The organism is Pseudalkalibacillus sp. SCS-8 (assembly GCF_040126055.1).
GTDB classification, from domain to species: domain Bacteria; phylum Bacillota; class Bacilli; order Bacillales; family Fictibacillaceae; genus Pseudalkalibacillus; species Pseudalkalibacillus nanhaiensis.
Window position 1 is genome coordinate 1,095,760 of record NZ_CP143541.1, and the last position, 113,391, is coordinate 1,209,150.

General features: G+C 42.5%; 130 protein-coding genes, 1 tRNA gene, 1 pseudogene and 3 riboswitches (2 of these 135 cut by a window edge). Of the genes and pseudogenes, 93 read left to right on the plus strand and 39 right to left on the minus strand.

Translation table 11 applies throughout. From position 1 onward, the window contains the following. From V1497_RS05645 to V1497_RS05685, 9 genes are all read left to right on the plus strand, one after another. Positions 1–1,252: the 3' portion of an aldehyde dehydrogenase family protein gene (locus V1497_RS05645; RefSeq protein WP_349410000.1), read on the plus strand. 275 nt of this gene lie to the left of the window's left edge; the window shows 1,252 of its 1,527 coding nt (coding positions 276–1,527); its start codon lies beyond the left edge, outside the window; it ends in the stop codon at positions 1,250–1,252. Positions 1,253–1,277: 25 nt separating this feature from the next. Beyond that, positions 1,278–1,571, plus strand: a complete 294-nt coding sequence (locus V1497_RS05650) for a BMC domain-containing protein (RefSeq protein ID WP_349410001.1) — start codon at positions 1,278–1,280, stop codon at positions 1,569–1,571. 56 nt (positions 1,572–1,627) lie between these two features. Next, on the plus strand, positions 1,628–2,284 hold the full coding sequence (gene pduL / locus V1497_RS05655) for a phosphate propanoyltransferase (protein ID WP_349410002.1): 657 nt from the start codon (positions 1,628–1,630) through the stop codon (positions 2,282–2,284). Further along, positions 2,277–2,921, plus strand: a complete 645-nt coding sequence (locus V1497_RS05660) for a hypothetical protein (protein ID WP_349410003.1) — start codon at positions 2,277–2,279, stop codon at positions 2,919–2,921. Before pduL ends, V1497_RS05660 begins: the two co-directional genes overlap by 8 nt. 12 nt (positions 2,922–2,933) lie before the next feature. Beyond that, entirely contained in the window at positions 2,934–3,206 is a 273-nt protein-coding gene (locus tag V1497_RS05665; RefSeq protein WP_349410004.1) for a EutN/CcmL family microcompartment protein, read from the plus strand. Then, positions 3,199–3,633 (plus strand): BMC domain-containing protein, encoded by a 435-nt coding sequence (locus V1497_RS05670; protein ID WP_349410005.1) that lies wholly within the window; start codon positions 3,199–3,201, stop codon positions 3,631–3,633. The genes V1497_RS05665 and V1497_RS05670 overlap by 8 nt, the downstream gene beginning before the upstream one ends. A gap of 42 nt (positions 3,634–3,675) precedes the next feature. After that, positions 3,676–4,611: a malate dehydrogenase gene (mdh, locus tag V1497_RS05675; protein WP_349410006.1), complete on the plus strand. Its 936-nt coding sequence runs from the start codon at positions 3,676–3,678 to the stop codon at positions 4,609–4,611. A gap of 106 nt (positions 4,612–4,717) precedes the next feature. Next, positions 4,718–5,209, plus strand: a complete 492-nt coding sequence (locus V1497_RS05680; protein ID WP_349410007.1) for a hypothetical protein — start codon at positions 4,718–4,720, stop codon at positions 5,207–5,209. Between the two features lie 35 nt (positions 5,210–5,244). Beyond that, complete coding sequence (locus V1497_RS05685; RefSeq protein WP_349410008.1) at positions 5,245–5,808, plus strand: hypothetical protein; 564 nt, start codon at positions 5,245–5,247, stop codon at positions 5,806–5,808. Here V1497_RS05685 and V1497_RS05690 read toward each other — a convergent pair. Further along, positions 5,788–5,952, minus strand: a complete 165-nt coding sequence (locus V1497_RS05690) for a hypothetical protein (RefSeq protein ID WP_349410009.1) — start codon at positions 5,950–5,952, stop codon at positions 5,788–5,790. The two genes, V1497_RS05685 and V1497_RS05690, sit on opposite strands and share 21 nt — an antisense overlap. 116 nt (positions 5,953–6,068) lie before the next feature. Between V1497_RS05690 and fabI the strand changes: the two genes are divergently transcribed. Together fabI and V1497_RS05700 are read left to right on the plus strand one after the other, a co-directional pair. Further along, positions 6,069–6,848 carry an enoyl-ACP reductase FabI gene (fabI, locus tag V1497_RS05695; RefSeq protein WP_349410010.1) on the plus strand — a complete coding sequence of 260 codons (780 nt, stop codon included), beginning with the start codon at positions 6,069–6,071 and terminating at the stop codon, positions 6,846–6,848. Between the two features lie 172 nt (positions 6,849–7,020). Continuing rightward, positions 7,021–7,272, plus strand: coding sequence for a DUF4190 domain-containing protein (locus tag V1497_RS05700; protein ID WP_349410011.1), 252 nt, complete (start codon positions 7,021–7,023; stop codon positions 7,270–7,272). Positions 7,273–7,307: 35 nt separating this feature from the next. Here V1497_RS05700 and V1497_RS05705 read toward each other — a convergent pair whose 3' ends face one another. Next, positions 7,308–8,372 (minus strand): P1 family peptidase, encoded by a 1,065-nt coding sequence (locus V1497_RS05705; RefSeq protein ID WP_349410012.1) that lies wholly within the window; start codon positions 8,370–8,372, stop codon positions 7,308–7,310. A gap of 109 nt (positions 8,373–8,481) precedes the next feature. Then, positions 8,482–8,784 (minus strand): hypothetical protein, encoded by a 303-nt coding sequence (locus tag V1497_RS05710; RefSeq protein WP_349410013.1) that lies wholly within the window; start codon positions 8,782–8,784, stop codon positions 8,482–8,484. A gap of 157 nt (positions 8,785–8,941) precedes the next feature. Here V1497_RS05710 and V1497_RS05715 point away from each other — a divergent pair, with 157 nt between their 5' ends. Both V1497_RS05715 and V1497_RS05720 read left to right on the plus strand, forming a co-directional pair. Beyond that, positions 8,942–9,463 carry a YhcN/YlaJ family sporulation lipoprotein gene (locus V1497_RS05715; RefSeq protein WP_349410014.1) on the plus strand — a complete coding sequence of 174 codons (522 nt, stop codon included), beginning with the start codon at positions 8,942–8,944 and terminating at the stop codon, positions 9,461–9,463. 177 nt (positions 9,464–9,640) lie between these two features. After that, entirely contained in the window at positions 9,641–10,465 is an 825-nt protein-coding gene (locus V1497_RS05720) for an MBL fold metallo-hydrolase (RefSeq protein WP_349410015.1), read from the plus strand. Positions 10,466–10,500: 35 nt separating this feature from the next. Here the strand turns inward: V1497_RS05720 and V1497_RS05725 are convergent, their stop codons facing one another. After that, positions 10,501–12,069: an alkaline phosphatase family protein gene (locus V1497_RS05725; RefSeq protein ID WP_349410016.1), complete on the minus strand. Its 1,569-nt coding sequence runs from the start codon at positions 12,067–12,069 to the stop codon at positions 10,501–10,503. A 155-nt stretch (positions 12,070–12,224) separates the two neighbouring features. On the opposite strand from V1497_RS05725, the gene V1497_RS05730 reads away from it, so the two are divergent. From V1497_RS05730 to V1497_RS05750, 5 genes are all read left to right on the plus strand, one after another. Next, positions 12,225–12,620 carry a hypothetical protein gene (locus V1497_RS05730; RefSeq protein ID WP_349410017.1) on the plus strand — a complete coding sequence of 132 codons (396 nt, stop codon included), beginning with the start codon at positions 12,225–12,227 and terminating at the stop codon, positions 12,618–12,620. Between the two features lie 149 nt (positions 12,621–12,769). Beyond that, positions 12,770–13,216: a FixH family protein gene (locus tag V1497_RS05735; RefSeq protein WP_349410018.1), complete on the plus strand. Its 447-nt coding sequence runs from the start codon at positions 12,770–12,772 to the stop codon at positions 13,214–13,216. A 108-nt stretch (positions 13,217–13,324) separates the two neighbouring features. Continuing rightward, positions 13,325–13,900 carry an SCO family protein gene (locus tag V1497_RS05740; protein WP_414703630.1) on the plus strand — a complete coding sequence of 192 codons (576 nt, stop codon included), beginning with the start codon at positions 13,325–13,327 and terminating at the stop codon, positions 13,898–13,900. Between the two features lie 31 nt (positions 13,901–13,931). Next, positions 13,932–14,849, plus strand: a complete 918-nt coding sequence (ctaG, locus tag V1497_RS05745) for a cytochrome c oxidase assembly factor CtaG (RefSeq protein WP_349410020.1) — start codon at positions 13,932–13,934, stop codon at positions 14,847–14,849. Between the two features lie 213 nt (positions 14,850–15,062). After that, on the plus strand, positions 15,063–15,581 hold the full coding sequence (locus tag V1497_RS05750) for an N-acetyltransferase (RefSeq protein ID WP_349410021.1): 519 nt from the start codon (positions 15,063–15,065) through the stop codon (positions 15,579–15,581). 40 nt (positions 15,582–15,621) lie between these two features. Here the strand turns inward: V1497_RS05750 and V1497_RS05755 are convergent, their stop codons facing one another. Further along, a complete protein-coding gene (locus V1497_RS05755) occupies positions 15,622–16,653 on the minus strand; it encodes a hypothetical protein (RefSeq protein WP_349410022.1) in 1,032 nt (343 codons plus the stop codon). Between the two features lie 154 nt (positions 16,654–16,807). Here V1497_RS05755 and V1497_RS05760 point away from each other — a divergent pair, with 154 nt between their 5' ends. From V1497_RS05760 to V1497_RS05775, 4 genes are all read left to right on the plus strand, one after another. Next, the gene (locus tag V1497_RS05760) at positions 16,808–17,656 is read left to right on the plus strand and encodes a DUF1206 domain-containing protein (RefSeq protein WP_349410023.1); all 849 of its coding nucleotides are present in this window, start codon (positions 16,808–16,810) and stop codon (positions 17,654–17,656) included. Positions 17,657–17,786: 130 nt separating this feature from the next. Next, positions 17,787–18,197: a hypothetical protein gene (locus V1497_RS05765; RefSeq protein WP_349410024.1), complete on the plus strand. Its 411-nt coding sequence runs from the start codon at positions 17,787–17,789 to the stop codon at positions 18,195–18,197. 12 nt (positions 18,198–18,209) lie between these two features. After that, a complete protein-coding gene (locus V1497_RS05770) occupies positions 18,210–18,707 on the plus strand; it encodes a hypothetical protein (protein ID WP_349410025.1) in 498 nt (165 codons plus the stop codon). A gap of 14 nt (positions 18,708–18,721) precedes the next feature. Continuing rightward, on the plus strand, positions 18,722–18,901 hold the full coding sequence (locus V1497_RS05775) for a hypothetical protein (protein WP_349410026.1): 180 nt from the start codon (positions 18,722–18,724) through the stop codon (positions 18,899–18,901). A 44-nt stretch (positions 18,902–18,945) separates the two neighbouring features. Here V1497_RS05775 and V1497_RS05780 read toward each other — a convergent pair whose 3' ends face one another. After that, entirely contained in the window at positions 18,946–20,631 is a 1,686-nt protein-coding gene (locus V1497_RS05780) for a M3 family oligoendopeptidase (protein ID WP_349410027.1), read from the minus strand. A 149-nt stretch (positions 20,632–20,780) separates the two neighbouring features. Between V1497_RS05780 and V1497_RS05785 the strand changes: the two genes are divergently transcribed. From V1497_RS05785 to V1497_RS05815, 7 genes are all read left to right on the plus strand, one after another. After that, on the plus strand, positions 20,781–20,984 hold the full coding sequence (locus tag V1497_RS05785; protein ID WP_349410028.1) for a hypothetical protein: 204 nt from the start codon (positions 20,781–20,783) through the stop codon (positions 20,982–20,984). A gap of 21 nt (positions 20,985–21,005) precedes the next feature. Next, positions 21,006–21,848, plus strand: coding sequence for a VanW family protein (locus V1497_RS05790; RefSeq protein ID WP_349410029.1), 843 nt, complete (start codon positions 21,006–21,008; stop codon positions 21,846–21,848). Between the two features lie 217 nt (positions 21,849–22,065). Then, positions 22,066–22,401 carry a hypothetical protein gene (locus V1497_RS05795; RefSeq protein ID WP_349410030.1) on the plus strand — a complete coding sequence of 112 codons (336 nt, stop codon included), beginning with the start codon at positions 22,066–22,068 and terminating at the stop codon, positions 22,399–22,401. A 22-nt stretch (positions 22,402–22,423) separates the two neighbouring features. Continuing rightward, positions 22,424–23,305, plus strand: a complete 882-nt coding sequence (locus tag V1497_RS05800; protein ID WP_349410031.1) for an aminoglycoside phosphotransferase family protein — start codon at positions 22,424–22,426, stop codon at positions 23,303–23,305. 11 nt (positions 23,306–23,316) lie between these two features. Continuing rightward, a complete protein-coding gene (locus tag V1497_RS05805; protein ID WP_349410032.1) occupies positions 23,317–23,859 on the plus strand; it encodes a hypothetical protein in 543 nt (180 codons plus the stop codon). Beyond that, a complete protein-coding gene (locus V1497_RS05810; protein ID WP_349410033.1) occupies positions 23,849–24,100 on the plus strand; it encodes a hypothetical protein in 252 nt (83 codons plus the stop codon). Before V1497_RS05805 ends, V1497_RS05810 begins: the two co-directional genes overlap by 11 nt. Before the next feature lie 267 nt (positions 24,101–24,367). Next, complete coding sequence (locus tag V1497_RS05815) at positions 24,368–24,814, plus strand: hypothetical protein (protein ID WP_349410034.1); 447 nt, start codon at positions 24,368–24,370, stop codon at positions 24,812–24,814. A 307-nt stretch (positions 24,815–25,121) separates the two neighbouring features. Here V1497_RS05815 and V1497_RS05820 read toward each other — a convergent pair whose 3' ends face one another. Further along, positions 25,122–25,250 (minus strand): hypothetical protein, encoded by a 129-nt coding sequence (locus V1497_RS05820; protein ID WP_349410035.1) that lies wholly within the window; start codon positions 25,248–25,250, stop codon positions 25,122–25,124. 237 nt (positions 25,251–25,487) lie between these two features. After that, positions 25,488–26,996 carry a M1 family metallopeptidase gene (locus V1497_RS05825; protein WP_349410036.1) on the minus strand — a complete coding sequence of 503 codons (1,509 nt, stop codon included), beginning with the start codon at positions 26,994–26,996 and terminating at the stop codon, positions 25,488–25,490. 154 nt (positions 26,997–27,150) lie between these two features. Here V1497_RS05825 and V1497_RS05830 point away from each other — a divergent pair, with 154 nt between their 5' ends. Then, positions 27,151–27,717 (plus strand): DedA family protein, encoded by a 567-nt coding sequence (locus V1497_RS05830; RefSeq protein WP_349410037.1) that lies wholly within the window; start codon positions 27,151–27,153, stop codon positions 27,715–27,717. A gap of 25 nt (positions 27,718–27,742) precedes the next feature. Here the strand turns inward: V1497_RS05830 and glsA are convergent, their stop codons facing one another. Then, positions 27,743–28,690, minus strand: a complete 948-nt coding sequence (gene glsA / locus V1497_RS05835; RefSeq protein WP_349410038.1) for a glutaminase A — start codon at positions 28,688–28,690, stop codon at positions 27,743–27,745. 162 nt (positions 28,691–28,852) lie between these two features. Between glsA and V1497_RS05840 the strand changes: the two genes are divergently transcribed. The 3 genes from V1497_RS05840 (at position 28,853) to V1497_RS05850 (ending at position 30,052) form a co-directional block, all read left to right on the plus strand. Further along, positions 28,853–29,350, plus strand: coding sequence for a GNAT family protein (locus tag V1497_RS05840; RefSeq protein ID WP_349410039.1), 498 nt, complete (start codon positions 28,853–28,855; stop codon positions 29,348–29,350). A 167-nt stretch (positions 29,351–29,517) separates the two neighbouring features. Further along, the gene (locus V1497_RS05845) at positions 29,518–29,721 is read left to right on the plus strand and encodes a hypothetical protein (protein ID WP_349410040.1); all 204 of its coding nucleotides are present in this window, start codon (positions 29,518–29,520) and stop codon (positions 29,719–29,721) included. A gap of 160 nt (positions 29,722–29,881) precedes the next feature. Then, positions 29,882–30,052, plus strand: coding sequence for a hypothetical protein (locus V1497_RS05850; RefSeq protein WP_349410041.1), 171 nt, complete (start codon positions 29,882–29,884; stop codon positions 30,050–30,052). An 88-nt stretch (positions 30,053–30,140) separates the two neighbouring features. Here V1497_RS05850 and V1497_RS05855 read toward each other — a convergent pair whose 3' ends face one another. Continuing rightward, positions 30,141–30,554 (minus strand): ion channel, encoded by a 414-nt coding sequence (locus V1497_RS05855; protein ID WP_349410042.1) that lies wholly within the window; start codon positions 30,552–30,554, stop codon positions 30,141–30,143. A 78-nt stretch (positions 30,555–30,632) separates the two neighbouring features. Between V1497_RS05855 and V1497_RS05860 the strand changes: the two genes are divergently transcribed. From V1497_RS05860 to V1497_RS05905, 10 genes are all read left to right on the plus strand, one after another. Next, complete coding sequence (locus V1497_RS05860) at positions 30,633–31,115, plus strand: hypothetical protein (protein ID WP_349410043.1); 483 nt, start codon at positions 30,633–30,635, stop codon at positions 31,113–31,115. A gap of 97 nt (positions 31,116–31,212) precedes the next feature. After that, positions 31,213–32,106, plus strand: coding sequence for a DMT family transporter (locus tag V1497_RS05865; RefSeq protein WP_349410044.1), 894 nt, complete (start codon positions 31,213–31,215; stop codon positions 32,104–32,106). Between the two features lie 92 nt (positions 32,107–32,198). Beyond that, on the plus strand, positions 32,199–32,642 hold the full coding sequence (locus tag V1497_RS05870) for a pyridoxamine 5'-phosphate oxidase family protein (RefSeq protein ID WP_349410045.1): 444 nt from the start codon (positions 32,199–32,201) through the stop codon (positions 32,640–32,642). A 56-nt stretch (positions 32,643–32,698) separates the two neighbouring features. Beyond that, positions 32,699–33,088: a hypothetical protein gene (locus V1497_RS05875; RefSeq protein ID WP_349410046.1), complete on the plus strand. Its 390-nt coding sequence runs from the start codon at positions 32,699–32,701 to the stop codon at positions 33,086–33,088. Positions 33,089–33,166: 78 nt separating this feature from the next. After that, complete coding sequence (locus tag V1497_RS05880) at positions 33,167–33,844, plus strand: hypothetical protein (protein ID WP_349410047.1); 678 nt, start codon at positions 33,167–33,169, stop codon at positions 33,842–33,844. A gap of 32 nt (positions 33,845–33,876) precedes the next feature. Next, on the plus strand, positions 33,877–34,176 hold the full coding sequence (locus V1497_RS05885) for a hypothetical protein (RefSeq protein ID WP_349410048.1): 300 nt from the start codon (positions 33,877–33,879) through the stop codon (positions 34,174–34,176). Positions 34,177–34,287: 111 nt separating this feature from the next. After that, complete coding sequence (locus V1497_RS05890) at positions 34,288–37,725, plus strand: hypothetical protein (protein WP_349410049.1); 3,438 nt, start codon at positions 34,288–34,290, stop codon at positions 37,723–37,725. A gap of 73 nt (positions 37,726–37,798) precedes the next feature. Further along, positions 37,799–38,347, plus strand: coding sequence for a GNAT family protein (locus tag V1497_RS05895; protein ID WP_349410050.1), 549 nt, complete (start codon positions 37,799–37,801; stop codon positions 38,345–38,347). Between the two features lie 203 nt (positions 38,348–38,550). After that, positions 38,551–38,877 carry a hypothetical protein gene (locus V1497_RS05900; protein WP_349410051.1) on the plus strand — a complete coding sequence of 109 codons (327 nt, stop codon included), beginning with the start codon at positions 38,551–38,553 and terminating at the stop codon, positions 38,875–38,877. A 26-nt stretch (positions 38,878–38,903) separates the two neighbouring features. After that, positions 38,904–39,365 (plus strand): GNAT family N-acetyltransferase, encoded by a 462-nt coding sequence (locus V1497_RS05905; protein ID WP_349410052.1) that lies wholly within the window; start codon positions 38,904–38,906, stop codon positions 39,363–39,365. Positions 39,366–39,373: 8 nt separating this feature from the next. On the opposite strand, the gene V1497_RS05910 is transcribed toward V1497_RS05905, so the two are convergent. Then, entirely contained in the window at positions 39,374–40,267 is an 894-nt protein-coding gene (locus V1497_RS05910) for a hypothetical protein (RefSeq protein WP_349410053.1), read from the minus strand. 235 nt (positions 40,268–40,502) lie between these two features. Between V1497_RS05910 and V1497_RS05915 the strand changes: the two genes are divergently transcribed. From V1497_RS05915 to V1497_RS05925, 3 genes are all read left to right on the plus strand, one after another. Beyond that, the gene (locus V1497_RS05915; protein WP_349410054.1) at positions 40,503–41,453 is read left to right on the plus strand and encodes an alpha/beta hydrolase; all 951 of its coding nucleotides are present in this window, start codon (positions 40,503–40,505) and stop codon (positions 41,451–41,453) included. Positions 41,454–41,559: 106 nt separating this feature from the next. Next, positions 41,560–41,958, plus strand: a complete 399-nt coding sequence (locus tag V1497_RS05920) for a hypothetical protein (protein WP_349410055.1) — start codon at positions 41,560–41,562, stop codon at positions 41,956–41,958. Between the two features lie 372 nt (positions 41,959–42,330). Continuing rightward, the gene (locus tag V1497_RS05925) at positions 42,331–42,705 is read left to right on the plus strand and encodes a cupin domain-containing protein (protein WP_349410056.1); all 375 of its coding nucleotides are present in this window, start codon (positions 42,331–42,333) and stop codon (positions 42,703–42,705) included. 36 nt (positions 42,706–42,741) lie between these two features. Here the strand turns inward: V1497_RS05925 and V1497_RS05930 are convergent, their stop codons facing one another. Further along, positions 42,742–42,993 carry a hypothetical protein gene (locus V1497_RS05930; protein WP_349410057.1) on the minus strand — a complete coding sequence of 84 codons (252 nt, stop codon included), beginning with the start codon at positions 42,991–42,993 and terminating at the stop codon, positions 42,742–42,744. A 220-nt stretch (positions 42,994–43,213) separates the two neighbouring features. Here V1497_RS05930 and V1497_RS05935 point away from each other — a divergent pair, with 220 nt between their 5' ends. Continuing rightward, on the plus strand, positions 43,214–43,918 hold the full coding sequence (locus V1497_RS05935) for a pirin family protein (RefSeq protein WP_349410058.1): 705 nt from the start codon (positions 43,214–43,216) through the stop codon (positions 43,916–43,918). Positions 43,919–43,941: 23 nt separating this feature from the next. Continuing rightward, positions 43,942–44,364 carry a DoxX family protein gene (locus V1497_RS05940; protein ID WP_349410753.1) on the plus strand — a complete coding sequence of 141 codons (423 nt, stop codon included), beginning with the start codon at positions 43,942–43,944 and terminating at the stop codon, positions 44,362–44,364. A gap of 54 nt (positions 44,365–44,418) precedes the next feature. Here V1497_RS05940 and V1497_RS05945 read toward each other — a convergent pair whose 3' ends face one another. After that, entirely contained in the window at positions 44,419–44,997 is a 579-nt protein-coding gene (locus V1497_RS05945; protein WP_349410059.1) for a hypothetical protein, read from the minus strand. A 139-nt stretch (positions 44,998–45,136) separates the two neighbouring features. Here V1497_RS05945 and V1497_RS05950 point away from each other — a divergent pair, with 139 nt between their 5' ends. After that, complete coding sequence (locus V1497_RS05950) at positions 45,137–45,376, plus strand: hypothetical protein (protein WP_349410060.1); 240 nt, start codon at positions 45,137–45,139, stop codon at positions 45,374–45,376. A gap of 174 nt (positions 45,377–45,550) precedes the next feature. Here the strand turns inward: V1497_RS05950 and V1497_RS05955 are convergent, their stop codons facing one another. The 7 genes from V1497_RS05955 to V1497_RS05985 form a co-directional block, all read right to left on the minus strand. Then, a complete protein-coding gene (locus V1497_RS05955; protein WP_349410061.1) occupies positions 45,551–46,672 on the minus strand; it encodes a sn-glycerol-3-phosphate ABC transporter ATP-binding protein UgpC in 1,122 nt (373 codons plus the stop codon). Positions 46,673–46,756: 84 nt separating this feature from the next. Further along, entirely contained in the window at positions 46,757–48,028 is a 1,272-nt protein-coding gene (locus tag V1497_RS05960; protein WP_349410062.1) for an ABC transporter substrate-binding protein, read from the minus strand. Between the two features lie 17 nt (positions 48,029–48,045). Next, entirely contained in the window at positions 48,046–48,876 is an 831-nt protein-coding gene (locus V1497_RS05965; RefSeq protein WP_349410063.1) for a carbohydrate ABC transporter permease, read from the minus strand. Between the two features lie 18 nt (positions 48,877–48,894). Continuing rightward, entirely contained in the window at positions 48,895–49,848 is a 954-nt protein-coding gene (locus V1497_RS05970; RefSeq protein ID WP_349410064.1) for a sugar ABC transporter permease, read from the minus strand. 1 nt (position 49,849) lies between these two features. Continuing rightward, entirely contained in the window at positions 49,850–51,130 is a 1,281-nt protein-coding gene (locus V1497_RS05975; RefSeq protein WP_349410754.1) for an ectonucleotide pyrophosphatase/phosphodiesterase, read from the minus strand. Next, positions 51,130–51,930, minus strand: a complete 801-nt coding sequence (locus V1497_RS05980; RefSeq protein ID WP_349410065.1) for an HAD-IIA family hydrolase — start codon at positions 51,928–51,930, stop codon at positions 51,130–51,132. Before V1497_RS05980 ends, V1497_RS05975 begins: the two co-directional genes overlap by 1 nt. 15 nt (positions 51,931–51,945) lie before the next feature. Further along, positions 51,946–52,506 carry a glycerol-3-phosphate responsive antiterminator gene (locus V1497_RS05985; RefSeq protein ID WP_349410066.1) on the minus strand — a complete coding sequence of 187 codons (561 nt, stop codon included), beginning with the start codon at positions 52,504–52,506 and terminating at the stop codon, positions 51,946–51,948. Between the two features lie 489 nt (positions 52,507–52,995). Here V1497_RS05985 and V1497_RS05990 point away from each other — a divergent pair, with 489 nt between their 5' ends. From V1497_RS05990 to V1497_RS06000, 3 genes are all read left to right on the plus strand, one after another. Then, positions 52,996–53,781 carry a hypothetical protein gene (locus V1497_RS05990; protein WP_349410067.1) on the plus strand — a complete coding sequence of 262 codons (786 nt, stop codon included), beginning with the start codon at positions 52,996–52,998 and terminating at the stop codon, positions 53,779–53,781. Between the two features lie 63 nt (positions 53,782–53,844). Beyond that, positions 53,845–54,054, plus strand: coding sequence for a hypothetical protein (locus tag V1497_RS05995; protein ID WP_349410068.1), 210 nt, complete (start codon positions 53,845–53,847; stop codon positions 54,052–54,054). A gap of 132 nt (positions 54,055–54,186) precedes the next feature. After that, on the plus strand, positions 54,187–54,864 hold the full coding sequence (locus V1497_RS06000) for a DUF2642 domain-containing protein (protein WP_349410069.1): 678 nt from the start codon (positions 54,187–54,189) through the stop codon (positions 54,862–54,864). Positions 54,865–54,958: 94 nt separating this feature from the next. On the opposite strand, the gene V1497_RS06005 is transcribed toward V1497_RS06000, so the two are convergent. After that, positions 54,959–56,047: a CotH kinase family protein gene (locus tag V1497_RS06005; RefSeq protein WP_349410070.1), complete on the minus strand. Its 1,089-nt coding sequence runs from the start codon at positions 56,045–56,047 to the stop codon at positions 54,959–54,961. Positions 56,048–56,298: 251 nt separating this feature from the next. On the opposite strand from V1497_RS06005, the gene V1497_RS06010 reads away from it, so the two are divergent. The 10 genes from V1497_RS06010 (at position 56,299) to V1497_RS06055 (ending at position 66,294) form a co-directional block, all read left to right on the plus strand. Next, positions 56,299–57,033 (plus strand): polysaccharide deacetylase family protein, encoded by a 735-nt coding sequence (locus V1497_RS06010; protein WP_349410071.1) that lies wholly within the window; start codon positions 56,299–56,301, stop codon positions 57,031–57,033. Next, positions 57,030–57,620, plus strand: coding sequence for a DedA family protein (locus tag V1497_RS06015; protein WP_349410072.1), 591 nt, complete (start codon positions 57,030–57,032; stop codon positions 57,618–57,620). The genes V1497_RS06010 and V1497_RS06015 overlap by 4 nt, the downstream gene beginning before the upstream one ends. Continuing rightward, positions 57,617–58,747: an MGDG synthase family glycosyltransferase gene (locus V1497_RS06020; protein ID WP_349410073.1), complete on the plus strand. Its 1,131-nt coding sequence runs from the start codon at positions 57,617–57,619 to the stop codon at positions 58,745–58,747. The genes V1497_RS06015 and V1497_RS06020 overlap by 4 nt, the downstream gene beginning before the upstream one ends. A 103-nt stretch (positions 58,748–58,850) precedes the next feature. Next, positions 58,851–59,105 carry a hypothetical protein gene (locus V1497_RS06025; protein ID WP_349410074.1) on the plus strand — a complete coding sequence of 85 codons (255 nt, stop codon included), beginning with the start codon at positions 58,851–58,853 and terminating at the stop codon, positions 59,103–59,105. A 186-nt stretch (positions 59,106–59,291) separates the two neighbouring features. Then, a complete protein-coding gene (locus V1497_RS06030; RefSeq protein ID WP_349410075.1) occupies positions 59,292–59,837 on the plus strand; it encodes a sigma-70 family RNA polymerase sigma factor in 546 nt (181 codons plus the stop codon). Continuing rightward, the gene (locus V1497_RS06035; RefSeq protein ID WP_349410076.1) at positions 59,827–60,894 is read left to right on the plus strand and encodes a hypothetical protein; all 1,068 of its coding nucleotides are present in this window, start codon (positions 59,827–59,829) and stop codon (positions 60,892–60,894) included. Before V1497_RS06030 ends, V1497_RS06035 begins: the two co-directional genes overlap by 11 nt. A 134-nt stretch (positions 60,895–61,028) precedes the next feature. Beyond that, a complete protein-coding gene (locus tag V1497_RS06040) occupies positions 61,029–61,592 on the plus strand; it encodes a GNAT family N-acetyltransferase (RefSeq protein ID WP_349410077.1) in 564 nt (187 codons plus the stop codon). A gap of 764 nt (positions 61,593–62,356) precedes the next feature. Next, a riboswitch (SAM riboswitch) is annotated at positions 62,357–62,470 on the plus strand. Positions 62,471–62,548: 78 nt separating this feature from the next. Continuing rightward, positions 62,549–63,610, plus strand: a complete 1,062-nt coding sequence (metX, locus tag V1497_RS06045; RefSeq protein ID WP_349410078.1) for a homoserine O-acetyltransferase MetX — start codon at positions 62,549–62,551, stop codon at positions 63,608–63,610. A gap of 19 nt (positions 63,611–63,629) precedes the next feature. Continuing rightward, complete coding sequence (locus tag V1497_RS06050) at positions 63,630–64,946, plus strand: O-acetylhomoserine aminocarboxypropyltransferase/cysteine synthase family protein (protein ID WP_349410079.1); 1,317 nt, start codon at positions 63,630–63,632, stop codon at positions 64,944–64,946. Positions 64,947–65,058: 112 nt separating this feature from the next. After that, a complete protein-coding gene (locus V1497_RS06055; RefSeq protein ID WP_349410080.1) occupies positions 65,059–66,294 on the plus strand; it encodes a homoserine dehydrogenase in 1,236 nt (411 codons plus the stop codon). Positions 66,295–66,344: 50 nt separating this feature from the next. Here V1497_RS06055 and V1497_RS06060 read toward each other — a convergent pair whose 3' ends face one another. Beyond that, complete coding sequence (locus V1497_RS06060; RefSeq protein ID WP_349410081.1) at positions 66,345–66,971, minus strand: metal-dependent hydrolase; 627 nt, start codon at positions 66,969–66,971, stop codon at positions 66,345–66,347. A 122-nt stretch (positions 66,972–67,093) separates the two neighbouring features. Further along, the gene (locus V1497_RS06065; RefSeq protein ID WP_349410082.1) at positions 67,094–68,209 is read right to left on the minus strand and encodes a YncE family protein; all 1,116 of its coding nucleotides are present in this window, start codon (positions 68,207–68,209) and stop codon (positions 67,094–67,096) included. A 183-nt stretch (positions 68,210–68,392) separates the two neighbouring features. Here V1497_RS06065 and V1497_RS06070 point away from each other — a divergent pair, with 183 nt between their 5' ends. Further along, complete coding sequence (locus V1497_RS06070) at positions 68,393–68,653, plus strand: hypothetical protein (protein ID WP_349410083.1); 261 nt, start codon at positions 68,393–68,395, stop codon at positions 68,651–68,653. Between the two features lie 42 nt (positions 68,654–68,695). On the opposite strand, the gene V1497_RS06075 is transcribed toward V1497_RS06070, so the two are convergent. Next, positions 68,696–69,385, minus strand: coding sequence for an aspartate/glutamate racemase family protein (locus V1497_RS06075; protein WP_349410084.1), 690 nt, complete (start codon positions 69,383–69,385; stop codon positions 68,696–68,698). 206 nt (positions 69,386–69,591) lie between these two features. On the opposite strand from V1497_RS06075, the gene V1497_RS06080 reads away from it, so the two are divergent. Then, positions 69,592–70,158, plus strand: coding sequence for a pyridoxamine 5'-phosphate oxidase family protein (locus tag V1497_RS06080; RefSeq protein ID WP_349410085.1), 567 nt, complete (start codon positions 69,592–69,594; stop codon positions 70,156–70,158). 239 nt (positions 70,159–70,397) lie between these two features. Here the strand turns inward: V1497_RS06080 and V1497_RS06085 are convergent, their stop codons facing one another. Continuing rightward, on the minus strand, positions 70,398–71,939 hold the full coding sequence (locus V1497_RS06085) for a BCCT family transporter (RefSeq protein ID WP_349410086.1): 1,542 nt from the start codon (positions 71,937–71,939) through the stop codon (positions 70,398–70,400). A gap of 209 nt (positions 71,940–72,148) precedes the next feature. On the opposite strand from V1497_RS06085, the gene V1497_RS06090 reads away from it, so the two are divergent. From V1497_RS06090 to V1497_RS06100, 3 genes are all read left to right on the plus strand, one after another. Next, positions 72,149–73,054: a DMT family transporter gene (locus tag V1497_RS06090; RefSeq protein WP_349410087.1), complete on the plus strand. Its 906-nt coding sequence runs from the start codon at positions 72,149–72,151 to the stop codon at positions 73,052–73,054. A 353-nt stretch (positions 73,055–73,407) separates the two neighbouring features. Continuing rightward, positions 73,408–74,214, plus strand: a complete 807-nt coding sequence (locus tag V1497_RS06095; protein ID WP_349410088.1) for a C40 family peptidase — start codon at positions 73,408–73,410, stop codon at positions 74,212–74,214. A 191-nt stretch (positions 74,215–74,405) separates the two neighbouring features. Beyond that, on the plus strand, positions 74,406–75,674 hold the full coding sequence (locus tag V1497_RS06100) for a LysM peptidoglycan-binding domain-containing protein (RefSeq protein ID WP_349410089.1): 1,269 nt from the start codon (positions 74,406–74,408) through the stop codon (positions 75,672–75,674). 46 nt (positions 75,675–75,720) lie between these two features. Here the strand turns inward: V1497_RS06100 and bioB are convergent, their stop codons facing one another. Continuing rightward, the gene (gene bioB / locus V1497_RS06105; protein WP_349410090.1) at positions 75,721–76,707 is read right to left on the minus strand and encodes a biotin synthase BioB; all 987 of its coding nucleotides are present in this window, start codon (positions 76,705–76,707) and stop codon (positions 75,721–75,723) included. A gap of 20 nt (positions 76,708–76,727) precedes the next feature. Beyond that, a complete protein-coding gene (locus V1497_RS06110; protein WP_349410091.1) occupies positions 76,728–77,306 on the minus strand; it encodes a biotin transporter BioY in 579 nt (192 codons plus the stop codon). Between the two features lie 217 nt (positions 77,307–77,523). Here V1497_RS06110 and V1497_RS06115 point away from each other — a divergent pair, with 217 nt between their 5' ends. Next, a complete protein-coding gene (locus V1497_RS06115; protein WP_349410092.1) occupies positions 77,524–79,041 on the plus strand; it encodes a diguanylate cyclase in 1,518 nt (505 codons plus the stop codon). Positions 79,042–79,142: 101 nt separating this feature from the next. Here V1497_RS06115 and V1497_RS06120 read toward each other — a convergent pair whose 3' ends face one another. Continuing rightward, positions 79,143–79,715 (minus strand): TIGR00730 family Rossman fold protein, encoded by a 573-nt coding sequence (locus V1497_RS06120; RefSeq protein WP_349410093.1) that lies wholly within the window; start codon positions 79,713–79,715, stop codon positions 79,143–79,145. Between the two features lie 362 nt (positions 79,716–80,077). Between V1497_RS06120 and V1497_RS06125 the strand changes: the two genes are divergently transcribed. Then, complete coding sequence (locus V1497_RS06125; RefSeq protein WP_349410094.1) at positions 80,078–80,650, plus strand: carbonic anhydrase; 573 nt, start codon at positions 80,078–80,080, stop codon at positions 80,648–80,650. A 97-nt stretch (positions 80,651–80,747) separates the two neighbouring features. On the opposite strand, the gene V1497_RS06130 is transcribed toward V1497_RS06125, so the two are convergent. Then, positions 80,748–81,569 carry an MBL fold metallo-hydrolase gene (locus V1497_RS06130; protein ID WP_349410095.1) on the minus strand — a complete coding sequence of 274 codons (822 nt, stop codon included), beginning with the start codon at positions 81,567–81,569 and terminating at the stop codon, positions 80,748–80,750. Between the two features lie 256 nt (positions 81,570–81,825). After that, positions 81,826–81,986, plus strand: a riboswitch (cyclic di-AMP (ydaO/yuaA leader). Positions 81,987–82,116: 130 nt separating this feature from the next. Here V1497_RS06130 and V1497_RS06135 point away from each other — a divergent pair. Then, the gene (locus V1497_RS06135; protein WP_349410096.1) at positions 82,117–82,782 is read left to right on the plus strand and encodes a TrkA family potassium uptake protein; all 666 of its coding nucleotides are present in this window, start codon (positions 82,117–82,119) and stop codon (positions 82,780–82,782) included. A 157-nt stretch (positions 82,783–82,939) separates the two neighbouring features. Then, complete coding sequence (locus V1497_RS06140; RefSeq protein WP_349410097.1) at positions 82,940–83,422, plus strand: DinB family protein; 483 nt, start codon at positions 82,940–82,942, stop codon at positions 83,420–83,422. A gap of 62 nt (positions 83,423–83,484) precedes the next feature. On the opposite strand, the gene V1497_RS06145 is transcribed toward V1497_RS06140, so the two are convergent. Both V1497_RS06145 and V1497_RS06150 read right to left on the minus strand, forming a co-directional pair. Beyond that, positions 83,485–84,975, minus strand: coding sequence for a flavin monoamine oxidase family protein (locus tag V1497_RS06145; RefSeq protein ID WP_349410098.1), 1,491 nt, complete (start codon positions 84,973–84,975; stop codon positions 83,485–83,487). Positions 84,976–85,071: 96 nt separating this feature from the next. After that, the gene (locus tag V1497_RS06150) at positions 85,072–85,539 is read right to left on the minus strand and encodes a flavodoxin (protein WP_349410099.1); all 468 of its coding nucleotides are present in this window, start codon (positions 85,537–85,539) and stop codon (positions 85,072–85,074) included. 533 nt (positions 85,540–86,072) lie between these two features. Here V1497_RS06150 and V1497_RS06155 point away from each other — a divergent pair. From V1497_RS06155 to V1497_RS06170, 4 genes are all read left to right on the plus strand, one after another. Continuing rightward, the gene (locus V1497_RS06155; RefSeq protein ID WP_349410100.1) at positions 86,073–86,348 is read left to right on the plus strand and encodes a hypothetical protein; all 276 of its coding nucleotides are present in this window, start codon (positions 86,073–86,075) and stop codon (positions 86,346–86,348) included. 19 nt (positions 86,349–86,367) lie between these two features. Beyond that, positions 86,368–86,856, plus strand: a complete 489-nt coding sequence (locus V1497_RS06160) for a GNAT family N-acetyltransferase (RefSeq protein WP_349410101.1) — start codon at positions 86,368–86,370, stop codon at positions 86,854–86,856. Positions 86,857–87,107: 251 nt separating this feature from the next. Then, positions 87,108–87,680 carry a competence protein ComK gene (locus tag V1497_RS06165; protein ID WP_349410102.1) on the plus strand — a complete coding sequence of 191 codons (573 nt, stop codon included), beginning with the start codon at positions 87,108–87,110 and terminating at the stop codon, positions 87,678–87,680. Positions 87,681–87,912: 232 nt separating this feature from the next. Next, positions 87,913–88,173, plus strand: a complete 261-nt coding sequence (locus tag V1497_RS06170; protein ID WP_349410103.1) for a VVA0879 family protein — start codon at positions 87,913–87,915, stop codon at positions 88,171–88,173. Positions 88,174–88,241: 68 nt separating this feature from the next. Here V1497_RS06170 and V1497_RS06175 read toward each other — a convergent pair whose 3' ends face one another. Further along, positions 88,242–89,477, minus strand: a complete 1,236-nt coding sequence (locus V1497_RS06175) for an aminopeptidase (protein WP_349410104.1) — start codon at positions 89,475–89,477, stop codon at positions 88,242–88,244. Between the two features lie 631 nt (positions 89,478–90,108). Between V1497_RS06175 and V1497_RS06180 the strand changes: the two genes are divergently transcribed. Further along, a complete protein-coding gene (locus V1497_RS06180) occupies positions 90,109–90,441 on the plus strand; it encodes a nucleoside triphosphate pyrophosphohydrolase (protein WP_349410105.1) in 333 nt (110 codons plus the stop codon). 239 nt (positions 90,442–90,680) lie between these two features. After that, positions 90,681–91,547: an STAS domain-containing protein gene (locus tag V1497_RS06185; RefSeq protein ID WP_349410106.1), complete on the plus strand. Its 867-nt coding sequence runs from the start codon at positions 90,681–90,683 to the stop codon at positions 91,545–91,547. 75 nt (positions 91,548–91,622) lie between these two features. On the opposite strand, the gene V1497_RS06190 is transcribed toward V1497_RS06185, so the two are convergent. Next, complete coding sequence (locus V1497_RS06190; protein ID WP_349410107.1) at positions 91,623–91,883, minus strand: DUF6154 family protein; 261 nt, start codon at positions 91,881–91,883, stop codon at positions 91,623–91,625. A gap of 124 nt (positions 91,884–92,007) precedes the next feature. Here V1497_RS06190 and V1497_RS06195 point away from each other — a divergent pair. From V1497_RS06195 to V1497_RS06225, 7 genes are all read left to right on the plus strand, one after another. After that, a tRNA-Gln gene (locus V1497_RS06195) sits at positions 92,008–92,082 on the plus strand. A gap of 371 nt (positions 92,083–92,453) precedes the next feature. Beyond that, positions 92,454–92,933 (plus strand): hypothetical protein, encoded by a 480-nt coding sequence (locus V1497_RS06200; protein ID WP_349410108.1) that lies wholly within the window; start codon positions 92,454–92,456, stop codon positions 92,931–92,933. Positions 92,934–93,051: 118 nt separating this feature from the next. Next, positions 93,052–93,154, plus strand: a riboswitch (glycine riboswitch). Between the two features lie 185 nt (positions 93,155–93,339). Further along, complete coding sequence (gene sdaAB, locus V1497_RS06205; protein ID WP_349410109.1) at positions 93,340–93,837, plus strand: L-serine ammonia-lyase, iron-sulfur-dependent subunit beta; 498 nt, start codon at positions 93,340–93,342, stop codon at positions 93,835–93,837. Between the two features lie 17 nt (positions 93,838–93,854). Further along, complete coding sequence (sdaAA, locus tag V1497_RS06210) at positions 93,855–94,829, plus strand: L-serine ammonia-lyase, iron-sulfur-dependent, subunit alpha (protein WP_349410110.1); 975 nt, start codon at positions 93,855–93,857, stop codon at positions 94,827–94,829. After that, positions 94,765–95,070: an iron-sulfur cluster biosynthesis family protein gene (locus V1497_RS06215; RefSeq protein ID WP_349410111.1), complete on the plus strand. Its 306-nt coding sequence runs from the start codon at positions 94,765–94,767 to the stop codon at positions 95,068–95,070. The genes sdaAA and V1497_RS06215 overlap by 65 nt, the downstream gene beginning before the upstream one ends. Positions 95,071–95,262: 192 nt before the next feature. Next, entirely contained in the window at positions 95,263–95,811 is a 549-nt protein-coding gene (locus V1497_RS06220) for a nucleoside deaminase (RefSeq protein ID WP_349410112.1), read from the plus strand. 30 nt (positions 95,812–95,841) lie between these two features. After that, positions 95,842–96,747, plus strand: coding sequence for a DUF899 family protein (locus V1497_RS06225; protein WP_349410113.1), 906 nt, complete (start codon positions 95,842–95,844; stop codon positions 96,745–96,747). 236 nt (positions 96,748–96,983) lie between these two features. Here V1497_RS06225 and V1497_RS06230 read toward each other — a convergent pair whose 3' ends face one another. Beyond that, positions 96,984–98,630 carry an alpha-glucosidase gene (locus tag V1497_RS06230; protein ID WP_349410114.1) on the minus strand — a complete coding sequence of 549 codons (1,647 nt, stop codon included), beginning with the start codon at positions 98,628–98,630 and terminating at the stop codon, positions 96,984–96,986. Positions 98,631–99,069: 439 nt separating this feature from the next. Here V1497_RS06230 and V1497_RS06235 point away from each other — a divergent pair, with 439 nt between their 5' ends. After that, complete coding sequence (locus V1497_RS06235) at positions 99,070–99,198, plus strand: hypothetical protein (protein WP_349410115.1); 129 nt, start codon at positions 99,070–99,072, stop codon at positions 99,196–99,198. A 205-nt stretch (positions 99,199–99,403) separates the two neighbouring features. Further along, entirely contained in the window at positions 99,404–100,858 is a 1,455-nt protein-coding gene (locus V1497_RS06240; protein ID WP_349410116.1) for an amidase, read from the plus strand. A gap of 32 nt (positions 100,859–100,890) precedes the next feature. Here the strand turns inward: V1497_RS06240 and V1497_RS06245 are convergent, their stop codons facing one another. The 4 genes and pseudogenes from V1497_RS06245 to V1497_RS06260 form a co-directional block, all read right to left on the minus strand. Further along, the gene (locus tag V1497_RS06245) at positions 100,891–101,727 is read right to left on the minus strand and encodes an arylamine N-acetyltransferase (protein ID WP_349410117.1); all 837 of its coding nucleotides are present in this window, start codon (positions 101,725–101,727) and stop codon (positions 100,891–100,893) included. 656 nt (positions 101,728–102,383) lie between these two features. After that, positions 102,384–102,635 carry an atypical membrane-integrating protein (Mistic protein) gene (locus tag V1497_RS06250; RefSeq protein WP_349410118.1) on the minus strand — a complete coding sequence of 84 codons (252 nt, stop codon included), beginning with the start codon at positions 102,633–102,635 and terminating at the stop codon, positions 102,384–102,386. A 121-nt stretch (positions 102,636–102,756) separates the two neighbouring features. Further along, positions 102,757–102,858, minus strand: a pseudogene (locus tag V1497_RS06255) (small, acid-soluble spore protein, alpha/beta type); the annotation flags it as partial. A gap of 95 nt (positions 102,859–102,953) precedes the next feature. Beyond that, positions 102,954–104,981, minus strand: coding sequence for a molybdopterin oxidoreductase family protein (locus tag V1497_RS06260; protein ID WP_349410119.1), 2,028 nt, complete (start codon positions 104,979–104,981; stop codon positions 102,954–102,956). Positions 104,982–105,239: 258 nt separating this feature from the next. Here V1497_RS06260 and V1497_RS06265 point away from each other — a divergent pair, with 258 nt between their 5' ends. Continuing rightward, positions 105,240–105,431, plus strand: a complete 192-nt coding sequence (locus V1497_RS06265) for a hypothetical protein (RefSeq protein ID WP_349410120.1) — start codon at positions 105,240–105,242, stop codon at positions 105,429–105,431. Between the two features lie 40 nt (positions 105,432–105,471). On the opposite strand, the gene V1497_RS06270 is transcribed toward V1497_RS06265, so the two are convergent. Continuing rightward, the gene (locus V1497_RS06270) at positions 105,472–106,566 is read right to left on the minus strand and encodes a citrate synthase/methylcitrate synthase (protein WP_349410121.1); all 1,095 of its coding nucleotides are present in this window, start codon (positions 106,564–106,566) and stop codon (positions 105,472–105,474) included. Positions 106,567–106,687: 121 nt separating this feature from the next. Between V1497_RS06270 and V1497_RS06275 the strand changes: the two genes are divergently transcribed. The 6 genes from V1497_RS06275 to V1497_RS06300 all read left to right on the plus strand — a co-directional run. After that, the gene (locus tag V1497_RS06275) at positions 106,688–107,572 is read left to right on the plus strand and encodes a LysR family transcriptional regulator (RefSeq protein ID WP_349410122.1); all 885 of its coding nucleotides are present in this window, start codon (positions 106,688–106,690) and stop codon (positions 107,570–107,572) included. Between the two features lie 110 nt (positions 107,573–107,682). Next, positions 107,683–108,909 (plus strand): MFS transporter, encoded by a 1,227-nt coding sequence (locus V1497_RS06280; RefSeq protein WP_414703631.1) that lies wholly within the window; start codon positions 107,683–107,685, stop codon positions 108,907–108,909. A 294-nt stretch (positions 108,910–109,203) separates the two neighbouring features. Beyond that, positions 109,204–110,220: an ABC transporter ATP-binding protein gene (locus V1497_RS06285; protein ID WP_349410124.1), complete on the plus strand. Its 1,017-nt coding sequence runs from the start codon at positions 109,204–109,206 to the stop codon at positions 110,218–110,220. Beyond that, positions 110,189–111,214 (plus strand): dipeptide ABC transporter ATP-binding protein, encoded by a 1,026-nt coding sequence (locus tag V1497_RS06290; protein ID WP_349410125.1) that lies wholly within the window; start codon positions 110,189–110,191, stop codon positions 111,212–111,214. Before V1497_RS06285 ends, V1497_RS06290 begins: the two co-directional genes overlap by 32 nt. 143 nt (positions 111,215–111,357) lie before the next feature. Next, positions 111,358–112,965: a peptide-binding protein gene (locus V1497_RS06295; RefSeq protein WP_414703632.1), complete on the plus strand. Its 1,608-nt coding sequence runs from the start codon at positions 111,358–111,360 to the stop codon at positions 112,963–112,965. 140 nt (positions 112,966–113,105) lie between these two features. Further along, on the plus strand, positions 113,106–113,391 hold the 5' end (the start) of the coding sequence (locus tag V1497_RS06300; protein WP_349410126.1) for an ABC transporter permease. 665 nt of this gene lie beyond the right edge of the window; only the first 286 of its 951 coding nucleotides appear in the window; the start codon lies at positions 113,106–113,108; its stop codon lies off the right edge, out of view.

Here is a 113,391-nt window from a genome sequence, read left to right on the forward strand (position 1 = left end):
GATTGGTGAAGACAAACAGTTGAAGGTGACCGAATACGCCTCTCCATTCGGTGTTGTCGCTGCGATCATCCCGACGACAAACCCGACATCGACGGCATTCTTTAAAACGTTGATCGCATTGAAGTCCCGTAACGGGATCGTTGTCAGCCCGCATCCTTCAGCGGTCGAGTGTACCGTTGAAGCATTGAAGGTGTGTAACGAAGCCGCGAAGGAGGCGGGCGCACCGGATGGCATCATCGGCTGGATCTCAAAGCCATCGATGCCGGCAACAACCGAACTGATGAAGCACCGAGACGTCAACTTGATCCTGGCGACGGGTGGAGGCGGACTTGTAAAAGCTGCCTACAGCTCAGGGAAGCCAGCCTATGGCGTCGGACCTGGGAACGTGCCGGTCTATCTCGAGAAATCATGTAACGTCAAGAAAGCATGCCAAATGCTCATCGACAGCAAGACGTTCGATAACGGAACGATTTGTGCGACCGAGCAGGCAATCGTCGTTGATCAGAATATTAAAGAGATGACGATTCGGGAATTGAAGAATAATGGTGCGTACTTCCTTAATGAAGAAGAGAAGAGGAAGATGGAAAAGGTCATCTCTCCGACAAAAGGGAAGTTGAATCCGAAGATCGTTGGAAGACCGGCTGTGAAAATCGCTGAGATGGCTGGAATTGATGTCCCTGGTGACACGAGGGTATTGATTGCTGAAGAAGATCAGATCGGAAAAGAGATCCCGTTCTCGATTGAAAAGCTTTCCCCGCTCTTCCCCCTTTACACCGTCAAAGGGGAAGAGGAAGCGAAGCAGACGTGTCTAGCGCTATTGAATCTAGGCGGGAGAGGTCATACGTTATCGTTACACACTTCCGACCAACGCATCGCAGACATGTTCGGTAAGGAAATGCCGGTTTCTCGTCTCGTCGTGAACACACTTTCCAGTATCGGAGCAGTCGGCGGAACGACTGGATTGAAGCCATCACTCACGCTTGGGTGTGGTTCGTTCGGTGGCAACATTACATCGGACAACATTACGGCCCGCCATCTGTTGAACATCAAGCGGTTGGCATACGGGATTAAAGAAGTGAGCATCCCGAAACCGTCCAAACGGGTTTTACCAGAACGATCTGAGTCATCAACAAAACAATCGAATGACTTGGAAAAAATCGTCGAGCAAGTTTTGAAAAACGTGGATACGAGGAAGGTCGATGCGAAAGCGGTATCTTCCATTGTAGATAAAGTAGTAAAACAATACCAATAACAAAAAATCTGAGGAGGAATTTTAAATGGCACTTAACGGAGCATTAGGAATGATCGAGACAAAAGGTTTGGTAGCATCAGTAGAGGCAGCAGACGCAATGGTGAAGGCAGCGAACGTCAATCTTGTTGGAAAAGTACATGTTGGTGGCGGTATCGTTACGATTCTTGTAAGCGGTGATGTAGGTGCAGTTAAGGCAGCGACTGAATCTGGAAGTGCAGCAGCACAACGTGTCGGCGAGCTTCTTTCTGTACACGTTATCCCACGTCCACACAACGAATTGGACAGCATCCTTCCAAAAGTCGAAGCGCTCCAATCGTAAGCCCACTTGCCGAACGTTATCAGCAGTTTTGATAAACGGAAAGTGAGGTCACAGAGATGGATCGACAGAGTTTAGATCAGATCGTAAATGAAGTCATTGCACAACTGAATAAAAATGACGTGACAGAAGGAATTCCGATTGGTGTTTCCGCACGTCATTGCCATTTGGATCAAGAGGCATTGGAAACGTTATTCGGACCAGGCTATGAACTGACGAAAAAAGCGGACTTGTCCCAACCCGGGCAGTTCGCTGCCAATGAAACGATAACAATCGTCGGTCCGAAAGGGAGCATTGAGAAGGTCCGGATCCTCGGTCCATTACGGAAGGCGTCCCAGGTCGAAGTGAGCCAGACAGATGGGTTCAAGCTCGGTCTGAAGCCGCCGATCCGGGAGTCCGGGAATATCTACGGTTCTTCTCCTGTCACATTGGTCGGGCCTAAGGGCAGCATCTATTTGAAAGAAGGATTGATCATCGCTCAGGCACACATCCATATGGCAGAAGAAGATGCTGAAGCGTATAACGTCCAAGACGGAGAGTTCGTGAAGGTTCGCATTGAACACGAAGCACGTCCAATTCAGTTTGAGAAGGTACTGATCCGGGTTTCATCACGGTACAAGCTTGAAATGCACATCGATACGGATGAAGCAAATGCCTGCGCGGTGAGATCTGGAGCGAAAGGCAAATTACTGAAGGCAGGACAAGCCGATGCTTGATAAACAGCTTATTGAACAAATTGTCCTGGAGGTGCTTGACCGGAACGGATTTCGAAGTGGGGATGGGAAACCATCCTTGCTCGTCGTTTCGGCGACTGACTCAGAGGATGACGTGCATGAAATGTTGAACGAGCATTGGCATACCATTTGTTTCCAGCCAACGGAAGAGATTCCTGCCGGTGTGAAGGATGCCGTTTTTGTCGAGGTTGGACAAGACCTACTCGTAAAGGGAGCGATCGGCCTCACGGATACAGAGGAGAGTGCACTTTTTTCAAAATTGATGCTCGCTGAAGTCGATGTCCGTTTTGTACTGTCACAGGAGCTCGAATGGATGCTGACAGGTTCGAAAGAGCACGTGAGTCCATATGCAAGGATGCTTTATGAGCATTATGAAAAGCTCCAATCCTTTGGCGTATCTTTTACAAATGAAACAAGTACGATTAAGCCTGAGGTCCATTCAACACAAACGAATGGCGGAAAGCACGGTCCCTATTTTGATGAAAAATTACTAACACAGACCATGCTTGAGAAATGGAATGAACATGAAATCCATATATCCGATCAGACAATCGTTACTCCTTTAGCGAGAGATACGGCAAGAGAACGAAATATAGAAATCATAACAATAGAGTCATGAGGAGGGCGGTCCATGATATTAGGTGAAGTAGTCGGCAATGTTTGGGCGACGAGAAAGGAAGACGGTCTTACAGGCTTGAAATTCCTCGTTGTTCAACCAGACGCTTCTGATCAAGCCAAGCTTGTCGCTGTCGACCGGATCGGAGCAGGTGTAGGCGACAAAGTGATGGTGACGAGAGGAAGCTCATCTTCAAATGTGGAGGACCACCATCCATTACCGATTGATGCGATCATTATCGGGATCGTAGACGCCGTAGAGGTAGAAAGAGGTGAAGGAAATGGCTAAAGCATTAGGCATGATTGAAACGAGAGGCCTTATTGGATCGATTGAAGCAGCAGACGTTATGGTGAAGGTCGCCAACGTCAGACTCGTCAACCAGGAAAAGGTCGATGCTGCATTGGTTACCGTATTCGTAGAAGGTGACGTCAGTGCTGTCCAGGCAGCGGTCGAAGCCGGCAAGGAAGCAGCGGACCGTGTTGGAGAGCTTGTCGCCCACTATGTCATCCCTCATCCGGATGAAGCGACGCGTGAAGTATTGACGAAGAAGGAAGAAAAGATAGAGGAGCCGAAGTCCGCTAAAACGGAACCGGAGAAACCGAAAGCGAAGTCATCCGGCCGAGGTAAATCAGCGGGAGCGAAAAAGACTACTGAAGAACCGAAGGCGAAGGAAGAGACAAAGCAAGAGGAAAAAGAAACAAGCAAGACGACATAAAGCTTTCATACTGACTAAACACTTGGGAATGGAGGTTACATCATGGCATTCAAACGAAGAAAAATCGCAGTTGTCGGTGCTGGATTCACAGGCACGACTACAGCCCTCATGATTGCGCAAAAAGAACTCGGCGATGTCGTCTTAGTGGACATTCCTTCCATGGAGAACCCGACGAAGGGGAAAGCGTTGGACATGTTGGAAGCGAGCCCGGTACAAGGATTCGATTCCAACATTACAGGGACATCTGATTACAGGGATATCGAGGGTGCCGACCTTGTCGTCATCACAGCAGGTATTCCACGTAAACCAGGTATGAGCCGTGATGATCTCGTTGCCACGAACGGGAAGATCATGGAGGACGTTTCGAAGAACATCGTCCGTTATGCACCGGACAGCTACATCCTTGTCCTAAGTAATCCAGTTGATGCGATGACGTACGTTTGCTATAAGACGACCGGCTTCCCGAAGAACCGGGTCATCGGTCAGTCAGGTGTCCTGGATACAGCTCGATTCAATACGTTCGTTGCCCAAGAGCTCGGCGTATCAGTCGAGGATGTTTCCGGATTCGTACTTGGAGGTCACGGCGACAGCATGGTACCGCTTGTTCGTTATTCCTATGCGGGTGGCATACCACTTGAAAAGCTGTTACCACAAGACAAAATCGATGCGATCGTTGAACGTACCCGTAAAGGCGGCGGTGAGATCGTCAACCTGCTCGGTCAAGGAAGTGCGTATTATGCACCAGCAGCATCCATCGTTCAGATGGTCGAAGCGATCGTGAAGGATAAGAAGCGAATCCTGCCATCTATCGCGTACCTTGAAGGTGAATACGGCTATGAAGATATCTACCTTGGCGTACCGACTGTGCTTGGTGGGAACGGCATCGAAAGCGTCATTGAGCTACCATTGACGGAAGAAGAAAAAGAAGCACTCGACCGCTCAGCGGAAACCGTTAAACAAGTCCTTACAATTGTATAAAAAAGAGTGACGTAAAGCTTGAGGTAATGGATCCTCAAGCTTTTTTGTGTTTAATGATGAAACTTTCTTTTCGGTTAACCCGTAAGTAAATTAGGGAGTGAAGAGCATGAAACGTTTTTTCGTTTTATTTTCTGTTATGATTGTAGGACTGATCGCATGCACGAATGAGAATCAAAAGGACGAAGCAATTGATAAAGACGATGTAAAAGCATTCATAAAGGAATATAAAGGAGTACAATATACCATTGATGCTAAAGAGATCCCTGACGATTCTGAGCTAGCGGAACGATTCAAAGGGTATCTTTCGGAAGATGTTTATAAAAAACTCAGGGCGAACAGGTTCTATGGAAGGATTCTTCCGGTTGTTGAGAAGACAGGAAAAAACGTAGGCTTGGAAACGGTCTATCTTGAAAAAACAGGTGAGGATGAAGATGGAGCAGAAAAGTATGCGTATACGTTAGAGATAAAGTTTTACGATGAAAAGAACACCGATTATGTTAAGAGAAAAGGTCAACTGACCATCGCTCGAAAAGGTGGAGAATTCATCATTACACGCGATTGGGAAGCTGAGGCGAGATATGAAGGTGTACCTTTTTAATCTTAAAACGTAATAGAAAGAAACGAGGAATGGAAATGGAAAATGAACGTTTGATTGACTTGCGGAGGACGCAGTTTCTCATTTTGAATGCATCTGTGATTGTTGTGTTTTCAGCGGTGATCGTTGCGATCGCTTTAGACGTTACGTTGGCCGAATTCACTTTTGTTGTCGCCATCCTTACATTGATACAGAGTGCTCTTTATTTTGTTAAAGGTAAATCGTTCAGCGAGGTTTTTTCGAAAAAAATGAACGAGTTGATGACGTATGAAAAGGAACGAATGGGTGCTGAATGGAGGAAGCAGAGAAGGACAAATGCCATCATGCAGTTGTTTCTTGGGGCTGTATTCCTATCCAATTCCATCTTCCTCTATGATGATGAAATGTATGCGGATGTCGCGAATCTGTTCCCGTATATGTTCTATTTCTTGCTGGGGTTGATGGTGCTCATCAATGTGACAACGTTTGTCCACAACCGAAAAGTTGACCGAAATAAAATCAAGAAAGGCTATACATTGAGGACGTTCCTGCTCAGCTTGATTGTTGGTCTCGTCATCGTTTCCATCGTTAACTTTGTCGTCTTAACGACAATCCTGGATTAATTTTTTAATGATCCGAAGATAAGACTGTTCGTTATGGAGCCATTTTTCCCGATCGCGCTCAAATTCTTTCACAGCCGTACCAATTTTATATGGCTCTTTCAATTCTAGTAGAACATGTTTGGCTTTTTCATGAACAGTTTTCATTTCAGATCACTCCTTTCAATTATTATACACTTTTTTACATATTGCTGTTGAGCGGTTTGTGCTATAATAGGCGTTGACAACAGGTGCTATAAGCAGGTAATAAATTGGAGGTCATCATGGAAGATTTGTTGAAGCTGAAAGGTAAGAATATTGTCATCATGGGTGTAGCAAATAAGCGTAGCCTTGCGTGGGGAGTAGCGAAGTCCCTCTACCAGGCAGGAGCGAACTTGATCTTTACATATCGGAAGGAACGTTCACTTAAAAAGCTGGAAGAGCTTTTAACAGAGCATGACTTTGAAGCGAAGCTGTCGATCCAATGTGACGTGAATGAAGACGAAAGCATTCAAGCAGCATTTTCAAAAATCGGTGAAACAGTGGGAACCATCCACGGGGTCTGCCATTCTATCGCATTTGCGCATTCTGATGACCTGAAAGGAAAGTTCATTGAAACAAGTCGAAGCGGTTATGCGTTTGCGCAGGATACGAGTGCTTATTCGTTAGTTGCCGTCGCAAGAGCAGCGAGCCCTTATATGACTGAAGGCGGCTCGATTGTTGCAATGAGTTATCTCGGTGCAGAGCGAGTTGTCGACGGTTATAACGTGATGGGCGTCGCGAAAGCATCTCTTGAAGCGACAGTCCGCTATCTCGCTTCTGATCTAGGGAAGCAGAACATCCGCGTTAATGCGATCTCAGCTGGGGCAGTCCGTACGTTAGCAGCTAAAGGGGTTCCGTCCTTCAATGAAATTCTTCATAAAATTGAAGAAACCGCTCCTCTCCGCAGAAATGTCACTCAGGAAGAAGTGGGAGACATGACGCTCGCGATTTTGAGTAACCTTTCAAGAGGAGTGACTGGCGAAATCGTCTACGTCGATTCCGGATACAACATCATGGGATAAAAAGGTTAAAAGACAGCAAGTAATTCATCAGTGATTACTTGCTTTTTATATGGAGGCGTTTTTCATCAGGGTGATGAAAGACTTTTGGGGTGAATATAAAGGGATTTTTAATCTTCATAATAAACGCAAACAACTTATATACCTCTAAATATGGGGATAAAGGGGGAAGAAGATGGATACGAACAGCAATGCGATTATTGGTTTGGTTTTAAGTATTCTTTCGTTTACGGTTCCGATGTTCGGCATCATACTTGGCATTATCGGTATCATCGTATCAAAAAGAGGCATGAATCAAATAGAGGAAACCGGTCAAGGTGGTAGAGGGATCGCGAAAGCTGGATTCGTACTGAGCATCATTAGCGTGATCTTGCAAGTACTCGCACTGTTATTCATGTTTACAGTCGGTTTTTTCTGGATGTGGTAGTGGAAGAGCCTGAAATTCAGGCTCTTTTTTCAATTTCAAACCAGCTCAATATCAAATTCCTCAATCAAGTCCTTAAAAGCGGGTCGTTCATTTCCGTCGCGTCCTGTAACATGTTCAGCGGTTGCAAGGACGTTCAAGACAGCTTCCTCGGTCGCTTCACCTACTGCTCGAAACGCAGAATCCATATCTTCCTCGTGAATCGTCTGGACGGTTAGGGGAGATGCAGGCTTTTCATGTGGAATTCGCGTGGCAGTGGAAAAACCAATCACCACATCACCGCTTCCATTCGAGACAATCGATCCTGTTCTTGCAAGTCCTGTCACCGTCCTTTTGAGAATGCGGTTCAATTGTCGTTCAGAAACAGGAAGATCCGTCGCGACAACGATCATGATTGATCCTTTATCTTTTTCATCTTCATGATTGCTTAACCGTTCAACGAGCGTTCGGCCAACTTTTTTACTGTTAATGGTCAGATCCGCAAGGTTACCGAAGTTCGCTACGACAAGGACGCCGATCGTATATGTCCCATGCTCAAGCTCCATCACCCTTGATGCAGTGCCAAACCCGCCCTTCAATCCATAACAAAGCATCCCCCGACCACTACCGACCGATCCTTCTTTAACGTCCACAGTAGTGTTCCGAAGCGCCTCTATGACATGCTCTTTCTGAACCGCACGCTTGCGTATATCATTTAAAAACATGTCATTGCATTCACCGACAATCGGATTCACGGTCCCTGTCGTCCTTCCGATTTCCGGGTTTTGATCCAGCATTTCTTCTATTAATGCTTCTGCTGCTGTCCCTACACTTAACGTGTTGGTCAAAACGATTGGAGTTTCAATCGTGCCAAGTTCATTTAACTGAATAGTGCCCATCGTTTTTCCGAATCCGTTAATGACGTGGGAGGAGGCGATGACTTTTTCCTGAAAAAGATTTCCCTGATGAGGGAGGACGGCTGTCACCCCGGTCTGGACATCACCATCACTCAACGTGACATGTCCGACAGTAACTCCTTCCACATCCGTGATCATATTTCGTGGTCCTGTTCCCATTTCTCCAACTTGTACATGATAATCCCTGATTCTTTTTTGCTTCAGCATAATGCCCTCCGGTGTATGTAACGTTCTCTCTCTTTAGTATACGGGATAAGCAGCTTGAAACCCTTTCAAATAAAAAAAGAGCCCACCTAAAAAGGCAGGCTCCGAAAAGCTATTGCTTTTGCGTATTGGACATTGCACTCATTGCAGTATTAGCAATACCGGAAGCGTTATTCGTTCCGGTCATTCCAGACGTGCTTGTCCCTGTACCGCCCATAGCTCCAGTAGTACCCGTAGCATGAGTAGTTCCAGCAGTTCCTGCAGAACCAGTATTGCCAAGTAACTGGCTCAGTCCTGGGACCATCATAGCCAAGTTTTGCAGGTTCATGTTTTTCCCTCTCATCATATTGGAAGCGGCTGCACCGATTCCGATACCTGTGATCAGAGGAAGCCACATACTTTGTCTTTGACGCATGGAAGACACCTCCAGCCTAAAATGCTCTATTGGAAGAGCATTTATATTGTCCGTTACTGTAAGCAACTCCATACGATGAATGAATTTCCATTAACAATGTATAAAATACCCAACAAAATCTAATCCTAAATCCGACTAAATCTAAGGAGGATTTCTCATGGGAGTCAAATGGAGTCACAAAGCAAAATTCTTGTTACTATCAGGTGTACTTTGTACGTCACTCGTTGCATGTAACAATAACGATGACATGGACAATGGTAATGGTGACGGTGCTGAAACACAGAATATCAATGAAAACGGCGGTCTTATCAATGATGAGGATAACAACGGTGTAAATGGAAATAACCGTTTCGAAATCGCTGATAAAGCTGCAGAAAAAATCGCGAATTTACCAGAAGTTGAAGATGCAAACGTATTTGTTACAGATGAAAACGCGTATGTCGCAGCTGAGCTTAAGATGAACACGAAGGGTGAAATCACGCGTGACCTTGAGCGCAAAATTTCGCAACAAGTGAAGGCGACTGACCCTGACATCGATAACGTATACGTCTCGACAAACCCTGATTTCTTCAATCGCACAGGGGATTATGCCGACCGCGTCGAGCAAGGTGAACCGATTGAAGGCATGTTCGAAGAATTCAACGAAATGGCAAGACGCATATTCCCGAACGCTCGTTAATTCATAAGGAAAAACGCTTAAATGGTTGACTGGATAAAAAATCTGGTCAACCTTTTCCATTTCCATCTACTCCCAAAGTCGTAGTAAGGTTCATCCAGCTGGCGGTTTTCTCTTTTCAGAATAATGCGATATCATAGAGAAGCAGTTACAGAAAAGAGACAGGGGAGAGAAGCGGCTATGACGAAATTCGTATGTACGACTTGTGGTGTTCAGTATCCGGAAAGGGAGATGGAGCCGGAAAGCTGTCCGATTTGTGAGGAAGAACGACAGTACGTGAATCCGAATGGGCAGGAATGGACGACATTGAACGCCATGCGTGAGAGTGGAACGTATTCGAACGAAATTGTAAATGAGGAAAACAACTTATATAGCATCAAAACGACGCCGCAATTCGGGATCGGACAGACGGCGTATCTTATACAAGAGGACGGCTATAACGTCCTATGGGATTGTATTACATACTTGGATCAGAAGACGATCGATCAAATCAATGAGCTCGGAGGAATCGATGTCATTGCACTTTCCCATCCACATTATTATTCCGCGATTGCCGATTGGGCCGAGGCGTTCGATGCCCCGATCTATATCCATGGGGATGACGAGCAATGGGTGATGGAGCCGACAGAGAGGATTCAATTCTGGTCCGGAGAAAAGCTTGAGCTTGATAAGGGCGTTACCCTGAACCGACTTGGCGGCCATTTTTCAGGTGGGGCCGTTTTGCACTGGCCGAACGGGAATGATGGAAAAGGTCTCTTACTGACGGGAGACATCATCCAGGTTGTTGCCGATCAAAATTGGGTAAGCTTCATGTACAGCTACCCGAACCTCATTCCGCTGCCGGCGGATAAAGTTGCAGACATCGCAAGCCGTGTAGAGCCTTTAGCATTCAATCGAATTTATAATGCCTTTCATAAAATTGTACGTGAAAACGCGAACGAAGCAGTCCAACGCTCTGCCAGACGTTACATCGATGCTCTTGAAGGTAAGCATTTTACAACATAAGTACAAGGAAAAAGAGGCTGACCTGAATCAGCCTCTTATTTTGTCAGTTGTAGAAACCAGTCTTTCAGATCAACGTGACGGTTTGTAGCAGGACGTTCATCTGTCCCTACGACGATCATCGGGGCGAGGGAATCCTCCCAATACAGGGAGCCGTGACTTGCTCCACCGGCATGTGTCGGTGAATGCTTCGTCGCGAATTCATAGCCTGGCTTTGCATCCACGATGAGAAATCGTCCTTCCTGGGAGTGGAGAGCGCCGTACAATCGGGAAAGCGCATCCGGGTAATCGCCGCTTTTTATCTTTTGGTCTCCGTTGATAAAAAGGTCAAGGACTGTCGGGTCTCCTTCCATTTTCCACGATACACCGTATTCATCTTCAAGGTCTCCACCTTTACTGTAGCGGAGTCTTGTTTGACCCGATTGCACATGGTTCACTTCGTCATCCTTCCAAGCGATCCATCCGATTCGCTCATCAGACTCTAATCTTGAAAGCACATCCTCATAAGCGAGATCGTCATCCAACAGATAGATGTATGCCATCCGTTCATTTAAAGCGAGGACAAGCTGATCTTCTTTGCTGATTTGACCTGTACCGACCTCGACAGTGAAATGTTCACTTAACGAAGGTAACTTGATCAGCGCGTTGTCGTGCTTTTCCTTCACAGGGGTTTGCCCGCTATCTCCCATAATGACCCACACCACCTTCTCCTTCGCTTCCTCCCACGAGTCGAAGCTGTCTAAAAGCTTTTGTAATTCCTTGTCGACCTTTTCAATTCCTTTCAAGTCGTTTGCTCCCTTTTGATGTACCGGTTTATCCAGATCGGGAAGATAGGCTAACGTAAATGAAGGCAATTTTCCTTTGTGAACGAGGTTTTTCAGTTCTTGGACGGTGAAAGCATCATTCATACCAAAGCTTTGCCATGCTTGAGCATTCTTTTTATTTATTGGATCGTAGTGTGAAAGACTGCCGAGGACAAAGAGATCCGGCGCTTCAACGACCAGCTCCTCCGGCAAAAAGTTGAACCTCGAAAGAGCGCGGGGGACAGCTAGTGGATGCTTGATATCTCCACGGTAGATCATCCCGTTGATGGAGGCCGATTGTCGTCCGGCTCTATGCAGTTCTTCATGGACCGTTTGGACATTCCGGCTCAAATGGTGATGGTTCATACGATATACACCGTCTTTTATAGCGTTTTTAAGCCCGAGTCGTACGAGTTCCCCTCTCGCGCTGCCGTAATTGATAATTCGATTATCTGCTTGATCATACCAAACCAGTCCGGGAAGTTTATGCTCGTCAGCATACGTGCCAGTCAGAATCGTACTGTCGATTGTAACGGACATGGTTGGATACGAGCTGATCATCTCCGGATAATACGTTCCTTTTTCCATGAAAAATTGAAGTGCAGGAGCTCTTCCGCTCTGGATCGCTTGTTTCAACGGCTTATCCATTAACGAATCCACGACCAATACGACGACAGGCTTGGCAGTCGTCTTTTGGGAAGGACGGTCGTTCATTTCCTTCGCGTCGGTTGTGAACCCGGACCAATATACAGCTATTAATAGAAGTAAAAGTACAATCAGGAAGGTCAGCATTTTCCGTTTCACCTAGAATCATCCCTTAGTGGAAATCTCTTGTTAGTATATGGGGACAAGTTCCATCTTAAACAGCCTGTTATGGGTGCTCGTGGATTTATTTCGCACAAGGGGAGACGGGGCATATGATGAGGATGAGGTTTGAATTACAGGAAAGGGTGTCAAGCATGTTCAAAAAGAAAAAGCAAAAGGATTCATGGGGAGGACCTTTTCAAATGGGGCCTGGGATGTACGAGATGGACGAATCGATGTCCTATCAAATGGAAGAATCCATGCCGTATCATATGGAAGGACCGATGTCCCACCACCATCATCATGAAATGTACCACGGAAGTCCGCACTATATGCAACATCACCATCATCCTGGCCATCACTTGAAGCACGAAACGTTGATGCAAGTGAAGAAGTGGGTCGATTATGGAATGAAGGAAGCGAAGCATACGTCCTATCATCATGCGATGACTGAAGTGGCGGCAATCAGCTACCTGCTTGGTAAAGGGTATCCACCTGGGATGGCGCATCAGATGGTCGAGTCCTGGGAAAAGAACGAGAAATTGTATTAATTCGTAGCGGTTAGAGGGGGTCACCAAAATACAGGGGATGTCCTCTTTTTTTGTCATGAAACCTTCACAGGCGAAGCCTTGTTCGTTTAAAGATTTTTTTATACGGTTAAGATGGTAACAATTTCATGAAAAAGAAAAGGAGTATACATATGACTAAAATGAAGGTATATCTGCCATTGTTGGCATTGATGTTGATCATGGCCGCATGTGGGAATCAAGGGGAGGATCACGACGGCAATGGAGACGAAAAGCATGGTGAACATGAAAGTAACGGCGATGACATGTCCATGGAGGCTTTGGAAGTGAAGGTTGAAGGTCCGCAAGAAGTCAATCAGGGTGAAAAGGTCACGTTCACCGCGAAAGTGACGCAAGGAGACGAAACGGTTGAGGATGCGGACGAAGTGATGTTCGAAATCTGGAAGGAAGGATCGAAGAACGGCAGCCAAATGGTGAAAGCCGAACATGATGGGGAAGGGATGTATTCCATTAAGACGTCATTTGATGCGGAAGGAAAATACGTCGTTCAGTCCCATGTGACAGCACGCAGCATGCACACAATGCCGAAAAAACAGGTAACGGTCACGAAATCCGAGTAAATTGTCATTGGTTTGTACCATTCTTCCCTTGAATAGAGCGCCTGCACAGGGATACAATGACAATAGTGGTGCTGGAGAGGAGACTTCGTTTTGAAAAAAATACTTTCTATGCTCAGTATCATGTCTGTCCTTTTGCTGCTGGCAGCTTGCGGACAAGGCTTAGAAAAACCGGATGATTATAACTTTGAAGTCCAATCGTTTGAGTATACGAACCAGAATGGGGAGTCTGTCAGTCTGAAGGATCTTGAAGGCAAGGTTTGGATTGCGAACTTCATTTTCACGAATTGTAATACGGTCTGCCCGCCGATGACGAACCATATGGCGAGCTTACAGAAAAACATAGAAGAAGCAGGTTTGGAGAATGTCCAGATCGTTTCTTTCAGTGTCGATCCTGAGGTCGATTCACCTGAAGCGTTGAAGGCGTTCGGTGAAAAGCATGGTGCTGATTTTTCGAATTGGCATTTCTTGACGGGCTATGATCAGTCAGAAATTGAAGCATTCGCAAAAGAAAGCTTCAAGACGATTGTTCAAAAGCCGAAGGACAATGACCAGGTGACACATGGAACGGCCTTTTACTTAGTTGATCAATCAGGAACGGTCCTGACCCGTTATGATGGGATAAACCGCTCGAACGAGGACGACGAAGAAGTCATTCAGGATATCAAAGCACTGCAGCAGGATTGACCTGCTGTCGTGCTGAAAAGAAGGTGTTAGAATGTGGGATCAAATCACAACTAATTTTAGTTTCAGTCAGCTATGGAGCCCGTTTTTCCTAGCTGGAACGCTGATTGTTATCTTCCTATATATCATGTACACAGGGCCGTGGCTTTCGAAGGTCAAGAATGCTGAGCCGGTCATCTGGAAAAAGAAGGTGTCGTTCATCGCAGGCGCGATCTTTTTCTATGTCGGTTTCGGCGGTCCGCTTTATCTCATCTCGCACTTGATGTTCAGTATCCACATGGTGCAGATGGCGGTTTGTTTCCTCCTTGTCCCGCCGTTACTCTTGTATGGGACACCAGGCTGGATGCTGAAGCCGCTAATGGAGCGTGGCGGGTTCCTTCGTCCGCTCGCGGTGTTGACGAAACCGCTCGTCGCATTAATCCTGTTCAACATGCTGTTTTCTTTTTACCATTTCCCTATCATATTTGACTATCTGATGGTCAATTACACGGAGCACATCTTGTTCCTGGTGGTTCTATTTGTATCATCGCTCATCATGTGGTGGCCGATGGTTTGCCCGATTCCAGAGTGGGATACGATGTTCGGTTTGAAGAAAGTCGCGTACATTTTCGGGAATGGCGTATTGCTGACCCCAGCCTGTGCGTTGATCATTTTTGCTGATTCCATGCTTTATGAAACATACACAAATCCTGCGACATGGTCCTATGCACTCGGATTGTGCTTGCAGCTCGGTGGACCGGTTTCACCAGAATTGTACAGTCAGTTCGTTCCGATGGCGCCGCTTGAGGATCAGAAGCTTGGCGGAATCATCATGAAGGTCATGCAGGAAATTATTTACGGCGCCGTACTCGGTTATGTATTCTTCCAATGGGTGCGCAAGGAACGCCTGAAGGACGACGAAGAGGTCAACCGACTGCTATCAGCGAGAGAACCGGCTACTCGATTGGAGTAGGGCGTTTTAGTTGAGCTACGCTGAGATGCGGCCAGTTAAGCTGAATACGGCAAATCGAGTTGAGATGCACAATTGTAGATAATCTCGAATTTTTGTAGATAATTTTTGATTTTTGTAGATAATTTCGAAAATCGCTTCAAAAATCAGCCAAGAGCAGGTATCTTCAGTGAAAATGGAGAACCTGCTCTTCTTTTTATAGGGAGGATGATGAGTTTGTACTCGATTCGGGCAGAAAAACCCCAGGATTATGCAAAAATCAAGCAAGTGAATGACCTTGCTTTCAATCAGGAAAACGAAGGGAAGCTGATTGAAGCGTTGCGTTCGTCCGATGCCTTCGTACAGGAGCTTTCACTCGTGGCAGAAACGGAAGATGAAGCAATCATCGGACACATTCTTTTCAGTAAAATCGTCATCAAAACGGAACAGGGGTACGTACCGAGCCTCGCTCTTGCACCTATGTCGGTCACTCCTGCCAAGCAAAATCAAGGAGTCGGATCTGCACTCGTTGAAGAGGGGTTGAAGCAAGCCGGAAAATTGGGCTTTAAATCGGTAATCGTCCTCGGCCATCCAGAGTATTATCCGAGATTCGGTTTCACACCCGCGAGCGAAAAGAGCATCAAACCTCCGTTCGACGTTCCGAAAGAAGTCTTTATGGCCCTCGAACTGAAGCCAGGTGCTCTATCCGGCGTGGAGGGTGTCGTCCAATATCCCGATGCTTTTATGAATGTATGAAAAAAGGAACTTCAATTATGAAGTTCCTTCCCATCTAATGTTATTCAAACGTCTCCTGGATGTAGCGTTGAACATCCTCACGACTATTGAGCTGGTCACTTGTGAATCCTTCTCTAGAGCGGCTGTGATCAATCAGTGTGACATAATATTTCGTATCGGATCCGACGATTTTATCAAGTCCTTCCATGATCCTGTATAAATCGTCCTCTAGATAAGGGTTATCAGCTGTGAGACCACCTTTCTCATATTTCACAAAAAATCGGTAATCCACACAATCCCCTTGTTCATCTACCCTTCCGCATAACAACCCGAGTTCCTCTGCATGATGGGCTCCTTCAAAGGAATATCGTTCATTTTCTAAACTGTCCAGTTCTTCCTCCAATTGGTAGACAAGCTCAAAACTTGCTAAGCTTTCAGGATGATTCTTCTTTATAAGAACAGCCAATTCTTTTGCGTTGTTTATATTTGGAGAATTGGGAAAGAAAATCGGCATCTGATCATTTTCTTCCTTATAGTCCATCAAAATGCGAAAATAATTTATATCCGCCCCCGTCGCCTTAATTATTTCCACCAGATTGAAATACTTTTCTTCCCAGCCATTCTTAAACTTTTCCACCCCGTAATTCCCTTTTTCTTTTAAATTCAAGTAATACTCGATTCTTCCATCATCTAGCTTATGATACGTTACATAACTGAAATCGGAATGCCTTTTAAATCCGAGATCATTCATTTCAGATAGAAACGGTTTGATTTTCTCATACTCTTTGTGAGCTTTCTGCCCCAAATCATAATCGTCACTAATGATCTCAAAACCGTCACCTCGAAAATCCCTTTCGATCGCAATTCCGAAAATGAGCTCAGGCTTACGTTCCGGGGAAACCATGTGATAGATGTATTGGTCATTTCCGTAATGTAAATCGTTAGGCTCCTCAAGGTCAACCTTGAAATCATATTTCTCTTCTGTATATGTACTTAGCTTGGATTCAACTTCAATAGTCTGCATTTTTTCATATCCCATCGGTACAAGTGTCATTACCATTGGAACAAGTAATGACATGAACTTCGCCTTCATAAAAACCCCCTGTACTAAATTGGTTTCGTTTTCCATTTTATTTCTTTTTATTGGGTCTGTAAACCTAGTATCTCGATCCTACAAAGTTTCTAACGATTCATTTGCGGGTATCTTTATGGCAATAGGTTACCGTCAATCGAAGGGAGACGTTTTTATGTTCGATACAGTCACAGCAAAAGCGAAAACAAATCAGAAAGCAAGGCAGGCACAAAACGATGTGAAACCATGGATCCGTTGGTTCGGGCGGTTCGGCTATTTTGCAAAAGGATCGGTGTACATACTTATCGGTCTCTTATCGATGATGGCCGCAGCAGGCGTTGGCGGGAAGACCGCTGACTCGAGTGGGGCTTTCTCATCAGTTGCTAGCAAACCATTCGGGGAAGTGCTGCTTTGGATCGTGGCGGTAGGTCTTGTCGGTTATGTTTGTTGGCGGATGATCCAGACTTTCTGGGATCCTGAAAACAAAGGAACGAGCATGAAAGGCATATTCACCCGCCTTGGCTATTTCATCAGTGGTGTCGTGTACGGAGGTTTGGCGTTAAAAGCATCTAAAATCGCCATGCACGCAGGGAGTTCCGGTGGCTCAAAGCAAACCTGGACTGCGAAACTGATGAGTCAGCCTTTCGGTGTGTGGATTATCGGGATCCTCGGCGCATCCATCATCTCATTTGGACTGAAACAAATGGTTAACGGCTATAAAGAAAAATTCGCAAAGAAATTCAAAACAAGCGAAATGAGTTCAAAAGAGTTGAGGATCGGTAAGAAAATCGGAAAGCTCGGATTGATTGCCAGGGGAATCACCTTTGCGATCATCGGATATTTCCTTATCCAGACAGCGCTCACCGCTGATTCAAACAAGGTTGTCGGCCTGGATGGTGCTCTTGCTAAAATTGCTCAGCAGCCGTTCGGACAAATCATGCTCGGAGCTGTCGCAATCGGCCTTTTCCTTTATGGGGTCTTCCAGCTACTGAAAGGGAAGAACCGCCACATGGGACTTTATTAAAATCGGAAGCATGCCACTCCATCTGGAGGGCATGCTTTTTGCTTTTAAATGTGTGTAAATATCTGCTAGTAGTTAACGAGTTGGATTCCAACTATAATTAAAGGAAGGTCTTAGTAATAAGGAGAACAAGATGAAGTGGTTTAAAAAGAAAAGTAATCAACAAGAAGAAGTTTTCAAACAAGCATATATTCAAGAGCCACCTGACTTCGTTATCAATGGTGAGTATGACCTTTATTGTATAGGGGCTAATGGAAAAAGCCTTAATCAAGTATATCAAGAAAAAATGTCGGAACGTATGCAAATAATGTTAGAGGACCCAGAACTGGTAAACAAAAATTCTAAACTGAAAGTTGAATTTTTTAATGATCCTCCACTAAAGATGACGCTTCAACAATGGGTGGGGGATGAGGTTATCAAGAGTTCTGAGGTTCACGATTATACATTCCAGTTGCCTGATGAAGCTGGGATTTACGCATATGATATTCTCATTGAGTGGGAAGAAGGTTATGAAAGTTTTGCTTTCGTTGTTAAGATAAGCTAGAGGAGGGATTGTTTGAACAGTGACCGGCTTTATAATGAATTTTTACGTGTGACGAAGAAATTGAACGATGATCTCGAGATTACGCCTATCCTATATGGGTCATTAGGACTCGAAAAAGTTACAGGATTAACATTTTCACCACAGGACATTGATATTCTGGTTCCGTTCAGATACATTAAGCCTGAGTGGACGACGTTAGAGAAGAAGATGGAAGAACTGGGTTACACCTTGGTGGATCTTCACGAGCATAAGTTTTTGAAAGAGCAATTTGAGATCGGTTTTTCGTTTGAAGAGGATCTTTGGCCATTTGCAGGTATAGATCCGGGACAATTAACCGAAAAAAATGATAGTGGGACTATATATCGGTTATTATCAGCAAATGACTACTTGAAGGTCTATAAAAGATCATCGGAAGATGGCTACCGAAGGACGAAAAATAATGCGAAAGACTTTGAAAAGATTCACGTATTGGAAAGCATAGTACTGCACAATCGTGAACGGATGCAATGAAAAGGGGATGGAATATGAAAAGAAAGCATAGGAAGTATATAGTGGCAGGTCTCCTCCTATCCTTACTCGCCATGGCGGTTTTATCGAACCTCCACTTTCTCGAAAAAGCAAAACAATCCTGTATACATAACGATATGGAACCGGAAGTCCAAACAGACTTCTTAACAATCAACTGGACGGTTTCATGTAAATAACAAGGTGCGTTGATGAAGAACGCACCTTTTTTATATGTCTGTTATCATTTCAGCTGTTTTTCTGCATCAATAATCCATTCCTTGACGTCCTCCAACAAAGGCTCCAAGCTGTTCTCTTCAAAGGGTGATTGGATATCCGCCCCTCTAATCAACTCATTGAAAGGAAGTTTTCCGCCATTGAGGCACATTTCTAAATAGCTTTTCCATGCTTCCTCGTGAAAATTCAGTTGCTTTCTCCATAGCTGCACACTGCAAAAATGCGCAAGGTCATAATCCATAAAGTAGAATGGAGTCGTGAACAAATGGCCGATTTCATAGAAACTCGTTCCCGCCTCTAAAAACACATTGTCATCATAGTCCCGGAATGGAAGATAAGCTTGCTCGAGTTCTCTCCATTTTGACTTCCTCTCATTAATTGCAGCTGTCGGTTTTTCATACAAGTAGTGCTCAAACTCATCCACCGCACTTGCAACTGGCATATATAAGAAGGCACTGATTAAATGAATGTATTTGTACCGGTCCGTCTCTGCTCCAAAGAAGTACTCCAGCCAGGGCCATGCCAGACGTTCCATGCCAAATGAAAACACTTCAGCTGAATCATACGGAATAATGTATTCAGGAATGTTCCAATGTCTGGACATATGAAACTGGAATGCATGGCCCATTTCATGTGTAAAAACGCGAATATCATCAGGAATTCCATATAAATTCACAAAAATATAAGGCGATTTTTCAGGTCCAAGATATGTGGCGAAGTTTCCTCCGACCTTATGAGGACGTGGCGTGAAATCCAATTGATCATTAGCGGTCATTTCTTCAAAGAAGGACTTTGTTTCAGGTGAAAGCTCCGCAAACAATTTCTGCATATGCTGGAGGATTTCTCCACTTGGGCCTTTAAGAGAAGGGGCATCGTCACCAAAAAGATAGTTCTCATCATAGTGTTTCAATGATTCCACACCGATTCTTCGTTGTTGGGATTTTCGGAGGTCACATACAAAAGGGACTCCCAACGTCTTCACTTGGTCTCGGTATATCTTCAGATCCTCAGGGGTGTGACTGGTGCGGTTCATTCTCCGGTAGCCAAGCTCAGTAAAAGAGGAATACCCTAACTTTATTGCCATTGCATGTCGTGTGTGTACGAGTTCATCTAGGATTCTGTCAAACTGGTCTTCATGATCGGCGAAGAATTGATATTTCGCTTGATGGGCCATCTTTCGTATGTTCCGGTCTGGAGAGGTTAAGTGAGGCGTGAGTGCAGATAAGCTGAGTTCTTCGTTCTGAAATTCAATAGAAGCATTGCCAAATATTGCATGGTATTCCATAACCAATTCGTTTTCTTTTCGAAGGTCATCGTCAATCACAGGTGCGTATGTATTTTGTTTTAATGCTGCAAGACGAAACAATTGCTGCCCCCAATGGTCTTCGAGTTCATTTCTGAATGTAGCTGTCAAAAGGGCTTCGTAATAGTCCCCAACAAGCTTCATGTAACGAGAGTCATATCGGTTAATTTCGGCGAATTCCTTTTGAGCATGTACATCTTTCATATCCTTGTAGTGTTTCAGTCTTGCCTCGTTTTGCTTGGTTTCAAAAAGGAAACGTAGATCATTTAACTCCTTGAACCATTTTTCCTGTTCCGGAAATGTGGAAGCATGAGCAAAATCCTCTAATAAACAACCAAAATCCTCTTCTAATTGATCCATATCAAATTGAACACTCTTTTGATCAAACAAAAAATCACCCCTCTCCGTTATTACTTTCCATTGTATACTTAATTACTCTATAAAGTAAATAACATATTTTCTAGCGTAAAAATCAAATTAAGGATTGAGTAAATGCACATAGTTTGAAATAATTGTAAAAAAGATGATGAGGTGGGGTAGTGAAAGAAAATTTGAAGTTGGCTTGGATCGCTTCGTGGTTTGCTCTAGTGGGACAGCTTGTCTTTTTCATTGGTGTAGCAATCTATACAGGTGAATGGCGGTATGTGATGTGGAGTTTCATCGGAAGCATGACAGCAGGTATGACGTGCATGATCCATACATGGAAAAAACGAGCGGATGAAAGAAAGCTGGAAAACGTTTGATAAGACGCAAGGGAGTGGATCATGAATTTAGAAAACGTCAGGCCGAAAAAACGATCAAAACTGCGAATTACACTCGGGAAAATTTATTATACATACAAGCGTAAATGGATTTGGGTGCTAAAACATAAAAGCTATGCCAGACAACAATCCGAAGAAAGACTTTCCTATCAAGCAATTACACACTGTACTCCATTGCTCCGACAATTGAAAAATGTAGATATGTGGTACCAACACAACAAGATTATTAATCTACAGATTGCAATCAAGCAATTGGACGGGTTGATCCTTGAGCCCGGGAAGACGTTTTCGTATTGGCGAAGTATAGGAAAGCCAACTCGTCGTAAAGGGTACGTTGAAGGGATGGTCCTTCATTATGGGAAGTTTATGCCCGGTATCGGTGGTGGACTGTGTCAATTGTCCAATTTGATCTTTTGGATGACGCTCCATACACCTCTTCAAATAACGGAACGACATCGCCACAGCTTTGATGTATTTCCGGATAGTAACCGTACGCAGCCATTCGGTAGTGGTGCCACCTGTTCCTATAACTACATGGATTTACAAATACATAACCCATCAGCTAACACCTATCAACTGTCCCTGAAATTGAAAGACGGTTATTTAATAGGCGAATGGCGTTGTAGCAATCCCCAATTATACCGATATGAAGTATATGAAGGGTCTCACCACATACAGATGGCTTACTGGGGAAGCTACATCCGCAATAATACAATCCGCCGTAGAATCTATAATGGTCAAAACGTCCAACTTGACGATGAATTCATTGCAGAAAATTATGCCATCATGATGTATCAGCCTTATTTGGAACATACAGATACTAGGAACGCTAGAAGAAGATCGTAATAGTGGAGGTATTTTCATCGAGCAGTTGATTTGGTTCTGGATAATACCAGCCATCGTCATTGTAGTCGCTATCATTCTATTTATTTCATGGCTTGGTAATCAGAAAAAAGAATATATGATTTCATTTTCATTAATCACTATTGGGATTATCCTTTTTGTTTTTTATGCCTATACCCATTAGATAAGAGGGACTTCCTCTGATTGAAGGAGCGGTTGTATGAGTGGAATGGATTTGGGACTGATTGTCTATATTGTGAGTCTGATTGGCGGCTTTTTCGTAAGTTATAAATATGGTTCATTCATGATCAGGAAGACGGGGTTGTTCGTACCACAAACTTTTATTTCGTGTGCAATGGTCATCGCAATTGATGTGGTAGCGATCATCGCATGGGGATATTTTACGTGGGGTACGTCCGAGTTTGTATTCTTTCTGGGTATTGCCCTAGGGTTCGGTATCCTCGGGATCAGCCTGCTCACACTTATTACAATTCTACTTATTAAGCGAAAAAAACTCCTCCATACCTTTAATGAAAACGGGATTAACAATATGTAGGAAGCGAGATTAGGAGCTGCTAATGAAACATAACATACATCTATTGCTGCAAGCTGTAAAAAAGGAATGTGAACAAATATGTAGTCTCATAGACATAACGCCATTTGCATCTGGTGTGGAAAATTGTGTGTTCAGCGCGACGACTGAAGAATGGGGAACCGTCGTCATCAGGGTTCCCTGGGTACGAACGGAAGTGAATGGAGAAATCGAGTCCCGGAAAGGTCTGGAGAAAGAATATGAGTTAACAAAGCTTTGTTATGCTCAGGGGTTGCCTGCTCCAAAAATCTATGCTTTTCACAAAAGTGATCGCGTAGACTTTATCATTCAAGCGTTTATCGCCCATGAAGAGAACGTGGTGATCCTGAATGAAGAGATTGGAAGCTTTACGTATAGGTTACATAACATTGAGCCTTCAACCACGAGTTTTCTCCAAAACGCCCATCACGTCCTTCCACACAGAATTGTAGAACGGACGAAGGCAGCTGAGCAAGTGCTTGGTCATCGATTGCCTATCCCAGAGCCATCCGAGCTTGAAAGCATCTTTCAAGCTTTTCCGACCAAAAACAGGCTTTTGCATCTTGATATCAGACCTGAAAACCTGATTTTTGGAAAAAAGGGGATTAAGGCTGTATTTGATTGGACCAATGCAATGATTGGTGATCCGGTCTTAGAGCTGATGAGAATAAAAGTTTATGGATATCTCAATGAGGAGTTCGTGAAAGGATACACCCCTTTCCGATCTGAAATGGATCGTGTACCCGACTTAGTTAAATGGTTGTATCAATATGATACGACGGTGATGCTGACGTTGTTGTTCCTCACAGAACTCGATGATCACAAACAAGGGGAAGAAGCTCGAAATCGTCTTCTTGATCTCCACCGCAAAATTAAAATGAACGTGTAGAAAGGTAGATTATGAATCTTAATAAAAACACTCTAATTTATTCGGCAGTTGCAATTGTACTCGTCTTCATAGGTGCACTGTTTTTCTCAGACCGGACAGATCGTGTATATGGAAATGATGAAGACTCGATCATGAGTGTAATTCAATCCATTGATGGCTATAAAGGTCAAGCTGTCACGATCCTAGAAATCATTGATATCGATGACGAACGGATCGTTCCATTCCTGTTGAACAATGAACCCGCATATATCCAATTCTCAAAGAATCTAGACGGTAATTATATGTGGAACCATATTGAGAAAAGACAGGGCTCCTCCTTTTCTTCCTTCTTCCTGCATATCCATACCCATGACGTAAAAATCATGGTTGTGACGAATGATCAAAATGAAATTGCGAAGATGCAGGTAAATGTAAATGGACAGCTCGTTGAACAATCCTTTGAGGTCGGTAAAGCAACCGTATCCTGGCTGGAGATCCCCGTTTCGAAAGAAGGATATACGTTTAGGAATTATAAATATTTCGATCAACAAGGAAACGTCATTTATGAAGAGTAAATTTTTTCGTCGTATGTTTTCAAGAAAAATGCTGGTGGTCTTTACAACTCGTGACGCGGGCAAACTTTTGAAGGCAAAAGAAAATATAGAAGCTGCAGGGATTGTAGACTATCGTGTTGTCACTGGTGACAACACATCAATCCAATTTGCCGGGCCTGTTTTACATAAAATTAAAGTCTTCAAAAAGGATGTTTCTAAAGCGAAGGAAGCATTGAAGGCTATAAATAGAGAGGGGAGATAAGTTTGAAAAGCCTTTCTGTAATAGGAAAAGTGAACATGATAGTAGGAGCTCTCCTTATTGTTTTAGGGGTTGGCCTATTAATAAATGAGACGAGAAATGAAGCCTTCCAGTTTCCAGGCTCATTTGCAATCGCCTTTCTAACGCTCGGTCCCGCTATACTGTTGTCCTCTTTCTTTTTTAGGAAGAAATTACATCAATAATGGAAGAACTAGAGCTTATTTTCAACAAAAGGCAGTTTAATGGAATAGGTGGGGTGGGGGAACTGGGATGTATAAGACAATTAGTATGTTAATCGTGCTTATTATTATGATTGGATGTTCAGATGAATCTTTATCAGGACAGAAGCCACCAATAGCTACAATAGAAATCGGAAATGAAGAATATAGGACCACCCTTGGTACATATTGTTGGAAAAATACATGTGCAGATGCTGTTGGTCCATTTGAAATGTTAAAAGGAAAAACACCTATTCATGTAAGATCTGGGGAAACGATCTCGTTAAACATAGATTATAAGCCCAAACCAAATAAATTTCATCTTGTACAAATTGTTGATGAAAATAAAAAGGAAGTCCCGTTAAAAGATAATCAATTTACTGCCCCGCAAAAACAGGGGGTGTACTATTATTCTTATGGAGTTTGGTGGAAGGATGAACAAAAGAAAAATGGATCACATGGGAGTGCGTTTTACGCATTCGTCTTAAAAGTAGATTAGGCGGAATTCTTGATAAGTGGTCTTAATGTGTAAATTTTCAATATTTTATACACGAGTTTGTACTACTTAAGGTAAAGACTGTACAACCTTTTGAAAGGACGATATTATAAAGAAATTAAATACTTTATGTTTGGGATGCAAGATGAAATCACTTCTCCACTGAAAAAGGTATTATTGAAGAAAAAGGCACTTATAATATTAGGATTTACACAAATGAGGCTGAGGAAATAGAATTGAACTTTGCGTTATATTAAAAGTTCGGCGTATCCTTAAAGGGATACGCCATTTATTTTAGAGAAGATCCTCTTTAAAAAAAGAGTTTGAACGATTTGAAGACGATCGCCCACGTGAAAATGATGATGACGAGCGCAAACAGTAGGCTTAAACCAACAATTGGCCAGGCTAAACTAAATCCCCCATAAAAAGGAAAGCTCATTTTCTATCCCCTTTCAATGTTTCTTTATCCTATGAACGAATTAGCTGTTCAGGTCTAAATAATGAAGCAGATCCAAAGAAAAGGGCGGATGAGCTAAGACGAATGCTTTTATGAGAAACCCTAAATTATAAGGCTTAGAGGAAGGATCTCCCTCTAAGCCTTTTTGTGTAGTGCCACACAAATATACCTGTTAACCTTAGAATTATCTATTGTACTTTTTGCGAAATGTCCTCATTTTCAGCTGATATCTGCGAGCTTCACAGGTTGTTTGTCGTCGAGCCACTTGCTGAAATACTCTTCTGCTTCTGGTCCGATGACTGTTTTGAATGATTCGATTAATTCCTCGCGGGTACCTTGTCCGAATTTGTTCTTCTGATAATAGTCACGTAGAGCTTCGTTCATCTTATCAACTCCGATTTCCTGTTCAAGCTGATAGAACATATTCGTTGCGACTGCATAGATAAGTGGTCCATATTTATCCCGGTTTGAATCCATAAAATCCTTAGTCGATGACGTGATGCTATGTCCTTCTTTCGTTAACTCTTCAAATTCAGATGTCTTTTCCAGATAAAAATCAATGGACTCGTCTATGACATAAGGAAACTCTTCTTTCATATATTGCATCGTCGTATAGGTGGCCAAACTTTCATCAAGCCATGGGTCTTCAAAGGTATTGTTGCCAACTACTCCGTACCACCATTGATGTGCAATTTCATGTGTGATGGTAGTATGGAAAAAACCAGCTCCACTGCCATAATATTCGGTTTTGACCATCGTCAATCCTGGAAATTCCATACCGATAAGCGTTTTGTAGCCGGGGACGATCTCAAACTCATCGTACGGATATTCGCCATATTTTTCACTGAAATAACGTAAAACATTTTTCACATTATAATGATAAATTTTATGGCCGAATTTTGTCCGGTGTGTATACCAGCTCTTGATCTTAATTCCATTAATCTCATCATTTGAGTGCTCGTATGTACGATTTAAAACACTCATCATGAATTCCCGAACTTTTTCAGCTTTTACATAGAACGTTTTATTTCTGCCCTCTATTTCAGGATCTTTTCTTTCTGAACCCGTGCTTGCAATCTGATAGCTTTTCGGAACTGTGATTGTGACATCGTAATTGGCAGGATCATTATAGCTTGTGTCTCCAATCGGAATGAATTCACTCATGTACCATTCGCCATCGTTGAATATCGCTCTTGTCGGGAGCCATCCTGCGAAGTAAATGTTTCCTTCATTATAGGAGAAGATGCCGTCAGTACGTGGGACACTGACATCAAATGTCATCTCTACTTTTATTCTTTCGTCCAGCTCCCAATTTTCCTCCAATGGGATTTCCATCATCGTATCCTTCATGGAATAGTCGGCTTTTTCTCCGTTTACGGTGACTTCCTTAAAATCCAATCCTCCTGGCAATGGAGAATCGCCGAGATATCTTTCCCACGCTTCACCTTTAAGCGGTTTTAAATCCTTCAATTTGTTGGCTAGAACCTGAAAGTAAATCCGGTCTTGAACCTTACCGGTATCATTTTTCGTGTGGATCGTCATGGATACCTGTGCTGATTTCGTATGCGGTGCGACCTTCACATCAACCTTATAGGCCGTGTTCACTTCATCGAGCTTAGGTGGTAAGCCAAATACAGATCGTAATTGTGGCTGAGTGATAACGAAAAAAGTACCAATTCCTAAAAGCACTACAAGAAACAACCCCATAAATATTCGTTTTTTCTCCAATAATCTCTACCCCTATTTTAGTAATTTTTGGATATACCAATGTTCGACATATTCCAAATAATTCCTTTAACATTTTTTTATGTTTCAACAGAGGTGGATTAGTGAAAAGTAGATTACATGTTGATTCACATTACCTAATAAAGAAGGGAAAATTATGTTTGAATTTGTCATAAATCTAATAAAAGAGTTCGGCTTGTGGGGATTGCTTGTCAGTGTGGCGCTAGAAGCATCGTCCGTACCATTCCCAGGTGGGCTTGTGACGCTGACGTTCGGGTATTTTCTGAATCCGGGTATAGGAGAATTGATCTGGTACGCAATTCTAGCCAGTGTAGTTTACACGGTATTCAGTTATATTCCTTACGGGATCGGGAATAAATTGGAGGATAAATTGAAGGAGAAGACGAAGACGAGAAAGATTGAAAAGGCGCAGCGTTGGTTCAAGAAATGCGGAAGCTGGAGTATTGCCCTGACACGACCAATAGGCCTTGGAAACTATATTTCATACATTGCAGGCGTCAGTCGCGTGAATATGTGGAAGTTCGGAGTTCTCACCTTTATCGGCATTTTCCCATGGACGATGACCATGCTTTGGCTTGGAAGTACGGGGAACTTGAAATCGATTAAAGGCTTCCTTGATGAAGTTCAGCTGTATGGCTTTGCTGCAGTGGTTCTCGCTCTGCTCATTTATTTCTTCTATCGAAAAAAAGCCCATCAGACTTAAAAAAAGATTGACCGATCCATATCGGTCAATCTTTTCGTATGACAGAGAAGATATTTAAATCCAAATGCCTGGATATCCTTTGCAGCAGTTCTCCGCCTGCGGTACTGTTCCCCTTTTTATTAATTGCGGGCCCGATGATACCTACTCCATAGCGGCCCGGAACGGATCCGATCACACAGCCGCTCACGCCGCTTTTTACTGGAAATCCAACTTCCACCGCATATTTTCCAGCCTCATTATACATACCTGAAGTCATCATGATGGCCTCAATCGTACAGATGTGATCGGTCGAAATGATTTGTTCTCCAGTTTTCAATGAACGCCCGCCATTGGCGAAGAACACTCCGATCTTCGCGAGATCTGTGGTTGTCACTTCGATCGAGTTGATTCTGAAATACAGATCCAGTGATTCTTCAATGTCATGCGCAATCGCCCCTGTACTTTTCATGAAATAGGCGAGGGAGCGGTTGCGATCACCTTTCAATTTTTCGGATTCATACACTTCCTCATTCAATTTCAACGAATTGTTGTGTGTAATCTTCCTCAAGAGCTTCAGGACCCGCTCGAATTTTTCCTCAAGATCTTTTCCTTTGATCATGGCGGCAACCGCGATGGCTCCTGCATTGACCATCGGATTGAACGGCTTCTGGACATCATGGGCTTCAAGGTGACTGATTGAGTTGTAAAAGTCACCCATCGGTTCCATCCCCACATTCTGAAACACTTCTTCTTTTCCAAAGTCATCAAGTGCCATCATGAGACTGACGATTTTCGAAGCACTCTGCAGGGTGAATTTCATGTCGGAATCACCGGCAGAATAGATCTGGTTGTCCATATCAATGATACAGACGCCGAGTTTATTCTGGTCGACTGCATCTTGTCCAGGTATATCTTTAACGACCTCTCCTTCTCTTGAATAGGGCTTGCATTCAACGACAAGCTCTTCGAGAAGGTCGTTCGTCAATGTTTTCATGTTCCTTGCACCCCTATCTGAATAACATACCTAATGATTAGGATTCCACTATCCAGTTGATTTGAAACAATGGACAAAGTATCAATCCCAATCCTTGGAAGGAATTTTAGCGGTGGGTAAAGAAATAGAAGAGGCACATGCCAAAGAAGGAGGAAGGATATCATGGAGATAAGACATATAACAGAATCTGATGCTGAAGCTTTTTTACAATTAAACAAACAGCTGGACCGTGAAACGAAACTCATGCTTTTCGAGGCGGATGAACGGATGACGACCGTGGAAGAGCAAGCCAGAAAGATCCGATCGATTTCCCATGATCCTTACTCGACGATTTTTGTCATTGAGGAAGAAAAGAAGCTCATCGGATTCATTGTGGCAATCGGATCTCCGCAACGAAGGAAGTGTCATTCTGTGTATATTGCCACAGGCATTCTTCAGGAGTGGACCGGTCAGGGTTTAGGTACACTGCTGTTCGAGAGGTTGGAGCAATGGGCGAAGGAGCAGGGCGTGCATCGACTCGAGTTGACTGTAATGAAGCACAATGAAGCTGGAGTTGCGCTTTATAAAAAAGCGGGATTTGAAATTGAAGGTGTAAAGCGGCACTCAATGAAGGTCGACGGAGAGTTCGTCGATGAATATTATATGGCGAAATTGATCTAACGGAGGACAAGTTTTGGTAATTGGATTAATTCTTGTTGGATTGGTGGTATTCTTGGCGGGGTTCTTAACGCCAATAAGTGATTTATCCCAGCCGCGTTTTCTTTAACGATCTTCATCAGTGCTTTATTGATTACTCGCACAAAACAATTGAAGGAGGGGAAATCAGGATGAATAGAAGGAGGATCATAGGTTTTGTGTTCATCATACTCGGTCTAGTCGGCCTCGTCTGGTGGCACGGTACCTTGAGCGGAAGTGGGGGTATGGATGACAACCGAAACGTGCTGCAATATCTAGTACCGTATGGAGTGTTCATTCTTCTCACACTTGTAGGGGTAATTCTCTCAGCAAAACGCGGGAATTTACAGAGGTGAAAAGATGGGTTCGTAATGAAAGACAACTGGGTGATGAGAATGAGCCGATTTGTCTTTCATTAGGGTTATGAAGATCTTAACACCTAAAAAACAGGTGAGATTAGATCTTCATCTCTATGTAGAAGTTGGAAACTTAAATTGATTTGAAGGAGGTGAACAAATGGGGATTATCGCGATGCTTTTGATGTGGTTATTTGGAGGTTTTCTGCTCTTTTGTGTCATTTATTATGGCGTAAGAATGGGAATGGACTCATCAGATACAAGTGTTGAAATAAGAAAAATTCGTAAGCTATTGGAGAAGCAAGCTAAAGAACAAGAGGATAACAAGTAAAAGATATACATAGATCCAAAATGTCATCAGAGACCTCTAAAGATGGATTCGTTCAAAACGAAATCATTAGAGGTCTTTGCATATTCTTTTATTGCCCAGATTGATTAGATAATTCGAATGATTTCATAAAATAAGCTGTCGGCAGGAGAATACCGATCATGGATTCGATGATAGCGAAGAACCGGGCTGTTCCAACGGGTAACATATCCCCATATCCTACGGAAATCAATGTTTCACCACTGAAATAGAGTAAATTCAGAAGTGTAGGCTCAATCGGTTTCATAGTGGAAAGGTTTTGGACCAATACAATCTCCTTCATAGAAAGGAAGTAATACACTCCTGTAAAACCGAGCAGTATGCCACATAAAACGATGAACAAATTAAGGAACAATGGAAAACTGAAAGAGCTTTTTCGATACGTTTTGTTTGTGAAGAAGTAGATTAGATTGATCACAATAAAAACAACGGTAGCTCCCATTAAGAAATTGACCAAGTGAATCACCTCAATAGTATATTATCTTTTAAGGTGATGACTAAACTTGTTTTTTAGCTACTGCTGGATCAGTGAGGTGATGATTCAATGAAAAAAGCATTTGGTGGTATTCTCATTCTACTTCTGGTGGCAGTTGTACTCTTTCCAATCTATATCTTTTTAGTAGATCGAAGTGATGATGTCCACAAAACATTTGAAAGTCTTTCTGAGGCTCGGGGGGAAATACCAGACCATCATTTCAGCAATGCTCCTAAACTTCCAGAAGAGTATCGACTAACCAAAATCACCTATGATTGGGACGGTGATACGGCACCAATTGTAAAGGTTAATTATGAGACATCAACAGGCAAGACCCTTTCATTCATGCAAACCTCCAGCTGGTATGATGACGCTGATACGGAAATCATCCATCATCCAGACATCAAGGATATGACCTGGTTGAAAAACGGGACTGAGTATATCTTAAAATGGAGAATGACTAACAAGGAATCCTATAAATATCTGATATCGAACGATTTGTCTGATAAGGCATTATTCGTCACGGTTGCGGAAAGATTCAGCCAAAACTAAGGTGAACTCGATGCGTCCTCTTTCAAGAGGGCGCACTTTCCATTTAGAGGTAAAAATTGGAGTGATATGCTAGTATGTATGGAAGAAGGTGATACAGTTGGATTCCATTAAGAAAGGTTATTTACTGAACGCTCTTTCAGTTTTGATGATGGCGATAGGACCACTCCTTTCAAAATTCGGACTTTTGCACATCTCTCCGGCCAAAGCAGCGGTCATCAATACAGCTACAATCATCATCGCGAGTTATCTTTGGGGCGTATTCAGTAGGAAACGGGTTCGCTTTTACGTTGAAAAAGAAATCATTTGGCTAGCTTTATTCAATTCATTAGGTGTCATCTTTCTATTCATCAGCATGGATTTATTATCACCAGTTGAGGTTGGTTTTTTAGGGAGATTTTACACGGTGTTTGCCGTTTTCTTATCCGTTTTCATCTTGGGTGAAAAAATGCCCAAAGGAGAAGGTTCCTTCATCGTTCTTGCCATACTTGGTGCCTTTCTTTTTGTCAATAAAGGCGGTGTGTCCGAGACCTCAATTATGGGCAGTATCTTTGCTCTTCTTTATACATTCTTTTTTGCCCTTACGAATGTGTTCATTAAAAAAACGGTATCTGGTGAGAAAAACTCGAACTCGATTCTTTTCACGAACAATTGTGTGACCATGCTTTTCGTGCTCATTTATTCGGTTATTGTTGGAGAATTGTTTAACACCCAGCATCAAGTGGAGGGTGTGCTTCTTATCGTGCTATCGTCCATATTAACGGGTTTTCTAGGGACGATTTTGTTGTATGAAGCTCTGAAATATTTGCGGTTTTCCATTGCGAACGTATCAAGGGCAATGAGTCCAATCCTACTTGCAGCTATGTCGTACCCGTTCTTTCCAGTCGAGCTTACACTATTGAATCTCATCGGGGCAGGCCTTCTAGTCATCTCCATCCTGCTGCTTTCAATCGGAGACCAGCAAAAAGAAAAGCTTAAAAAACAGGCTTCTTAAATGATTCGAAATCCGCTTTATACATATACGCATGATATATATCTGTGGCGAATTGAACAATTTAGGAATATCAGTTTGAAAGGATGAATGATTTGAAGATTATTAGAGGAAATAGAAGCTTTGAATTAGAAGAATTTCTCAAGAAACCGTTGTTTGCTCATCTTTCAACTTTGGCTGATGAAGGACCTCGGGAATCTCCTGTGTGGTTTCATTGGGAGGATGAGTGTTTATGGATTATCGGATCGAAAACGAGTGACAGCTTTCCCGGAAGGATAGAGCAAAATCCAGCGTGTGCGATTGGGATTGTCGATTTCGATCATACAACAGGGAAGGTATTGCATGCTGGATTCAGAGGACATGCAACCGTCGAACCGTTCAATATTGATATTGCCAACAATTTATTCCGTCGCTATCTCGGTCCGAATAGACAGGAATGGGATCCTCGATTCACAACGCATAGAGAAGATGATATTCTCATTCGATTTGTCCCTGAAACGGTCGTAGTCCGGGATCAGTCCTTTCAGCCGAGTATATGAATCGGAACATGCGCTATATAATCATAATCACAGTGCTTCTTGTGGTTGGAGGCTGCATGGAAGACAGTACTCCTCTTCGGTCCCAAACGGAATCAGTCATCAATGAAACGTTTAATACGGAATTTGGTGTCATCGATCAGATTATTGTCCAGCGGAAAAATGGAGAAGACTTTAAAACATTAACAGTGTTGAATTCGACCGATTTTGCCGAAAAAATCAATTCCTCTCTTGTGGGGGACACAGATCAACCTGAAAGTGACCCCGATTATTACGTTACTTTTAAAACAAGCGAGTCCATGAAGGAATACAGTAAAGATCAATCCATAGCGGAAATGTCTTATTATCAGAGTTTGAACATTATGTGTTATGAAGAAAACTGTGTGGAACTCAACAATGGAGTGCACGAATGGATCGATGATGAGTTGAATGGGAAGGATGACTCCTGAAATTACTATGGGGCATCCTTCCTTTTTTGTATTATACTGAAAAGGAGTTTAAGAGCTGTAAAACGGGGGTTAGACGAAGTGGCAAACACGAAACTTTTTTCAGCAGTGCATCCTTTTAAGCCGATATCCGTAAATAAAGTATTGAAAAGAGTGAAAAGAAAAGGATTCATATATAAATTAGTGAAGATGGTTGAGATAGACGAGAAAGTTCATCTCTTTCAATTTGAAAGAGATGACCGCATTCTTCACTGTATTTATTTTGACCCTGAAGAGATGGGTTATGAGTATGGCGTTCTATTTGTTGAAAGCGACGAATCCTATCATACATTCTTAATACAATTATTTGGAAGCGGTCGTTATGCGGAAATGACCATGGATGTTTATCTCGATTTGGATCAACCGGTAGACATCCGAGCTAAAATTGTACAAGTCTATGAAGGTCAAAACTCTTCTCCAATCTGCCATATTTACGGTCAGAAAATGTGGCATGATCACGCATTTATCGTGGCGAATCGTGATGCATTGGTCGAGCTAAGGGGCGCGATTGATGTGGCTTTGGAGCATGATGAGTCCCGAGTGGTCTTTTTTCCGTCAGACGGTGAAGGATACGATTTGTATATCAAACAGGTTGATGAAGACTTTGATTGGGAAAAGATCGAATTACCTTATCATGACCGCGACGCTTACATCCCGGAAGGAAAAGAGGGATCACCACAACAGTTGTTTGAACGCTATAAAAAGAATTTTAGGAAGTAAACCATTTCTATTAAAAGAGAGGAATTAAAGCTTTGAAGTTTACAAAGGGGAAGACCGTTCTAATAATTATCGTGGGTATTGGATTGTTTTTCGCATTGAATCTCTTTGGTCCCTACAATTTGTTTGCAAAGGTGAATGCGGAAAACATCCTTGAAGAGCCACTCCTAGAAAATCATTTTAAAGGCATGGACGTCCAGGGGATCACTTACCAGGGTGATAATACATATTTAGTCAAAACTGCTACTGACGAATACATTGTGATCCAGGATTATTTTTCAGTGATGAATTATAAGTGGAAAATCTATGAGTATGACAAAACATTGGCGTATTGACAGGGTGGGGTAACTGGTATAAATTTCTAACCAGGTTTGTTTTTATAAAAAGATTATGAGAATGGGTGAGGGAACAAGATTAGTAGAGTTGATCCGTAAAGGGGGGATTCGATGAATCATTATTCGTCGGAAGAGAAAAACAGGATCATGAGACAAGGGTTGAAAGAACTTGAGGAACAGGGGTATATTTCATTCGAGGTGTACGACCAGGTCCGTGATGCGCAGAATCAGTATTACGTGGACATGCTTGAGAAGAAGAGAGCAGAGCTTGCTGAGGCCGAGAAGGTTCAAAAGACGGAAGTGCAATTTGAGGATGCAAAGCATGCAGAGCCTATTGAGTTTTCTAAGCCGAAAAAAGTAAAAAAACAGCTGTCACCTCAGGAAATACGTGAGCGGAACATTACTTGGTCGTTGAATTTGGGCGTCATCATGCTGTTGATTGGCGGACTCGTTCTCGCGACGAGTACGTGGGAAACGCTCGCAGATTGGATGAAAACAGGCTTAGTAGCCGCTGTATCCATCTTGTTTTTCGGATTGGCGTTCATTACAAAGCGTGTATTGAAAATCGAAAAGACAGCATTTGCTTTTCATGTCCTCGGTAGTTTGTTCTTACCAATTGTCATCTTATCTGCTGGATATTTTCAATTGTTCGGTCCATATTTCTCCGTGCAAGGAGAAGGGCGGTTTCTATTTGGCGCAGTAGGAACCTTGGCGATTTTACCGGTCTATTTATTACTTGCATCAAGACTATCGTCACGCCTATTCATTTGGTTTTCCTATATAACGTTCAGTGTTTTTGTCGGGTTTGCGATTGCTGCGATGTACTTGCCGGTTGATGGCTTCTATCTAGGGATCATGTTGTTCAATGCGCTTTTGATTGTGAGTTACAGGTACTTGAGGAACGATGAACGATTCAGCTGGTTGATGAAAGATTTCGTCCCTTACATACAAGTGAATCTCGTCTTATCTACTTTACTCATGCTTGTTTTCTATGATCAAGAGGTCTTCTACAGCTTCAATTTATTCCTTACGGCCATCCTGTATATGTCAATGATTTATGTGACAAATCGCAAGGAATATTACTTTGTCTTTAGTGCTATGCTCGTTTACGGCGTGTATCAATTGATCGAGAACTCGATCCTGGATTCATTCGGAAGCATCGGGTATGCCTTGCTCGGTGTTGTGTTCTTGATTTTACCAAATTTCCTGAGTGATCAAATTCCTTTAAAACGAATTTTCCGATATATGAGTGCAGTCGTTTCTGGGTGCGCATTCCTTTATATCAGTTGGGAAGGTATCCTATTACGAATGAATGAACCTTCATTCGCTTTATTGATGGCATATGTGATCATCTGGTTGAATTTTACGTATCTATCGAATGCAACAAATCAGCAATTATTCAAATACTTAAGTCCGATCTTCCTGTTCACAGCTCTATATGAACTCGTTTTATTAGGGCAAACGTGGATCGGATACGACACGATCATGTTCCCATTGTTTATCGGGGCGTTCATCGTCTATCTCGGTCTTGGCTGCTTTCTATCGGTCAAATTTTTTCAGTCGATCAGAGAATCTACACGCGATATAAGTCTTGCAGTAATGGCTGGCACTGTCCTATTCAACTATGCAGAGATGATCTGGTGGCAGACGGGAATTATGTTCCTGCTGTTCGCTTTCATTGGGTTGGTAGGACTACGTTTTGAAAAAAGAGAAACATTCCTGGCAACGATTCCGTGGATTCATGCTTTATCACTCGGTCTCGCTGTATTGGTGTTCATTGAGGAAATGTATCCTGATCGCAATGCTAATCAGCCTTTCGAAGCGATCAATCTCGTAGCTAGTGGCATTGTATTGTTACTCACAAGTCTAGCTTGGAAATCGCTGAAACGAAATGATCTTTCGACGAGTACTTTTTTTGCTTCACACCTTTTTTATTTCGTAGGTCTCGTACTTACATTCTCATTCGTATTCGATCATTTTCTCCGCTCTGCTATCGTTTTGGGTGGCGTAGGAATGGCACTGCTTTTATATAAAAGGCTGAAATGGTCTGCTTTGGCTTTTGTTGTCAGTATGTTGACGTTACTCTGGTATGCGACCGCCTTATTTGCAGTCCAGCGCGAATGGAGAATTACATTTGAAGTGTATGATACTTTACAGCTCAGCGGCGGCGGTGCCTTTTTACTTGTCATTGGATTACTTGTAGGACAGAAGGACCGCGGACTGATGAGAGGATACTATTGGATTGGACACCTTTATATACCTCTTGCTCTCCTGGTCAGTTATCTCTTTTATCAAGAGGCAGCAATCTGGCCGCTCTTGCTTGCAGTTGTCATTTATGGAGTCAGCGTCTGGAAGGCGAAAGCGGAATGGTTATTGAAAACCTTCCTTTATGCCGCGTTTACGTCAATGCTGTTAACGATCCAGGTGATCTTGGATCGACTTGATCTACATGATTTTGAACACTATTCGTTCTTCATTTTAAGTGTACTAATCGGATGCGGCTGGTTCATCTTTAAAGGCGAGTGGTCGAGGAGAATTGCTTACTATCTTGTTCCATTTTCAATCATAGGGATGAACGCGTTCCTTTCCGCTGTTCCTTATGAATGGGATGCCTTTGCGGTGATGATTGTCTATGCGGTAGGAACACTGGTCGTTATGCACAAAGAAAGATGGGATGTATTCTCCGTTGTACCGCTTATCCTTGTGTTTGCAGGAGTCGTAAGATACGGAGAAACGGTGTTGGATTATTATCCATTTGAACTGCTTACGTTCGCAATTCTAGCAATCATCATGACTGTTGTCGGACACGTCCTTTACAAATCCGTATATGAAAAACCGGAAGATAAGAAAGGCTTTGGTCGGATTGATTGGTACACGATTGTTGGTTTCCTCGGACTCATGGGCATGTATGCGTTCACAACGGAAGAACTTTGGGTACGGTTGCTGCCAGGCCTGTTGATTTCAGCGAATTTGTATTTCCAGCGGAATCGAATTCCGTATGTGCCGGCAAAATGGCTCATGTTCGGTGCTGTCGTGTATTTGCTTCAGCCGTATTACACGCTTATCCTGGAGCTCGATGTACCACAGCTATTCGAGCGTGAACTCTTCGTACTGCCTTGGGTCGGATTAGCGATCTATTTGAAAAAGGTTACGGCTCCAGAACGAAGGGTGATCGCCAACCGTATCCAGTGGGGCGTGCTGATCATCGTCTCGTTATTACTCGTCCAGGATGGCATGGCAAGCTCGACGGTGTATGATGCAATTATTGTCGGGACACTTTCACTCGCATCCATGTTAGGTGGTATGGCCTATCGGATCAAATCATTCTTTTTTGTTGGTGCAGGTGTGTTGCTTCTCAACTTGTTCCTGCAAACGAGACCGTTCTGGGGGAACATGCCTTGGTGGGTTTACCTGTTGATAGCAGGCTCGATTCTGATTGGTGTTGCAAGTTATAATGAGTGGCATAAACAGAAAACCTCAGATGGAAAAGAAACGCTGATTACGAAGTTAAATAAAAAAATCATACAAAAAATTAAAGCGTGGGAGTAAGACTGAATGAGCGCAGGTGAATACCAAATTCACTTGCGTTTCCTTTTATATTTTTACAAGGAGGAAAAGGATTATGGAAAAAGTACTACCAACGATTGAAACATCTCGGTTGACGTTAAGACAGGTCACACTTGAGGATACAAATGATCTGTACGCTTATTTATCAGATGAAGAAGTCGTAAAGCATATGGGATTGGAGCCATATGAGACGCCTGAGGACGTAATGGACGAAATCAATTGGTACTCAAAAATTCTCAGAGAGGGCAGCGGAATGAGATGGGGCATCACCCTTAAAGGTTCAGATAAGGTGATTGGAAGCTGTGGTTTTCTGAACCGGGCGCCTATGCATTTCCGAGCTGAAGTAGGCTTTGAATTGAGTAAAGATTTCTGGGGGAAAGGAATCGCTGGGGAAGCATTGGAGGCTGTCGTCCGACACGGTTTCGATCATCTTGAATTGGAACGGATCGAAGCGTTGATTGAACCTGAAAACGTAGCTTCCCAAAAACTCGTTGAGCGTCAAGGGTTCTTGCGTGAAGGTTTGTTGCGGCACTATGAATATACAAGTGGAAAGTTCGATGACCTCTACATGTACTCGGTTTTAAGAGAAGATGTTTGCGAGTAGAAGTGAGTTTGGGGTTCAGGTTCAAAAATTTGCAACTGGGTTCATAATTTCGAATCTGGGTTCATAATTTTTGAAAATATGTTCAAAAAGCCGCAACTAGGTTCAAAATCTCGCAAACGGCAAAGTATTCGCCGATAGCGTTACAAAAAGTATGTAACCGTCTGCAATTTTCAAACGTCTTAAGCAAAAAAGGGTGGGGTTCGATGATTCGGAGACTGCTTTTAATCATCATGTGTACTCTTTTTGTGATGACGGGTTGCAGCGAGAGTACAGGCGGCTCCTATGAAGGTATTGTTAAGGTGAACGGCAAGGAATTCATATTGAAAGGGGGAGGCGAGAACCCAGAATTCACAATCGGTCAAAAAATTGGTGAGATTCGGATGAAAGTAGACCCTGATGTTTATCCGAAGAGCAACTTCTCATCGAATATTGCATCAAAAGGAGCAGAACTGTATTTCTCGAAAGAAGACGACAAGATCTTAATCGTAAAAATCCAAGATGGAAGTTACATGGTATTTGTAGAGAGATAAACGAGATTAAGTAGGTGATTTTTAAAATGATCGAAATTAGAAACATGAGAGAAGAGGATAAGGATTTTATTCTAGACTTATCTTCACGTCTAAGCGATATCGAATATATGAGTTGGAGAGACCGCCAACAAATGCAGATGAAACAACGAGAAATTGTAAAAGAAGCAATCGACTCGAACACTTCAACAGAAGAGATCTTTGTTGCTGTCGATATCCACGGAACCCAAATGGGCTTTATCCATCTCACGGAGAGTCGTGATTATTTTACAAATGAGAAGCAAGCTTACATATCGTTACTTGCTGTTTCCAAGGAAGGTGAAGGGAAAGGGATTGCAAAAAGGTTGATGGCCCAAGCTGAAGATTGGGCTAAGAACAAGGGTTATAAACAATTGACGTTGAATGTTTTCTCTAGCAATGAAAGAGCGGTAGGATTTTATGAAAATTTAAGCTTCCATAATGAAGTTCAAAAAATGGTCAAAGAGCTGTAGAGTGCACCTTAATCCTTCACACATTTCTCCGGATTAAACGTGATCGGCTGCCATGGTTCGTTGCGTTGCTTTCTGAATTGTGCAATCTCGATATCGTAGCCATTGGTCAGTTCGGCGAAGAGGATCCGATACAAATAGCCATCGGTCCCTTTGAAATCAATCTGTTTTACGTATCCGTGCTGAACTATTGGATAGAGCTTGTGGATAAGCTTACACCAGTTTCCATACATTACTTGGACCGCTGCTTCGGCATCGTGATTCCAACCGTGATAGGGTGCACAGAGGAAATCCTCACCCTGAAGCTTGAAGTCCGCAATTTTATAGCGGGCTTTTTCCTTTTTCAAAAACATGAATCCGTAGTAATAGGCGAAAGTCGTGTTCCCTTGTATCGTGCCTTCAATCGTTTCAATTTCAATGAAATATCGGAGCTCGCCTGGATGGTCAGGATCACGCGTAGTTTGTGTCATTTTTATGAGGTTGATGTGTCCGATACCTTGGAATGAATCGTAAAATGCCTCGTAGTCCACTTTTTTCTGATACGAATCTGTGAAAAAGCTGTAAGCGACTGGGTAAGGAATTCGAGCTGATCCTACTGTTCCGCAACCTCCCATTTTCTCCCCTGAAAAATTGGCTGCTTCCCTCAGCACACTGAAATAATAAATGATCGTGTCGTCAGGCGTTGCCGTCAAAGCATACGGCAACTCTATTTCTTCTGGCTCCAACTTCAAATAGGGGTTGAAGAAAGAGTATTTTTGAATTTTGGTGTTCAATGCAGGATAGCAGGATGGCCGGAAATATTTTTGGTTGATATCGACGTCATGAAGACGAACATTCGATCCAGCTTCTTCAATTTTTACAGGTGTGGAATAGGAAGCCCCCATCACTAATCTTTCAACTGACATGACAAATCCCTCCCCAATTCATTTTATTGAACGATTGATGAAACATGTGAAGTTCATTGTTTTTTCTGAATCTTTGTGCTATGTTTTCTAAGTCACAAGCATGAGAGGAGTGATCATTATGAGAAAAGTCAAAGTAATGATTGAAACAAAAAGGGGCTCTGAGGATTAAGGTGAAAGGACATGTTTACCTGCCTTAGAGAAAAGACGTGAAAAAACATCATCATCGGAGGTAAATATGACACATATGACGTATACGAAACTATTGAATACAACTCTCGAAAAATATGTAACGAGCGGTGCGGAGGCAGCCTATGAGTACATATCTCGGTATGCCGGCGAAATGAATGAGGATCATGCACAAATCTATAATTTCCACTATTCTTTAGCGGCCGCTTCGGGACATGAAGAAGAAGCACTCACAATCATGAAAGAAGCTATTTTAGATAAAGGTCATTGGTACGCTTATGACTATTTGATTGAAGATGATGACTTGAATTCTCTTAGAAAATATGAGGATTTTCAGAAAATGGTCGAGTTGTGTAAAAGGCGAGAGGAAGAAGCAAAAAAAGCGGCTAAACCCAAGCTTGAAATAATGCATCCAGATATGGAGCAAAAGGAGTCGCCATTGTTGATCGCTCTGCATGGTAATCAAGAAAGTTATAAACGAACAAAGGAAAATTGGCAGTCAATCGTATCACAAGGTTATATTCTCGGGATGCCTCAGTCCTCGGAAATTGAATTCTCGGGTGGGTACTCCTGGGATGATGTTGAAGGAGGAACGAAGGAACTTCAAGGTCATTACAAAGAAATAATTGAACATGAAGCGATAGATAAGGAGCAGATCGTCTTAGGTGGATTTTCAGCTGGAGCACGTGTTGCCTTAAATGCCATTTTAAAAGGCTCAATCCCGGTAAAAGGGTTCATTTTCGTAGGGCCCTGGTTACCTGAAATTGATGAGGTGTCAGATGAATTGTCTCGTTTGGCGGAGATGGGCATAAAAGGCTATGTGATCTGTGGGGATCAGGATGAGGATTGCCTTGAGAGTACGGAACGGTTTGTTGAACTGCTCAAGGAAAAGAATATCCAACATACTTATCATCTCATAAAAGGTCTTGACCATGATTACCCGGAGGACTTCCACGAAATCCTGGACTCTGCCATTCAATTTATTACAAAAGGATATTAAAATGAGAAAGCGATGCGGATGCGCATCGCTTTCATTATTTTCTAGTAGTTTGAGAGCAGTCAGTCTGAGATAATAATAGGAAACAAGAAGAACTGGAGTTAACGTCGTGAAAACTATACTTGTCATCTTCATCTATACGATTCTCATTGCTGGAGGGATAGGAATATATATTATCGCGAATAACGATATTGATCATCCTGCGGCTTTTCCTTTTATACTTGGGTATGTCATTTTCCTGCTTCTTACCATTTTTGGAGCAATCATCATCATGGGATTCAACTTTCTAAGAATCGGATGGCGTGAAAAATTCAAAAGAATCAAGAACTTTTTGCTGCTCTATTGTGGACTAGTCGGCTTAAAACTGGCCATTTATTATACCTTTAAGCCTGAGTGGTTAACCTTTACCAATATCTTTCTAACATCACTAGGACTGGCATTAGGATGGGCATTCTTTGATTTACTCACCCTGAAAAAGAAGAAGGATTGGAGCAATCGATGGGATTAGCCTTTCATAATATGAAAAATTTAGAGAGCGGAACTAGAGCTAGCCATTAACATGGGTAGCTTTCCTTCTATTTTCTGAGTGGTTATAGGGTATTCTGACACCATTCTCGTAAATTTTCGAGAAAAAAGTAAATAATTGGTGATATCGATTCATTCCATTTTGTAGAAATTTCCTATTTAATTTATCCGGGTTGAGGATATTCAGGACGTCCTACCTACACAAAGGCACCAAAAACAGCTTCATTTATTAAAATTCAGAAGAAAATCGGAAAAAATTACGCATTTCTTGTAAAAGTTCGTTTGACGATATGCCTTCCAGATATTAGTATGACGATGTGACAAAATATTCAGAAAAATAGTAGGAGGCGACACAATGAGTACAAGTACATTTAATTCCCAATCCCAAAATGTGTTGGAACTGATCAAAGGACTTGAACTTGAGCAAGAGGAAAAGCACGTCACCTTAACTTCTGATGAAATGGCAGCGGCGGTATACCCATATTACATGTATTGGGAGCCAAAATTCCATCGTCATGATTGCGATCAAATCTTCTACGTACTAGAAGGTGAAGGGGTATTTGTCCTGAAAGACGATGATGGAAACGAAGAGAAATTCGATGTAACCGTTGGATCTCACTTTGTTGTACCGAAAAATGTATGGCACGGCATGTACTGTAAAAATGGCGATCGTGCACTTACGTTACAAGTAAATAAGAAAACAATGACGACTGAGAAGTTGGATGCGTAATTGAACGAAAAAAGGGACCGGATAACGGTCCCTTTTTTACATGAGGAAAATCATATAAAACCACACACCAATTAAGAAAAGTCCAACGATGCCATAGATGATCTTTAAAACCCAATGGGGAAGTTGGTGTACGACTTCTTTCGAGGTAGCCCCCGCCCAATTTTGGTTTTCCCAATCCATCTTTTCATGTTCTTCATCCGTATATTTGTAAGCTGCATAAAGCATGAAAATCCCAGCAATTAAAAAGAAATAAGGCCCAATGTGGGTCCAGAAAAATTCTTGAGTCATTATGCTTTTCCCCCTAAACGACTAATGCGTCCTTAAGCGTATCATAAAAACCATTAGGCCTAAAACTTGAGGGATTGTTGACAGAATTGAAAAGAGGTTATACGATATATCTCGAATTCGAGATAATTTATTCAGATATAGAGACGGGCCTGGATGTTTGGCTTTTTTTAAAGAATGAATATCTCGAATTCAAGATAATCTACGTTAAGGAGGAACTCATATGATTAAACATTATCCAGCAAATTCTAGATATACAGCTGATCACGGCTGGTTGAAAAGTAATTTCAGCTTCTCGTTCGCTAAGTATTATGATCCTGAAAATATGAACTTCGGACCGATGCGTGTCTTAAATGATGATATCGTCCAACCGTTGAATGGATTCGGTGCGCATCCACATAGAGAGATGGAGATCGTTTCAATTGTTCTTGAAGGGCAATTACAGCATGAAGACAGTGGTGGACATAAAGCGACCACAACGTTCGGAGGCGTCCAACGTATGTCAGCGGGCACGGGTGTCATCCATTCTGAGCGGAATCCTTCTTCAACAGAAGAAGTTAATTTCCTGCAACTTTGGTTTGAACCGGAGGTAGTGGGCGTAATGCCTTCATACGAACAAACAAAGTTTGATGTATCGGAAATGAAGAATCACCTCTTGCCTGTCGTGAAGAAAGGCTCATCATCCGATAAGGTTGCAGACATTAACCAGGACTTGACCATTTATTTATCTGATCTGAATCAGGGGAAAGAAATTACTTTTGAACCAGGGAAAAATCGTCGGATCTTCCTATTCGTCATTGAAGGAGAACTGAGGGTCAATCAGGAAACTACATTAAATAAGCGCGATTCAGCACGGATCACCGATATTTCTGAACTTCATATCCAATCAGGTACTGAATCTCGTTTCATGTTGATTGATCTACCATAAAAACAAGGAGGAGATTTAAGGTGATGATGAAAAATGAAATCGGTGCACTCATCCTTCGTGTCACGTTAGGGATCATTTTCTTTGTGCATGGTCTAATGAAATTCCAAGGTGGGATTGAGAATGTCGCAGGTTGGTTCAGCAGCATCGGCTTACCAGGGTTCATGGCGTACGTGGTAGCGATCATTGAACTTGTCGGGGGAATCGCATTGATCCTCGGTCTAGGGACACGGATTGTTTCCGCATTGCTTGCAATCATAATGGTAGTCGCAATCCTTAAAGTAAAGCTCAGTGCAGGATTTCTTGGTAATGGTGAATCGGCAGGTTATGAGTTTGATTTGGCCCTTTTAGCGATGTCAGTCTACCTCGGACTTAGCGGCAGCAAATTGTTTGCGGTTGACGATATGATTTTCAATAAGGAAAAAACAGAACTGAAGGAAACAGCATAAAAGTGTTTCAAAAGAGGGTGAGCGAGATCCATCGCCACCCTTTTTGTATTTCCTTTATTGCTGCTGGTTAAGGTCAATGATGAGTGGCACTGCAAGGGCGATTTTGTTCAACTCATCGTCAGGTGAATTGGTAAAACGAACGACATTCGGTCCGGTCAAAAAGGTCTTTCCTTTGTACTCAGGAAGATAACTATCCTTTTTATAATCAACGTACCGGATTCCATCTGGTGAATCATAGGTCCACCAACCTGTTTCGCCTTGGATTATTCCAATCTTTCCAGCCATCGTCAACACTTCCATTTCAAACCTCCAATTTGATGAGGAACGAATCACCGCAAACATCTCCCCATCCAGATGAAACAGCTCATAGCATTGTGAAATACCTGCTTTTTTCTTAATCGTGAACAATGGTTCCTTGTCAGCTGTTTTCACCACAAAACGTTTGGAAACGAAGGAATTGGTTCGTGAAATGGTGGTTACGAAATTCATGATTTTATTAAACAAGCCCCTGTTCATATCGGATATGGAAAGAAGCATCTCATCCTCAGTTGAAAAATAGAGGATTTCACTCAAAAAGCTGTTTCCATTTTTAACAACCATCGTATTATTCAAATTTAGCTTCGATTCTTCCATTAATAAAAACCCCCATGACGATTATACAGAAGTAAGTTCCAGAAACAAATGATTGGTAAAGTTTGGCGTCTAGTCCGATATGCGCCAGGTTTGTTATATTTCAACTGGAACGTAAAGAAAAGAATGGGGTTGTTATGACATGTTTTGGTTCGGAATTGGCCTCCTTGTAGCTGGTTTTACGATTTCAGTAGCTACATGGTTCAAATACAAAAAGAAACAGCATGAAGATTTTAATCACAGCAGTACAGTGGGCGATGATTGGATCACCTTCATTTTCAGTCTCCTTTTGGCGGTTCTTCCTTGGTGGGTTGCAAAGACAGTATTCATTTTGATCGGCTTCGGTCTCATGTTTATAGGAATTCTGGTCATAACAGAGTAAGAGGGGAGCATTCCCTCTTTTAAAGAAAATAAAGAAAGGGCTGACTCAAAAGGACGTTAAAATGTCCTTCATGAGTTCAGCCCTTTTCTTTTAGTCTATAAAGGATAGAAAGGCCATCTTTCTATCCCTCATTTGAGCATCTTTCGAATATGGGGGGCAGAAAAGGCCTTCTCCTCATCCTACACAAACACTTCGTAAGGATTTATCCATTGCAATCCGGTTTTCCGATTCAGGATCAAAGAAGTGACAGTTTTCCATATCAAGGCTAAGTGCTATCGGGTCACCAGGGTTTAAAGAAGTACTGCCATCCAGCTTTGCGATTAGCTTTTGCCCATTTATCTCAACATATAAACAGGTTTCAGCGCCCATCACTTCTGCGACATCAACCTTGGTCTGAAACGTCGCTCCAGTTGTTGCACCATCATCTTCATGAACAAATTCCGGGCGAATACCCAACTGGACTTCTTTATTTTCATAACCGGCTTCTCGAAGGGCAGTCGCTTTCCACTCCGGGACAGCGATCTTCCATTCACCCACATGTAAATCTCCATCCTTAAAAATTCCACTTAAGAAATTCATGGCAGGGGAACCAATGAAACCTCCGACGAACGTATTGTTCGGAAAATCATAAATTTCCTTCGGTGTGCCGACTTGCTGGATGACACCGTCCTTCATGACGACCATACGGGTTGCCATCGTCATCGCTTCGGTTTGATCATGGGTCACGTAAATGGTCGTCGTCTTCAACCGACGATGCAATTTGATGATTTCAGCACGCATCTGTCCACGAAGTTTTGCATCGAGATTTGATAATGGTTCGTCCATCAAGAAAACTTTGGCATCACGTACGATAGCTCGTCCCAATGCAACCCGTTGGCGTTGTCCGCCGGAAAGGGCTTTTGGCTTCCGCTTCAAATAAGGCTCAAGCCCAAGGGTTTGTGCTGCTGATTCCACACGACGCTTGATTTCGTTCTTGTCGATTCTTCTTAATTTTAAACCGAATGCCATGTTATCGAACACAGTCATATGAGGATAAAGCGCATAGTTCTGAAAGACCATTGCAATGTCTCGGTCCTTTGGTGCCACGTCATTCATCCGCTTTCCGTCAATATAGAAGTCTCCGTCTGTTATTTCTTCCAATCCCGCGATCATCCGTAACGTCGTGGATTTTCCACAGCCGGATGGGCCTACAAGGACAATGAATTCTTTATCCTTGATTTGTAAATTGAAGTCATCAACGGCTTTTTGTTCTTTCTCATAAAATTTATAGATGTGTTGAAGCTTTAATTCTGCCATACCTCTTCCTCCAGTTACGCATAGTTGACTTGACGGCATTTTGATAGGATTATCTAGGCTTTGATCTTTATTAATCAAGAAGCTTTACTTTAAAATCTTTTCTGCCTTTTCCTGTGCTTCCTTCAATGCTTCTTCAGCAGACATCCCATCGACAAAGACGCGGTCGAAGGCCTTATTGATCGCTTCGTTCTCGACTTGATTCCACTTTGGAAAGAGTGGGGTAGGGCGTGCAAAATCAAGCTGATCGACAGCTACCTTAAAATTCGGATTTTCCTTGAAGAAGTTCTGCATATCTTCTTTTGCAGACTTTCGGACTGGCAAATAGCCGGTTTCTTTTGACCATTGCGCTGTCACTTCAGGTTGAGTGAAATAGCTCATGTACTCGAAAGCTGCCTTTTTCTGTTCTTTTGTCGCACCCTTCGGAATGACACCGCTCGTGCCACCGATTGGTACAGATAGCTCTTCGCCTTCAAACTTCGGCATGAACGCAGCACCGATTTTGCTGCTATCCATTGGTCCCATGTCGGCAGTAGAGCCAGTCACCATCGCAGCCTTTCCGTCGTTCAAATCCGCGATCGTATCATACCAATACGCCCAACCTTCACCACCATAATGAACCTTACTTACTCGATCTTCATGGATCATATCGCCCCAGTGCTGGAGAGCTTCAATGGATTCGGGGCTATCGAGTTTCAGCTTGCTCGGATCATCTGCTAACTCAGCTCCGTTTGACCATGCAAGGGCTGAAAAGAACCAAGGATATCGAATCGGTTCGAAGCCGTAATTGACAGCCCCTTTATCAACGAGTTCATTTGAAACTTCACGTACGCCTTCCCAGGTTTCAATTCGAGCAGGATCGATGCCCTCTTTTTTAAAAATATCTTTACGATAGTAAAGAACTGGTACACTGCGGTTGAGAGGTAGTCCGTAGAGCTTTTCATCCTGGGAAGCAGCATCGACAAACCCGTCAACATAATCGGTAAGATCCATACCTTTCTCTTCAATCATGCCATCCAAGCTTTGGAGATGCCCTGAAGAAGCCAAGGTCTGCAAGGTCGGATCTTCCAATTGTACGAGCGCTGGTAATTGTTTGGATTGAAGCGCGAGCTGGAATTTATTCGTTATGGTCGGGTAATCTTTCATGAAGACGAGTTTTACATGGATATCGTCGTGTTTTTTATTGAAATCATCGGTGATTTTCTTCAAAGAGTCCCCAAGATTGCCACTCATTGCATGCCAAAATTCGATTTCGACTTTATCACCTGACTTGGAGCCTTCTGAAGACCCAGTTCCACATCCTGTTACAACTAAAAGCAAGATCATTGTTATAGCGAGCATCTTATTCATTGATTTCATAATGGTCGTTCCTCCTCTTAATCTTTCATACCTTGGTACATGACACCTTTGATATAAAGCTTTTGAAGCAGTAAGAACAGCATCATCACAGGTAAAACACTAATCGTATTGGCTGCCATGACGAGAGGCCATTGGATACCAAAAGCGCCATCCATCTGCACGAGTTCAGCTAATGCGAGCGAGATGGTTTTGACATCTTCACTCGTTGTCACGACCAACGGCCAAAAGTAGTTGTTATATTGGTACGTAAAAACGATGATCCCTAATGTCGCCATTGATGGAAGGGTAAGCGGAGCGACGATCTGGAACAATATCCGTAAATGGGAAGCTCCGTCCACCTTCGCCGATTCAATCAAGGATTTCGGCACTTGTCTCAATCCTTGATACATGAGAAAGATATTGAACCCCGTGACAGCACTAGGAATGACGAGTCCTTTGTAGGAATCCAGCCAACCGAGACTATTTAAAGTCAAATACGAGGGGATTAATGTCATATGTGCTGGCAAGAACATTGTAAAGATGAAAATGATGAGCAATAGACGTCTCCCTTTAAAATGGATGAACGTTAAAGCATAGGCTGCAAATAGAGCCAAAATGACAGACAACACAGAGGTGGTTACCGCATAAACGAGCGTATTCGAAATGTATTGAAGAAGATCGTGCTGTCTGAAAACCTCAACATAATTGGACCATTGTGGATTTGTAATCCAAAATGACATACGATCTGAGGAAGCCTCATCTTGGGACTTCAAGCTCGTAATGACCATCCAAAGCAAGGGAATGCTCATCAGGGTGCTGATGATGATCAACGCTGTATATCTGGTGATTTTCTGGAGTTGGACTGGCATGATCGGTTTCCTCCTCTCTTATTGATGAACCCATTTTCTTGAAACGAAGTATTGGACAATGGTAAATGTGACTAACAGGATAAAGATGACAATGGCAATCGCTGATGCGTATCCGATATTGAAGTACTCGAATGCATGACGATAGAGAAGGTAGACAAGCACCATCGACGAATTGGATGGACCCCCCTGGGTCATCACTGCAATCTGATCGAACGTCTGGAAGGCTTCAATGATCGCCACGATGACAACAAAGAACGTGATAGGCGAAATGAATGGCAGTGTGATGAACCGGAACAATTGCCATCGATTCGCTCCGTCCAGCTTTCCTGCTTCATATAAATGATCCGGAACCGACTGGAGAGCGGCCAGGAAGAACATCATGTAATAGCCGATGGCTTTCCATAGCCCCATGATGATGAGTGACATCAACACAGTGTCAGAAGAGGAGAGCCATTTCCCTTCCGGAAGTCCGATCGCACCTAAAATGACATTGAAAAGTCCTTCATCCACGTCATATAGGGACATCCATACAATCGATATTGCGATAATCGGCGTGATGTGCGGGGAAAACAGCAACATCCTGAAGAAGCCGATTCCTTTAAGGTTGGCGTTGACGAGTAATGCGAGTGCTAATCCGAGCACAACAACACCAAGAACATAGAAGGATGTATACACGCCGGTGTTAATCATCGCTTCTCTGAAACCTGCACTCTGGATAAGAGTTTCATAGTGTTCAAGCCCGGTAAAACGTGGTGGACTAAGCATATCCCAATTCAGGAGACTGAGATAAAAGGAGTATCCGATGGGATAGATCCAGAACACAGCAAGCAGGATGAAGGCTGGTAAAATGAATCCCCAGCCAGCGATATTCTCCTTTGAGAAAAATTTCCTTAAAGAGGATTTAAGCTCTTTTCTCCTAGAGGGAGAAGACGATTGAACTGGATAATCATAGCTTGTTTCATAGTTTTGCAACCTATTCCCCTCCTATTAGGACATTTCTTGGGTGTAAGAGTTCATCCAAAGCTCGTCCATCTGCATCAGGCAGCTGTACGTCGTGTATACGTGCCAATGTGGGCGCGATGTCGATGATTTCTGCTTCTTCTACTAAGCTTCCAGGTTTGAATGAAGGACCAGAGCCAATCATGAACCCTTTCAACATCGTATGATCCGGGGAGTACCCATGAGTTGCCTTGTACGTACTCGGCGCGGTCGTTTCCGAAACCTCTTCATCATCCTTTGATACATATCCGTCATCCAGTTCTATGATGAAATGGGGGCTGGTATCGATGCTGAGTAATCCTGTTTCATTGAATGTATCTTTCGAAAGGACTCTTTTAATGAACGGCAGTGTATTGAACAGATGTTTTACTTGTCCGTCGTCCTGTTTGTTTTCCGTCAACCTGTACAGATAGAAGCACCCGTCGTTGCTGACCGCTTTATAATGTTTATCCAGACCTTCCTGCACCAATAACCGGTTTGGATAAACGTTCGTATGGACGTCAACATGTCCATGATCCGAATAGGGGATGATGTCCGTTTCCTCAAGTCGACCTTGCTCCTCGAGACAAGTCAATAGTTCTCCAATTAAACGATCCACGTATTCCATGGCACAGAACACTTCTGGAGAGTGGTTGCCATGTACATGGAGCATGCTGTCGATCAACAGGAAGTGAGCCATGAGAAGTTGAGTATCCTTGTACTCTATGACATATCGTACGATTTCTTTTGTGAGCCAATCCTGCATATGGTTCAGTGAAAAGTCTGCACTCCATTTACCGTATTTGTTAATAGGAAGAACAGGCCTTAATTCATTCCAGAAAGATGGAGTGGAATACTTTTCGAACAATTTCTGATCATAATGTTCCGGGATATTATAGGCGATGTTCCTTGCTTCCCGGGTAACCGGCCAGCATATGGAAGCGGTCTTCTCATTCCGTTTGGCCAGTTGATCATAAATCGTTTCAACATGAACCAGATTTTCTTTTGAATCGATCTTATCCCCCCAATAATGGGAAATCTCCTGTTTTTCGTAATTATAAATCGAATTTCCGATCACACCGTGTTTTGATGGATGGCATCCGGTCACAGCACTTGTATTCGCTGTCCATGTGACGCTAGGGAAAGTCGTCTTTAATCGGGATACGAGACTGCCGGTACGAATGAGAGCACGTAAGTTGGGAATGTTCACGTCAGGATTGTCCAGATAATGCCCAGCCATTCCATCGATACAGATCAACAACGTTTGTTTCCTCATCACAATCGATCCTCCTTTACTCCGATTCCGTAGAGATCTTGTCCCAGTTCCAACAAGTTCTGGTACTTCTGGTCAAAAACGATATCTTCTGGAATCTCTCTCGCATGGTCCCTCAATAAGATGGTTGAAAGACCTGCCTTGCGCCCGCCTCGAATATCGGTCATCGGATTATCACCGATGATGACCGTTTGATGGGGGAGAAGGCCGAACCGTTCCAATCCTTTATGAAAAATAAAGGAGGCAGGTTTACCGATGACCTCCGCATCCGTATGGACTGTTTTTTGGATCGCAGCGACAATCGCTCCCGTTTCAGGAACATATTCTCCTGTATCAATCGGATGATGAAAGTCCAAATTTGTTGCGACGAGCTTGGCTCCTCGTTGTAAATGGAGAACTGCATCCTCGAGCTTCTGATATGTGAAATCGAGATCTCTTCCAACGAGTACAATGTCGCACGGATCGTCGACACCCTCGGATAATGAATGATTTTCCACCAATACACTTCTTGTAAGATGTTCAGAGCCAATCGTATACACACGGGATCGTCCGTATTTTTCAGTAAGATATGAACCTGCAAGATCAGTCGGACAGATGATCTGATCTTGATCAGCATGTATACCGAATGACTGGAGCTTTCGCGCAATCGTCGCTGCGTTCAACGTGGAATTGTTCGTCATGAAAGCGATGCTCTTTTCTGCTCTCTGTAAGGTATCAAGTAACTCCATGGCGCCATCCAAAAGCTTAGTACCAGCGTAAATTGTTCCGTCTAAATCAAAGAAAAATCCTTTAAACTGTCTCATAATTCCTCCGCTTTCTTACAAATCGATATTCCATAATGCCGGATTCCCGGATACGACTGCAGTCGCACCTGCATCAATGATTTCCAGGATCTCTTCTTTCGTATTCAACAGACCACCCACTACAAGAGGCGGTTCAATTTCTCGTTTAAGATCGCGGATGACACGGGGCATCAATCCGGGCATGATTTCCACGACATCAGGCTGATTCTGGTTAATCGAGCGTACGCTCATTGTGAAAGCCTGCGTATCGATGATGAAATTGTGTTGAATGGCTACTAGACCACACTCTTTCGCTTTTTTGATAAGCCGGCCTTTTGTTGTTACGATGCCTTCTGGCTGCACCTTTTCAGCTAAGAAATCCACAGCTTCATTGTTATTGGCAAGACCTTTTATCAAATCCACATGAAGAAAAGCAAACTTTCCAGCGGAATGAATCCTCTCGACGATATCGGTAATGTTCGTGAGGTTGCCACACATCATGGAAATGATGTCTACCTTTGATCCAATTGCATCCTCAACATGGTTCACATCACGTACGGCAGCGACCATTGGATTTAACTTAGTAATGTTGAACATCGTGATCCTCCTATTAAAAAAGAGAAAACCTCGGCATACCAAAAGAACATATGCAAACCTGAAACTGAATTGATCAGTTTCCACATATTTGCGTAATCCTTTTGACATGAACAAGATTTTCTCCGTATATTCTCCACCTGTCATGCGGGGCTATATTCAATTCATACCTTCATCCTACATAGCGTTTATAAAGCCCGTATTAATAGCGTTTAGTTCTTTTGTAAATAAAAAAACATGGATTGTAACATTCCATGTTAGGCGAGTACCTTCTGGTGATGAGTGCCGTGGTGGGCTATTGTACTTTTTTGATCCGCGCCCTTACCTTTTCTGGTCTTTTGTCATTTGAAAAATAGACGAATCCTCTAAAAAAATACCCGCATACGACCATTTTTTCATTTTTACACAGATAACCATACCCTATCCTGCCATGTTACATATAATGCAAGGACAAGCGTGGTCAAACAAAATTTTTATAGGAGGAAATAACTTATGACGATTTCACGTGATAAAGTATTAGGGCTAGAAGGTCATTATGTAAATGTTAACTGGGCAGGTCCAGAGTCTGGATTGGGGGTTCTTTTAGGCTGTCAGGAGGATTATTTGGCACTTCATTGTGAAGAAGGCGTCGTATATTACCAACTTGATCATATTAAAGAACTTTGCATCAACTCCGGTAAGCACCACAAAGGTAAGAAGGAAATGGATTATGTTAAAGCAGACTGTTTCGTGGACATGCTTAGACACTGGAAACATCGCAAGGTAAAGATCAACCGTGGAGGTCCTCACTGTGTAACTGGGGTACTGAGCGAGGTTTATGACGATCATTTGGAATTGACAGTCAACGACGATATCTTGTTCATTACAAACTACCACATCAAGAGTGTTTGTATGATTGATGAGTACTCCACAGGCAAATCTTCAGGCAAAAAGTCTTCAGGTAAGAAGTCCTCAGGAAAATCTTCTGGCAAGAAATCTTCAGGCAAATCATCTGGTAAGTCTTCTGGTAGAAAGAGCAGCCGAAGGACTTCAGGAAAATCTTCAGGACGCAGCTCTGGCAGATCTTCTGGTCGATGCTCAAAGGTTTCAAGCGCATTCAAAAAAGCGCGCAAATATGGAAACGACAAGCACATGTATAACGACCCGTACGGATCAACAGGATGTTCTTCAAAGAAATCTTATAAGAGCTCTTGCAAAAAGTACAAGCCATTCAAGAGAATCGATAATTCGTCAAGAGAACTGACAAGCCTTGAGAAAAAAGGCTGGATCAAGCTTTAAGCTTTCGAAGTATTGATGTAAGGCGACCGGGAGTACGTTGAGAATGGAAAGGAGGCGATAAGGATGTTCGAAACATTGTTTCTATTAATAAACGGCATTGTCCTTTATTTTCTAATCCACCCTACGAAGGACATGCTTCTAAGTGATGACAAACCTGAGCACACTGCAAAACAAATTGAAGTAGCCTCCTTATACCATGACCCGAAGGTACTCGTTGGCGATGACAAACTTAAGAACCGTAACGAATCACCAACACCCCTTTCAAATAAATAATTCATTATCCCCCCTGAATTTTTACCATCTATCCGACCGACCGTTCGTTCCATTGAATTTCGTACCGCTGTCTCAACCTACACCTCCTGATCTGGCAGCGGTCATGATTTTATAAGTTAACAAAAAGGAGGGATGAGCATATTGAATAACTTTGATAACTATATCGGAGAACAGGTTGAGCTGACAGCAAGTGGGAATATAAATCTTTCAGGCATTCTGGTAGATACCGGAGCGAATATCATCGTCCTGTACGATGGAAAAGATTTTCTATATATCCCTTTGGTCCATGTCCATTACCTTGATTTCAACTCCGATGATTCAGAATCGATTGCACAACCAAATCAATTACCGTCTTGGATTCAGGATAATGATTCAATCTCTCTAAGGAAGATCCTTTATAATGCGAAAGGTGTTTTTAGTGAAATCTTTGTAACGAGCAATCAATCCATCCATGGGTATGTAACGAATGTAATGAATGACTATTTCACGTTTTTCTCCCCTGTCCATAAAACGATGTTCATACCGTTGCAGCACCTGAAGTGGCTGATCCCGTATCCTCACAATCACCGTCCGTATTCACTCAGCAATGAAAATTTGCCTTTGACCCCTTCTGCCATACCTGCGTCACGCACTTTCGAAGAACAATGCAAGCGTCACATCGGAAAAGTCGCTGTCTTCGATTTAGGTAAGCATCCGAACAAAGTCGGAAAGCTCGTGAACGTTCAGAATGGGTATGTCGAGATCGTCATTGCCCGGAATAAGACGATTTATACGAATTTACAGCATATCAAATCCGTTCAGTTTCCATGATTCAATAGTAAAGGTTGCCCGTAAATATTGGCCAGATGATCCGGAGACGGGGAGGACAATACACATGGGACAACCTTTTTCAAATACATAGTCATTACGGGAGAAGATCTGAGAGATGACCTCGTAGATATCGGTTTCTGCTTTTAATATACGAAAGGATGACATCAGGTTCCTCATAAAACTGATCAATGGAATTGTGTAAATAGGGATCCTCTTCTACATAAGGGGCGATTTTTTGGTATAGCTTCTTGATTTTCTGTTCTTGATATTCCGGTGTAAATTCTTTGTCCAGTATTCCAGCCATCAAATCATGATACTGTTCACGGAAAGAGGAGATATCCAAGATTCTTCCCGTCAATGTATTATAGCCTTCAATCGGAATATAGTCGTATTCCATTTCGTCTCCATGGATATCACGTCCCCATGTTGCATCATAATCCCAGGGGATGATTTCAAAGAGTCCATTGTCGCTCCTTCGATACAGCGCGTAATTATGGATGAATCCGTCATAATTTTGGGTACAGACGACTCCTGCAAGCCAGCGTAAATATTTATCAACATTGACATAATTCTGGATTGCCGATTCGAATTCATCAGGTGGAATGGTATTGATCTGATAAATCAAATCCGCCAAGATTGCACGATCATCTGATGTTCCTTCCTTGCAGCTGTAACCTGATTCAAATCGCTTTTTCAATCCTTCTCTTATTGGACTGATGAGTGAGAAATTTGCGTTATCGTTTTCAGCATAGAAAATCGGTCCCTTCGGCAGGTTCCTCGTTTTCAGGAAATAACGATCAACGCTTTCGAGCTGAAGATAGACACCTTGGAAATCGTCATTGATTGTTATCAACACGTGATTTGATTTTGGTGAGAGCACACCGAGGGTTGAAAAGAAATCGAGTGAGAGTTTGTTACGGATTAAGGATTTATCAATGTATTCGGAGTTGATATGCAACTCTTTGATACCGGATGTGACGGATGGAAAAATGAACTGGTAGGATTTCTTTTTCACTTTACGGATATGAGCTCCACGAAAAAGAAAACCGATGTCATAACAATTATTGCCGACGGTTAGCGTGGCCTCAACAGGGTCCTCCGACCATATATCCTTCTTCATCTTTTTCAAGTCACTTGGATCCAATTCAATTTTATAAGAGGGTATATCTCTTTGGTTACTCATCCAATCTTCCTTTACGTTAAATTTACCTTGTAACACTATATGTAATAGAAGAAAGAGTGTATGGGGATTTGCACATGATCGAGAACTTTTCTTGGAAATCAACGTCTATACATAGAGCATATGGTCAACTCTTCCCGAAATGCGTCGGGTTTGGTAGAATCAGGTAGGTTGATGCTTTCTCAACAATCATTTAATATGCGTGTGTTATCCTAATAAAAGCGTTTATTTTTTAGTATGTAGGTGAAAAAATAATGGAGATCTTGATTTGGACTGCCTTGGTAGGCTTCATCCTATTTCTTTTCTATGGAATCGTGCCGACGGTCCTTTTCCGGACGAAATCCATTGGTTTGATAAAGAGAGGTCCCCACCGAAGGTCAGTAGCGTTGACATTTGATGACGGACCGAACCCAACTTACACACCGGTGTTATTGGATCTTTTAAAACAATACAACTGTAAAGCGACCTTTTTTGTCGTAGCTCAAAAAGCTGAAAAGTATCCAGAATTGGTACGACGTATGGTGAATGAAGGGCACACGATTGGAATCCACCATTATACGCATACGGATAGCTGGTTCTTAAGCCCATTTGCCACCAGACAGGAAATTCTGGATTCTACAAGGGTCATTGAACGGGTATCTGGTGTGAAGCCACGTTTTTATCGGCCCCCTTTCGGCCGCTTGAACATCTTTACGTATATGTTTGCGAAAGACTATGATATCGTGCTTTGGTCGTCCATCTTTCAGGATTGGAAGAAACAGGATCATGAAAAGTTGAAATCCAAGATGATGGATGGACTTGAAGAAGGAGCGATTTTCCTGCTGCATGATGATGGGGCAAATCCGAAAGCTGATTCCGACGCTCCCGATACAACGATCAAGGCATTAAGCCGCTTCATTCCAGAGGCATTGAGCATAGGATACGAGTGTGTCAATCTTGATGCACACCTTCAGGAAAAATCAGCTATGGAACAGAAGAGGATATTATGAATTTTGAGAACGTATTACATGCGATTCACACATATGGATATTGGATTATTTTGTTGACGCTGTTCTGTGGGATCGTTGGCATTCCTGCGCCTGAAGAAACCTTCATGGTTCTGATCGGCATGCTGGCAGCTCAGCTGCACTTGATGCTAAGCTGGACCTTGTTCAGTGCTTTCGCCGGCACCGTACTTGGTCTTGCCGTCTCATATGCGATCGGACGTTATTTGGGCGTGCCTTTTTTACAGCGGTATGGCCGGTATATCAAAATCACACCAGAGCTATGGGAGAAGGTCAGTGATAAGTTCCATCGATACGGGAAAACGACACTCCTATTCAGCCTGTTCATTCCAGGACTCCGCCAAATCGCACCTTATGTTGCTGGAACGAGCAGCTATCCTGTTGGTATTTATACGATTCTAAGCCTGATAGGGAGCTTGCTGTGGACGATTTGTTACATCATGGTCGGGTTCTGGATCGGTGATCGGTTGCCGATGCACTGGATACCATGGTTGAGTGTGCTTGCACTTCTTGCATTTGCAGGAATCTTCTTAATAAAAAAATGGAGAGTGAAAGGAGGGAGCAAAGCATGAAGAAAATACTTTTCCTACCCCTTTTCCAAATGCCATCCGGTCATCATCAAGTGGCCGATGCGTTGATTGATTCAATCCAGAATTCAGAAGAAGAAATCGAATGTAAGAAAGTCGATTTTCTAAGTTATTGGAATGTATCTTTAGAAAGAACAATCGGGACGATGTATTTGAAGTGGATCAGCTCTCTCCCGAAAACCTATCATTGGGTATATAAGCATTTCATGTATGAGACGAAGGGACAACAGGTCCCGTTCAAAGTGGATTACGTCCAATTACTCGGCTTCGAGTCGAAAATGCTGGAATTGATCCGTAAAGAAAACCCTGATTTGATTGTTTGTACCCATTGTTTTCCTTCTGCCATCATCAGCCGGTTGAAACGTCAACAACGAATCGACATCCCGACGGTCAATGTGTATACCGATTTCTTTATCAATGGGATCTGGGGTAAAGAACAGATCGATCTTCATCTGGTCAATGATGAAATGATGAAGAAAGAATTGATGGACAACCATCAAGTAGCGGAGGACCAAATTGCGGTTACAGGAATACCGACCAGTGAGGATATCGTGTCCTATACAGCACGTCATTTATCACCAAAGAAACACATCCTTGTAGCTGGCGGGAGCAGCGGTGTCGGGAATATGATCGAGTACCTGGAATCAATCAAGTCTGATTCCAAGTACCGATACACAGTGCTTTGCGGAAAGAATGATAAGCTGTTCAATGAACTTAAATCGTGGAATGTGCCACATATTGAACCACGTCCGTATATTGAGAGCAGGGCGGAAATGAACCACCTCTACGAACAAGCGGATGCTATCATCACAAAGCCTGGAGGAATCACAATCAGTGAAGCGCTGAAAAAGAGGCTGCTGATTTTCGTACACTCGGCTCTGCCTGGTCAGGAGCAATATAATTTAAAAGGCTTAAGTGAAAAGCAGCTCATTATTCCAATCGAAGAAGGCGAGTGTGAAACGACGATTTCAGGGGTGCTTGAGAATGAATGGCGAAGGAAACAGATTTTTCAACGGATGGACGAGTATCTGGCATCCACAGAGAGCTGTCCGAAGCGCGAAATTGTGAAACTCATCGATTCTCCGGCGATGTTGAGCGTTCAACCTGGATAATAGATTAATAGATTGAGAGAAGCATCCGAAAAGTTCGGATGCTTTTTATTGCTAGATAATGTTAAAATATAGAAAAAAGAGTAAGAAGTTGAGGGGGATTTTGTTGGACAAAGTGAGTTTTAAGATTATAGCAAGTGTGTCATTTATATCAGGGATTATATTGTTCGGCATCATGCACCATGCCATCGCAACCATTTCGCCAAATATAGGAGCATGGGATGCGCCAGGACGGTTTGGATTCATACTAAGTGAAATAACGGGATGGTTCCCTTATATCTTAAGCGTTTCACTCATGTGCGTCGGTATAAGTATGTTCTGGTATGAAATTTGGAGTCAGAAAACGGAAGACAACAAGTAGCACGTTATTTCATGTGAACGCTAGAGTTTTGGAAAAACTGGATTAGGATATTTTTGCGAAAAAATGGACTGAACTGTAAGCGGTACTCGTTTACAGTTTTTTTTTTATAGAAGAAAAATGATAAAAAACAAAACCGCTTGTGACCGTTCGTCGTCTAATCACTAAATCAAAGAGAGGAGGGGCTGGATGATCAAGAAGAAACCTTCCGAATTCATGTCGCGTGAAGATCGGTTGAACTGGCTGATGGATGAGTATGGGGATTCAATTGTTCGACTCGCCTATACATATACGAAGCAAAAGCAAATGGCTGAAGATATTGCCCAGGATGTTTTCATTAAATGCTATGAAAAGCTGGATACATTCCGGGAAGAATCCTCTTATCGGACATGGCTGTATCGGATTACCGTGAATACGTGTAAGGATGCATTGAAAAGCTGGTCTTATCGAAATTTGTTTTTTACGGACATAATCAGTCCAAAGTGGCTACGCCCTCACCGATCAACAGAAATTGAAATCGTTGTCGACGAAGAAAGCAGGATGATTTCAGAAAAAGTATTGGCCTTGCCGGTCAAGCTTCGTGAAGTGATCATCCTCCATTACTACGAGGAGTTAAGTACTGAAGAAGTAGCGCAACTGTTAAAGCTCAATCAAAATACAGTCAAATCAAGATTGTATCGTGGAAGGTTGCAGTTGAAAAAAATGCTGGACGGAGGAGAACGGTATGGAAGATAAATTGAAAAATCTAAAAGAAAAAATGAATCGTTCCAACTTGAAGGAAATCCGTTTTGACGAAAAACATAAGGAGCAAGTATTCCAATCGATAAAAGGGAGGGAGGAAGATCGCTTCTCGATACCAAACTACAAACGTAAATTTAATCTCGTATTGAGTGGTATGGTTTCATGTGCATTGGTTTTCGGTGCATTGTATTATTCAGCTGATCAGATCGGTTTCTTTAATGCGAGCCAAACGGGTGAGCAAGTTTCTGCTTCCTTTCAAACAGAAAGCAGTGAAGCTGAACATCGGGATCCGTTAAAGAATGAGGATGATCTGTTTTCAGCGCCGGACAGTGAAAAACTTGCCCAAGAGAATCCAGATCAGTTCGAGATTGTGAAAAAGATGTTCTTTTCCTGGGATCATATCGACAACGCTCAAGGGTCCTATTCGTATTCTTCCCACCCTGATGGAACTGTGACGAACGTGAACTTCCAGGTGGATTTTGAACGAAATAAAAACCTTACAAGTATCGAGATCACAAAGGATGAAAAAGTTCTTGAGAAGCAGATTTCTTTACTTAAGGATGATCAGGTCGTTTTGCAACTCCCTGAAAAGAAGCTGGTTACAACGAAATCAGCTGAGGACAATTTAGCTACTCAACATCAATATCTCAATATGGGTGGCCATGTGATAAGCAGCGAATGGTTTGTACTGTTGTTAGATAACTATGACCACTGGAGTTATCAGGAAAATACGAAATTCGGTATGCCAGTTTACGAAATCGAAGGAGACGTACCTGAATACAATGGCTCTTTTGGTCCCTTCAAGATGACGGTCTCTAAAGAAACGGGTGCACTACTTGATGCAGAATTCTATAAGGAGAATGGTGAAGTCGCCTATTTTATGAAAGCAGATGAAGTGAGATTGAACGAAGGTGTTGATCCCTCACTCTTTCATATCAATGTAGAAGATAGCGAAGAAGTGACGTTTGAAACCTTTAATGAAAGTACGATCGGTCATGGTGTTGAAGGGGAAAAACCTGGAGGGTTCGATACGAGTAAAGAAGGGAACTGAATCCAGTTGAGGTCAGCAATGGGCTTGCCCCATCGCTGACTTTTTTATTTTCCAATACACTTTACTCTAAAATGGCACAACTCTATACTTAAATTAACCTGCTTACGATTGATAAAGGAAGAGGAGTGAAGAATGTGGAAATAACGTATGAGATCGTAAAAGATGAAGATGTAGAATGCTGCAGGGAAGTATGCAACAAGCTGATGGCGTATCAGAAATCCCTTGCCCATTATAGGCCGGAGTTGTTTGATGATATGAATTTTGATACACGTATGCTCTCTTCTGTAAAAAGCTCAACACATAATTTTACCGTGGTGGCGAAAGCGGACGATAAGATCGTGGCCTACGTTTATTCCAACATCGCTCCAAAAGAAAACTATGATAACGAGTTTGCAACGTTCTTTGACCTTTCAACCGTCCGTAATGATGATGTCGGATGCCTGAGCAACTTTTACATAGAAGACGGGTATCGCGGGCAAGGAATCGGATCGGTCCTTTTTAACATGTCGATGGAATGGCTGAAGGGTTTCCCTCATGTTGAAGATTATTTCGTCTTTGTGTCGAATGGTAATGACAAAGCGCTAGAATTCTATCAAAATAAAGGCTTCCAATATAGCAATAAAGTGCTTGATGGGTTCATAACAACATTACGTTACGCTGATAGAGTCGAAGCTTCAAAGCCGCTTCAGGCGAAATAATACTTTCAGAGGTAGTCTTCCTAATGAAGCACGTTCTTTTACCTTCTGATGTTTATGTGTTAGGCCTGTGGATGATCCGCTAGGTCATGAATGCGATTTTGTCATTCAGGGAAAAAGAAACGAAGGTCTCCTCGTAAAACGTAGTCACATTTGTAAGAGGATCACATACAGTAGAAAAACGCTATGATAAAACCGTTTTGAGGGTAAAGAAATGCGTTTTATATGCCCTGAAAACACGGAAAACCCGATTTGAGGGTAAAGAAATGTGTTTTATGTGCCCTGAAAACACGGAAAATCCGATTTGAGGGTAAAGAAATGTGTTTTATGTGCCCTGAAAACACGGAAAACCCGATTTGAGGGTAAAGAAATGCGTTTTATGTGCCCTGAAAACACGGAAAACCCGATTTGAGGGTAAAGAAATGCGTTTTATGTGCCCTGAAAACGCGGAAAACCCGCTTTTGGGGTAAAGAAATGCGTTTTATATGCCCTGAAAATGCGGAAAACCCGCTTATGGGGTAAAGAAATGCGTTTTATGTGCCCTGAAAACACGGAAAACCCGTTTTGAGGGTAAAGAAATGTGTTTTATGTGTTCTAAAAACACGGAAAACCTATTTTGAGGGTAAAGAAACACTGTCAGGCACCGAAATGAGCTCGATTCGCTCTGCTTGTGTCGTTCTAAACCCGAACAAAAGAAAAGATGTTGACAGCATCACTTTACCGTGCTAAGATTCAGATAATTTAAAAACTGAAGATTTAAATGCAAGCTCTTATCAAGAGTGGCTGAGGGACTGGCCCGATGAAGCCCGGCAACCGTCAAACGTAGGTTTGAAATGGTGCCAAATCCTGCAAAGCGTAAAATGCGCTTTGGAAGATGAGAGAGACAAATTCGTTTATTTTGCCTCTCTGTCTTTACAGAGAGGCTTTTTGCGTTCTTGAAAAGAAAGGAGGACGAAATCGTGAGTCATCAACCATGTTACAAAACGGGAACGGTTACAATACCAAACTTCACTCTGGAATCGGGTGAAACGTTGAGCGAAGCGGAGTTGGCCTATGAAAGGTGTGGTCCTCCAGATGCTCCGGCTATTCTTGTTTGCCATGCTTTGACTGGCCATCATAGGACGATTGGAACTCCGGATGAACCTGGTTGGTGGCGTGGATTGATTGGGAAAGGTGGCTACATCGATACGAACGATTATCAGGTTGTTACGTTCAACGTACTAGGAGGTTGCAATGGTTCGACAGGTCCACAGGGCATAGACCCTGAAAAAGTGGAGCCATACGGTGTTCATTTTCCGCGATTAACGATCAGGGATCTGGTTGAAGCGCAATATGTCGGTCTGAAGATACTTGGATTCAATCGATTGAAAGCTGTAATTGGTGGTTCACTCGGTGGTATGCAAGTGCTTGAATGGGGACTTATGTATCCGGATTTTATAGAAGCCCTGTTTCCGATTGCCGTGACACCGACGTTTAGTGATTACGGGATTGCATTCAATCATATAGCCAAACAGGCCATCCTGCATGCGGGAGATCAAGGGCTGAGCATTGCCCGGATGATCGGGATGATGACTTATCGATCGGATTGTTTGTTCAATGAACGCTTTGGCCGCAATAAACAAGCTCATGGAGAAGATCATGACACGTTTGAGGTTGAGTCGTATTTAACCTACCAGGGTGCGAAATTGAACGATCGGTTCAACAAGGAAAGCTATTTGACGCTACTAGACGTGATGAATTCACATGATATCGGAAGGGGAAGAGGAGGTCTTGAGCAAGTCATTCATGGTTATCAGGTTCCAGTGTACGGCATCGGTTTTACCCGAGACCTCGTCTATCCGCCAGATGTGCTGGGGGCCTTCTTAACTGCGATCCAGCATGAGGGTGGGATTGCCGGGTATTACGAAGTGGAGTCTAAGTATGGTCATGACGGTTTTCTCGTCGAGTTTGAGAAGTGGGGATGGATTGTCAAAGAGAAATTGACTGAACTTGATGCATTGGTCCAGGAAAAACAAGTATAACGGTTGAGGAGTGAATGGAATGAGTGAAGAAAAGAAGTATCGCTTAGAAACAATCAGTGTACATGGTGGTTTGAAGGCTGACCCGGTGACAGGAGCAAGAGCATTGCCGATTTATCAATCCAACGCTTATAAGTTCGAGAATACGGATCATGCAGCAGACCTTTTTGCCTTGAAAGAAGAAGGCTACATTTATTCACGGATCCATAATCCGACAGTGACCACAGTTGAAGAGCGGGTTGCTCAGCTTGAGGGAGGAATCGGTGCGTTGGCGTTAGCGAGCGGAATGGCCGCAATTTCGACTGCCATCTTCAACATTGCTGAAGCGGGTGATGAAATTGTATCCGCCTCAACGCTGTATGGTGGAACTTACAATTTGTTCGCAACAACATTACCGAAGCACGGGATCAAAACACACTTTGTTGATCCTCAGGATCCTGAAAATTTCAGAAGCGCCATCACTCCTAAAACGAAAGCGATATTTGCAGAAACAATCGGGAACCCAGGCCTTCATGTGTTGGATATTGAAGCGGTGGCAAATATTGCACATGAAGCTGGCATCCCATTGATCGTCGACAACACGTTCGCTACACCATACCTATCTAGACCGATCGAGCATGGCGCGGACATTGTCATCCATTCTGCCACCAAATGGCTAGGCGGAAACGGTACGTCTCTAGGGGGCATTATCGTTGATGGAGGGAAGTTCGACTGGAATTCACCGAAATTCCCTGGTTTTACAGAGCCAGACCATAGCTATCATGGTATCGTCTATTCTGAAGCCTTGCCAGAAGCAGCTTTTATCGTAAAAGCTCGTGTCCAACTATTGCGAGACACAGGCCCTGCCATCAGTCCATATAACGCCTTTCAAATTGCGCTCGGTTTGGAAACGTTGCATGTGCGCATCAAGGAGCATGTTTCGAATACAAGAGAAGTCATCGCCTACTTGGAAAATCACCCTGCGGTTTCGTGGGTCTCGTACCCTGAGCTAACGGACCATCCCTCTCATCACCTTGCCAAAAAGTATTTGCCGAAAGGGGCTGGCTCTGTTGTTGTATTTGGGATTAAAGGCGGGAGAGACGCAGGTTCAGCCGTCATCAACAGTGTGTCGCTCTGGTCTCACGTCGCAAATGTAGGTGATGCAAAGAGTCTGATCATCCATCCAGCAAGTACGACGCATCAACAGCTGTCTCCGGAGCAATTGAAAGAATCTGGTGTCACCGAAGATCTCGTCCGATTATCAGTCGGGATTGAAAATGTGGCCGATTTAATTGAAGACCTTGAACAAGCGATTGAAGTGGCAACAGGCTTTTCATCCTTCAATACGAAGGTCGTTTAATGAACATTCAAGAAAAAGATCCTATTCCACTTATTGATCTCAGAAGCTTTCTCGTACTGGTCATTGTCGGTGTATCCATTGGATTCATTACTTGGTAAAAGGAGGGGACACGTTGGCGAATTTAAAAGTCGCTCTACTCGGTTTCGGAACGGTTGGTAGTGGGGTGTACGAAATCATTCAATCGCAGCAGCAACGATTGAATGAAATTTTGGGCCGGAAGGTTGAAGTGGTTGCAGTTCTTATTCAGGATGAAAAAAAGCAGAGAACCATAGGAGATAAGGTGCTTGTCACGTCTGACATTCAACGGATCCTCCAATTTCCTGATTTGGACGTGGTCATTGAAGCGATTGTAGGTGTGGAACCTGGTTATTCGTATTTGAAACAGGTGCTTGAAAAAGGATGTCATGTCGTGACAGCAAATAAAGAGCTCTTCGCTCACAAAGGGGCGGAGTTGAAGGCTTTGGCTACTGCAAATCAGGTAACGGTATCTTTCGAAGCATCGGTTGCTGGTGGGATTCCGATCATCGGTACACTGAACCAATTACTCCAAGGTAACCAGATCACGAAAATTGAAGCGATCTTAAATGGGACTTCGAATTATATTTTAAGTCAGATCCGGCAGAAGGAATGGTCTTTTCGTGAGGCTTTATCTGCTGCTCAAACAGCTGGTTATGCTGAAGCGAATCCATCCAACGACGTTGACGGACATGATACTTTTTTTAAAATCATCATTCTGGCTGAATTGCTGTTTCGAATAAAACCTGATTGGCGTTCCATCGTTCGGAAAGGGATTCGGCACATAACCTCAAGGGATATTCAACTGGCTGAAATCTTTGGTTTCAGGATCAAGCATGTCGCTACTCTTGTGTGGAATGACCGAAATGTTCACATCAGTGTTGAGCCGAAGGTCGTTTCTAGTGAACACCCTTTATATGAGGTGGAAGGTGTCGACAATGCATTGGTTCTCTCCGGTGACCTTGTCGGGGATATAAAATTGCAAGGTCCAGGAGCCGGAAAGTTCCCGACTGCAAGTGCAATCATTGAGGATCTTATCAACATCTACAAGCGAGTATCAGGAGAACGGTTACAAAATGAGGCTGTACTTGAAGTGGACAGATATGAAGAGAGATCGAGTTGGTTCGTCATCGGTAAAACAAATCAGCCGATTGCTGGTCAAGTGAAAGTGGAGAAGACAGTTCAACTGGACGGGACGATCCATACGGTTCGTTTCGTGAAAGCCACCCGAAGCGAAATTGAGAAGATAACACGAGAACATCAGAGCTTTGTTGCTTATCCGATTTCAGGCTCCTATAGTACGATTATCGACCAAGCATCTGTCACAGCTTGATTGTAACGCATACTGAAAGCGCCGTTCCTCATGGAACAGCGCTTAATTTTTTAAAACTCTCGGGATGAAAAAGGGAGGAAAAGCTTAATCCCTCGCTTATTGACCGGGAGAAACTTCATGTCAGCGATCAGATGGCTCACATATCCAGATAGACATGCGAGAAATAGCCCATCCAAGCCAACGGAACCTTCCAATTGCCGTGCAATGATCCCGAAAAAGATGATCCCAAGGATGGAATGGGTATAGCTTCGATGTGGAACGATGGATGCAACAATGATATAGATCCCTAAAAGAAAAAGCCAGTTTTCATTCAGGGATAGACCTGCAATAACGACACCGATACCTGTCACGAGCAACATGTGACTTTTTGTAATGAATGATGACAGGAGGAGGATGGCTGCACCAATGGCCATCCCGTTCCATTTTTCTGCTCCGGCCCCTGAGAGGAAGCTGTAACCGATCAGCAACGCACCAATGATTTGGGCTAATGTTTTAATAAGTGTATGTGAATTCGTCAGTTTATTGCTTAACGTTCCATCAACATCAATGTCTGGAACGAGAGCTGCTACCCCGGCACATGTGATGAGGATGCCAGTCGTCAATGGGTCTGCTTCAAGGGTGTTGGAGGTAATCAGACCTGCCACAGCACCAACGAGCAGATGTGATGTTCCTTTCATGCTGCTTCACCTGTCTCTCTATCTACTGGTATTTGTATAACGAGCAATATTCGTAATTTTATAGAGAGACGGTTTATTCGTAAATGCTTACAGGTGAAAATATGTCTATTTACTCATTTGTTTTATTGGATTTTCATTTTTCCAATCGCAATTCCCACAGGACCATTTCCAACAGGTATCACATCAGTAACCGTATTTGTTCTTGTACGAATAACGGAAACCGTACCATCATCCACATTGGTGACGTAAGCTCTACTTCCATCTGGAGTCATCGCTATTCCTCTTGGACCATTTCCAACAGAAATGGTCTTTATGATTGCTCTTTCTTTCGTATCAATGACCGAAACACTTTTACCTTCCAAGTTTGTGACGTAGGCAAATTTGCCATTTGGTGTGAAAGCGATAAGACGCGGTCCACTTCCAACTGGGATGGTATCAATAACAGTTTTTGAGGAGGTATTAATGACAGAGATCGTATCATCCACTGAATTAGCTACATAAGCGGTCTCCTCATCAGGACTTAATGCAATTCCAATAGGTTTTGTTCCAACTGTTATCGTGTCCAAAACCTGGTTTGTTTCCGTGGCGATCAGAGAGACTGTATTGCTGTTGAAGTTTGTTACGTAAGCAAGGTTGCCTTTTTTGTTGATTGCAACCTCAATCGGAGCATCACCGACTTTAACAGTATCAATTACACTATTTTTGACCGTATCAATCACTGAAACATTATCGCTTTCAAAATTCGTCACATACGCATGCTTATTTGAAGGTGTAATGGCAATACCTGCGGGGTTTTGTTCAACAGGGATTTTGGTAATCATGGTGTTCGTCTCTGTATTCATTACAGAGACGGCATTATCGCTGATATTTGGAATATATGCTCTGGTGCCATTTGATTCAATGGCCAATCCAAAAGGATTTTGACCTCCAGGTACGGTCTCCATGACTTTATTCGTATCTGTATTGATGATGGAAATTGTGCTGTCACTCGTGTTCGTTACATAGGCCATTTGCCTTTTCTTATTGAAAGTACCGATGGAAAGGGAAGTTACTTTGTTACAATTAAAGATGATCATCTTTCCGTTGCTCTTTACACCTGTAACGCATCCGGAATCTCTATTAAATTCTAAAAAGGTAATATTGATTGGCTCAGATCCTTTGAAACGAACATTAATTTGTTCTCCAGGCTGTAGCTTCTTGAATTGTTTACAAATACAAGATTGGTCTTTTGTTGACATATCCAAACTCCTTTTTATGGCTTGTATATCAATATATGTATTTTGGCAACAATCTGTATAGGCAAGCTTACCTTGAAAAAGTTACGTTTCGTTTACATCAGGACTTCAATATGGGAAGCTGTTGGTAGAATCGGAACGTGGGTTGATAGTGTAAGTCCTTTCTAAGTTGTGAGATGGTGGTGGATGATGTATTTATACTTGACAATCGTCGTAGTCGTGATTGGCATTCTGTCGCTGATAGGGACGTTACTTGTAGGGAGAAAAGTTAATAGAACGGTCGAAGAATATAAAAAACTGGAAAACCGTACGGAAGAAGAATTGAAGCGTTCTCATGAGTATGAAACAAAATCCGTTAGGTTGAACGTGAAAGTATTGACTCTCATTTATGGCTTCACATTCTTGATTACCATCATCGCACTAGCCCTATACTTTCGTTTTAGGTAGAAAAAAAGGTTTCGGAGGATTCAACCCGAAACCTTTTTTAGATTATGTGAGTGCTTCGTCTACAGCAGCAATGGCGTGAATCCTGGCTGTATCATAGACGGGGATGTCCACATCTTCAGGGTTGATGAGAAGACCGATTTCCGTACAACCGAGGATGATGCCTTGTGCTCCTTCAGCTGTCAGGTGATGGATGATACGTTTGAATTCTTGCCGTGAATTGGGATCGATCTTCCCCTGGCAGAGTTCCTGATAAATGACATGGTTGACGATGGCCCGATCGCTCTCGTCGGGTACAAGGACCTCCAGCCCGTTCTCTTCTAGTCTTGTTTTATAAAAATCCTGTTCCATCGTATATTTCGTTCCAAGAAGTCCGATCTTATTAAATCCGTCCATTTGAATGCGGGCGGATGTTGCATCAGCAATATGTATGACGGGAATAGTGATGTTCTTCTCAATATGATGAATGACCTTATGCATCGTATTGGTGCAGATGAGAATGAAATCCGCACCCCCTGCCTCAAGTGATCGGGCCACCTCGGATAGGTTTGCTCCAGCTTCATCCCATTTCCCTTCTGATTGGTATCGTTGATTTTCAGCAAAATCAACACTGTAAAGTAAGCATTTCGCTGAATGGAAGTCCCCTAGTCGCCTCTTTACCTCCTGATTGATAATCCTGTAATACTCTGCGGATGATTCCCAGCTCATCCCCCCGATTAATCCAATCGTTTTCATTGTTAACCTCCTAATTAATCCTTACCGAATTGGTGTTGTGACAATATCTCGATTATGATGTAAATAACTATACTCCATCTTCATATTAATCTATTGTGCAAAGCTACCTGAATATCCTGCAAAGTGTCAGGCACCATTTTAAACCCCTTGAGCGGAGCGGCTTTTGAAATGGTGCCTGACACGCTCAACGAAAAGGAGAGAGGTCTGTGGGGCAACAATTCGAGGCATTGATGCCGAAGCATGTTGAATTCATTGAACAGCAGCACTTGTTTTTCGTGGGTACTGCGCCATTGGCGGTGACCGGGCACGTCAATCTGTCGCCGAAAGGGTATGATACCTTACGCGTACTTAGTCCGACATCGGTCGCTTATCTTGATCTGACTGGGAGCGGAAATGAAACGAGTGGACATTTGGATGAGAATGGCAGAATAACCTTCATGTTTTGCGCTTTTGAAGGAGCTCCATTGATTTTACGTCTTTACGGTACCGGAAGGGTGGGCGTAAAAGGGTCTCTGTTGTGGGATCAGTATATCGAGCATTTTGAAATGATTCCTGGTGCGCGACAAATTGTAATCGCCGAGATCCACAAAGTCCAGACGTCTTGTGGTTTTTCCATTCCTTTTTTCAATTACGGTGGGGAACGCGAGAAGCTGAAGGAATGGGGCATGAAGAAAACCGAAGCGAACATACTGGATGACTATCAAGCGGAAAAAAACGCTTATACGCTTGATGGAATTGAAACACCTATAGGGAAAGTGATGAAGGAAAGGTGAGAGAGGAGATTGCGCTGGTAGTTGATTTAAAAAGGGTGCCCTCTGAACATGTGTGATGTTCTGGGGCACCTTTTATGTGTTTTGGGCTATAAATCTGTGGAATTGGTCTATATTTTGTAGAATCGGTTTATATTTTCCAAAATCGGTCTATAAATTTTTATTTTTATATGTTTTAGCTCAAATCGGTTCATAATTATACCTGGTGAGCTGGTACCTTCCTAACAGCTACTTAAATGTCTTTAACTATTCGTCACAATAGAGTTTTCCTTTTGGCTGATTCTCTGTCGATTCTCTGCTTTTTTTGACTTAACTTCTTTTTGCGCGGCTTTGAAAAAAGACGCCCCCATTAATAGGATCACCAGAGAAAAAGGCAGTGCAGTAATGATCAGCACATTCTGCAACCCTTGTGTACCTCCGAAATAGACAATGATTGCAGCCATCGTCGATAAAGTGAGTCCCCAAATGATTTTCACCCTGCTTGTCGGATTCAATGATCCTTCAGTTGAAAGCATGCCGAGTACGAATGTAGCTGAGTCCGCTGAAGTGATAAAGAAAATCGCAATGACAAAAACCGTGATAAATGACATCAATGTACCTAATGGATACTCTTGAAGGACACCAAATGTCGCCGTTTCTAATGCGAATTTCGAGATTGTTGCGATTCCGTTCTGTTCAAGATACAAGGCTGACACGCCAAATACCGAGAAGAAAATGAAACAAACGAGAGAAGGTACGAACAAGACTCCCAGCATGAATTCTTTGATCGTTCTACCTCTCGAAATACGTGCAATGAATATGCCGACGAATGGGGACCATGAAATCCACCATGCCCAATAGAAAATCGTCCAATTGTTGATCCAAGTACGATTATCCTCATTTAATGGTGCGATATTGAAACTCATGTTGAAGAAATTCGTAATGTAGCCTCCGATGCTCTGTGTGAACATATTCAAAATATATAATGTTGGACCGACGATGAATAACAGAAGCAACAACAAAAATCCAAGGCCCATATTGATATTACTTAGGTATTTGATCCCTTTGTTAATGCCCGACCATGCTGAAATAATGAACAAGACTGTAGAAACAGCTAGTATCAACAATTGGACTGTAAAGTTACTGGGCGTCCTGAATAAAAAGGAGAGCCCTTCATTAATTTGTGCTGTGCCAAAACCAAGGGTAGCGGCTACACCCATCACAGTAGCTACAATGGCAAGCGTATCGATCAGCTTTCCGAGTGTGCCCTTCATCTTATCTTCTCCAAACAAAGGGATTAAAGTTGCGCTGATTAATCCTGGATACCCTTTATGGAACTTGAAATATGCAAGAACAAGTGCCACGACTCCATAAATTGCCCACGCATGGAGTCCCCAATGGAAAAAGGAATACTGCAAGGACTCCAAAATGGCTCGATTCGAACCAGTCTCAGAAACCGGTGCGTTTTTGAAAGCATGAGAGATCGGTTCTGCCGTCGTCCAAAAAACCATCCCCATTCCCATACCTGCGCTGAATAGCATGGCGAACCATGTCGGTAGTGAAAATTGTGGCTTTTCATGTTCTCCCCCTAATTTGATCTTTCCAAAACGAGAGAAGATCAAATATACACAAAAAGCAAGGATAACCGCAATGATAAGTAGATAATACCAGCCGAACTTATCTGAAATCGTTCCAGTGAACTTGCTCGTCATTTTTTCCAGATGGGTTGGTGCGAACCCACCCCAAAGTACAAATATTGTACAAACGGTAACTGCATACCAGAATACTTTTGTTACACTTTTCATTCTTCCACCTCATAAGTATGTAATCTTTTTTTATTTCTCCATTCTAAAATGGTGTACTTCCCTTTCATTCCACTAGAATCATTAAGAAAAACCTGATTGAATAACGTTTTATCAATGAAATTTCTGGGAAAAGCGGGTAGCACGATTGATTTAAAACGGTAAGGTTGGACTTGATTTGTTCAAGAGACACCATAGAGGAGGGCTTCCAAATGGAAAATATAAAGACAAATAAATCGTTTTATTATGGCTTAGCTTTTGTGATGTTTGCATCATTTTTATGGGGTGTCACAGGTGGTCTTTCAGGTTTTTTGCTTGATCGAGGATGGAACCCCCTTGTAATTGCTACGTTCCGTGGATTGGTAGGCCTTCTCTTTACGTTGATTTGGTTGGTCAGCAGGAAAAAAGTGAACATAACAATCAATCGACGTCTTATATTGTGGTCGATGTTTGCAGGTGTGGGTATTGCAGGAAACTATGTATTTTATTACTTAAGTATCGCGGAAACAAGTGTAGCGATTGCAGCAACACTTATGTATACAGCACCCATATTTGTATTCATCATTTCCGCTATGTTCAATCTGGAAAGAGTAACAACGTTCAAACTCGTTTCGATCGTGATTGTGATCATAGGAATCGTATTATTGACAGGGTCCTATAAAAAGGATCTAGCCGACCTGAACTTATTTGGCATTTTAGCCGGACTTCTATCTGGCCTCTCTTATGCGATGTTTATTTTTGGTTTGAAAAACAGCTCCGAAAATGGAGATCAAATCATCGTATTGGCACTTGCTTTTCTTGTCCAATTTCTACTTGTGTTCACATATGCAGATAAACAACAAATTGTACAGGTTGTCGTTGAGTTCAAAGATATCTGGTGGTTCATACTGACGGGTATCGCCGGTGCTGGATTATCGTTCTTCTTTTACGTAAACGGACTGAAAAAGATTAATCCAGGAATCGCCTCGATTGTTGCCATGATCGAGCCAGTAACAGCCTCATTGTTTGGAGTCCTTGTACTAGGGCAATTCTTGTCACCCGTCCAACTCGTAGGCATGGCGATGATCCTGTTCATCATCACCTTCCTATGCAAACACACCCTCAGAAATGGAGAATAATAGATGAAGTGTCAGGCACCGATCAGAACCCCTTGCTGAACAAGGGTTCTGAATCGGTGCCTGACACCATTTCACTTCCCTACAGCCCCAACAGTTCTGAAATGGTGCCTGACACTATGAATTTTGTAATAATTCTGTAAAGTAAACGCTATCAAAATTATGGTACGATAATAAATGGTTAAGGGGAGAGGTTGTTAAAGGTGGAATACATAAGAAAACGTGCCATAGATAAAAAAGATAATATTATCTCAAAATATGGAAAAACGAAATAACTTGTTGCATTCTACTTTTTTAACTTCATCCCAATTGGTTTTTATAGACCAGAAATCAAAATTCCAATTGGAGGAGAAGGAATGAAGAAAAAGCTTTTACCGATTGCACTTGCTACGGGGATTGTATTTTCAGGAGCTGGACAAGCATTTGGCGCGACAGGGGATCAGATCATTGATACAGGGGATGATTACTTAGGGGTACCGTATCAGTATGGCGCACCTGTTGGCAATACGAGTTCCTTTGATTGTTCGTCCTTTACTGTAACCGTTTTCGAGAAGCATGGCGTCCATTTGCCGAGAACGAGCCGCGCACAAGCGACTGTAGGACAAGCGGTATCAAAATCCGATCTTCAGGTTGGAGATCTATTGTTCTATGATACTGATTTCAATGGCACAATCAACCATGTGACGATTTATGCTGGAAACGGAAAAATGCTCGGGGCACAGTCTTCGACAGGTGTTGCGTTCACAGACGCTTTTTCACCTTATTATTGGGGAGACCGGTTTGTGAAAGCAAGACGTGTCTTGAATTCTGTCACACCTGATACGAAAGTGGCCAGTGAAACAACATCCAACCACGCGACATACACTGTGCGCAGCGGTGATACACTATGGGGAATAAGCAAAAAATACAATATGTCTGTAACAAAGCTGAAGCAATTGAACAGTCTTTCATCACATATCATTTACCCTGGTCAACAATTGAACGTATCCGGGACAACAGCTCAAAACGAAGCACCGCAAGCTTCCACCTATACGGTGAAATCAGGTGATACGCTGTGGGGCATCAGTAAAAAATTTGGCACGACCGTAAGTGCTTTGAAGAATGCAAACCAGCTATCTTCAAATACGATCTATCCAGGTCAAACGTTCAAAATTCCAAACTGAATCGACTAAAAGAGGTTGACTCGAAACAATCAGTTCATACACCTTTATAACTACGTACCCGTTGTGATTTACAACAGGTATAGATGAAGGTGACCGACTGATTGGAGTCACCCTCTTTTTTTTGTTCATGAATTTCTCTCAATGAAAATATGAATCTCAGTAAAGGTCTTATTCATATTGGGGGAAGTAAAATGGCAATCCATACAGTGGTAACGGGGGATAATCTGTGGAAGATTTCGGTTGCATACGGTGTCCCGGTCTCGACTCTGAAGCTAGTGAACGGACTTGTTTCTGATGGACTCGTACCGGGATTAAATTTGTATATCCCTGATCAGGGACTACCGGAAAGATACTATCAGATCAAAGCAGGGGATACGTACTGGAAGCTTTCGCAACAGTTCAGTACGACCGTAAAAGCGATCGCCCTCAGTAACCCAGGTATATCTCCTGATAATCTGGTTATCGGAGAGCGGATCCGCATCCGGACGATGTTGAAATATCCAATGGAGTCCCTCGTTTTCATCGATGCCACCCAAACATCCAACTATCAGGAGATTTTAAGTCAGCTCTCAGAGAGTATGACTTACTTGGCCATTTTTACGTATTCCTTCACACGGGATGGTGCATTAATTGAAATAGATGATGCACAGATCCTCGAGATAAGTAAACAATTCAATGTGAAGCCGCTTCTTGTTCTTAGCAATTATGAAAAGAACATGTTCAGTCCAGACCTGGCAGGTGATGTCCTTCAAAGCGAAGAAAAGCGAAAGACCCTCATCAATAACGTAATAAATGCCGTCACTCGAAAAAAGTATGCCGGAGTAAGTATCGATTTTGAATTCGTCCCTCCAACGAGGCGGAATGACTTCACCTCCTTTTTAAGAGAGTTGAAAGTCGTGTTAGGGGATCGAATCCTGCAAGTCAATGCTCATGCAAAAATAAAGGACCTTCCTGATAACCGACTTGTCGGATTTCTTGATTACAGAGCAATCGGCGAAATTGTAGACATCGTATCCATCATGACGATCGACTATGGATATGCGATCGGCCCTCCTGATCCGATTGCGCCTACATGGTGGGTGGAGCAAGTATTGATGTATGCGACAGGACAAATCAACCGTCGTAAAATCATGATGGCCTTCAGCTTATACGGATATGACTGGTCGCTTCCAATCACTGCAGGACGGCCGGCAGAAATGCTTGCGGTTCAAACGGCACAGAACAGGGCCATCTCTTCCTGGATTCCTATTCAATACGATTGGACCGCACAGGCACCTGGATTTATGTACCGGAAAAATAACACAGAACATGCGGTCTGGTTCGAGGACATACAAAGTGTCGTAGCAAAGTACAAACAAATGGAGGTCTACAATCTCTTAGGAGCAACCTATTGGCGGTTACGGTATCGATTCCCACAGAATTGGGCGTATGTGAAAAAGAACATTCAAGTACTGAAATGAGCACACAAAAAAGAGCCTTCCACACACAGGAAGGCTCTTTTACCATTTAATTAGGTACTTTAACGTAATCGATTTCAAATCCTAAGTCTTCAAGCATTTCATGGTCTTTCGTGCTTTCTTGACCCGCAGTTGTCAAATAATCGCCTACAAAGATCGAGTTAGCGGCATAGAGCCCAAGAGGCTGGAGACTCCTCAAGTTCACTTCTCGACCACCTGAAATCCGGATCTCTTTTGTCGGATTGATGAAGCGGAATAAAGCGAGAACCTTCAAGCAATAACGTGGATCGAGCTCATGAGTCCCTTCCAGAGGGGTACCGTCGATCGCGTGCAAAAAGTTGACTGGAATTGAATCAGCATCGAGTACCTTCAAGCTTCTTGCCACATTTACGACTTCTTCTTTCGTTTCTTTCATTCCCACAATAACACCTGAACATGGTGAGATGCCTGCTTCTTTGGCGATTGAAACAGTTGAAACTCTGTCCTGGTAAGTATGGGAGGTCGTGATGTTATCGTGGTTCGTTTCTGCTGTGTTCAAATTATGGTTGTAACGATCGACTCCGGCTGCTTTCAAACGCTCGGCTTGTTCAGGTTTCAAGATACCAAGACAAGCACAAACCTTCAGATCGTAATTCTGCTTGATTTCTTCTACAGCCGAGACAACGGTATCGACGTCACGGTTACTCGGTCCTCTTCCACTTGCGACGATACAGTAAGTACCGACATTCAATTGATCGGCCTGAGCAGCGCCGTCGAGCAAGGTCTGTTTTTCTACCATCGTATAGGCATCAATCGGAGCTTTGGAGACAATCGATTGAGCACAATAGCCACAGTTCTCAGGACAAAGCCCGGACTTTGCATTCAGGATCATGTTCAGCTTCACTTTGTTTCCGTAATAGGTTTTTCTAATTTGATAAGCAGCATGAAGGAGAAGCAATAGCTCCTCATCAGGTGCATTCAGAATCGACAAAGCTTCTTCGTCGGTTATTTCCCCGCCGTCTATTACTCGATCAGCAAGTTGGTCCCATTTATTCATCCAGACACTCCTTTTAAGAATTATGCCGCTTTATTGCTGAATGTACGTGTCGTTTTTGAAATCGTACGTAACAGTCTAGGTGCGAACAAACCGGCAAGTACGGACAAAATTAAATCTTTTGGTAACGGTGCTACCATCCATCCCCACGCCATTGCATAAGAGAAGCCTTCTGGTGCTTCCAACCAGGTTACAAGTGCCATATACATCCAGTTGGTTCCTGCAATATAGTTGATCGCCATTCCGACTAATGCAGCAATGACAAAGCGTTGTTTGCTGTTGCTTTTTTCAACGATCTTCCCAGCTACATAAGCGACGAGGATAAATGATAGGATGAAGCCGAATGTCGGTTTCATAAGCATTCCGAATCCACCGGAAAATCCGGCAAAAACGGGTACTCCGGCTAATCCAATCAAGGCATATACTGTCATGGAGATCGCCCCGAGACGACTTCCTAAAATCAGTCCAGCAAGGACGCTAAAAAAGGTTTGGAGCGTGATTGGAACACTTCCAATGACAATCATGGATGTAAGGTTGGCGCCCACAGCCATTAATGCGGCGAACACCGCTGCTAGTGTAATGTCAATCGGTTTAAGTTTCATTGTGTTTCCCCCATTTTCTTTTTCTCTATTGAAGAATAGCCGAAAATCCACCTTTATGTCAACTTTGTATTTTAATAGGTTAACATTAAAATAAATGATTTAAGCAGTTGAGAAAAATTGGTATAATGTTAGCATTCTATCTACAAGGTTGAATGAAAGATACCGATAAAAGAGTTAAGATACTACAAACGACATCATGTTTATGGAGCTGAAGCGGATGTTTCTTGATTTATTGAACAATCTAGCGATCACAGCATCGTTTTTATTCATTGCTGGAAAGTTTTTTCAAAATCGCAATTTAGAGCGGGATAATACGGTTAGAATTAAAATATTACTAGGTTTTGGGGCTGGCGTGTTAGGGACTCTTCTTATGCTGAATTCCATTCACCCGAATGAAACCGTCATCGTGGATTTGCGTCATCTCGCTATGATTCTAGCAGCCGTATTTGGAGGTCCAATAGCGGGGGTACTCTCAGGTTTGATTATCGGGGCCATGCGCATCATCTTGTATGGCGTCAGTGGAGCTTCTGTCATTGCTGCTGCCGTTACAGCTGGAATTGGAATTTTAATAGGTTTACTGGCATTAGTAAGGTTTCCAAAGATACTCTATAAGTATTTGATTATGAATCTCATCTGTATCATGGCTTTTTCCGTTACGATCCTATATCTATTGAATGATGTGGTCCTAACAGGGAAGGTCCTGATCTATTTTATACCATTTGCTGTATGTGGAAATCTCTTTACGTATTTCTTAGCTGAATCCATTAAGAAGGCAAACGAAAACCATCGAAACATTAAATACTATAAGCTATTAGCGGAGAATTCCTCCGATTTGATCACGACCCACCAGCTTGACGGTACTTTCAAGTATGTCTCACCATCTAGTCGTACCATTCTGGGGTATGATCCTGATGAGCTGATGGGTAAAAATCCGTATGATTTCTATCACCCAGAGGATTTGTCCAAGATTTCGGCATCACACGATACAATACTCGATTCAAATCAAGACGATGTCGTCGAGTATCGATTCAGACGTAAAGATGGATCGTATGTGTGGCTTGAAACGACGTCCAAGAAAATGAGTGGTACTGGCATTGAAACGGACGAGCTCATTTGTTCATCAAGGGATGTCGATATCAGAAAGAAGCTCGAAAACGATTTGATCGACAGGAATAATGAGCTGAAACGGATATCGAATATGGACGGCTTAACAGAAATTTATAATCGTAGGTATTTCGATTACATGCTTTCGGAGGAATGGAAGAGAGCAGTGGAAAAGGGGACAAGCCTGTCCTTAATCATGTTCGACATCGATTATTTCAAATTTTATAACGATACATATGGCCATCAACAAGGGGATGAATGCATCAAAGAAATCGCGCATGTTGGTAAAATGGTCTTGAACAAACCGTACGATCTCATCGCACGATATGGGGGCGAAGAGTTTGCTGTCATCCTTCCGGACACATCTGAGAATGGGGCTCTAAAGGTCGCCGAGACAATTAGAAGAAGTGTACAGGTTCTAGCTATTCCCCATGTGAATTCAAAAGTGAAGCCGATTGTAACAGTAAGTGTAGGTGTCGCAACGGTCCAGCCAACGAAAGAGATGAATCATTTGCAGCTGGTCGTTCATGCTGATGACGCTCTTTATAAAGCGAAAAACGCTGGGCGAAACCGGGTTCATTTTTGCGATGTTGAGTCAGAAGAAACGAAAGATATCGTGCCACAGAGTTGATTTTCCAATTTAAAAAGCACACCTTTCCTGAACGGAGGGGTGTGCTTTTTAAATTGAAGGGGGAGGGAGAGGATAGACCGTTAATATGAATTGGAGGTTTTTCAATTCCACTTATTCATTTGAGAGATTTCTTGAGTGTTTAACCGTTCCAATAAACGTACGGCGTCGTCTTCAAAAATCGTTTGTTCAAGGTGTTGTTTCTGTACAAACCCCTCTTCAAACATATGCTGGATCAAATCCTTTACGGGATCGTAATAATGATCGATATTGAACAGTCCGAGCGGCTTCAGATGATACCCGATTTGATTCCAGGTCATCACTTCGAACATTTCTTCCATCGTCCCAATTCCACCTGGGAGGGCAATGAAAGCGTCTGCAAGTTCATACATCAATGATTTTCGTTCATGCATGGACTCAACGATTTTCAAGTCCGTAAGCTCAAGATGATCGACATTCTCATAAATTTTTCTCGTAATGATGCCAGTGGCTTTCCCTTGGTTTTCCATGACAGCGTTGGCGAGGACACCCATAAGGCCTGAGTTCCCTCCGCCGTACACAAGTTCAATGTTATGTCGGGCCAACAAGCTGCCAAGCTTTTTCACTTCATCCTGATAAACATTACTTGTCCCAAAACTAGACCCGCAAAATACACAGATGGAAGAGAACTTGTACACCGTAAACGACCTCCTTTAACACGCTCATATAAGTATATATGCCCAATATTAAGAGGATATGAAAACAGGTGTCAGGCACCATTTCAAACCTCAGTCGTATCATGGGTTTTTCAGGAGTGTCAGGCACCATTCGCCACCTCAGTCATACCATGGCTTCTTTGAAAGTGCCTGACACCATCCACCACCTCAGCTGTACCATGGCTTCTTTGGAGGTGCCTGACACCATTCAGCCCCTCAGTCGTACCATAGCATCTTTGGAAGTGCCTGACACTGAAGAAAGGACACTGCCAAAATGACATTGTCCGTTTTTCTTGGTATAGTAAATGAAGAGTATTAATGATAGGAAAGAGAGGAATCAGTTGATGAAGTTGTTGAATGAAATCCTTGATTTTAATGAGAAATTCGTTGCTGAGAAAGGCTACGAAAAGTACGAAACATCCAAATTACCTGATAAGAAAATGGTTATCGTTTCATGCATGGATACTCGCCTAGTAGAACTATTACCGAAATCCATGAACCTGAAAAACGGTGATTTCAAGCATGTAAAGAATGCAGGTGCGATCGTGTCCGATCCGTTCGACAGCGTCATGCGAAGTATATTAGTTGCGGTATATGCGCTTAATGCGGATGAAGTATTCGTCATCGGGCACCATCAGTGTGGCATGGCAAGTGTCGATCCTGGCAAGATGATTGAAGAGTTCAAAGGGCGTGGTGTATCAGAAGATACCATTGCAACACTTCGTCATGGAGGCGTCGACATTGAAAAATGGCTAGAAGGGTTCGACAGTGTTGAAAGCAGCGTGAAGGACAGCGTGGATGTCGTGAAAAATCACCCGTTACTTCCGGCGGATGTACCTGTGCATGGTCTTGTCATCGCACCTGATACAGGAAAACTTGACCTTGTCATCAACGGTTACGAAAACCAAGATCAATAGTATTTCTTTCTCATCAAAAAAGACTGGCTGAGAGGGTTTGCAAATGCCCCCGATGCCAGTCTTTCCTCTTGAATTTCCCAGATCTATCCCTCAACTATCAGCTCTTCACATGCCTTCCAAGGCTGGGTTCATCCTCTACGATTGAACGTACAAAGTGGACCGAATCCCATTCTTTATTCGAAATAATCTTTAATGGAGAAGCAGTTGGATAGCGTCGTTCATCGATTTCCTCCACGGTGTACCCTTTATCATGAAGTGAATGGATTTCCTCATACGTTTCCTCTAAATAATTCAACTTCTTCTCAAGCATTTCCCTTCCATTCGGTATATATCCGGCATGCGCACAATACATTTCCTTCACGTCATACGCAAGGACTGTCCTGATTGAATCCATGACTGTCGGAATCGACTCTTGCCACATCGAGATCTTCGGTTTCGGTGTGACGAAGAGATCCCCGGAGAAAAGTATGCCTAATTCTTCATTGATAAACACGAGATGGTCTCTGGAGTGGCCTGGAGTATGGATGGCCTCCCATGTATAGTGATCTGACTGAACGTTCGTTCGAATGGCGGCAGCATCAAATCCTTCTCTGCTGCCCCAAAATTCGTGCCGATAACTTGGATATTCACCTTTCCTTCTACAAATCTCAATTGACATCGGATGGATATAAATCCTTGCACCCTTCTCCCTTTGCAGCCATGCAGCATTACCCGTATGGTCCTCATGAAAATGGGTCAGTGCAACTGTGTTGATTTCTTTCGTTTCTAGAAAAGGAAGGATTGTGTCTTTACTGCTCTTTGGACCGCTATCCACAAGCATTCCATCGATATAATACAGAAAATAATTTAAAAACATATTTCCAGCGTTACACTGAACATGCAAGCTCTCTACGATTCCATGTTGATTGATTTTCATCATAAACCTACTTTCTGTCATCGTCGTCGTTATTCTCTTCCATAGTCATGGTGGAGAATCCTTTTTCAGGCCATAAGAAGATAATTACGTATTGAAATCTTACCTATAATCAATTAATATCATGTAAGGATTAGCATGGGTGAGCTAAAGGAAATCTTTCACCTATCCATTGTAAAAAAATGAGGGGAAATCATTTATTCCGCCTCTTTACATGGTTTGATTTAGAGGCGTAATATTATGTTCATCTCAATGGAAAAAATGATCCATAACGCTGAATCTGTTAAAAGCGGGGGACCCACATTAAGCTGTGATGGCTCATATGCCTCACTTGGGGTGAATCCTCTCATGTGTAGAGGTAGGGCGAGTCTCTTTACGCCCGAATCCGACAGCTAACCTCGTAAGCGTATAAGGAGAGGAGATTGAACAAGTGATCAATGTTGATTGACCACGGGTGTCTACCTCTGTGGTTTTTTGTATGCAAAAAAATTCATGATAGGAAATGTAAAATACAGCCAAAATAAGAACTAACAGCTAGGAAAGGAAATCGATTATGGCCACTCGACTAAAGCAAATCGGATTAATTGGACTCGGAAATTTCGGTGGTAGCCTATGTAAAGAGTTTGCTGAATTGAATACGGAAATCCTCGCAATCGACAGAAACGAAGACAGGGTCGATGCGTACTCTTCTATCGCTACCCATGCTGTGGTGGCCGACTCGACGGATGAAGGCGTTCTGAAATCACTGGGTGTCCGGAATTTCGATTTGGTCATCGTCTCCCTGGGGGATGACATCCAGTCCAGTATCCTTACGACGCTCGTTTTGAAGGAAATCGGGGTAAAGACGGTTTGGGCGAAAGCACAATCGAAGTATCATCGAATGGTTCTTGAAAAAATCGGAGCTGATCGGATCATCCATCCTGAACGGGATATCGCAAAGCGTTTAGCTCACCATGTGGTTTCGGAAAAAATCATTGATTATATCGAACTGTCTCCAGAGCATAGTATCGTAGAAATTTTCGCCACGAAAAAAGTGAATCGAAAAACGTTAGGTGAATTGGATATACGTGCAAAGTATGGATGTAACATCGTAGGCATAAAAAAAGGAGTAGAAATCATTGTTTCTCCTTCAGCGGACGTCGAGCTTCATGAAGGTGATACGTTGATTGTCATCGGAACGAACTCTGACCTGAACCGATTTGAGGAGAGAGGGTTGTAAAAAAACGAGCGCCCAAACCTCCTTACTTTAATTTTTAAGAGGAAGACCCCGGTAGTTTCTGATACTTTGGGGTCTTCCTCTTTTTTACAAGCGATTTTCATTCAAGTCAGGTATGATGGTAACAACGACCAGTTAATCCACAAAAGGAGGACGTAAATTGAATGATAATCGATTTTCCTGGCTCGAATCATATGAAGAGATGATTGAATGGGCAGATTCCCTTCATCAGCTTCCAGAAACGCTGTGGCTGGAACCGATCGCAGAAGGGAAGTGGTCCATCGCAGAAATCATCAGCCACTTTTATTCATGGGATCGTTTCATATTTGAAGAACGCTTATTGAAACTGTCATCCCAAAATTTCATTTCTGCAAATCCACAAGAAACAAATGAGAAAGCTGCGAAGTTTGCCAGGTCGGGTGTATCTCGAGAGGAATTACTTTCGATTTTCATCGACTCGAGAAAACAAATCTGTACGTATATAAAATCACTGCCTCAAGAAATACTTCAAACCAGCTTCCAAGTAGGAAACTCTCAATATACCATTCCTGAATATATCGAAGTGGCGATGGTCAAGCACGACCATCTTCACAGAAAGCAGCTCGAGGACTTTCTGGAAAAGAAACAAGTCTACATTTATTAAGGATTACGATTTCGAGCAAAACCTAACTCTTGAAGAGTATGCCTACGGGATGATGAAGGGCGCTATCTTGTCCGATTGTTTACTTCCCATGCAGCACGTATACCAGATTGGACGGCCCCTTCAATCCAACCGTGAAAGGAGGAAGTGTGTTCCCCAGCAAAATGAACCCTTCCTTCTGGCATTCTGATCACTTCTCCATAGTCTCTGAAATGGTAAGGTTTAAACAGAGTGAAACACCCTCCTGAGAATTGGTTTTGCGCCCAACTGAAGGATGCTCCTTGCATGAATGAAGAAAATACAACTGGGCCGTGGACGTAAGAAAGCATACGGAGAGCCTCATGGATCCTCAGCTGTTCGGGGAGAGCATCCCATAGTGCAGCGTTATCTTCCCAGCTGTAACTTCCAAGCATCACTCCTGGTCCCGGCTTACCAAGATCATGGCTCGGATAATAGGAAAATTGTAAAGGAAGGTCAGTGGTCAAGCTACCTCCGTATATTCCTTCCCCCTCCCAAAATTTATGATTGAACTCCAGCCCGATTTTAGTTGAAGGGACGTAATGCAGAGCTTGAATAGCAGACCTTTTGTAAAAAGAAAAAGAATGAGAGGGTAGGAGTCGGACAAATTGAAAAACAGAAAAAGGAATCGTCGTAATGACATAATCCGCTTGAACGAGATGATTTTGCCAAGTTCTCGAATCTCTGGTCGAGACCTCGACTTTTCCGCCTGACTGGTTAATCTGAGTTACGGTTTGATTGAAGTGTACGTCTCTGCAAAGCTCTTTCATGAAAGACCACGGAAGGAGATCATTCCCACCAGTGATTTCATAATAATCGATTTCTCCGTTGAAAATAGTTGATACAACGTCCGTTAAAATATCAATGAACGAAAGCTCTGGAAAGCCTTCAATCCCTAGCATTACTTGTATGAGATGAATGGTTGGTAAATCTAAAGAGTTGCCGAAAGGATTATTCCGAAGAAAGGATCCAAACGAGTAAGTATCATATTCTTCCTTCAATTTGATCTGCTCTTGTGGTGGGGCACGATTATATATATCGAGAAAAGGCTGTACGACTTCAAGGAAAATGTCTAATGCTGTTTTATTCCGGTACTCTTCTTTTACTGGACTTTTAAGTATGGAAGGGGACCGCTCATAGCTCGAACGCCGTGTTTTTACCCCGTTCACATATAAGTAGTCATTGGGCGTAGAGTTGATGAAGGAGTTGAGCGGAAGATTGAATTTTCTAATGTACTCGAGGGTAAGCTTATGCTCGCTGGGAATCCGCATAGCTCCGGCTTCTAAATAATTGCCGGTGGAGAAGGGCTTTCTCATTGTAAATACCCTGCCACCGACACGGTCATTCCCTTCAAGCAGAATGACCTGATGACCAGCTTGTTTTAATAAAGAACCAGCTACCAATCCCGCCATTCCAGCCCCAAGAATGAGAATTCGCTTTGCCTTACCTGTCCGATTCAGTCCATGTTTTATGATGGTCAACATATCTCCAGGATAGGTAGGTGTTACGTCCCGATCATTAATAGGGTTTTGTCGCATCTTCCTCCACCCCTCTTCATTTACGAATGTATTTCATAGGGCGAGGATTATGACTAATTTGCTCTAAGTCAGACCATATACCTATCGATGAAAATATCAGGAATAAGAAGGTTGATGAAGCAAGTGTTCAGCAAAGGACCTGCCAAACTTGAGGCATGCCTTTACATCTTCTTCATCAGGAGTAAGTTCGACTTTCAATCCATCCAAAACGATTTCAGCCCCAAGCTCGAAAAGCTTATCGCGTAAAATATCGACAGCTGCACCATATTGAGGATAAGCGGAATCACAAGAACCGAATGTTGCAGCACTTAATCCAGCCAGGTTCAAATCTTCCAGTTCATCATAAAAATCTTCGAGTTCATCCGGCAAGTCTCCATCTCCCCAAGTGTAGGAACCAAATAAGAGGCCATCATAATCCTTCAGTTCATGAGTTGTAATCGGATCAATATCGATCTGCTTTTTGACGATTTCAATATGATCACTGTCCAAACCTCTTTCAATAATATCTGCCATTTCTTCAGTATTTCCAGACATGCTGGCAAAAAGGATTAGTACGCGTTTCATTGTAATCACTCTTTCTATGTTGGATTGTTTAATTGATAACAATTATCATTATCAACAATATAATTGAGAGACGTTCTCAATGTCAACACCCTTTGTAGAATGGAACGACCGATGATAAGTGAAAAGATACATTGAAAAATTAATTTTTTGACCGTTTGAGACAAGCTTTATTCAGACATCCTAATAGATAAAGACAAAGTTGTGATGCTGTGGTTTTGGTTTGAGAAGGTCAAATTGAAAGGGGTATTGGGTATGAAACCTGAGAAAGCAATTGGGTTGATGCTCCAGTTTGGGATGTATACAATCGGCATCATCACAGTCACGATTTTGATTATGAACGCGGTCAAGTAGAAGAGGAGATGACAATTTGTGGTTGAACCTGACAAAAGGTCGGCCACATCTTTTTTTATTCTGAAAACCAGCGTTTTTTCACCTATTGATTGTCGGAAAATAGCTTTAATTAACTAAAGGAACTGTTGCTGTCTGACACGAACATAACATGTAAGAAAAGTGACGCAAAAATGGAGGCGATTATGGGGATCTTTCTGAATGTTTGTTCCTTCATCCTGATGATAGTTTGTGTCGTGCTGTTCTTGGTACAAGCGTTTTTTGAAGATGTACTCCCACCATTTCTTGATTATCGTTTAAGCTTTGGTCTTGTATTATTTACTTTTGTAATCGGTATCTTTGGTACAATAGGGGTGACCAATTGGAAGTCAGGTGCGAGGACCGTATCCACCGTTTTTATGACGGGTGCGTTATCTGTCGTGCTGACCTTCATCGTCTTCATCGGTACCTTATTTGGATAATGAATTGGAGTGGGATCGTATGTTTCAACAATCCGCAGATGTGGATTTATGTCCATATTCACCCGATTATGATCAGGAGCTTAACGACTTTTATTTACCAGAAGACCAATTACAGTTCACCGCCTATCCAAAAGAGATGATTGAAATGGCCTGTAAGGATGCGTCCCGCAACCCGGTCGTCATTCTTTCAGAAGGAAAGCCTATTGGATTCTTTGTTTTACAGTCTGGAGAACGTGTCAAAAACTACACAGACAAGAATCACTGTCTCTTGTTGATTGCTTTTTCCATTGATACAAAGTATCAGGGAAAAGGATTTGCAAAGCTGGCACTTGAACAGCTCTCCGATTACGTCAACGTGCATTTTCCAGATGTGCAGGAAATTGTTTTGGCAGTCAATGAGAGAAATCGTGCTGCGCAGAAGCTTTACCTGAAGTGTGGATTTGAAGACCATGGGGTTAGAAGAATGGGGAAAATCGGAATGCAGCTCGTTTTGACCTGTAGCGTATAAAAAGGAAGGATGATCCGATCGTATCGGGTCATCCTTTTTTTCGCGTTGAAGAATAGCGGCTAATCCTGGTTGGACTTATTCCGATGATAGAGTGTTTTTCAATATATTGAAAAATATACAAAATAGTTAAAAAATTATACAATAATTTGTCATAATATGGTATGTTTGTTTCAGGATGAAAGAAGGAGGGTTGTCTGATAAGTGTTGATGCATCTTAGACCTTCAAACATTATCTTTTGAGGGGGATGAAAGTGGGTAAAGTTGTGTATGAGGAGTATTTAATCAACGGGGAAACGATGGTCATTTTGCCTCACTATGACGTACATGGTCACTTGCATTCATTAATCGTCGAGACAGACCGTGAATTGATTATCCAGAAAAAGCCGCTGCAGATTATTAATGAGAGTTGTTTGTTCCATGGTTCGAGCTATAAAGGTCGTGTAGAGGGTGCGACCCATTTGACGAACTACAACCGGATGGTCCCAATCATGATTTGCAATCGAACAGGTATTTATATGTTCCCGACTCAATCGCCTAAATCAGAGGCGTGTCTATGGTTCTCCCATGATCACATTAAAGAAATACAACCACTCGATGCAGAAAGATGTTATGTCTTACTGGGTAATCAAAAGAGTCTGCCTGTGCATGTAAGCAAGGCAGCGATGGAATTGAAGGTTAATCGGACGGCCCAATTCCGCCATTTGATGAATCGGACATCCAACCAAATAAGAACTCCTGTTGAATCAGGAGATTTTGAACAATTCGTCGTCATGGAATCAAGCGGTGCATACGCTTTTACAGAGGAAAACGCTCAGCATCATTAAAGCTCAATCGTTTTTTTATCAGACCCACGGGATGATGTGTAGACAGCTACAGCAGATGTAGCTGTCTCTTTTTTCCGTAAATACGAGTGGTTACCTATCTGTAATGGAAAACACACCAATCATTTAAATGAATTTAATAATCATCTTCTAATATGTAAATAGAAAACATCATGAAACGAGATCAGTCACTCTTTTGGACACCATACTATGTTGGAGGAAGGTGGATCGTAGGATGCTGCAGTACTCTGTGAATGAGTGGGAATCGCACGGCCTTAATCGTTATGGCCAGGAAAAAAGAAAATGGTATTTCCAATGCCCAAACTGTTTACAGATCCAATCCGTTGAACAAATGTTGAAGGAAGGTTACCCACCGGATCTCGCATACTCCTATTGTATGAATTGTCATTATGAAGCGAAGAAAGGAACCTTCGGAAAAGGGAAAATCGTACAAGTGAATCAGAGTAACAAGATTGAAGTATTCGATTTTGCATGAAAAAAGAAGGGATTGGACCTAGAAGTGTTAATCTTAGGGTCCGGTCCCTTCTTCGCTTAAGATGAAAACTAGATTGCCCAGTTTCCATCTTTAAAGAGCTGGATCGTTTCTCCTTCATTTGTTTCAGCAGTGATATCCAGGTCTGCAGAACCAATCATGAAATCGATATGACCACGGCTTTGGTTCACGCCGATTTCTTCAAGCTCTTCTTTCTTGAGATGGCCGACGTCTTTTACAGACATAGTGATTGAGGTTCCGATTGCCAGGTGGCATGCCGCATTTTCATCATATAGCGTATTGTTGAAGATGATTCCCGAATTGGATATTGGTGAATCATAAGGAACGAGCGCTACTTCCCCAAGGAATTTCATACCTTCATCGATGTTCAACAATTGCTCCAGTGTCTCATAGCCTTTTTCAGCAGAGAAATCCACAACCTTACCGTCCTCAAATGTCAGGCTGAAATTGTCGATGATATTGCCCATGGCTGATAATGGTTTCTTACTGGAGACAGTACCATTGACACCATTTTTATGAGGAGTCGTGAACACTTCTTCTGTCGGAAGATTAGGTATGTAAGATGTTCCGAATGTTGACGTGTGACCACCGCCAATCCAGAGATGATCAGGGTGAAGATCAATCTTCAAATCAGTTCCTTCCGATCTGTAATGCAAGGACTTGAAGTGTTTTTCATTAAGGTAATCGACTTTTTCAGTCAGTGACTTGACGTGATCCTCCCAAGCTTTAACAGGATCTTCCTGGTCAATTCGGACGGTCTGGAAGATGGCCTCCCATAATGATTCAATCGCTTCTTCTTCACTCTTTTCAGGAAAAACGCTCTTTGCCCAACCAGCAGTAGGAACGCCGGCGATCGCCCAATGCGTGTCGCCATTCAGCTGTGCTTTTGAAAAGGTTTCAAGCTTTTCTCCTTTATCCTTTTGGACCCACATGAGACGTTCAGGGGAAACGCCTGTAAAGGCACTTGGATCATCACCAGTTATGTTCAATAGTGCATCGTTGTTCTCAACCAAACTGTTGAATTTATCGATGTCCCATTGTTGCAGGTTGTTTTTCAGTGTTTCTTCCGGTGCCTGTTCGAGGTGTACTCGGGAGGTTTCGGAATCATGCCAGTTGACGAATACGTGCTTGCATCCGTTCTCATAAGCATATTTCATCACTTTTCTCGTGAAATCTTTCGCCTCGAGCGGGGACATGATCAATAGTCGTTGTCCCTCTTGAATATTGAGACCAATTTTGACCACTAGTTCTGCATACTGTTCTAACTTCTCTTCAAATGTTTTCATAAAAAATACCCCTCCTTTAGGAAAATTTTATCATAGATTCATAGATGGTGTTAGGAATGAGATTTCAGTCCTCTTTTTAATAGAGGACTGTTATACTTTAGAAAGATATACCATAGATGGGAGAGAGGTGGAGAATTGATTTATAAGTCTAGAGGGAAGAACGAGTATTTGTTCATGTTTTTGTTCGCAATTCTTTTTATTGTTGAAAGCAGCTTAACTTATCGGATCATGATTGTAAGTTGTTATCTTTTCCTTGTATTATTTAGATACGAGTTCCATCTGTATGAGAATAAGGTGTCCTTTGAGACGAGGTGGATTAAGCTGCTTGTTTTCAGGAAGAGACTTCAGCCTGAACAGATTGAGAAAATCTCCTTTAAGCGTGTGGGCTGGTCATCAAAGTGTGCCATCATTCGGGTTAAGGGTTTTTTTCGAATTCGCCTCATCCTTTTTGAACCAGCGGGTCTTTATGAGGATCTTGAGCGATTTGCCATAAATCATCAAATTCCTATAGAAAAGACGAAGGATTATGAATTATTGATAAAGTATTATACATAAAAAGGATGGACAAACGAAACATTTCATCAAGAATTTCGTAAAAAGAAGGAGGAAGTTAGAGGGGGCGATCAGAAACATGCGGGTCTATAATAAGCTCGTCAGGGATAGGATTCCTGAAATCATTGCAAAATCTGGGGATGAATACAGAGCGGAAATACTCAGCGACGATGTTTACAAAACGATGTTAGAAGTGAAAGCAGCCGAAGAGCTCGAAGAATACCGTCAAGCAAATACGCGCACGGAACGTATTGAGGAACTTGCAGATGTACTTGAAGTCATTTATTCGTTAGCAGGTGCCAACGGTTGCTCAGTGGAAAAACTTGAAACCGTAAGGAAAAAGAAGAAGGAACAAAAGGGCGGCTTCTCCCAAAAGATTTTTCTTCAAGATGTCATAGAAAATAAAAAATAAAAACATCCGATTATTAATAAAAAATCCATACGAACGCCTTCAGTTCCTTCGGAGTGTCAGACACTTTGAAAGTAACCCGTCATATCAATGATCAGCTGAGGTGTCAGACACTTCGGAAGAAGCCCGTCATATCAGTGGTCAGCTGAAGTGTCTGACACTTCAGTAAAAATTGGTTGAAGGACATATGTGGATGGTAACGAAGTAGTTATGCGGCATAATTAAGAACATGGGGGGATTTGATGTCAAATCAAGCGGTAAAGAACGATTACATCACACGGTTAGCCAAATCCATCATTGCCAATAAGGTGGAAATTGCAGGACAGATCGTGAGCATGAGAAGTCAGGATATCGATACTGAAAATGATTTCTTTACAGAGGAATCTCTTTTAAGTAGAGCGTTAGATCTCATCCAGCTCATCGGGGATTATTTAGATAAGGATATTGAACATGATATCGGGGAAATCGTCAGCTGGGGAGCTGAAAAAGGTAAACAAGCTGTAGTGGTTGAAGCTCCGATCTCGGAATCGTTAAGGACAACACCATATTATCGTAAAGTGCTTTGGTCTTATGTTGCTGAATTTGCTGAGGAAGAAGATCTTTCACTGGACAAGATCATTGTAATTGCCAATCGCCTGGACGTCATATTAGACCAAGCTGTATATGGATATAGTAAAAGCTTTGTCGAATATAACATTGAAATTGCAGCAAAGTACCATGAGGCGGTATTGGAACTGTCTGTTCCCGTCGTACCTTTATTTGATGGAGTAGCCGTCTTGCCGATCATCGGGGAGGTTGATACAAACCGGGCGAAGCTTATTCAGGATCGAGCGATTGAACGTTGTGAAGAACTGAAGCTCGACCGGATCATCATCGATTTATCCGGGGTTGCCGTAGTGGATACAATGGTAGCAAATCATCTCTTTCAATTGGTGAAGACACTTCGCTTGTTAGGCGTGAAATCACTCTTTACGGGAATCCGAAGTGCCGTAGCCATAACTGCTGTAAATTTAGGGATCGAACTGAAAGATATGAACATATACACGACATTACAACAAGCACTCGATGCTTTGGGTTATGGAAAAGTACGAGAGGAAACCATTTATTAGATTATTGTGTTCTACCAAAACACGTTAGTTCCGAAACGGTACAGAAAAGTACATATTGAAAGGTTAAAAAATTAGCTATTGAAGGTAATCTTCTGTGTAGTCTTGACCCAACGTCACACGACCGATGCCTTCTTCGGCTAATTTTTTTTGTAATCGATCAAGTACGTATAGTGTCACCATTTCAGTCATATCTTCATGAGCCAGTTCATCAAGTAATTCGAAGATTTCCTCTTTACTCTTCACTTCTAATACGCCATATACGATTGGGTACATATCTTCTTCATCAGCTGAAAAATGATATTTGAATGTCTCGTATAAGTCATCTATCCATTGCATTACAATCACCTCGTTCCTTACTTTCCCCTCGAAAAATTAAGCTCATACATTTTGAAAAATACGGTGAAATATTGTAAAATAAACGTATAAAATCGAGTGAACTTCTCATAATAAAAAATGTTGTTGGGCTATAGCCAAGCGGTAAGGCAACGGACTTTGACTCCGTCATGCGCTGGTTCGAATCCAGCTAGCCCAGCCATACATATTAAAAAAACACCTTCAATGGGTGTTTTTTATTTATTAAAAGGCTCTGTTTGCTTTTATTGTTGATATTTAAAGGTTCAAATGGGACTGGCTCTTTACATTAGAGTCAGTCTCATCTTTTTATTAATAGTAAGATGGTACTCATTCCAGAGAATGGTAAAGGGATAGAAGGTTTTATCCAGAAGTGATGTAGAAAATGCGCGGATAGGTTAAACCTATCCATTTAAGGGGGAATACGATGGGAAAGTGGATCCATGCCGTCGTTTTCATGAGTATCATTGGAATCATCTTGTTTTTGTTCCAGGAAATGATTTTCCACCCACATTAGACACGGACCTGTTAGAGGAAGTGGAGGATGCGACCCATTTGATGGATACCGACAACATGCCTCTTACAACGGCTTATATAGCACCTTCAACAGAAGCAGCCCTTGAAGCTTTACCTTTTGAACTTCCTTTACCAGAAAATCTACCTTTTGATGGTAGTCCGTTCGAAGTAGTCGATTTGCTTGATATGAACGAAAAGGACGGTAAGGAGATCAGGGTCAAGTTGAAAAGTGTATTGAACGATGACCCTCTAGAAGGCTGGATTTCAGTTGAAGCGGAGGATGCAACAGGTTCTAGACTCCCAACTGGAATAGCTACCCCAGTCAAATTTTCAGATCAACGCACCGGCCATTTTCAGACGAACCAATCTCTTGAAAGCAGTATGCTTCAATGGACCGAGAATGATATCTGGTACACAATCACGTATTTGAATAAACAGGAAACCTATGATGTACAAAAGCACAAGGAAATTTTGGTCGATTTAGCTGAACAGATCATGGACCAGTTCAATAAACAATAACCGGCCAGTCCACTTAACCTTAGGCAGTCCCTTGTTGTAAGCGATTACGTATCCTTCAGAAAACTTTTGACAAATCGACCTAAAATCCGACATAATGAAATAAGAATCGAATATGCGAATGAAGGTCGTGGGAGAGTCGGAAGCCGTACACCGACACCGAAGGAGCAAGTTCCAAAAAGCCTTGGAGCAAATCTCTCAGGTAAACGAACTACGATCTGACGCATCTCTGGAGAGCGCGAGAGCCACCAAAGGGGTAGTAAGTAATAAACTCTCAGGTAAAAAGGACAGAGCAGGTGACATCACCTTCTTTGTCCTTTTTTTGCGCGCAAAAAATGAATCGTGTTTTTCATGACAGGGAAGAGTTTGGTGATAATCGTTTCCCTATCGGATAGGAGGCGTTAGATAAATGGGATATAACAGTTGTTTTGATATTATAGGTCCAATTATGGTCGGTCCGTCCAGTTCTCATACTGCTGGTGCTGTATGGATTGGTCGTGTTGTTTATGAATTGCTTGGGAAAGAGCCCGAAGAAGTAGAAATCCAATTGTTTGATTCATTTGCAGAAACGTATCAAGGTCATGGAACAGATAAAGCTCTCTTAGGCGGATTGTTAGGATACGACACAGAGGATGAACGCATCAAGCATGCCTATGCATTGGCTGAGGAGGCCAACCTTTCATATGACTTTACTTTTGCAGATTCATGTGAGGAGTTCGATCATCCGAATGTTGCTATCGTGCATGCCAAAGCGGATGGACGCTCCATCGTGGTCGGTGGCGCATCGGTCGGAGGCGGCCTTTCGAAGATCTTCCGTGTGAACAGCGAGAAGACGGATTTTTCAATCAGTACGACGGATGACCTGAAAAAGTTAAGAGAATCTTTCTCAGAAGCTGTTGGTCGATAATTGTGGAGGTGAATACGATGGATATTCAATCAACAATCGATTTAATCGATTATTGTGAACGTGAAAACAAAACCATTGCTGAAGCAATGATTGATCAAGAACAAGTGAGATCAGGGCGTTCAAGAGAACAAATCTTCGAAATGATGAAAGAACGCTTCTTGAAAATGCAAAGTGCTGTCCAGGATGGATTGAATGATGCATCCGAGGCACCGAGCGGGATTTCAGGCGGTGATGCCGTGAAGATGAAGAAATATATTGAAGCGGGAGATATGCTCTCCGGTTCAATCATTAGTGATGCTATGGCCTGTTCAATGGCGACGTCTGAAACCAATGCACGGATGGGTGTCATTGTCGCCACCCCGACAGCTGGAGCAGCGGGTATATTACCTGGTGTGCTGTTTTCGCTGCAAAAGAACACAGATTTGGAAGACGATGACCTTGTCATGGGCTTGTTTACAGCAAGTATGCTCGGGTATATTATTGCGAACCGCTCTTTCATTTCAGGCGCAGCAGGAGGCTGTCAGGCAGAAGTAGGTTCTGCGACAGCAATGGCAGCTGGCACCATTGTAGAATTGAAGGGTGGATCTCCCCGACAAGCCGTCCATTCCACAGCAATTGCAATGAAATCTCTTCTTGGTCTTGTATGTGATCCAGTTGCAGGGCTCGTAGAGGTGCCTTGCATAAAGCGGAATGTCATCGGGACGTCGATTGCATTTTCAGCTGCAGATATGGGGTTGGCGGGCATTGAAAGCCGCATTCCATGTGACGAAGTGATTGATACGATGTATGATATAGGTAAAGATATGCCAAGAGCCCTCAAAGAGACGGCTTTGGGAGGACTTGCGATCACACCGACTGGCCAAAAGGTGAAGGAACGACTGTTTTCAAAGTCTAGTTTGGTTGATCAACTCCGAGGAGGAAACGAACATGCAGATGACCGTAACGGAAAAAGCACTGCATCAACTGAAACTGCTGAAACTGGCGGAAGGTAAAATCCTTCGCATTGATGCCGAGATGATGGGCGGATGTGGGACGATGATGAAATTCAAACTGATTGAAGATGAGTCACGAAAAGGGGATGACGTCATCCAAGCAGCCGGAATTGATTTCTATGTCGACCTTTTTACAAAACGGAACCTCGATGATGAACTGACATTGGATTATGATGACGAAACAGGATTCATATTCGAATCGGAATGGGGTCCGATGGGCCTCGAATGTCATCTTGCATAGCAACGCAATTTAGAACTGTCTGGACCAGGCAGTTCTATTTTTTGGTCCTGGGAGACTGTATAAGACGAGTTGGATATTGGTAACAACTTTCATAGTGTTCTGTGATATGAACTCTTCGTGTATGCTTCGCTTCATTTCTGTTCAGGTTAGTAGAGACAACCAGGATGTATTGATAAAAGGAAGTGAGCCTATTTGGGACTGTTGGAGCAAGATCGGTATTATTTACAAATTGCCCTGGAAGAAGGGGAGATAGCGGAACAGGAAAGCGGTACTCCATTTGGATCGGTACTCGTAAAGGAAGATGGTACGTTGTATAGGCGGGATCGTAATCGCGTCTATCTCAAGTTTGATCCAACAGCACACGCAGAGTTGGAAGTGATCCGAAACAGTAGTAAAGACTTGCTGAAAGAAGGGGCAGGACGCCACTTCACGCTTTATACAACCGTTGAACCATGTGTCATGTGCACAGGTGCCATCTTTCATTCCAATATCGCAAGGGTCGTTTGGGCCTTGGATGATGACAATGTTGGTGGTTTCCGGCTCATGTATTCAAATCCTGAAACGAAACACCGGTTCAATGCGATCCAGTGGTCGTCGATGCCTTTTGGAGACCTAGCCGTCATCCAGCGTGACCGTATGCTTCGGTGGTGTGCTCAAAACAATTTGACGATGAGCTGGCCCGAAATCGACAAAAGAAGAAAAAGGACTCTTCGGGTTGATGAAGAATGTTTCCTTGTATGAGATCTTAAAAAACATTTAGGAGGTCTGTTCATGCAAGTGCAAACTTTGCTTGAAGAAATTAATCAATTATCTCAAGAGATCCAAAAGAAGAAGAAACAATTAGCAGAAATGAGAAAAGAAGTACCTGAACAACAAGTCGAAAATTACGTTTTCACAGATCGAGATCATGAATCTGTGACACTTTCTGAGCTGTTTTTAGATAAAGACGAGTTGATCGTCATTCATAACATGGGTGTAAGCTGTAATTATTGCACACTTTGGGCAGATGGATTCAATGGCGTATACCACCATCTTATTGAGCGTGCAGCATTCGTGGTCAGTACACCAGACGAACCTCGTGTGCAAGAAGATATAGCAGCAGAGCGGGGTTGGAAATTCCCGATGGTTTCAACGAAAGGGACAACCTTCAAACAGGACATGGGCTATGCCGATGGTGACTCTCCTCATCCTGGGGTTTCGACCTTCCGAAAAGATGAGAAGGGGAACATTTATCACCACGCACATGCGCCTCTGGGTCCAGGTGATGATTTTTGTGCAGTTTGGCATTTATTCGATCTTTTACCTAAAGGACAAGCTGGATTCGTACCAAAGCGAAAGATCAATCAGCATGTTCCATTGCAGTTGACGAACAACGTAGCTGTACAGGTCAATGATTATTCTGAGGCCGTTGACTTCTATAAAAATGTGATAGGCATGAAAGTAGAAAAGACGTATGACTCTGAAACGAAGATGTCAATGAACGGAACCAACCTCTTTATTGAAAAATCAAAGGGTAATGATGTGTTCTTTGAATTTTCAACGGATGATTTTGAGAACATGAAAAGCCGCCTGTTAGAAAACGGGTGCAAAATAACCGAGGAGCACAGCTCAACGAGCATTATGGTAAAGGATCCATACGGCTTAAATTTCCACTTGTTCGAAAGCAGTATTAAATAAAGGTTAAAGCGGACAGCCCTGTCGCAGGACAGGGCTGTTTTTTTGAGCGTTGGATTAGGATTATAGAAACTGGTGCATAAATTCGTGATATAGGTTCATAATTTTCTGTTTGGGTTCATAATTCTCCGTTTGGATTCATTTTTTCTGAAATAGGTTCATAATGAGAAAGCTAGACCTGAACCTAAACAATGAAAAAGGGATGACGCTGCTCCAGCAGTTCATCCCTTTATATACCATTATATATAGACGCGTGTTTCGTAAGGTTGAAGGTTCCATTCATCCTGATTTTCGTAATTTGAAAGGATGATTTTGTTATTCTTCAGTTCAGTAAGTTCCTTTGACTGCAACTTTACATGCTCAGCACTCAAATTCGTGACAACGAATGCTTTCTCGCCACCTAAAGTTCGGGTGTACACATAGAGTTGAGGGTGATCGGGCAACAATAAATCGTAGTTTCCATAAATGAGAACATCGTGATTCTTTCTTAGCTGAATCATTTTTTTATAAAATGCGAGAATCGAGTTTGGGTCGTGTTGTTGCGCTTTGACGTTCAGTGTTTCGTAATTTGGATTCACGCCGATCCACGGTTGATGTGTAGAAAATCCTGCAAAGTCTGAATCATCCCATTGCATCGGTGTCCTCGAGTTATCCCGTCCTGTCGCCCAAAGGATCTCCATCATTTCCTGATGGGTCTTTCCGTTCTCAATGCCTTCGTGGTAAAGGTTATGCATACCGACATCATCATAATCCTCTATAGATGGGAATTGGACGTTTGTCATTCCGATTTCCTGACCTTGATAAATGTATGGGGTCCCTTGCATGAAGAAATAACATGCGGCTAGCGCTTTCGCGGACTGTTCATGATATTCCCCGTCATCGCCAAAGCGAGAAACAGAACGTGGTTGATCATGATTTTCAAGGTAAAGCGCGTTCCAACCTCGATTTTCTAATCCTTTTTGCCAACCGGTTAAGATCTCTTTGAATTTGATAAGGTCAAAAGTATCCTCATTGTCTTTTTGCCAAAGCCCCATATGCTCGAACTGGAATATCATATTGAAGTAGCCCTCGTCTTCACCGACCCATGTTTCTGCATCTTCAATGTTGACTCCGTTCGCTTCACCAACTGTCATGATGTCATAACGATCAAACGTCTCCTGTTTGAGCTCAGTAAGAAATTCGTCGATTCCTTCACGGTTCATATGTCCATCGAAGGAAGGTACATATTCCTTGTTTTCTGGATTTGGCATGTCAGGGAAGCCCGGTACTTTTTTGATATGACTTATTGCATCGACCCGGAATCCATCAATGCCTTTATCAAGCCACCAGTTGATCATGTCATAAACATCTTGTCGAACCTGTGCATTCTCCCAATTTAAATCAGGCTGCTTCGTATCGAACAGATGCATGTAATATTCACCCGTCAATTCATCGTATGTCCAAGCGGATCCACCAAAGATCGATTCCCAGTTGTTCGGTTCCTTTCCGTTCTTTCCTGGACGCCAAATATAATAGTCTCTATAGGCATTGTCTTTTGATTTACGAGATTCAATGAACCATTCATGTTCATCCGAGGTATGATTGACGACAAGATCCATGATCAATTTCATTTTACGTTGATGGACTTCCTTCAACAGGGCATCGAAATCATCCATCATTCCGAATTCGGTCATGATGTCTTTATAATCGCTGATATCGTATCCATTATCCGCATTCGGAGATTGATAGACAGGACATACCCAGATGACATCAATACCAAGATCCTTCAAATAATCCAGTTTGGAGATGATCCCCTGGATATCGCCAATTCCATCCCCATTGCTGTCTTTAAAGCTTCGTGGATATATTTGATAGACCACACTTTCTTTCCACCATTGTCTTTTCATATTCTCTCTCCCCAGTGTGCTGTCTCATTTACTAGTTGTTTTGTAGGTTTTGTAGTGCAAGCGTTTGCATTAGTCATTTAACCATATGATACCGTTTTCTTTTTTAGAATGCAACGGAGAATCAGAACATCATAAAGGAACTAATTTACAGAAAATTCTACAAATCAATTTACATTTTTAAGAAAATTAAGTAATATTATGAATAAATGTTAGGAGGTGTTAAAAATATGAAAAAAGTTAAAATGTTTTTACTTGCGTGTGCGTGTGTTGTGGCAGTATCGGCTCCTGTTTCTGCAGGTGGAGTAACGCCGGATACTGGCGGAGTATGTCAACATCAAGAATGCTTTAAGAGGTAATAAAAGTAAATAACATTTTATTCATCAAAGTAGCCCCATTAAAACTTTAGTAAAGAGATGTATTATTGTCAGGAGGTGTAAAAATGAAAAAGCTGAAAATCTTCTTGCTTGCTTGTGCATGCGTTGTAGCTGTATCAGCTCCGGTTTCGGCGGCAGGTGATACAACGAATGGTGGAGGAGTTTGCCATTTCGAAGAGTGCTTTAAAAGATAATCTATTACTACATAAAAATAACTAAGGTTTATTTCGTCTTTCATCTTCCAATTTAATTTGGGAGATTTTTTTGTAATATAATCTCTATTCCCCCAAATTAGAGGAATGTTTCAGGTTTTTCTCGTATATAACCATAAAGGAAACTTATGTTGAACATTCCTCTATCAAAATGAACGCCTGACACAGGCGGAAAAGGTGGGGTTCTATGTCAATCTTGGATATGGATGCTTCGCAAATAGCTGAACAGATCAAAACTGGGAAACTGACTTCTGAAAAAGCAACTGCAACGTATATCAATCACCTGAAAGCAATCAATCCATCGATTAATTGTCTTGTGGAAAATCGTTTCAAGCTTGCTGAAAAAGAAGCTAAAGAAGCTGATCGTTTGTTAAAGGAAGGAAAAACGAAAGGACGGCTTTTCGGCGTGCCGATCAGTGTGAAAGAGTGCTTCAATGTTGAGGGCATGAAAACGACGGGAGGACTGATACACCGTAAGGATCATGTCGTTCAGGAAGATGCCGAGGTAGTCAAGCGGCTGAAATCAGAGGGAGCAATCATCTTAGGAAAGACCAATACGCCTTCATTATGCTATTGTCAGGAGACGGTGAACCCCTTATATGGTACGACGAACAATCCGTGGGATGTTACCTGTAGCTCTGGGGGTTCCAGTGGTGGAGAAGGGGCTCTTATCAGTGTTGGAGGTGCAGCTGTCGGGATTGGAGCGGATATAGGGGGATCAATTCGGATACCGAGTCATTTCAACGGTATCATCGGCTTCAAATCAGGGAATGGTCAAATCAGCCAAGAGGGGAATTATCCTTATATTGAATATGAGGAACAGCAGAGGATGCTTGGAATTGGGGCAATGGCCAAAAGTGTGGAAGACACACGTTTGATTAATGGAATACTTGCTGACAGTAAGACGAGAGAAAATGATCTATCTTCATTCGAACTGATTGTGCCACAGTTCTATCCATGTCCGTTAGGCGTAGAAACGGGGAGGCTCATCCGGACAATCAAGGAGGATTTTGAAACCGACTTTTCCATTAAAACGGATGAACCGCCGCATTTTTCCGACTCCACTCTCATATGGCAACAGCTCATGTCCCTTGATGGGGGAGTAGCACTACGAAAGCATCTGTTGGTGAATGACAAGCAATTAAGTCCGTATGTTGAATTTCTACGATCAAAAGTATCCACCTCGGACATCCATGCTTACTTGTCTTGGGCAATGATCGGAATGCGGTTATTCAAACCTTCGAGAAGAAGACTGAATCAAATAAAGGAGATTCTAAAGACAGGTGATGAACGAATTGGTCGATACTTGGATCGACGATTGATCGTCATGCCAGTTTATCATTCACCTGCTCCAACTCATGGAACGATTTATAAAGAAGTCTTCTCAATCCAAAAAACGTTCCTGCGATACCTTCCTTACATTTCGTATGGGAATGTTTGGGGTCTTCCATCATTAACAATTCCAGTCGGCGAGAGTGCGAAGGGACTGCCTATTGCTGTCCAAATCATGAGTGCCACTGGAAACGAGGATGCAATTTTCAAGTTCGGAGAGCAGTTGGAGAAAAAATATCGAGGCTATCAACGTTGTACAAAATACGACCAATCGGAAGATCAAAAGGCACCAGCTGCCCATTTAGCATAAAGAAAAAAGGGGGAATTCCCCCTTTTTTTCTATTATACCTTGAATAGCTGTATACCTCGATCTTCTAGGTAAGCGGCTGCTTTCAAGGCTATTTTTTCTTCAATACCAAAGATATGGTAGATTCTCCTTGCCCAATCATGACGGTTGGAGAAACGAGAAACCTCTTTCATATATGCATTTTTTCGCGTGATTGTATCATTATTTACGTAATAACAGTAGCGTGGCTTGAAAATGGTGGCGTTCAATCGGCGCATCACAGTATTTTCATTACGATCCTGGTGGGAAATATTGATCTCTTTGCTAAACTCATCCTCAGAACGGGATGACCAATCAATCTCTTTTTGGACGAATGATTTTCCATCCGAGTGGCGATCGATTTCAAACGTTGATTCCGAAATCTTACGAATGTATATTTCTTCACCCAATTTCCTGAATTTGATCATGTCGTGGTCTGCAAGGGGAAGGGGTTGAAACAAGGGGCAACCGTACCCGACATCGACATAGTAATCGTTGCCTCCGTATTGGACCTTTATGCCGATGTGACCACTATGGACCCTCACCAATGAACATTCGAACCCAAGTGAACGTAACAATCTTGAAAAATGGATGTTTAATGGATAACAGGTGCCTCCCCATCCTTTTTCGATAAAATTCCAAAGAAATTCATCTGTATCCGGCAGGAAAGAGTCCCTTTCCAGGTGATCTTCAGCAAAGTGGTATTTACTGAAGTTTTCATAGGGTATGGTATGTAGGTGAGCTTTTATGAGTGTCTTCAAATAAGCCAGGTCTGCCCGAGCTTTTGGAATATGTAATACCTCTAAGTAACGGTCAGTGGTCTCGCGAGTCAGAAGATGCTGGAACGTAATCACGACAACCTCCTTGTGATATCTTCTTGATGTATTGAAATGGTACTTATAAATAGCAGTTCATAAGCTTTTCGGTTTAATTCTACAATAAAGCCTTTATTCCTTTCTTGTCTATATCGTTGATCAATTGAATCACAAATTTTCACAAGATAAATGGGGGTAGGTTCGCTCGTAAAAACCGTCTTCTATGTCATCATATCCTTATTATTCACGACGGTTTCACTATACTTCAAGAATACCATGGAAACGATAGTTGTAGATGAAATCATTTTGCAAGGCTTGACGGTTGGAGGATGGGTGTTTTTTTGGGAAGCCATAATGCACGCACCTGTAAAATTCAGATATAAATGAAGGTCCTTATCCGATTATTTGATGTATAATAGTGGAAGTTACATGTGGTTATGGGGAGGAGTCGGGCAGAGATGTTCGAATACATATGTGTTGATTGTGAACGGATTGAATATGCCATCGATATCGAGTTGAAGAAACGCTGTCATGATTGTGGATATTACATGGAGTGTCGTGAGCCTGTCCAAGAATGACTTAAGGCCTCCACCTCCGCAACAAAAGGCTGCACTTTTTGTGAGCTTTCGACAAATTTCCAAGGTATTTCCTGGGTAATCCTTCAGGTATATGACAGGAAAGTACAAATCTTTCAATTACTCTTCTTCACTGGGTGCATCTAACCATGACAGAGCTTCTTTTATCAATGTGTTCAGTTTACGATCAATGAAGTCTTCTCCATACTTTTCTTTCGCTTCTTCCAATTGTGAAACCACTTGATCATCGAGCTTGATGATCGGTTTATCTTCCTCGAGTTCATTGTAAAGCTCTATTACTGCATCCAATCCTTCTGAAATCTGGTCAATCGACCGGCTCAAATCATTATATTCTCGTTTATTCGCTTTCATAGAATGTTCTCCTCTCTACATGATGCAATTGAAAAAGGTTGACCCGTTATGTATCAAATATCCCATCCAGGTAGTGTTGATACGTGTATTCGGGGCCAACCTCATTTTCCCGGGTGTAGGGTTATCTTCCTCCACCTAATTGTTGTTGAGCCATCTGAACAAGGTGTTTTGTCATTTCTCCGCCCACCGAACCCTTCGAGCGGCAAGTTGTATCTGGACCAAGTTTTCTTCAATTGGTAATATTAGGGGAATATAACCTCTTATACGAAGTGTTTCACCTTGAAAAAACATTATCCACGGTAAATGGTGGAAATGAATCTATTCTTTATAATGTCGTTCGATCTGTACCATGCAATTGAAAAAGGTGGCACCGCCTCCTATGTCGGAGAGGGTATCGGAGGTCAGCACATTGATTGAACAACGCCCTTTTTCCTTATCGTCCCACCATAGCCCCTGGGTTACCAGTAATCCCTTTTTCACATCATCTGTGACCTCCGCACGTAACGTTACCCGTCCTAAATGGTTATAGATCTTGACGGTAGAACCAGTTTGGATTCCTTTTGGTTTTGCATCTTCCGGGTGTATATAGACCACAGGTTTTTCTAGAGCTTGTAAGCTTTCCTGATTTGCAAAAGTAGAATTCAAAAATTGGTGGTTTGGTCCGCTCATAAGCTGGAAAGGATACTCTATGGTATGTTCATCAGTCTTCTGTTCAGGCGTTGACTGACGAACCTGGTTTCCAGACAGTTCAATTTTTCCGGAAGGGGATGGGATGAACTCGGGAAAAGTCGTCTCTTTTTGCAGCTTAAGCTTGACCCATCCTTTTTCCTTAAGCTTTTCATACGTCATCCCTGCAAGATAAGGACTAGTCGGGTTATCAAGTGCATCTCGAACCATGTCCTCCTCCGTGTCTTGAAAGCACATTTCTTCAAATCCCATCCATTCAGCCAGTTCTTTAAACAACGTGAAATTCGATTTGCATTCTCCCATAGGTTCCATAACAGGCGTACTCAACTGTACATAGAGGTGCCAATAAGACTTATAAAGATCGAGATTTTCGAAATGGCTCGTTGCAGGTAAAACGATATCAGCATACCGACAACTATCCGTTAAAAAGAGATCGTGGACAACCGTGAATAAATCGTCCCGCATAAGACCTTCCCGTACAAGTGTCTGGTTTGGAGCGACTTGAGCAGGATTACTGTTATAGATAAACAAAAAATGAATTGGATTTTCTTTATCTTGAAGTGCCTGACCAAGCTGATTCATGTTTGTAACCGTTGCGTTTGGATTCGGATGGAGGTCAGGTCGCTGGAGCTTATCTGTGTTCCATTCCGCGTATCCTGAATTCCCTTTTAAAGCCCCGCCGCCTCGTTTCCCCCATTGACCGGTGAGAGCAGGTAAGCTGGAAATGACCCGTGTAATGTTTCCGCCGTTCTTATAATGCTGCAACCCATTTCCTATACGGATAAATGATGGTGAAACCGTGCCGTAAAGGTCGGCTAATTCAACGATCTCAGCAATGGTAAGGCCAGTCTTTTCAGAGACGTACTCAGGTGTGTATTTTTCAAGATCTTTTTTTAAGGCATCAAAACCATTTGTATAAGTGTTGATGAATTCATGGTCAACTTGATTGTTTTTTATAAGCAGATGCATAAGCCCGTATGCCAAACAATCGTCTGTACCTGGATTCAATTGGTAAAAGTGGTCCGCCCATTTCGCGGTGCGGTTCTTATGGACATCGATAACGACGATCTTAGCGCCGTTTTTGCGAGCTTTATTTGCATAGATCACTTGATGCATGTTCGTGCTGATCAAATTACAACCCCAAATGATGATCAACTTGGAATGAATGGTGTCTTCAGGATCGATACCAAGCGACTTTCCCATCGTTCGCTTGTATCCCTCTGCTCCTGCTGCATTACAAATGGTGCGCGCAAGCTTTCTTGCTCCGAGGCGATTGAAGAAACGTCGATCCATTCCTTCACTGTTCAGAATGCCCATATTCCCATAGAAGCTGTAAGGCAAAATTGCATCAGGGGAATGTGCTGCCATCGTTGAATTAAGTTTCTTGGTGATGTGTTCATAGGCCTCTTTCCATGAGATCCTTTCAAATGAAAAGTCTCCTTTATTTCCAACTCTTTTGAGGGGATAGAGAAGTCGATCAGCATGATGGACCCGTTCAGGCATTTTCCTGACTTTATGACAAATGACTCCTTTAGTTACGGGATGTTCAGGATTTCCATCCACTTTTGTGATTTTTCCGTTCTCTTTCTCCACGACAAGACTGCATGTATCGGGACAATCAAGTGGACAGACGGAGCGATGGATTGTTTTCGAACTCATATGATCTGGCCCCTTTCAATATGTAAACCTTGATGTAATAAAAGATTAACATAAAAAAGAAGATGCCATAAGCAGTAAGTATGTGAGATAAAGCGAGAAACCACCTCGTTTATCTCACTTTTTTATAGCTACTATTCAGGCGAATTCGCCAAATTTATACCTCAATGTCGAGCAAAGCAAGTTTTCTTTAAGCACTCGTATAGTTCGTAAGAAACGGGAAAGCCTAATGGAAATGCTACATGAAAGGAGGGACAGGAGATGAATTTCAAAAAATACTTATTCGGTACACTTTCAGCTTTCTTAACAGTAGGATTGTTATTTGGATGTGCTGCTGGTGACGGTGAAGAAGAACAAGAGCCGACTGAAGAGCAGGAACCAGCTGAAGAAGAACAAGAACCGGCTGATGAAGAAATGCCTGAAGAGGAAAACGGAGAAAATAATGAAGGTTAATTGTAGGGAGGAGGCGCCTAGTAGGCACCTCCTTTTGTATTTACTTTGGGTCCGGCATTTTTCCGACATATTCTGAAGATGGACGAATGATACGGTTGTTTTCATTTTGTTCGTATACATTGGCGATCCACCCGACGATCCGGCTCATCGTAAATGTAGGGGTGAACAGATCAGTAGGAATCTGGAGCGCCTTCAGTATGGCGGCTGCATAGAATTCTACATTCGTGTATAGACGTCTTCCTGGTTTGTATTCATCAAGAAGCTCAATGGCAAGCTGTTCAACTTGATTTGCAAGGGCAAACCAAGGATCATCCTGGGTAAGGTTGGATGTGATTGCTCGTAAAGCTCGTGCCCGGGGATCCATCGTCTTATAGACACGATGACCGAATCCCATCAACAATTCACCATTCTCAAGCTTTTTCCGGATATAAGGTTCTGCTTTCTCGATTGAACCGATCTCCTCCAACAGGTCGATAACCCCAGAAGGTGCTCCTCCGTGCAATGGTCCTTTCATTGCCCCGATTGCCCCAGCAACGGCTGAAACCAAATCAGACTGAGTGGATGAAATGACGCGTGCTGCAAAGGTGGAGGCATTCATTCCGTGTTCCATCGTGAGAATTAGATAGCCTGTTAATGCTTTGACGTGAGCCTTTCTGGGTTCAGTTCCATGAAGCATATACAAGTAGTTGCTGACATGGTCCAAATCTTTACGGGGCATTATAGGCCCCATTCCATTCAATAGACGATATCGATAACAAATAATGGTCGGTACAAGAGCTGTCAACTGGATTCCTTCTTCAATCGTTGATGGCCATTGATAATCGGTGGTCCCTCTGGTCGAAAGCATCGTACGAATCACACTCATCATATCCATATTTGTTGGAAGTGAATGAAGAATCGACTCTTCCGTTTCCGATAGCACGCGGGCATTCTTCATCGATTGGATAAATGTATCCAATTCAACCGGTTGAGGGAAGCGTTGGTACCATAACAAGTACATAACCTCTTCAAAGGATTTATGTTGGGCGATGTCTTCTGCCCAATATCCTCGATACACAAGTTGGCCCTTTTCCCCATCTACAAGACTGATTCGTGATTGCGCAGTCACTACACCTGCAAGTCCTTCTTTCAACATGACGAACACTCCCTTGGTAATAATTTCTTGATTCTATTTTATACGGACCTTATCATTAATTCTAATAAATGATTTTCTGAAAATTGATAGGGAATCATAATTAATGGGAGGGGATTTGTTCATGCAAATTCGTTGGCTTCAGACGTTCATTATGGCTGCAAAATCTGAAAATTACAGGCTCACCTCAGAGCGGTTATTTATTTCACAACCGACCGTAACTGTACATATTCAGCAGTTGGAACAGACATTAGGTTGTCGGCTTTTTAGAAAAAGTGGGAGGAACATCAGTTTGACAGAATCAGGTAAACATTTCCTGCCTCATGCTGAAAAAATCCTCGAACAATACACGACAGGCCTGCAGTCTCTTTCCAGCTGGCAGCAAGGTTATGAAAGGAAACTCACGATAGCTGTTTCACCGTTGGTAGCTGCTTCAATTTTATCGCATATTGTGAAAGCCTTTATGAATGCACACCCTCATATCGAAGTGGTCATCCAAGTGATCGATTCGGTGGATATTGGGGCATATGTGGAGCGGGGAGAAGCACAACTTGGAATCTCAAGGGTAAAAGCGATGCAGAATGGAATATTTTGTGAAACCTTGTATGAGGACCCTGTCATCCTTGTTGCCCCTCACGATGGAGGCGATGATGAAACGAGCCCTCCAATCGATTTTCATGACCTTTTGAGGTCACAGGTCCTGCTCACACATAATCATCCGCTTTACTGGGATGATCTCTTAACATCTTTAAGGCAAATTAATCCACAAGTAAGGACGATGATCGTATCTCATGTAAATGTGACCAAACGATTTATTGAAGAAGGGATCGGTTTTTCATTCCTTCCTGTTACATCAGTCAAAAGAGAAATATTAGAAGGAAGAGTATTGGAAGTTCAAACGGGGGAATTAAAACTGCCGATTGCTCATACTTATTTGATTCAAAAAGACAGAACTGAGGAAACAAAACAGTTTATCGAATTCGTAGGTCAGTATTATATAGGCACTTAAGAAAAGCGATCCAAATTCAAACAAAATTAATGCAAAACGATTGAATCGGGTATATAATGAACACATATATTTAGAGACCCGAAATAAATGGCATTCTGGGTTGAGAGGAGATAGAAAAAGTGTGGAGAAACCGGAATTTCATTTTGTTGATGTTCGGTCTTGCGGTTTCAAGTACTGGTCTTTGGGTCGGAATTATCGGAAACCTTGAGTTTTTACAAAAAAACGTCGAATCATCCTTTCTACAAGCACTGATCATCCTTGCAGGCTTTCTTGTAGGGATCTTCCTTGCTCCAATGGCAGGAAGAGTGATTGACCGCAGTAATAAACGCAATATTTTGATCTATGCAGGTATTGCAAGATGTGTCGCAATCTTATTCATGTATCTTGCCATTGCAACGAATTCGGTCTGGTGGATGCTGATTTACACGTTCATCATCGGTATTTCAGGGACTTTTTCAAACCCTGCTATGCAGACGATGATCCCGTTGGTAGTCAGCAAAGGTCAGCTTCTAGCTGCGAATAGTGTGCATGTCAATATCTTCACTGGCGCAAGAATCGTAGGGACAGCGCTTGGTGGCGTCATGTTGGTCGGCATGTCCTTGTTTTCACTTTATACCGTTACACTCGTCTCTTATGTGATCTTACTCGTTGCAACCTTTTTCATCAGGGTCGATGAAAAAGAGAAGCGTGTGGATCAACAAAAAAAGAAAGAAAACTTCATCACAACCATCCAAGAACTTTATCCGGTCATACGGAAGAAAAGCATGGTCATCAACAGTATCCTTTTATTGATACCAGCCTTTTTGTTCATAGCAGGCTTCAATTTGATCGTCATCGAGATCAGTGAAATACAGAACACACCAGGAATTAAAGGGATTCTTTATACGACGGAGGGACTTTGTGTTTTCATCGGTACCTTCATTGCAAACCGGTTTTTCAAGGAAAACCCTAAATTCATCTACTTATCGATCATCACGTTCGTCATTGCGGCAGCTCAACTTTCGCTCGTCTTCGCAGATCACTTTATTCCATCCATTCTGACATTTGCGTTATTTGGGCTTGCAGCAGGGACATTGTTCCCAGTCGCAACGACAATCTTTCAGACCGATGTTCCATCAGATTTTCACGGTCGCTTCTTTTCCATCAAGGGGATGGTGGATAATATCATCTTTCAAGCTTTGATGCTTTTGACCGGTTTTCTTCTTGATACGGTTGGATTCAACATCATGGTCATCAGTTTCGGTATAAGTTCGTTCTTGTTTGTGAGTATGATTTTCCTTCGAAATACATGGACGGGAGGGCGAATGAAAGAAAAATCCGTCATGATAACCAAATAATCGTCAAAAAATTCACAATATAATATGCCAATTTGTGTATTTTAAAAAAATTTCCGAAAAATATATCTATGCCAAGAAACCCTTGTTTATCAAGGGTTTTTTGTTATATAGGTACTTGGTCATATAACAAAAATTACAATTTCTTTAAAATTCTTTAAAAAAACTTCTTGAATGCTCGAATTATTAATTTTATAATATTTTTAAATAATCAAAAAATAAAACAAAGTTCTCTCAATTTTGCAGAAGGAACAGACAAAATACGTCGGGGTATACAACCAAAGGGGGGTTGCTTGATTGGAAGAACTATTAAAAGTCCGAAATCTTAAAACCTACTTTTTCGACAAGAAAAAGACGATCAAAGCTGTTGATGGGGTCGACTTTAAAATCAATAAAGGAGAAACCTTAGCATTAGTTGGAGAATCTGGATGTGGAAAGAGCATGACTTCACTCTCGATTATGCAGCTAGTACCAGCACCATATGGGAAGATCGTTGAGGGAGAAGTCGTCCTCGAAGGTAAAAATTTGTTGGACTATTCAGAAAATGAAATGTGTAAGGTCCGTGGAAATGAAATCTCAATGATATTCCAAGAGCCTATGACTTCACTCAATCCAGTCATGACAATAGGTGAACAGATCATTGAAGTGATTACATACCATAAACGGTTACCGAGAAAAAAGGCAGTGCAACAAGCGATTGATCTACTGAAGCTAGTTGGAATACCACGTGCTGAATCGATCATTACAGAGTATCCTCACCGATTATCAGGTGGAATGAGACAACGTGTCATGATCGCCATGGCGATGAGCTGTGATCCGAAGCTTCTCATCGCAGATGAACCAACAACGGCACTTGATGTAACGATTCAAGCACAAATTCTGGATCTGATGAAAGACTTATCGAAAAAAGTGAACACGTCGATCCTTTTGATTACACATGACTTAGGTGTCGTATCTGAACTGGCTGAGCGGGTCATCGTTATGTACGCAGGCCAAATCGTTGAGCAAGCGAGTGTAGGGGATATCTTTGATGAACCGCTACATCCTTATACACAAGGATTGGTTGAATCCGTTCCTGATATCGATGGTGAAATCGGTCGCTTGAATCCAATCAAAGGAAACGTTCCGACACCGGATAATATGCCGAAAGGGTGCCGATTCGCACCAAGGTGTGCGCACGCTTTCGATCGTTGTTTCTCAGAAGAACCTCAACTACAAGAAAAGAAGTATGGTACTAGAACGGTCCGTTGCTTCTTGTATGACGATGATAAGGGGGCAGAAAATGCAAGGAAGGACCAATACTCTCACCGTTAACTCCAAAGAAGAATCAACTCAAGATACGATCTTAGAAGTTACAAACCTGAAAATGCACTTCCCGATCAAAGCGGGGATCATGCAAAAAACCGTTGGGCATGTAAAAGCTGTAGACGGCATCTCTTTCAAGCTACGAAGAGGTGAAACCCTTGGGATTGTTGGAGAGTCAGGATGTGGAAAGTCCACACTGGGACGAACGATCATCCGACTTTACAACCCGACGGAAGGGAACATCCAATTCAACAATCAAGATATCACATCTTTATCCGAAGGGGAGCTGCGTTCAACGGTCAGGAAACAAATGCAAATGATCTTTCAGGATCCATTCGCTTCCTTGAACCCTAGGAAAACGTTAGGGACAAGCATTATGGAACCGTTGAAAACCCATAATTATGGATCTGCTTCTGAAAGGAAAGCGAAAGTAGAGGAATTGCTTGATACAGTCGGATTGAATACTGCATTCGCAAATCGTTATCCTCATGAGTTCTCAGGCGGTCAACGTCAACGGATCGGGATTGCCCGGGCGTTAGCATTAAATCCAGATTTAATGATTGCCGATGAACCAGTATCTGCATTGGATGTTTCCATCCAGGCGCAGATCATCAACTTGATGGAAGATCTGCAGGAACAATATAACCTGACATATCTCTTCATCTCTCATGATTTAGGTGTCGTCCGACATATCTCTGACCGTGTAGGGGTCATGTATCTCGGAAACATGATGGAATTAGCTGAAAAGCATGACTTGTACAGAGAGCCATTGCATCCATATACGCAAGCACTCATGTCTGCTGTACCGGTTCCAAGGAAGAAAGGGTACAACAAACGCGAAAGAATCATTCTTTCTGGTGATCTACCGAGTCCATCCAATCCGCCAAAAGGGTGTGTCTTCCATACACGATGCCCAGCTGCAATGGATATTTGCAAGCAGCAAGTGCCGAAGTTCCAGGAAGCCCAGCCGAATCACTACGTTGCGTGTCATCTCTACGAATAGAGGTGTTAAGCATTTTTTACTAAGCGGAGGGAGGGAACAAAGTCGTTTTGTTGTTGCAGTCAACTTTTGTTTAAAAAATAAGGGGGTTTATTAATTTGAAGGTGAATAAGAAGTTTCATTGGTTCCTAGTATTAACGTTCGTCATGTCGTTGTTCTTAGCTGCATGTAACGCAAGCCCAAGTTCTGAACCAAGCAATGATGATGAAGGAGAAAGTGGCACTGATACAGAACAAGCAACAGATGAGCCGAAACAAGGTGGAGATCTGATTGTTGGTTCCATCGGAGCTCCGACATTGTTCAATGATCTATACTCAACAGATATCTCAAGTTCTGATATCTCCGGGTGGATATACGATGGATTAGTAGTGTTTGATGAAAATCTTGAGCCACAACCAGATCTTGCGAAAGAGTGGAAGACTTCTGATGATGGTTTGGTTTGGACAATTAAATTGCATGAAGGCGTTAAGTTCCATGATGGCGAGCCTTTAACGGCTGATGATGTTGTCTTCACATACGAAATTCCATTGCATGAAGACTACACTGGACCACGTGCATCATCTTTTGAAAAGATCGAAAAAGTTGAAGCTGTAGATGATACGACTGTTAAGATGACTCTTTCTGAGCCATACGCTCCTTTCATGGATTCTTTGACTTACGGGATCCTTCCAGAGCATATCCTAGGCGATGTACCAGTTAAAGAACTAGGTGAGCATGAATTCAACACGAAGAACCCAATCGGTTCTGGTCCATTCAAATTTGAAGAGTGGAAAGAAGGACAATACGTTAAAGTTACTGCGTTCGAAGACTATTTCGAAGGTCGTCCGAACCTAGATTCAATCACATACAAGATTGTTCCAGATGCTAACGCATTGATGGCACAAATTGCAAACGGTGATGTTCATCAAGCATCTGTACAATCTCCTGACTTAGAAACTGCTAAGAAGCTTGAAGAAGAAGGAAAGATTGTTTTATCTACCGACCTAGCTCTTTCTTACACTTACATCGGATGGAATCAAAAGAACGAATTGTTCCAGGATGAAAAAGTACGTCAAGCATTAACACATGCAATCGATCGTGAAACAATGATTTCCGCTGTATTGAATGGTGACGGGGAAGTTGCTCACGCACCATCCAGTCCACTAAGCTGGGCTTACAATGAAGATGTTCCGAAATTCGGATATGATGTTGAAAAAGCGAAGAAGATGTTAGAAGAAGCAGGATGGACTCCTGGTGACGATGGAATCCTCCAAAAAGACGGTAAGAAGTTCCAATTCGAAATCAAAACGAACCAAGGTAATAAAGCTCGTGAGCAAATCGCTCAAGTTGTCCAAGAACAGTTGAAGCAAGTTGGAATCGAAGTTAAACCGAAGATCATGGAATGGAGTGCATTCATCGAGGATGTAACGGCTCCTAACTGGAACTACGACGCTGTAATCCTAGGCTGGGCTCTTTCTGCAGATCCGGATCCAACAGCTATCTGGCATTCAAAAGAACGTGAAGCAGGCTTGAACTTCGTTCACTTCTCTGATCCTGAATTGGACAAGTTGATGGATGAAAACACGAAGGAACTTGATCAAGAAAAGCGTAAGGAAATGATCGCTAAGATCCAAGAGGGTATCGTTGAACAACAGCCATATACGTTCTTGTACTACCCGAACGATCACTATGCTTTAGACCCAAGCATCAAAGGATTTACACACCATCCGCGTAGCGAATACTACAACATTGAAAACTGGTGGATGGATAAGTAATCGAATTAATTCTGGGATGATGGATAAAGCGTTAATGGATATGCTTTATCCATCTCCTGTTTTATGTAAAGACTTTACCATTCATTCTCGCCTTTACATATCTTGACTACTCTTGAAAGTAGACAAAAGGGGGATTATCGTTGCTCTCATACATCATTCGTCGAACATTGATGGCTATACCACTTCTATTTGGAATTTCCATTCTATCTTTCGGAATCATTCATATGGCTCCTGGAGACCCAACTGCTTTGATGATGGATCCAAACATCAAACCAGAGGATATGGAAGCCTATAAAGAAAAATATGGATTGAACGATCCACCGCATATCCAATATTTAAAATGGGTTGGGAATATGCTCCAAGGTGACTTTGGACAATCTTTGATTAGACAGGGTACAGATGTATCTTACTTGATCATGGAGCGTT

What these genes read in the sequence shown, in the direction of transcription:
- V1497_RS06050 (WP_349410079.1), top strand. Translation starts at nt 63,630, where the DNA reads ATGAGTGAAGAAAAGAAGTATCGCTTAGAAACAATCAGTGTACATGGT.
- V1497_RS06090 (WP_349410087.1), top strand. Translation starts at nt 72,149, where the DNA reads ATGGAAAATATAAAGACAAATAAATCGTTTTATTATGGCTTAGCTTTT.
- V1497_RS05685 (WP_349410008.1), top strand. Translation starts at nt 5,245, where the DNA reads ATGGAAAATGAACGTTTGATTGACTTGCGGAGGACGCAGTTTCTCATT.
- V1497_RS05760 (WP_349410023.1), top strand. Translation starts at nt 16,808, where the DNA reads ATGTTCGATACAGTCACAGCAAAAGCGAAAACAAATCAGAAAGCAAGG.
- sdaAA (WP_349410110.1), top strand. Translation starts at nt 93,855, where the DNA reads ATGGATATTCAATCAACAATCGATTTAATCGATTATTGTGAACGTGAA.
- V1497_RS05775 (WP_349410026.1), top strand. Translation starts at nt 18,722, where the DNA reads ATGAAAAGAAAGCATAGGAAGTATATAGTGGCAGGTCTCCTCCTATCC.
- V1497_RS05980 (WP_349410065.1), bottom strand. Translation starts at nt 51,930, where the DNA reads ATGAGACAGTTTAAAGGATTTTTCTTTGATTTAGACGGAACAATTTAC.
- V1497_RS05740 (WP_414703630.1), top strand. Translation starts at nt 13,325, where the DNA reads ATGCTCAGTATCATGTCTGTCCTTTTGCTGCTGGCAGCTTGCGGACAA.
- V1497_RS05815 (WP_349410034.1), top strand. Translation starts at nt 24,368, where the DNA reads ATGTATAAGACAATTAGTATGTTAATCGTGCTTATTATTATGATTGGA.
- V1497_RS05715 (WP_349410014.1), top strand. Translation starts at nt 8,942, where the DNA reads ATGGGAGTCAAATGGAGTCACAAAGCAAAATTCTTGTTACTATCAGGT.
- V1497_RS06275 (WP_349410122.1), top strand. Translation starts at nt 106,688, where the DNA reads ATGCAAATTCGTTGGCTTCAGACGTTCATTATGGCTGCAAAATCTGAA.
- V1497_RS05915 (WP_349410054.1), top strand. Translation starts at nt 40,503, where the DNA reads ATGACACATATGACGTATACGAAACTATTGAATACAACTCTCGAAAAA.
- V1497_RS05955 (WP_349410061.1), bottom strand. Translation starts at nt 46,672, where the DNA reads ATGGCAGAATTAAAGCTTCAACACATCTATAAATTTTATGAGAAAGAA.
- V1497_RS05840 (WP_349410039.1), top strand. Translation starts at nt 28,853, where the DNA reads ATGGAGATAAGACATATAACAGAATCTGATGCTGAAGCTTTTTTACAA.
- V1497_RS05890 (WP_349410049.1), top strand. Translation starts at nt 34,288, where the DNA reads ATGAATCATTATTCGTCGGAAGAGAAAAACAGGATCATGAGACAAGGG.
- V1497_RS05720 (WP_349410015.1), top strand. Translation starts at nt 9,641, where the DNA reads ATGACGAAATTCGTATGTACGACTTGTGGTGTTCAGTATCCGGAAAGG.
- V1497_RS06190 (WP_349410107.1), bottom strand. Translation starts at nt 91,883, where the DNA reads ATGCAATGGATAGATGACTTATACGAGACATTCAAATATCATTTTTCA.
- V1497_RS05875 (WP_349410046.1), top strand. Translation starts at nt 32,699, where the DNA reads ATGGAAGACAGTACTCCTCTTCGGTCCCAAACGGAATCAGTCATCAAT.
- V1497_RS05710 (WP_349410013.1), bottom strand. Translation starts at nt 8,784, where the DNA reads ATGCGTCAAAGACAAAGTATGTGGCTTCCTCTGATCACAGGTATCGGA.
- V1497_RS06290 (WP_349410125.1), top strand. Translation starts at nt 110,189, where the DNA reads ATGCAAGGAAGGACCAATACTCTCACCGTTAACTCCAAAGAAGAATCA.
- V1497_RS06235 (WP_349410115.1), top strand. Translation starts at nt 99,070, where the DNA reads ATGAAAAAGCTGAAAATCTTCTTGCTTGCTTGTGCATGCGTTGTAGCT.
- V1497_RS05680 (WP_349410007.1), top strand. Translation starts at nt 4,718, where the DNA reads ATGAAACGTTTTTTCGTTTTATTTTCTGTTATGATTGTAGGACTGATC.
- V1497_RS06035 (WP_349410076.1), top strand. Translation starts at nt 59,827, where the DNA reads ATGGAAGATAAATTGAAAAATCTAAAAGAAAAAATGAATCGTTCCAAC.
- V1497_RS06125 (WP_349410094.1), top strand. Translation starts at nt 80,078, where the DNA reads ATGAAGTTGTTGAATGAAATCCTTGATTTTAATGAGAAATTCGTTGCT.
- V1497_RS05700 (WP_349410011.1), top strand. Translation starts at nt 7,021, where the DNA reads ATGGATACGAACAGCAATGCGATTATTGGTTTGGTTTTAAGTATTCTT.
- V1497_RS05910 (WP_349410053.1), bottom strand. Translation starts at nt 40,267, where the DNA reads ATGTCAGTTGAAAGATTAGTGATGGGGGCTTCCTATTCCACACCTGTA.
- V1497_RS06095 (WP_349410088.1), top strand. Translation starts at nt 73,408, where the DNA reads ATGAAGAAAAAGCTTTTACCGATTGCACTTGCTACGGGGATTGTATTT.
- V1497_RS06180 (WP_349410105.1), top strand. Translation starts at nt 90,109, where the DNA reads ATGCGGGTCTATAATAAGCTCGTCAGGGATAGGATTCCTGAAATCATT.
- V1497_RS05960 (WP_349410062.1), bottom strand. Translation starts at nt 48,028, where the DNA reads ATGAAATCAATGAATAAGATGCTCGCTATAACAATGATCTTGCTTTTA.
- V1497_RS06215 (WP_349410111.1), top strand. Translation starts at nt 94,765, where the DNA reads ATGCAGATGACCGTAACGGAAAAAGCACTGCATCAACTGAAACTGCTG.
- V1497_RS06010 (WP_349410071.1), top strand. Translation starts at nt 56,299, where the DNA reads ATGGAGATCTTGATTTGGACTGCCTTGGTAGGCTTCATCCTATTTCTT.
- V1497_RS06170 (WP_349410103.1), top strand. Translation starts at nt 87,913, where the DNA reads ATGCTGCAGTACTCTGTGAATGAGTGGGAATCGCACGGCCTTAATCGT.
- V1497_RS06135 (WP_349410096.1), top strand. Translation starts at nt 82,117, where the DNA reads ATGGCCACTCGACTAAAGCAAATCGGATTAATTGGACTCGGAAATTTC.
- V1497_RS06015 (WP_349410072.1), top strand. Translation starts at nt 57,030, where the DNA reads ATGAATTTTGAGAACGTATTACATGCGATTCACACATATGGATATTGG.
- mdh (WP_349410006.1), top strand. Translation starts at nt 3,676, where the DNA reads ATGGCATTCAAACGAAGAAAAATCGCAGTTGTCGGTGCTGGATTCACA.
- V1497_RS05670 (WP_349410005.1), top strand. Translation starts at nt 3,199, where the DNA reads ATGGCTAAAGCATTAGGCATGATTGAAACGAGAGGCCTTATTGGATCG.
- V1497_RS05990 (WP_349410067.1), top strand. Translation starts at nt 52,996, where the DNA reads ATGACGATTTCACGTGATAAAGTATTAGGGCTAGAAGGTCATTATGTA.
- V1497_RS05820 (WP_349410035.1), bottom strand. Translation starts at nt 25,250, where the DNA reads ATGAGCTTTCCTTTTTATGGGGGATTTAGTTTAGCCTGGCCAATTGTT.
- V1497_RS06100 (WP_349410089.1), top strand. Translation starts at nt 74,406, where the DNA reads ATGGCAATCCATACAGTGGTAACGGGGGATAATCTGTGGAAGATTTCG.
- V1497_RS05690 (WP_349410009.1), bottom strand. Translation starts at nt 5,952, where the DNA reads ATGAAAACTGTTCATGAAAAAGCCAAACATGTTCTACTAGAATTGAAA.
- V1497_RS05995 (WP_349410068.1), top strand. Translation starts at nt 53,845, where the DNA reads ATGTTCGAAACATTGTTTCTATTAATAAACGGCATTGTCCTTTATTTT.
- V1497_RS05895 (WP_349410050.1), top strand. Translation starts at nt 37,799, where the DNA reads ATGGAAAAAGTACTACCAACGATTGAAACATCTCGGTTGACGTTAAGA.
- V1497_RS05805 (WP_349410032.1), top strand. Translation starts at nt 23,317, where the DNA reads ATGAATCTTAATAAAAACACTCTAATTTATTCGGCAGTTGCAATTGTA.
- V1497_RS06260 (WP_349410119.1), bottom strand. Translation starts at nt 104,981, where the DNA reads ATGAGTTCGAAAACAATCCATCGCTCCGTCTGTCCACTTGATTGTCCC.
- V1497_RS05975 (WP_349410754.1), bottom strand. Translation starts at nt 51,130, where the DNA reads ATGAGGAAACAAACGTTGTTGATCTGTATCGATGGAATGGCTGGGCAT.
- sdaAB (WP_349410109.1), top strand. Translation starts at nt 93,340, where the DNA reads ATGGGATATAACAGTTGTTTTGATATTATAGGTCCAATTATGGTCGGT.
- V1497_RS06110 (WP_349410091.1), bottom strand. Translation starts at nt 77,306, where the DNA reads ATGAAACTTAAACCGATTGACATTACACTAGCAGCGGTGTTCGCCGCA.
- V1497_RS05860 (WP_349410043.1), top strand. Translation starts at nt 30,633, where the DNA reads ATGAAAAAAGCATTTGGTGGTATTCTCATTCTACTTCTGGTGGCAGTT.
- V1497_RS05735 (WP_349410018.1), top strand. Translation starts at nt 12,770, where the DNA reads ATGACTAAAATGAAGGTATATCTGCCATTGTTGGCATTGATGTTGATC.
- glsA (WP_349410038.1), bottom strand. Translation starts at nt 28,690, where the DNA reads ATGAAAACATTGACGAACGACCTTCTCGAAGAGCTTGTCGTTGAATGC.
- V1497_RS05800 (WP_349410031.1), top strand. Translation starts at nt 22,424, where the DNA reads ATGAAACATAACATACATCTATTGCTGCAAGCTGTAAAAAAGGAATGT.
- V1497_RS06085 (WP_349410086.1), bottom strand. Translation starts at nt 71,939, where the DNA reads ATGAAAAGTGTAACAAAAGTATTCTGGTATGCAGTTACCGTTTGTACA.
- V1497_RS05755 (WP_349410022.1), bottom strand. Translation starts at nt 16,653, where the DNA reads ATGAAGGCGAAGTTCATGTCATTACTTGTTCCAATGGTAATGACACTT.
- V1497_RS06185 (WP_349410106.1), top strand. Translation starts at nt 90,681, where the DNA reads ATGTCAAATCAAGCGGTAAAGAACGATTACATCACACGGTTAGCCAAA.
- V1497_RS05900 (WP_349410051.1), top strand. Translation starts at nt 38,551, where the DNA reads ATGATTCGGAGACTGCTTTTAATCATCATGTGTACTCTTTTTGTGATG.
- V1497_RS05965 (WP_349410063.1), bottom strand. Translation starts at nt 48,876, where the DNA reads ATGCCAGTCCAACTCCAGAAAATCACCAGATATACAGCGTTGATCATC.
- V1497_RS05935 (WP_349410058.1), top strand. Translation starts at nt 43,214, where the DNA reads ATGATTAAACATTATCCAGCAAATTCTAGATATACAGCTGATCACGGC.
- V1497_RS05665 (WP_349410004.1), top strand. Translation starts at nt 2,934, where the DNA reads ATGATATTAGGTGAAGTAGTCGGCAATGTTTGGGCGACGAGAAAGGAA.
- V1497_RS06130 (WP_349410095.1), bottom strand. Translation starts at nt 81,569, where the DNA reads ATGATGAAAATCAATCAACATGGAATCGTAGAGAGCTTGCATGTTCAG.
- V1497_RS05985 (WP_349410066.1), bottom strand. Translation starts at nt 52,506, where the DNA reads ATGTTCAACATTACTAAGTTAAATCCAATGGTCGCTGCCGTACGTGAT.
- V1497_RS06225 (WP_349410113.1), top strand. Translation starts at nt 95,842, where the DNA reads ATGCAAGTGCAAACTTTGCTTGAAGAAATTAATCAATTATCTCAAGAG.
- V1497_RS06145 (WP_349410098.1), bottom strand. Translation starts at nt 84,975, where the DNA reads ATGCGACAAAACCCTATTAATGATCGGGACGTAACACCTACCTATCCT.
- V1497_RS06230 (WP_349410114.1), bottom strand. Translation starts at nt 98,630, where the DNA reads ATGAAAAGACAATGGTGGAAAGAAAGTGTGGTCTATCAAATATATCCA.
- V1497_RS05705 (WP_349410012.1), bottom strand. Translation starts at nt 8,372, where the DNA reads ATGCTGAAGCAAAAAAGAATCAGGGATTATCATGTACAAGTTGGAGAA.
- V1497_RS06060 (WP_349410081.1), bottom strand. Translation starts at nt 66,971, where the DNA reads ATGAAAGGAACATCACATCTGCTCGTTGGTGCTGTGGCAGGTCTGATT.
- V1497_RS06150 (WP_349410099.1), bottom strand. Translation starts at nt 85,539, where the DNA reads ATGAAACGCGTACTAATCCTTTTTGCCAGCATGTCTGGAAATACTGAA.
- V1497_RS05845 (WP_349410040.1), top strand. Translation starts at nt 29,518, where the DNA reads ATGAATAGAAGGAGGATCATAGGTTTTGTGTTCATCATACTCGGTCTA.
- V1497_RS06240 (WP_349410116.1), top strand. Translation starts at nt 99,404, where the DNA reads ATGTCAATCTTGGATATGGATGCTTCGCAAATAGCTGAACAGATCAAA.
- bioB (WP_349410090.1), bottom strand. Translation starts at nt 76,707, where the DNA reads ATGAATAAATGGGACCAACTTGCTGATCGAGTAATAGACGGCGGGGAA.
- V1497_RS05940 (WP_349410753.1), top strand. Translation starts at nt 43,942, where the DNA reads ATGATGAAAAATGAAATCGGTGCACTCATCCTTCGTGTCACGTTAGGG.
- V1497_RS05650 (WP_349410001.1), top strand. Translation starts at nt 1,278, where the DNA reads ATGGCACTTAACGGAGCATTAGGAATGATCGAGACAAAAGGTTTGGTA.
- V1497_RS06270 (WP_349410121.1), bottom strand. Translation starts at nt 106,566, where the DNA reads ATGTTGAAAGAAGGACTTGCAGGTGTAGTGACTGCGCAATCACGAATC.
- V1497_RS05950 (WP_349410060.1), top strand. Translation starts at nt 45,137, where the DNA reads ATGTTTTGGTTCGGAATTGGCCTCCTTGTAGCTGGTTTTACGATTTCA.
- V1497_RS05790 (WP_349410029.1), top strand. Translation starts at nt 21,006, where the DNA reads ATGAATTTAGAAAACGTCAGGCCGAAAAAACGATCAAAACTGCGAATT.
- V1497_RS05810 (WP_349410033.1), top strand. Translation starts at nt 23,849, where the DNA reads ATGAAGAGTAAATTTTTTCGTCGTATGTTTTCAAGAAAAATGCTGGTG.
- V1497_RS06005 (WP_349410070.1), bottom strand. Translation starts at nt 56,047, where the DNA reads ATGAGTAACCAAAGAGATATACCCTCTTATAAAATTGAATTGGATCCA.
- V1497_RS06065 (WP_349410082.1), bottom strand. Translation starts at nt 68,209, where the DNA reads ATGTCAACAAAAGACCAATCTTGTATTTGTAAACAATTCAAGAAGCTA.
- V1497_RS05795 (WP_349410030.1), top strand. Translation starts at nt 22,066, where the DNA reads ATGAGTGGAATGGATTTGGGACTGATTGTCTATATTGTGAGTCTGATT.
- V1497_RS06250 (WP_349410118.1), bottom strand. Translation starts at nt 102,635, where the DNA reads ATGAAAGCGAATAAACGAGAATATAATGATTTGAGCCGGTCGATTGAC.
- V1497_RS06075 (WP_349410084.1), bottom strand. Translation starts at nt 69,385, where the DNA reads ATGAAAACGATTGGATTAATCGGGGGGATGAGCTGGGAATCATCCGCA.
- V1497_RS06175 (WP_349410104.1), bottom strand. Translation starts at nt 89,477, where the DNA reads ATGAAAACATTTGAAGAGAAGTTAGAACAGTATGCAGAACTAGTGGTC.
- V1497_RS06115 (WP_349410092.1), top strand. Translation starts at nt 77,524, where the DNA reads ATGTTTCTTGATTTATTGAACAATCTAGCGATCACAGCATCGTTTTTA.
- V1497_RS05850 (WP_349410041.1), top strand. Translation starts at nt 29,882, where the DNA reads ATGGGGATTATCGCGATGCTTTTGATGTGGTTATTTGGAGGTTTTCTG.
- V1497_RS05730 (WP_349410017.1), top strand. Translation starts at nt 12,225, where the DNA reads ATGTTCAAAAAGAAAAAGCAAAAGGATTCATGGGGAGGACCTTTTCAA.
- V1497_RS06020 (WP_349410073.1), top strand. Translation starts at nt 57,617, where the DNA reads ATGAAGAAAATACTTTTCCTACCCCTTTTCCAAATGCCATCCGGTCAT.
- ctaG (WP_349410020.1), top strand. Translation starts at nt 13,932, where the DNA reads ATGTGGGATCAAATCACAACTAATTTTAGTTTCAGTCAGCTATGGAGC.
- V1497_RS06155 (WP_349410100.1), top strand. Translation starts at nt 86,073, where the DNA reads ATGGGGATCTTTCTGAATGTTTGTTCCTTCATCCTGATGATAGTTTGT.
- V1497_RS06070 (WP_349410083.1), top strand. Translation starts at nt 68,393, where the DNA reads ATGATGTATTTATACTTGACAATCGTCGTAGTCGTGATTGGCATTCTG.
- V1497_RS05905 (WP_349410052.1), top strand. Translation starts at nt 38,904, where the DNA reads ATGATCGAAATTAGAAACATGAGAGAAGAGGATAAGGATTTTATTCTA.
- V1497_RS05830 (WP_349410037.1), top strand. Translation starts at nt 27,151, where the DNA reads ATGTTTGAATTTGTCATAAATCTAATAAAAGAGTTCGGCTTGTGGGGA.
- V1497_RS05930 (WP_349410057.1), bottom strand. Translation starts at nt 42,993, where the DNA reads ATGACTCAAGAATTTTTCTGGACCCACATTGGGCCTTATTTCTTTTTA.
- V1497_RS05765 (WP_349410024.1), top strand. Translation starts at nt 17,787, where the DNA reads ATGAAGTGGTTTAAAAAGAAAAGTAATCAACAAGAAGAAGTTTTCAAA.
- V1497_RS06000 (WP_349410069.1), top strand. Translation starts at nt 54,187, where the DNA reads ATGAGCATATTGAATAACTTTGATAACTATATCGGAGAACAGGTTGAG.
- V1497_RS05660 (WP_349410003.1), top strand. Translation starts at nt 2,277, where the DNA reads ATGCTTGATAAACAGCTTATTGAACAAATTGTCCTGGAGGTGCTTGAC.
- V1497_RS05925 (WP_349410056.1), top strand. Translation starts at nt 42,331, where the DNA reads ATGAGTACAAGTACATTTAATTCCCAATCCCAAAATGTGTTGGAACTG.
- pduL (WP_349410002.1), top strand. Translation starts at nt 1,628, where the DNA reads ATGGATCGACAGAGTTTAGATCAGATCGTAAATGAAGTCATTGCACAA.
- V1497_RS05945 (WP_349410059.1), bottom strand. Translation starts at nt 44,997, where the DNA reads ATGGAAGAATCGAAGCTAAATTTGAATAATACGATGGTTGTTAAAAAT.
- V1497_RS06265 (WP_349410120.1), top strand. Translation starts at nt 105,240, where the DNA reads ATGAATTTCAAAAAATACTTATTCGGTACACTTTCAGCTTTCTTAACA.
- V1497_RS06030 (WP_349410075.1), top strand. Translation starts at nt 59,292, where the DNA reads ATGATCAAGAAGAAACCTTCCGAATTCATGTCGCGTGAAGATCGGTTG.
- V1497_RS06160 (WP_349410101.1), top strand. Translation starts at nt 86,368, where the DNA reads ATGTTTCAACAATCCGCAGATGTGGATTTATGTCCATATTCACCCGAT.
- V1497_RS06295 (WP_414703632.1), top strand. Translation starts at nt 111,358, where the DNA reads ATGTCGTTGTTCTTAGCTGCATGTAACGCAAGCCCAAGTTCTGAACCA.
- fabI (WP_349410010.1), top strand. Translation starts at nt 6,069, where the DNA reads ATGGAAGATTTGTTGAAGCTGAAAGGTAAGAATATTGTCATCATGGGT.